The organism is Bradyrhizobium sp. LTSP885 (assembly GCF_000938305.1).
In the GTDB taxonomy this organism is placed as follows: domain Bacteria; phylum Pseudomonadota; class Alphaproteobacteria; order Rhizobiales; family Xanthobacteraceae; genus Bradyrhizobium.
In genome coordinates this window covers 395,982-503,767 of record NZ_JYMT01000004.1, presented here as the reverse complement: position 1 = coordinate 503,767, position 107,786 = coordinate 395,982, and the positions used below count along the sequence as shown (strand labels likewise).

Genomic DNA, 107,786 nt, shown 5'->3' with positions numbered 1-107,786 from the left:
TCGACTGGATCAAGCCCTTCACCAAGGTTGAAAACGTCTCCTTCGCGCCCGGCAACATCTCGATCAAATGGTTCGAGGACGGCGAGCTGAACGTCGCCTGGAACTGCATCGACCGCCATCTGGAGACGCGCGGCGACCAGACCGCGATCATCTGGGAGGGCGACGATCCCTCCGAGTCCAAGCACATCACCTACCGCGAGCTGCACGACGAAGTCTGCAAGATGGCCAACATCCTGCGCACAAGGAACGTCGAGAAGGGCGACCGCGTCACGATCTATCTGCCGATGATTCCGGAGGCCGCCTACGCGATGCTGGCCTGTGCGCGGATCGGCGCCATTCACTCGGTGGTGTTCGGCGGCTTCTCGCCCGACAGCCTCGCCCAGCGCATCAAGGACTGCGAATCCAAGGTGATCATCACCGCCGACGAAGGCCTGCGCGGCGGCAAGAAGGTGCCGCTGAAGGCCAATGTCGACGCGGCCATTGCCAAGAGCGGCGGCGTCGACTGGGTCGTCGTGGTGAAGCGCACTGGTGGTGCGATCGATATGAACCCGACGCGCGACCTCTGGTATCACGAGGCCGCCGAGATGGTGACCTCGGAGTGCCCGTGCGAGCCAATGAACGCGGAGGATCCGCTGTTCATTCTCTACACGTCAGGCTCGACCGGTACGCCGAAGGGCGTGCTGCACACCTCCGCCGGCTATCTCGTGTTCGCCTCGATGACGCATCAATACGTCTTCGACTATCACGACGGCGACATCTACTGGTGCACCGCCGATGTCGGCTGGGTCACCGGCCACAGCTACATCCTCTACGGGCCGCTCGCGAATGGCGCGACCACGCTGATGTTCGAGGGCGTGCCGAATTACCCGGACAACTCCCGTTTCTGGAACGTGATCGACAAGCACAAGGTCAACATCTTCTACACCGCGCCGACCGCGATCCGCGCGCTGATGCAGTTCGGCGACGATCCCGTGAAGAAGACCTCGCGCAAATCGCTGCGGCTGCTCGGCTCGGTCGGCGAGCCGATCAATCCGGAAGCCTGGGAATGGTATCATCGCGTGGTCGGCGACGAGCGCTGCCCGATCGTCGACACCTGGTGGCAGACCGAGACCGGCGGCATTTTGATTACGCCGCTGCCCGGCGCAACCAAACTCAAGCCGGGCTCGGCAACCCGGCCGTTCTTCGGCGTGGTGCCCGAAATCGTCGATGCCGACGGCAAGGTGCTGGACGGCGAGACCTCCGGCAACCTCTGCATCGCAAAATCCTGGCCGGGCCAGATGCGCACGGTCTATGGCGATCATGCCCGGTTCGAGCAGACCTATTTCTCGACCTACAAGGGCAAGTACTTCACCGGCGACGGCTGCCGCCGCGACGCCGACGGCTATTACTGGATCACCGGCCGGGTCGACGACGTCATCAACGTCTCCGGCCACCGCATGGGCACCGCCGAGGTCGAGAGTTCGCTGGTCGCCAATCCCGCAGTCTCGGAAGCCGCCGTGGTCGGCTACCCCCACGACATCAAGGGCCAGGGCATCTACGCCTATGTCACCCTGATGAAGGGCACCGAGCCGTCCGAGGCGCTGCGCAAGGAGCTGGTCGCCTGGGTCCGCAAGGACATCGGGCCGATCGCCTCGCCGGACCTGATCCAGTTCGCGCCCGGCCTGCCGAAGACCCGCTCCGGCAAGATCATGCGCCGTATCCTGCGCAAGATCGCCGAGGACGAGCCGTCGACCCTCGGCGACACCTCGACCTTGGCCGATCCGGCCGTGGTCGACGATCTCGTGCAGAACCGGCGGAATCGTCAACACAAGTAACGCATCGAGCCGACCGGAGGCACCATGAACTTCGACGCCATTGCCATAGGCAGGTCGCCGCCCGACGACGTCAACGTCGTCGTCGAGGTTCCGCTTGGCGGGGAACCAATCAAGTATGAGATGGACAAGGCCGCCGGTACGCTCGTCGTCGATCGCTTCCTCTACACGCCGATGCGCTATCCCGGTAACTACGGCTTTGTGCCCCATACGCTGTCGGATGACGGTGATCCGATCGATGTGTTGGTGGCGAACACGCGCCCAATCGTCCCGGGTGCGATCATCAACGTCCGGCCGATCGGCGTGTTGAAGATGGAGGACAATGCCGGAGGCGACGAGAAGATCATCGCAGTGCCGTCAAACCATCTGACGCAACGATACATGCACGTGCTGACGTACTCGGATTTGCCGGAGATCACCTGGCGACAGATCGAACATTTCTTCCTGCACTACAAGGACCTCGAGCCGGGCAAATGGGTAAAGCTGAGCGGCTGGGGCGACGCCGCTGAAGCCAGGCAGTTGATTCAGGCGGCTGTACTGCGCGCAAAGTGAGATGTGATCCTGACCGCAATTCGAATGAGTGTTGGAATCGGTATCGACGGGGATAGTCATGAGAATCGTGTTGCTGGGACCGCCCGGTGCGGGCAAGGGAACGCAGGCGCAGCGGATCGTCGATAAATTCAGCATTCCGCATCTCTCGACAGGTGACATGTTGCGGGCCGCCGTGCACGCGGGGACCGATATCGGGCGCAAAGCAAAGGAGATTATGGCGGAGGGCAAGCTGGTGTCCGATCACCTCGTTGTTGCCGCGGTGATAGAACGGATCGCACAGCCCGACTCGAAACGAGGATTTGTGCTCGACGGATTTCCGCGTACGATCGGTCAGGCGGTGGCGTTTGACGAGCTTCTGCACAGGGATGCCGTCGACCTTGATCGTGTCGTCGAGTTGATGGCAGATGAAGACATTTTGCTCGATCGCATCGAGACGCGGGCACAGGAGGCAAAAGCCAGAGGTCACACGGCCCGCGCGGACGACAATCATGAAGCGCTGAAAGTGCGGCTTGACGCTTACAATGAGCAGACCGCGCCGCTCGTCGAATATTATCGTGCCAAAGGCGTTCTCAGGAGTATCGACGGTCTGCAAGCGGTCGACGCCGTGACGCATGACGTCTTCCACGCGATCGAAGGGCTGATGCCCTGATTGCCGAGATCAACGCGACCTCCGCTACCAACTCCTGAGCCGCAGCAGATTATCTTTAGCAAACTGAGTTTGCTCAGGGTGATCCACGGTCGATACCAGTCTTCTGGCTTTGCGCGGCCGTCGGGCGCGACGCGATCGGATGATTTGAGCGACGCAATTGTCAGATATCGCCAGTCACCTTCAAGGCTTCGGTGCGGATCTCCTCGACGAGCCGTTCCTTCAGGGCAACAAATTCTGCACTGGTCTTGATCTTGTAGGAGCGCGGATGCGGCAGATCGACGGTAATCTCCGCCTTGATGCGGCCCGGACGGGCACTCATGACGATGACGCGGCTGCCGAGAAAGATCGATTCTTCGATGTCGTGGGTGACAAACAGCACCGTCTTCTGGTCGCGCTCCCAGATTCCGAGCAGCATCTCCTGCATCAGGGCGCGGGTCTGATTGTCGAGCGCGCCGAATGGCTCGTCGAGCAGCAGGATTTTTGGATCATTAGCCAGGGCTCGCGCAATCGCCGTGCGCTGTTGCATGCCGCCGGAGAGCTGCTTCGGCCAGTGATTCTCAAAGCCGGACAGTCCGACCTGCTGGATGAACCGGTCAGCGACCTTGTTGCGTTCGGCTTGCGAGACCCCGCGCTCGCGCAGGCCGAAGGCGATGTTCTCGCGCACCGTCAGCCAGGGAAACGGCGTGTAGGACTGGAAAACCATGCCGCGATCGGCACCGGGACCGGTCACCTCGCGGCCGTCGAGCATGACGCGTCCGCTGGTCGGCCGGTCGAGCCCAGCGACGATGCGGAGCAGGGTGGATTTTCCGCAGCCCGAGGGGCCGAGGATGGTGACGAAGTCATTGTCGCCGACGGCAAGGTCGGTCGGCTCCAGCGCGCGCGTCGGTGCACGGCCGGCGCGCGCCGGAAAGGTGCGGGACACCTGATCGATCGTGAGCGCGGTCATGCCAGCTTCCACGGAAACAGCCAGGCGTTGAACGCCTTGAACAGGAAGTCCGAGATGAGCCCGATCAGGCCGATGACGATGATGCCGAAGATGATCTGGCCGGTGTTGAGCAGGGCCTGGCTGTCGGTGATCATGTGCCCGATGCCGGACGATGAGCCGATCAGCTCGGCCACGATCACATAGGTCCAGGCCCAGCCCAGAACCAGCCGCAGAATTTCGGCGATGTCGGGAGCCGAGGAGGGCAGCAGCACGCGGCGGATGACGCCGCGGTCGCCGGCGCCGAGCGTATAAGCCGCCTCGACCAGATCGCGCCGCGTGCCGCCGACGGTGACCGCGACCATCAGGATGACCTGAAAGACCGAGCCGATGAAGATCACGAGCAGCTTCTGCAATTCGCCGATGCCCGCCCACAGAATCAACAGCGGGATGAAGGCCGAAGCGGGCAGATAGCGCGCAAAGGAGACGAAGGGTTCGAGAAAGGCCTCGACCGGCTTATAGGCGCCCATCATGACGCCGATCGGCACCGCGATAACGGCCGCGAGCGCAAAGCCGCCGATGACCCGCCAGACCGTCATGCCGATGTCGAACAGGAAGCCTTGTTTCGCGAGCAGTTCATAGCCTTCCTGCACCATGGTCAGCGGGTTGGCGAGGAACGTCTTCGACACATGACCGCCGAAGGTTGCCCAGCCCCAGAGCGCAACGAACAGCACGAAGAACGCGAGGCCATAGACCACGCGTTGCTTCGATGTCACGGGATCGAGAGGCCGCATCAGAATGATGGTTCTACTTGATATAGCTCGCGTCGAAGAGGTCCTTGACGTCAGGCGCGGCCTTGATGATGCCGACCTCGAGCAGGAGGTCCGCGGCCTCCTTGTTGAAGGCGAGGAAGTCGCCCGCGAAGAATTTCTGGTTGGCGGCCTTGTCCTGCCAGCGCAGATATTTCGCCGAGCTGCCGAACTGCTCGCCGGATTGCTTCACGTCGGCGCCCATGATCTCGTAGGCCTTGGCCTGATCCTTGGCGATCATGTCCAGTGCCTCGAAATAGCTGTCGGCCAGTGCCTGCGCGGCCTTCGGATTGTCGGTCAGGAATTTCGGTGTGCAGCCGAACGTATCCATCACGATCGGGTAATCCAGCGTGGTCGCGATGATCTTGCCCTTGTCCGGTGCGGCGCGCACCGTGGAGAGGTAAGGCTCATAGGTCATCGCGGCATCGTTCTGGCCGGCGACGAAGGCCTGTGCGGCGGCGGCCGGCTCCAGATTGACCACGGTGACGTCCTTGACCGTGAGGCCGTTCTTCTTGAGCATCCAGGCCAGCGCGAAATAGGGCGAGGTGCCCGGCGCTGACGCCGCGACCGTCTTGCCCTTCAGGTCCTTGATCGCGGCGATGTCGGTGCGCACGGCCATGCCGTCGGCGCCATAGCTCTTGTCGAGCTGGAAGATCTGCTTGGTCGCAACGCCATTGGCGTTCCAGGAGATCCAGGTCTCGACCGTCGTCGCCGCGCACTGGATGTCGCCGGATGCAATGGCGAGATGCCGGTCCTTCTGCGGGATCTTCTTTAATGCCACGTCGAGGCCGTTCTTCTTGAAGATGCCGGCTTCCTTGGCGAGCGTCAGTGGCGCAAAGCCGGTCCATCCGGAAATGCCGACGCCGACCTTGACGTCGTCGGCGAATGCCGGTGCCGACACCACGAGAGCAATGATTGCGGTCATGAGTTTGGAGCTACGCATGATTGTCTTCCTCTTAACTGCCGATTGAACCCTGTTGATCTCTGCATCCGCCGCGGCGGGTTGTCGCATCAACCGTGGTGCGCGATTCGTGTTGCATAGGATTTGTTGCATGAATTGTGCCGCATCCGACATTCTCAGCCTCCCTTGAAGCGAGCGACAAGACGGTGCGTGTCGCCGGGATAATGCAGGCGCACCGCGGTCAGCGTGCGTGCGCTGCGCCATGTGTAGCGGTCGATCACGAGACAGGGCGCGCCGATGGCGACGCCCAGCGCAGCCGCCGTGCGCTCGTCCGCCACAACGGCGCTGATCGTATGTTCGGCTTCCGTCCATGGGACATGATGAAGCAGCCATGAGCCGGGTGGCTCGACCGCAAAATCGGCGGTCGTGGCTTCCGGTACGGAATCGAGATCGATCAGCCGGTCTTCGATGGCGAACGGCACGTTGTCGGCGCTGTGCCGGCAGGCAATCGCGACCACCTTGCCGGTCTTGCGCACGCCGAGGCGGGCGCAATCGGCTGATGTCGCGGCGCGGCGCACGCAACGAAAAAGCTGGTAGCCGTAGCTGCGGCCGAGGGCGGTGATCTCGGCACGCATGTCTGATATCTTGAGCACCGCCGACAGATGCTGCGGGCGGCGGACGAAGCTGCCGGCCCGCCGCCGTCGCTCGATCAGGTCGGCTTGCGCGAGCTCCGACAGCGCCTTGCTCACGGTCATGCGCGAGCAGCCATAGCGCGCCATCAATTGATGCTCGAACGGAATGCGATGTCCCGGCGGCCATTCGCCGGTCAGGATCGATGTCTCGATGTCGTGCCGGATCTGCTTGTAGAGCGTCGGCCGGTCCGCCGCCTCGACCTTGCCGCGATCAGCCGTGAGGCTCATGCTATGAGCCTCCGCACCGTCGCGTTGAAACGGTCGCGCGCTTTTGAGCGGAGCCGGTGCCGTCCGCCTTCGACGACCTTGCTGCCGCCGGCCCAGACGCAATCGATCGCGCCGCCGCCCGCCGCGAAAATCCAGCCGTCGATGACGGTATCGCCCCGGCGTCCGGCCAGCGAGGGATGCTCAGGATCGAGCGTGACGATGTCGGCGCGTGCACCCGGTTGCAGTCCCACTGTGTTCTGCGCCAGCGCCCGGGCGCCGCCCGCCAGCGCGCCGTCGAATAGCGCACGGCCGGTCGACGCACCGGGAGCTTCGGACAGCACATTGCGTTCGCGGTGCTTGAGCCGTTGGCCATATTCGAGCTGGCGCAACTCGTCGGCGATGCCGACCAGCACGTTGGAATCCGTGCCGATACCGAACCGGCCGCCGGCGTCGAGGAATTCGCGGGCAGGGAAGATGCCGTCGCCGAGGCTTGCTTCCGTCACCGGGCAGAGGCCGGCGATGGCGCCGGTGCGGGCAAGCGCGGCGACTTCGGATGCTGTGGTGTGGGTCGCGTGAATCAGGCACCAGCGCTGGTCGACCGGCGCATGTTCGAGCAGCCATTCGACCGGCCGCCGGCCCGACCAGGCGAGGCAGTCCTCGACCTCCCTGACCTGTTCGGCGGCGTGGATGTGGATCGGGCCTGCTTCGGCGAGGGGAATGATCGCCGCCAGTTCGTCCGGCGCTACGGCCCGCAGGCTGTGCGGCGCGATGCCAACATTGGCTCCGGGCAATCTGCCAACCACCTCACGCGACGCAGCGACCAGCACGGCAAACTGATCGACAGAACAGATGAAGCGGCGCTGGCCGGCGTGTGGCGCCGCGCCGCCAAAGCCGCCATGCGCATAGAAACTCGGCAGCAGCGTGAGGCCGATGCCGGCGGTCCCGGCCGCCTCTGCAATTCGCACGGCCATCTCGGCGGGGTTGGCGTAGGGCGATCCGTCGCGATCATGATGGAGATAGTGAAACTCACCGACACGCGTAAAGCCCTGCTCGAGCATCTCGACATAGAGCAGAGTCGCGACATCGGCGACATCGTCCGGCGTCATCTCCAGCGCGAAGCGATACATTGTCTCGCGCCAGGTCCAGAATGTATCGGTCGTGTTGCCGCGGAGTTCGGCAAGCCCGGCCATGCCGCGCTGAAACGCGTGGCTGTGGAGGCTCGCCAGTCCGGGAACCGCGATTGGGTGGCGTTCGTCGGCGGTATCAGGCGCGACCCCGGCCGCGACGTCCGTGATCGTGTCGCCGGTGACGACCACCTGCACGTTATCGGCCCAGCCCGTGGGCAACAGCGCGGAAGCGAAATGCAGTCGGGTCATGTTTCCAGCCGGCTGGACAGAACGTCGACACGATTATATGTCTAGACATATCTGTCAAGCATCCCGAGTCGAGGGACCATCGCATGGCCGAGCGCTTCGACCGCATCTGGCACAACGCCCGGCTCGCCACGTTGCGGGGCGATCATCCCGATCTCGGCGAGATCGAGCGTGGACTGATTGCGGCGCGCGGTGGCCGCATCGTCTATGCCGGCGCGCAATCGGACTTCCCAGGTGATGCCGACGCGACAGAGCGGATCGATTGCGAGGGGCGCTGGGTCACGCCCGGCCTTGTCGATTGCCACACCCATCTCGTCTACGGCGGCAACCGGGCGCATGAATTCGAGTTGCGGCTGAAGGGCGCAAGCTACGAAGAGATCGCCCGCGCCGGTGGCGGCATCGTCTCGACGGTCGCGGCGACGCGGAAGGCGACCGAACCCGAACTGGTCGCCGGCGCGCTGCCGCGGCTCGATGCGCTGATCGGCGAGGGTGTGACGACCGTCGAGATCAAATCCGGCTATGGCCTCAACACCGAGACCGAGATGCGGCAGCTTTCCGCCGCGCGTCACCTCGGCACCAAGCGGCCGGTCGCGATCCGCACCTCGTTTCTCGGTGCGCACGCGCTGCCGCCGGAGGCGGATGGTGACAAGGACCGCTATATCGATCTGGTCTGCAACGAGATGCTTCCGGCGGTGGCGCAGGCCGGGCTTGCCGACGCCGTCGACGCCTTCATGGAAGGCATCGCGTTTTCCGGCGAGCAAACGGCGCGGGTTTTTCGTGCCGCAAGAGCATTGGGACTGCCGGTCAAGCTCCACGCCGATCAGCTGTCGAATCTCGGGGGTGCGGCGCTTGCCGCAGATTTCTCCGCGCTCTCCGCCGATCATTTGGAGCACAGCGACGCCGCCGGAGCGGCGGCGATGGCAAAGGCCGGGACCGTGGCCGTCCTGCTCCCGGGCGCTTTCTACTTCATTCGCGAAACCCAGAAGCCACCGGTCGAGCTGTTCCGCGCCCACGGCGTCAGGATGGCGCTGGCGACCGATTGCAATCCGGGCAGCTCGCCGCTGACCTCGCTGCTTCTTGCCATGAACATGGGGGCGACGCTGTTCCGGATGACGGTCACCGAATGCATTGCCGGCACCACGCGGGAAGGCGCCCGCGCGCTCGGTATTCTCGATGACACCGGCACGCTTGAGGCCGGCAAATGGTGCGATCTCGCGATCTGGGACATCGATCGTCCCGCCGAGCTGGTCTACCGGATCGGCTTCAATCCGCTGCACAACCGGGTGTGGAGGGGACGATGACGGAAGGGGACGCCCCGCTTGTCGTAGCGCCAGGAACGGTCAGCCTCGATGATCTGGCGCGGGTGCTCGCGGGCGCATCCGTCGTGCTCGATGCTTCGTTCTGGCCGCGCGTCGAGGCCGCCTCGCAGATCGTCGTGAAGGCCGCGCGCGCCGACGCTCCCGTCTACGGCATCAACACCGGATTTGGCAAGCTGGCCTCGACGCGCATTGCCGCCGACCAGACCGAGCTGCTGCAGCGCAATCTGATCGTGTCGCATTGCTGCGGCGTGGGCCCAGCGACGCCCGAACCGGTCGTTCGTCTGATGATGGCGCTGAAAATTATCTCGCTCGGGCGCGGCGCGTCGGGCGTGCGACGGGACATCATCGAGCAATTGCAGGCGATGCTGGCAGGTGGCGTTTGTCCGCTGGTGCCGCAGCAGGGCTCGGTCGGCGCCTCCGGCGATCTGGCGCCTCTGGCGCATATGACGGCCGTGATGATCGGCGAAGGCGAGGCGATCGTCGATGGCCGGACCGTGCCGGGCCGTGAAGCGCTGGCGGCCGTCGGTCTTTCGCCGGTGACGCTCGGGCCGAAGGAGGGGCTCGCGCTGATCAACGGTACTCAGTTCTCGACCGCCTATGCGATTGTCGGCTTGCTGCGCGCCCATCGTCTCGCCTGCGCCGCGCTCGTGACGGGCGCCTTGTCCGTTGATGCGGCGATGGCGTCGACGGCGCCGTTCCGCCCCGAGATCCAGCAGTTGCGCGGGCATGCCGGACAGATCGCAGCCGGCGCGGCCCTAATGTCCTTGCTGGATGGGAGCGATATCAGGCAGTCGCATCTCGAAGGCGATGAGCGCGTGCAGGATCCTTATTGCCTGCGCTGCCAGCCGCAGGTTGCGGGCGCGGCGCTCGATGTGCTCACGCAGGCCGCGCGGACGCTGACCATCGAAGCCAATGCCGTTACCGACAACCCACTGGTCCTGGTGGAGAGTGGCGAGATCGTCTCGGGCGGCAATTTTCACGCCGAGCCGGTCGCCTTTGCCGCAGATCAGATCGCGCTGGTGGTGTCGGAGATCGGCGCCATCAGCGAGCGGCGCATCGCGACCCTGGTCGATCCCGCCCTGAATTTCGGCCTGCCGCCGTTCCTGACGCCGGATCCCGGCCTCAACTCCGGCTTCATGATCGCCGAGGTGACGGCGGCCGCACTCTATGCCGAGAACAAGCAGCGCGCCGCTCCTTGCTCGATCGATTCGACGCCGACCAGCGCAAACCAGGAAGACCACGTCTCGATGGCCGCGCATGCCGCGCGCCGGCTGTCTGATATGGCGGACAATCTTGCCGCCATTCTCGGCATCGAGCTGCTGGTCGCGGCGCAAGGCATCGGCCTGCGTCTGCCGCATCTGACCAGTCCGGCACTTGCCGCCGTCATTGCCGCGTTGCGGGAACGGGTGCCGGCGCTCGGGCCCGATCGCTACATGGCCGACGACCTCGCGAAGGCAAAGGCGCTGGTCGAGGCCGGCATGCTGCCGCGCGTCGCCATGTCGGTGCTCGGGCAAAATCCGTTTCCATCGCTTGCCTGAAAGGCCGCTCCATGAACCGCCGACTGGACAACGAACGCACGATCCGGGCACCCCGCGGCTCTGACATCAGCGCGAAGAGCTGGCTCACGGAAGCGCCGCTTCGCATGCTGATGAACAATCTTGATCCTGACGTCGCCGAACGGCCGGGCGAACTTGTGGTTTACGGCGGGATCGGCCGTGCGGCGCGCGATTGGGACAGCTTCGATCGGATCGTGACGTCCTTGCGCAAGCTCGAGGGCGACCAGACGCTGCTCGTTCAATCCGGCAAGCCGGTCGGCATTTTCCGTACCCACGCCGATGCGCCGCGGGTTCTGATCGCGAACTCCAATCTGGTGCCGCACTGGGCGACGCTCGATCACTTCAACGAGCTCGACCGCAAGGGCCTGATGATGTTTGGGCAGATGACGGCGGGCTCCTGGATCTATATCGGCAGCCAGGGGATCGTGCAGGGCACCTACGAGACGTTTGTCGAAATCGGACGCCGCCATTACGGCGGCAGCCTTGCCGGCAAATGGATCCTGACGGCAGGCCTCGGCGGCATGGGCGGCGCGCAGCCGCTGGCCGCGACCATGGCGGGGGCCTCGATGCTCGCGATCGAGTGCCAGCCGAGCCGCATCGAGATGCGGCTGCGCACCGGCTATCTCGATCGTCAGGCCAGCACGCTTGACGAGGCGCTTGCGATCATGGCGGAGAGCGCTGCGAGCAAGAAACCGGTCTCGGTCGGCCTGCTCGGCAACGCGGCCGAGATCTTTCCGGAACTGGTGCGGCGCGGCGTGCGGCCCGACATCGTGACCGACCAGACCAGCGCGCATGATCCCATCAACGGTTACCTGCCGAAGGGATGGTCGCTCGGCGAGTGGGAGGGGAAACGCGAAGCCAACCCCAAGGCCGTTGAACTCGCGGCCAAGACGTCGATGGTCGATCACGTTCAGGCGATGCTCGATTTCCACGCCCAAGGCGTTCCAACCCTCGACTACGGCAACAACATTCGCCAGATGGCGAAGGACATGGGGCTGAAGAACGCGTTCGATTTTCCCGGCTTCGTCCCGGCCTATATTCGCCCGCTGTTCTGCCGCGGTGTCGGGCCGTTCCGATGGGCGGCGCTGTCGGGTGACCCTGAGGATATCTTTCGCACCGACGCCAAGGTGAAGGAGCTGATGCCGCACGACAAGCATCTGCACAACTGGCTCGACATGGCGAAGGCACGGATCAAGTTCCAGGGGCTGCCGGCGCGGATCTGCTGGGTCGGCCTCGGTGATCGCCACCGGCTGGGCCTCGCCTTCAACGAGATGGTGGCACGCGGTGAACTGAAGGCGCCGATCGTGATCGGCCGCGACCATCTGGACAGCGGCTCGGTCGCAAGTCCGAACCGCGAGACCGAAGCGATGCGTGACGGCTCGGATGCGGTTTCCGACTGGCCGCTGCTCAATGCGCTGCTCAACTGTGCGAGCGGGGCCACCTGGGTGTCGCTGCATCACGGCGGCGGCGTCGGCATCGGTTACTCGCAGCATGCCGGTATGGTTGTTGTCGCCGACGGAACTCCGGAGGCGGCGCGCCGGCTCGAACGTGTCTTGTGGAATGATCCGGCAACAGGTGTCATGCGTCACGCCGACGCCGGCTACGAAAGCGCGGTTGAATGCGCGCGCGCCAACGGGCTCGATCTGCCCGGTCTGCCATTGTAGCGCACGGCAGAGCTCAAGAGCGTGGGTCTGGTCGGCGAATCCGGTTCGGGCCTAACGGGGTTCGAACGGTGCGTAAGATCCGAGATACGGTTTTGGTCGCGGCTGCGCATAAGCCCCGATCTTTGATGTCTTGAGGCCCAACGTACCGAATGCCTCTGCCAGCTTAACCGCGCTCGCGACCCCGTCGATGACGGGCAGCCCGTGGTTTTCCGAAAGCCGTGCGGCCAAATCGGCCATGCCGGCGCATCCGAGTACGATCACTTCGGCGTTGTCCTCCCGTTTCGATCGCTCGATTTCCGCACTGATCTGCGCGGCTGCATTGGACGTGGGGTCCTCGAGTGACAGAACGGGGACTTCGCAGGCGCGCACCTTGGCGCACCGGCTGGCCAGCCCGTACTTCAAAAGATTGTTCTCGATGGCCGCGATGGACCGGGAGAGCGTGGTCACGACCGTGAAGCGATGGCCGAGCATCGAGGCCAAATGAAACGCCGCTTCGCCGATACCGATGACAGGAGCCTGCGAGACGCAGCGCGCCGCCTCCAGGCCGGTGTCGTCGAAACAAGCAATGATGTGAGCGGAAACACCTGTTGCGTCGCCCTTGGCGATTTCGGCCAGCAGCCCGGGCACTGAAAATGCCTCGTCATAATAGCCTTCGATGGAAACCGGCCCATCCTCGGGATTGACGGCAATGATCTCGGTTCCCGGGGCCGCGGCGGCGCGGCCAGCCTGGCCGATCTTCGCCGTCATGGCGGCCGTGGTGTTCGGGTTGACGATCAAGATGCGCATGAGGTCGATTCTACACCATTCCCTTGCCTGCGTCCGAGCCGTGACGTCTTTGCCGGGCCTGAAGCACAAGAATGACAACCAGCGCCAGGAAAATGACGAGGAAGGATACGGCGCTCGTCAGTGTTCCAAGCGCATAAATGTCCGGCTTGGTAACTGTTGTCGTCAGGCCCTGCAGATCAAGGGGCAGTGTATTGACAGAGCCGATGGTCTGGCTTGAGCGAGCGAGTTCGTCCCAGGACAAGGTGAATCCGAACAGACCAATACCCACGACAGACGGCAATATGATTGGCAGCACAACATGCCGGAATGTCTGCCATGGCGTTGCGCCGAGGTCACGCGCCGCCTCTTCAAGACGGCCATCGAACCTGTTGAAAATCGCAAACATGATCAGGAGGCCAAAAGGCAAGGTCCAGGTCAGATGTGCACCAAGGCCCGACGTAAACAGCCCCATCGCCGTTGTCCAATTTGCAGCACCACTCTTGATGATGACATCGTCAAGCAGGCGGAATTCCAGGGCGATTCCGAGCGAGGTGATAATCGACGGCATGATCAGGCTTGCGATGGCAACATAAAACAGGATGCTCGCACCGCGGAATGATCTGCGGAAAGCCAAGCCGGCCGAAACGGAGAGAACGACCGTAAACACCATGACGACGAGGCCAAGTTGAAGCGACCGCTTGAAAGCCGCTCCGATGTCGATGATGCCCGAACCGGAGAACACCTTGCCGAACCACACAAGGGACACGCCGTTCATGGGAAAGGTCAGGCCACCATCTGGCCCCTGAAACGACAAGATGTAGATCGCGAACATCGGCCCATAGAGGAACAGGACGTAGGCGGTGAAAAACGCAGCGAGTACATAGAAGGATCGCGACCGCTTTTCGCCCATCTCACAGTTCCTTGCGAATATCGACGACCTTGGTCAGCGCCGAAATAATCAGGATCGTGATGCCGAGCAGGATGACCGCGTTGGCTGCAGCCGCCGGGAATTGCAGCGCATTCAGGCGCGCCTCGATGATCTTGCCCGCAGATGCAATCTGTTGGCCGCCCATCACTCCGATCGTGACAAAATCACCCATCACGATCGTGATCACGAAGATCGAGCCAATCACGATTCCCGGCTTTGCCAGGGGAATAATGATGTTCACCAGGGTCTGCCATCCGGTGGCGCCGGCATCATAGGAGGCTTCGATCAACCGCTTGTCGATGCGAATCATCGAATTGAAGATCGGTACCACCATGAAGAATGTGAAGAGGTGAACGAGGGCAAGTACGACGGAAAACTCCGAGAACAGCAACCATTCCAGCGGCTGATGGATCAACCCGGCACCCTGGAGGCCCTTGTTGACCAACCCGTTGCGGCCAAGCAGCGGAATCCACGCAATCATGCGGATCACATTCGACGTCCAGAACGGGATGGTGCAAAGCAGGGTGAGCACGATCTGCCAGGTCTTGGACCGGACGTGGAACGCGAGGAAATAAGCGACGGTGAAGCCGATCAGAAGGGTCAGGCTCCACGTCAGCAGACATAATTTGAGGGTCTTCAGATAGGTCTTCAGGATGGTGCAGAGATTGGGCAGATCGGCGATGCATCCCTCGAACGTATCGCTGTAGCCACGCAGGCTGAAGGCCGGGATCATTTCATATTCGTTGTAGTCCCACGCGCTGACGATGGTCACGAAAATCAACGGCAACAGGAAAAACAGCGCGAACACGAGCATCATCGGTGCGGCCTGAAGCCACGCAACGAAGGTCTTGCGGTCTTGCGTCATTGAAAGGCCGATCGCGGTGATGGCGAAGAAAGGACTTGCCGTGCGCGTTGGCCGGCAAGTCCTTTGGAGTGCATCAGGTGGATTGCATCAAGCGGCGATGAATTCATTCCACTTGCGCACCATGTAATCGTTCTCGTCCATCACGGCGTTCCAGCAGGCGACGCCGCCCATGCGGTCGTCGTAAGATCCGCCGTCACGCTTGGCGCCGGCCTTCTCGAGGATCGTACCGTCGGGCGCCTTGATGTCGGCGACGGCGGCCTTGCCTTCCATCCAGTAGCCCCACTCGTCGGCCGTCATGTTGGCCTTGGCGGTGGACAGCACAGCCGAGTAGTAGCCTTGGCGATTGAGATAGGCGCCAGCCCACCCCGACAGATACCAGTTCACGAATTCATAGGCCCAATCGAGCTTCGGTCCCGAAACCGCCTTCGACACGCAGAACCCTGACGCCCAAGAGCGATAGCCTTCCTTGAGCGGCTGGAACGTGCAGGCGATTCCCATCGAGCGCACTTTGGTGACCGCGGGCGACCACATCGACTGAATGACGGTTTCGCCCGATGCCATCAGGTTGACGGATTCGTTGAAGTCCTTCCAGAACGCGCGGAACTGGCCGGCCTTCTTGGCTTCCGTCATGATCTTCATGGTGAGATCAATCTCGGCCTTCGTCATGTTGCCCTTGTCGGCATAGGTGTGCTGACCGGTGGCTTCGACCACCATCGCGGCATCCATGATTCCGATCGACGGAATGTTGAGAATCGAGGCCTTGCCCTTGAATTCGGGATTGAGCAGTTCGGTCCATGATGAGATGGGCCGCTTGATCAGATCGGGCCGGATGCCGAGCGTATCGGCATTGTAGACTGTCGGGATCAGCGTCACGAACTCGGTCGGCGTTTTGGAGAACGTCTTGGAGTTCGCTCCCTCGAGATAGAGCACCTTCCACGGCGCGGTACCCTGATTGCCGATCTTCTTGCCGTTCGGCAACTGGCCCTTGGTGAACACCGGGGTGATGTTGTCGAATTCCTTGATCTTCTTGGAGTCGAGGGCAAAAATATTGCCCGACGGCACCAGCTTCTTCAGCGAGAAATATTCCGTATCCAGCACATCGAACGAGTTCGGCTGGGTGATCACACGTTTGGTCACGTCGTCGGTGGTTGCCGTGATGTATTCGATCTTGATCCCGGTATCTTCCAGACATTTCTTGGAGATATCGTCACCTTCGTTTACCGCCGTTCCGAGATAGCGCAGGACTTTCGGCTCGGCCGAATGGACATAGGGAAATCCGGTAATTGCGCCCGAACCTGCCACCAGGCCGACGGCTCCGGCCGCGCCCTTCAGCATAGCGCGACGGCTAACGCCGCCATTGAGTTTCGAAGATTTGCTCATGATGATCTCCCTTGAATGTCACGCCGCCTTTTCAGGCGATCGGACGGTTACAGAACTGGTGGTCTTAAGTGGGCTGGCTTGCGTCGGGTCCCATGTGGCGAGAACACGTTCACCTACGGCGTAGTTGGCGGCATCGAATTCAGTTTCCGTGACCTGGGCCGAGATCTCGGATCCGCCCTCGATGGTAACGACGACGCGGACATAGGTCCCCTGGTATTCGACTTCGCCGACGGTGCCTGCAATCGATGGACCAATGACGGTTTCGTTCGGTTTTTTCAGCATCAGCCGATCAACCCGAACGGCGAAGGTCTCGGGGCCGACAGCGATGACGTTGTGGCCGCCGATGAATTTCGCCGTGAACTCGGTTCGGGGGTGGTTGAAGATTTCACGCGGCGAACCCTGCTGTTCGATCCGGCCGCCATTCATGAGAACCACGATATCGGCCAGGGCCATCGCCTCGTCCTGGCCATGCGTCACATGGATAAAGGTAATCCCAAGTTCGCGCTGCAGCTTTTTCAATTCGGCTCTCATCCGCAGTCGCAAGAACGGATCGAGCGCCGAAAGTGGTTCGTCCAGGAGCAGGATTTGAGGAGAGGTGATTAGTGCGCGCGCGAGCGCCACGCGCTGCTGCTGGCCTCCGGAAAGCTGGCCCGGTAGCCTTGCCGCATAAGGCTGCATATCGACGAGCTCGAGCAACTTGTTGGCTTCGGCATGGCGCACAGCTTTGGCAACGCCCTTCATTTTCAAAGCGAAGCCAACATTGTCGATGACGGAAAGATGTGGGAACAGGGCGTAAGACTGGAACATCATCGCCGTGCTTCGATTGGCAGGGGGCAGGTCCGTCACATTCTTCGGCCCAACCAGGATGTCGCCTGAAGTCACCGATTCATGGCCTGCCACCATGCGCAGCGTGGACGTCTTGCCGCAGCCAGACGGCCCGAGCAGGCAACAATAGGAGCCGGCAGGAATCTTGAGGTTGATGGCGTCAACGGCGGTGACGCCGCCGTACATCTTCGTCAATTGCACCAGTTCGAGCGCCGCCGTGGTCGTCATCCGCACCATTCCGTATCGTCTTGCCGAGGACCCTGGGCGACCTGTCGCCCCTGGACGCTATTCGTAGTTAGATGCAACAGATGTGCCAAAAATTGCGACAGATGAGACAAAAACTGGGCAAATTCGGCTGTCCATGAAGTCGACTGCGCTGCTCCGGCCGAGAAATCGGAGGCCGGTTGCCGCGTTACCCCGCATCCGCAGCTTTACACCCGAACCTAAGCGATTGAGGCTATGTTGGAAAACGATCCTTTCGCAAGCCATCTTGTAGCGATCAAGCCGTTGCGCGCCCGGAAACGCCGGGAGCCGTGATGGCTTGCCATATCCTTTCGTCGGCCCGAAGATATCCGAAGGGAAGGGCATGCGCACAAAATCGGTCAACGTCTTTCGGATTTCCACCAAAGGCCCCGGGGACGCCTCCGGCCTGCTGAACCTGATCGAGCAAGGCAAAATTGATCCAAGGTCGATCGTCGCGATACTGGGCAAGACCGAGGGCAATGGTGGCGTCAATGATTTCACGCGCGAATACGCCGTTTCAGCTCTCAGCGCGACCCTGGCGCCTTATGTCGATCTGCTGCCGCACCGCGTTGAGCAACGGATCGCGTTCGTGATGTCGGGTGGCACGGAAGGTGTGCTCAGCCCACATATCACCGTCTTCACGCGTGACGCGGCTGCCGGTCGCGATTCCGAAGACGTTGCCGGGAAGCGCCTCAGCATCGGGATGGCACAGACGCGGGATTTCCTGCCCGAGGAGATCGGGCGCGGGGTGCAGATCAGGGAAACGGCAAGGGCCGTCGCCGCCGCCATGGCCGACGCTGCTATCGTCGATCCACAGGACGTCCATTTCGTTCAGATCAAGTGTCCGCTTCTGACGAGCGACCGCATCGAGGCCGCGACGGCGCGAGGCAATGAGACCGTGACCAACAGCGCGTACGGCTCGATGGCGTATTCGCGTGGCGCATCGGCGCTGGGCGTGGCCGTCGCGCTTGGCGAGATTGACGGCGCGATTGACGATGAGCACGTGCTTCGGCGGTTCGATCTGTTTTCGTCGGTCGCGTCGACGTCGGCGGGCATCGAGTTGATGCACAATGTTGTCATCGTGCTTGGCAATTCGGCATCGTCGGCGGCCCCCTTCGAGATCGGGCACGCCGTGATGCAAGACGCCATCGATTCCGCAGCCGTGATCGATGCACTGAAAAGTGTGGGACTGCAGGTCGAATACGACTCCAAACCGCCGACGGCGAACCGCCAGCTCGTCAACATCTTCGCCAAGGCGGAAGCCTCGCCGAGCGGCAGCATCCGCGGATTTCGTCACATCATGCTTGAGGATACGGACATCAGCTCAACCCGGCACGCCCGCGCCGCTGTCGGCGGATTGATCAGTGGCTTGTCGGGAACCGGCGCCGTCTACGTCTCTGGCGGAGCCGAACATCAGGGGCCGCCTGGCGGCGGGCCCGTAGCCGTCATAGCTCGACTATTGACCAACAATTCAGGCTGACGATTAGGCTCCGTTGCCGTTACGCGCGTCAATTTCGTCATATCGCCGCTTCGGCGCGAAGGCGATGCCACACACTTACTTGGTGCCGAACATTCTGTCTCCGGCATCGCCCAAGCCTGGCACGATATAGCCGTGATCATTCAGTCTCTCGTCGATGGCAGCAGTCCAGATCGGGACGTCAGGACACTCATCCTGAAATCGGGCAATCCCCTCGGGGGCCGCGAGCAGGCAGACGAACCTGATATCTCGGGCGCCTCGCGATTTGAGCAGGCTGACCGCGGCGCAGGCTGAATTTCCCGTAGCCAGCATCGGATCCAACAGGATCACGATGCGGTCCGACACGTCCTGCGGCGCCTTGAAGAAGTACTCCACGGCTTCAAGCGTTTCGGGATCCCGGTAGAGGCCGATATGGGCGACGCGCGCTGCCGGAACGAGCGCCAGCATCCCGTCGAGAAATCCGACACCCGCCCGCAAGATCGGAGCGAAAGTGAGTTTCTTGCCCGCGATCTTCGGTGCCTTCATCGCGGCGACCGGCGTATCGATGTCGACCATTTCCAGAGGCAAGTCCCGGGTGACCTCATAGCAGAGGAGCATTCCGATCTCGTTCAGAAGCTCGCGAAAGCCCTTGGTGGAGCGATCCTTGTCGCGCATCAGCGAGAGCTTGTGCTGGACCAGGGGGTGGCTGACGAGGTTCACGCTTTTCTTGGTCATGAGATCGCTTTGTCCGGGGTGGCGCGGGTGGGATGTCGTGCAAGTGGCATGCCCCATGCTGCTTCCGACCATCGAGCGCCGCTTCGTTCGTGGGGCGGGCAAACCGAGGCGGCCTTGGCTGCATGGGTCATGATCGCGTCGTAAACCATAAGGTTAATGCCCGCGACGCTCCAAAACGGCCGTTGTGTTCAGCCGCGGTTCCGCCATACTGGAGAATCCTTCGATTGCTGGCAACCGGGCCTGTCCGCCCGGCGGGCAGTCGACATCTATTGGTGCGTAATGATGACTCGTTCTAATCGAACTGATCATATTCGGATTACATCCCATCCGGCGCCGGGCGCGAAGGTTGATTTCCCGATTCATTGGGGAGCGGCCACGGCGCGTGAACGCGGGCCGGTAATCGGGACGGTTTCACGCCCCCAGCAGCGCAATGTGATAGGCACCCACAGCGGCTCCTATTCGATCTATCGCGCACTGGCGGTCTCGTCGGGCGCGCTCGATCCGATCCGGCGTCCGGACCTGACCAATACGCAACCTGCCGCCACCGTTGGACCATTCCCGCAATGGACGGATCCGAACCGGATCGTCTCGCTCGATCCATGGGGACACCTGGCTGCAGAGGCGTTCTCGAAAGACATTGCCGAGGGCGTCGATATCCGTCCGAGCATTGCTGTCACCCGCGCCCGCCTCGATTTGCCCGAATTGCAGGCCGCGATCACTGCCGGTCGGCTCAAGCGCGACGGTGCTGTCGTTAACGAGAGTGGAAGCGTCTCCGTTGTCAAGATCGCGATCGACCCGGTCTGGTATCTCCCAGGAATCGCAGCGCGCTTCGCCACCACCGAGAACAATCTGCGCAGGCAGTTGTTCGAGCAGACGGCCGGCATGTTTCCGGAACTGGTGACACGGCCTGATCTTCACGTGTTCTTGCCGCCGATCGGTGGCACCACGGTCTACCTGTTCGGCGATGTCGCCAAACTGCCGGACCATCGCACCAGCATCACCTGCCGGGTACATGACGAATGCAACGGCTCCGACGTATTCGGCTCGGACATCTGCACCTGCCGCCCATACCTGCTGCACGGCATCGAGGAATGCGTGCGTGCCGGACAGACCGGGGGACTCGGCATCATCATCTACAACCGCAAGGAAGGCCGCGCCCTCGGTGAGGTCACCAAATTCCTGGTCTACAATGCGCGCAAGCGGCAGGAAGGCGGTGATGCCGCCGCCCAGTATTTTGAGCGCACCGAATGCGTTGCGGGTGTACAGGATGCCCGATTCCAGCAGTTGATGCCGGATGTCGTGCACTGGCTCGGACTGAAACGCATCGACCGCTTCGTTTCCATGAGCGACATGAAGTATGACGCGCTGGTGAGCCAGGGTATCGACATCGTCGAACGCGTACCGATCCCCGACGATTTGGTGCCGGCGGATGCTCAGGTCGAAATCGTTGCGAAGAAGGCTGCCGGCTACTACTCGCCCGAGGAGCCAGCCCGGCGGGACTTCGTCGGCCGTTCGCTCGACAAATATTGAGCGCGGCCGTGTCTTCCGTGTCTTCCGTGAGTTCCGAGACGTCGGCGGCCTTGTCATTGCTCAATGCCGGGGCGGTGCGGGAGCGCGCGCACCGGCTTCTTGCCATCGGCCTTGAGGACCGGCTCCCGAACTTCCGTGTCCACCTCGACCGCATGGACTCGACGGCCGAACTGGTGGTGGAGACCACGCGCAAGGCGTATCCCTCGCTGGCTGTGCCGTTTCATTCGCGCTGGCGGCATTTCTCGATGAACGGTGTCGATCGCTGGACGGGCCTGGCCGACCAGATCGCATGGCGAGATCCCGCGACGCGGGCTCGCGCCGAATTCGATCTGGCCATGGTCAGCGTCTTTCTCGATGCCGGCGCCGGGCCGTCATGGCGTTACCACGACCCCGCGACCGGATCGGCCATCGGCCGTTCGGAGGGATTGGGACTGGCCAGCCTTGCGATGTTCGCCGATGGCGCATTCTCGTCGGATCCGCGACAGCCGCTTCGAGCCGATGCGGACGCGCTTGCGAATTTATCCGTTGCGGACCTCGCACGGGGCATGCAGGTGTCGGATGCCAATCCGTTGGTCGGCATCGAGGGCCGGGTGAATTTGTTGCGCAGCCTCGGCCGGCTGGTGGCTGCGAAGCCTGAAGTCTTCGGACGCTTCGATACGCCGCGGCCCGGCGGGCTATTCGACCGGCTGGCATCGCTGGCGGACGAAGGCAGGCTTCCGGCGCCCACGATATTGTCGGAACTGCTCAAAGAACTCGGGCCGATCTGGCCGTCGCGGCTGACGCTCGGCGGTATCGCGCTCGGTGATTGCTGGAAGCATCCGATGCTGACGACCGTGGATGTGACCAGCCACCTGATGCCGTTGCACAAGCTCTCGCAATGGCTGGCCTATTCGCTGATCGAACCGCTGCAGAATGCCGGCATCGACGTGACCGATATCGATGGGCTGACCGGCCTTGCCGAGTATCGAAACGGCGGTCTGTTCGTCGACAATGGCGTGCTGACATTCCGCGACGAAGGAGATGCGTTCCGGGAGCATGATGTCGCTTCGCCGCTTGTCGTGGAGTGGCGGGCGCTGACGGTCGCGTTGCTCGACCGCGTCGCGGATCATGTGCGGCGCCGTCTCGGGCTCGACGCAAACGTATTGCCGCTGGCGAAAATCCTCGAAGGTGGAACCTGGGCCGCGGGCCGACGGTTGGCGCGTGAACGTCGCGCTGACGCGTCGCCTCCGGTTAAAATTATCAGCGATGGCACTGTATTTTAAGGCAGTATTTTAGGGCAGGGGCTCGGCATGGAAGGCGTCACGATCGTTAGCCACCCGCTGGTGCAGCACAAGCTGACACTGTTGCGCAGGAAGGACACTTCGACCAAGTCGTTTCGCGAACTCCTCAAGGAGATCGGGATGCTGCTCTGTTACGAAGTGACCCGCGATCTGCCGCTGGCCGATGTCGAGATCGAGACGCCGCTGGCGAAAATGAAATCGCCGGCGATATCCGGCAAAAAGCTGGTGTTCGCCCCGGTGCTGCGTGCCGGCGTTACCTTTGCGGACGGCATGCTCGACCTCGTGCCGACTGCGCGTGTCGCCCACATCGGGCTTTATCGTGAGCCCGAAACATTCGTGGCGGTGGAATATTTTTTCAAGGCTCCGAGCGATCTACACGAGAGGCTCGTGATCGTGATTTCGCCCGTGCTGGCGACAGCCAATCTGTCCGTCGCGGCGGTGGACCGGCTGAAGGAGCGCGGTGCCAACGACATCCGGGTGGTCAGTCTGATCGCCTCTCCCGAAGGGGTCGAGCGCATGCGTGGCATCCACCCGGATGTTCCGATCTGGCTCGCCGCCATCGACGAAGGGCTGGACGAAAACGCTTATATTCTGCCGGGCCTTGGCGATGCGGGTGACCGTGCCTACGGGACGCGATAGATTAGAAGTCGAATAGCAGCCGCGATGGGGCCAGGCCCTCTCCCGCTTGCGGTGGGCAGCGTTTGCAGTATTTCGGAATATTAGAATAGTATCGCTGATTTGCCCGACGTGTCAAGTTGTTTGGTCGAACGTCGTCCGCCGCCGGCTACTTTGCATGGGGTTGTTTTCGATATTTTGGCAACGCGCCCCTGCTGACCGAAGGCCGCGTGATTAATTGTTGTCTTCGGATACATCCGGCAGTTCTGCGAGCCTCGGTATGAACCGCACGACGACGTTTGCTTCCTTCAGCATCGTGCCGGCAATCGCAAAATCCTGGGACCAATTGGAATTGGGCTGGTCGGGTTCATACCCAACGACCTCCGATATGCCCGATTGGATAATCGCCTTTGTGCATTCCACGCAGGGAAACCAGGGAACGTAGATCGTGCAGCCCTTGAGCGCTATCCCGATGCGCGCAGCGTTGAAGATGGCGTTCTGCTCGGCATGGCAGCTCCAGACGTATTTTGCGCCGGTTATGCGGGAGTGTCGCTCTTCCACCGCATCGTTAACCCCGCGTGGCAACCCATTGTACCCGGTCGAGCGTACTTCATTATCGGGCCCGACCACGACGGCGCCCACGCGGCGTCCCTTTTCAATGCTCCAGTGCGCCAAATGATGCGCCAGAAGCATGAACCGCTCATCCCATTTCCTGTCTCGCAACTCGTCCGACCTTGTTAGGTGTGCCCAGCATCAAATAGACGCGAAAAACAGTTAATAGCCGGTTTTCCAATGCCTGTCGCATTATTCCAGACCTGTGCACGGGAGTACGAGCGGTACTCGTCTCACACCGGTCCGTTGACGCCAAGGCGACAAGTTTCGCGTTATCGAAGCCGCTCAAGCGTGTTGAGTCTCTCACAAAAGCCGTCCGGCCGCGCACGCGATGCGCTGACAAGCTTCCTCGATCTCCATGATCGAGGTCGCGTAGGAAATCCTGAAATACGGTGCGAGGCCGAAGGCCGAACCCGGGACGACGGCAACGCCGACGGTGCGCAGGAGATATTGCGCAAAGACGGTGTCGCTCTCGATGACCTGTCCTTCGGTTGTGGTCTTGCCGATCAGCCCGGCGCAACTCGCAAATGTGTAGAAGGCGCCCTCCGGGACGCGGCAGGCGATGCCGTCGATCCTGTTCAAGGCGCCGACGACCAGATCGCGCCGCTCCTGGAACGAGCGACGGCGGTCGCGGATGAAATCTTGCGGACCGTTCAGCGCCTCGACGGCCGCAGCCTGGCTGACCGAAGAAGGGCAAGACGTCGACTGGCTCTGGACCACGGCCATCGCGCGGATCAGGGCGTTCGGTCCGCCGGCGTAGCCGATGCGCCAACCGGTCATCGCGTAAGCCTTCGAAACCCCGTTCACGGTCAGCGTGCGCGCCCGCAGCGCCGGTTCGATCGCCGCGGGCGTGACGAAACGAAAGTCGTCATAGACGATGTGCTCATACATGTCGTCGACCATCAGCCAGACATGCGGATGCTCGAGGAGCACGTCGAGGATCGGCCGGTACTGGCCTTCCGAATAGGCCGCTCCGGACGGGTTTGACGGTGAGTTCAGCATAATCCAACGCGTCCGCGGCGTGATCGCGTGTTCGAGGTCTTCGGCCGACAGCCGAAAGCCGTTGGCTTCCGAGCACGGCACCAGCACGGGCACGCCGCCGGTGATCTGTACGATGTCGGCATAGGTCACCCAGAATGGCGTCGGGATGATGACCTCGTCGCCGGGGTTGATCGTCGCCATCATGGCGTTGAACAGCACCTGTTTGGCGCCGGCTGATACCGTGATCTCGTCCTGCGTGAAGTCGAGCCCGTTGTCGCGCTTGAACTTGGCGCGGACGGCGGCCTTGAGCTCGGGCGCGCCGTCGAGAGCGGTGTATTTGGTGGCGCCGGCGCGCATGGCGCGCTCGGCCGCATCCTTGATCGGCTCCGGCGTATCGAAGTCGGGTTCGCCGGCACCCAGGATGATAACGTCCTGGCCCTGGCGCTTCATCTCGGCGGCGAGCCCGCTGATCTTCAAGATCTCCGAGACGCCGATCGCGGAGAGGCGGTTCGCCGGCCGAAACAGCGACGAGGTTTGTACGGGGGCGTTCATGCGTGTTTCCCCCTCAGGTCACGTCAAACTTGACGCCCTGGGCGAGCGGCAATGTCCGGCCGTAATTGACGGTGTTGGTGGCGCGCCGCATATAGGCCTTCCACGCATCCGAGCCCGACTCGCGCCCGCCGCCGGTTTCTTTTTCGCCACCGAAAGCGCCGCCGATCTCGGCGCCGGACGGACCGATATTGACGTTGGCGATGCCGCAATCGGAGCCTCGCGCCGACAGGAAGGCTTCCGCCTCGCGCAAATCGTTGGTGAAGATCGAGGACGAGAGCCCTTGCGGAACCGCGTTGTGCACGCCGAGCACCGCGTCGAAGTCGCGATATTTGATGACGTAGAGGATGGGCGCGAAGGTCTCGTGCTCGACCGGTCCGGTCTGCTCTGCGATCTCGACCAGCGCCGGCCGAACGTAGTAGGCCTCATCGGCGCCCTCGAAGACGACGCGATCTCCGCCGAGCACCGCGCCGCCGGCGGCGCGTGCTTCGCCGAGCGCCTTCTGCATCGACGAATAGGCCATGCCATCGATCAGCGGGCCGACCAGATTGCCGTCCTCGCGCGGATTACCAACTGTCACGCTTTGATAGGCGCGCTTCAGACGCGGAACGAATGTGTCGTAGATGCTCTCGTGGACGAAGAGACGCCGCAGCGTCGTGCAGCGCTGCCCGGCCGTGCCCATCGCCGCGAACGCGATACCACGCAATGTCAAATCGAGGTCGGCGGTCGGCGTGACGATGGCGGCGTTGTTGCCGCCGAGCTCCAGGATCGCGCGGGCAAAACGCCGCGCGAGCCGCGGCGCGACGGCGCGGCCCATGGCCGTCGATCCGGTCGCTGAAACCAACGGCACCCTGGCATGGTCGGTGAGGATTTCGCCGATGGCGCGACCTCCGAACAGCACGATCGAAAGCGCGTCCGGCGCATGACCGCCCTCCTGCCTGAAGCGTTCGAGGGCGCGCGCGAACAGCGCTTCGGTCGCAAGCGCGGTCAGCGGCGTTTTCTCGGAGGGCTTCCAGACGATGCTGTTGCCGCAGATCAGGGCCAGCGCCGCATTCCACGACCATACCGCGACCGGGAAATTGAATGCCGAGATGATGCCGGTGACGCCGAGCGGATGCCACGTCTCCATCATCCGGTGCTCGCTGCGCTCGGTCGTGATGGTCAGGCCGTAGAGTTGACGCGACAGCCCCACAGCGAAGTCGCAGATGTCGATCATCTCCTGGACCTCGCCGAGGCCCTCCGACGTGATCTTGCCGACTTCGATCGAAACGAGCTTGCCGAGGGCCTGCTTGTTGGCGCGCAGTTCTTCGCCAAGAAGCCGGACGAGTTCGCCGCGTTTCGGGGCAGGAACCAGACGCCATTCGAGGAAGGCGGCATGAGCCTTGTCGATCGCCGCCTGCGTCTCCTCGGCGCCGATCTCGTGCACATGGGCGGTGATCTCGCCTGTGATCGGCGACCGTGCCGCGAGCGTGCCGCCGACATGGCGGCTCCGCGCCACGCCCAGCTGGCTCAGGAGCGCGTCGACCTCGCTTGCCTGGGACGTGACGGTGCGCGATGGGGCGTTGGACGTGACGGTCATGACAGGGTCTCTTGGATGGTTGGGCTGACAGGGAAGAAGTCGGATCGCGTCATCGGTATCTCCATTGCTACGGAACACGCCCGCGGCGGCGTGCCTGATCCCACGGCCCGTTCATGCGATTTCGTTATGATCGTTGAAAATAGGCTTGCGAATGGCGCTGATTCAATCAATGTTTTCGCAGGAGATCATTCTGATTTGGAATGACTATGCAAACGCCGCGTCGCTTCCTTCCTTCCACGGCCGTCTTGGCGGCGTTCGAGGCCACCGCCCGGACCGGCAGCATGACCTTGGCCGCGCGCGAACTCAGCCTGACCCAAAGCGCGGTCAGCCGTCAGATCAAGATTCTCGAGAAACAGCTCGAGGTCGAACTCTTCGTGCGCGAGCGTCAGACCATTCGGCTGACCGCCGTCGGCGACACCTATGCGCGCGAGGTTCGCGAGGCGCTGCACAAGATCAGCACCGCCTCCTTCAATCTTCACGCGAACCCGAGCGGGGGAACGCTCAATCTTGCCATCTTACCGACATTCGGTACGCGCTGGCTCGCGCCGCGCCTGCCCAGGTTCTTGGCGGCAAATCCCGGGATCACGATCAACCTTGCGACGCGCTTGTCCTACTTCGATTTCCGTACGGAAGCGCTGGATGCCGCGATCCATTTCGGTCAGCCGGAGTGGCCCGGCGCAGAGATGGTGCTGTTGCGATCCGAGGAAGTGGTTCCTGCCTGCAGCCCCGCACTGAAACGGCAACACGGCTTCCGCGTTGCAGGCGATCTCAAGCAGGCTCCGCTGCTCAGCATCTCCACCCGACCGCAGGCCTGGGATCGCTGGTTTTCGCTTCACGATGTACCGGGCAGAACCTTTCAGGGGATGGTGTTCGACCAATTCGCGACTGCGGCCCAGGCCGCGATTGCCGGCGTCGGCGTCGCGCTGCTCCCGACGTTCCTGATCAAGGACGAACTGGCGAGCCGCAAGCTGGTTCGCGCCATCAATCTGCCGATGGAGAGTCCCGAGCGATACTACCTCGTCTGGCCCGCCGAACGCGCGACGCACCCGCCGCTGCTGGCTTTCCGGGAGTGGCTGGTGGCGGAGACCGCCCCCGATCGATAAACAGGTACGCTGGACTTGGGCCGGCGAAGTGCAATAATTCCCCATCATTTGGTCGAAAAACTATCAATCCGAAGGGGTAAAAATGGCCCGTCCAGCGGACGCCAGGAAGGACCAGGATCTCCTCAACATCCTGATTGCGAACGCGCGGACCTCTGTCGCCGATATCGCCAAGGCGCTCGGCGTGTCCCGCGCGACCGCGCAAGGGCGAATGGCACGGCTGGAGAAGCAGGGAACGATCGCCGGCTACACCGCCATTCTAGGCAAGGAAGATCATGTTACGGCGATCTCGGCGATTATCCTGATCGAGCTCGAGGTCAGGCAGCAGGGCAACGTCATTGCAGCTTTGCGCAAGCGAGCCGAAGTGGTCAATTGCTATACGCTGAGCGGCCCCTTTGATCTCTTGGTGAAGATCAATTGCGCGACCTCCGTCCATCTCGACGAGGTCATCGACTGGATCGCCGAGATGGATGGCGTCAGGCGCACCACATCGTCCGTTCTGCTCGCCAGAAAATTCGAGAGGTGAGCAGAAGCCAGGCGAAAGCCTGCCTGCGAGACGATCAGCACGCCACATTCATGTGCAAAATTTCTCATTTCCCATCGAAACGGAGGTTAGGCCAGCGGAATGTAACAATATTATTCCTATAGCCGGCGGTTTGGATATTTATGTCGCGCCTATGCTCCTGAATAACAAAACAAGATCAAGGAGCGTTCGAAATGAATGGTGCAACGGCTCTCGTGAGCATGCTGTCGGGATACGGTGTTGATGTCATTTTCGGCGTTCCCGGCGACACCAATGTCGCGCTCTACGAGGCATTGAGGACGGTCAAGGACGCCCCGCGTCACATCCTGTGTCGGGACGAACGCTCGGCAGTCTTTATGGCGGACTGCTACGCGCGCCTTTCGGGCAAACCGGGTGTCGCGGAGGTGCCGAGTGGCGCCGGCGCACTTTATGGTCTGCCGGGCGTGGCCGAAGCCAACAAGTCCTCGGTGCCCGTGATCCTTCTCGTCAACGACATCCCGCAGCCTGGTGTTGGGCGCGGCACCTTGACCGAATTGCCCGTCGAAGAATTGTTCAAGCCGGTCTGCAAGCGCGCCGAGACGTTGGGTCGCGTCGGGAAGCTACCCGAGATCATACGTCGTGCCTTCCGCGAGGCGACCGGTGGTCGTCCGGGGGCTGTCGTGCTCGCGCTGCCCGAGGACCTTCTCTACCAGGATATGCCGGAGGAGGCGGTGTCGCTGCATGTCGAACCGCAATGCCGACAGGCGCCATCCTATCGGAGCAGGCCGCCGGATTGCGACCTCGACCCGGCGATCGACGCCATTCTCACCGCCGAGCGCCCGCTGATCGTCGCCGGCGGTGGCGCCAATCGGTCCGGCGCCGCAGCTTCCATCACCGCGCTTGCCGAACGGCTCGGAATTCCGGTCGTCACCACGATCACCGGGCAGGGAGTTATTCGCGATGACCACAAGCTCGGCATCGGCATCATCGGCGATAATGGCTTCCATCCGCACGCGGTGTGGGCGCTCGGACGCGCCGACCTCGTGATCTATGTGGGCTGTCGCATGGGGTCGGTCGCCACCATGAACTGGCAGTGGCCGATTCCGAACGGAGAGACAAGGATCATTCAGGTCGATCTCGAACCGGAAGTTATTGGCAACACCTATGCCATCGATTTTCCGCTCGTGGGCGATGTCCGCGCGGTCGTCGATGCGCTACTCGCCAAGGTTCCCGCGGATCGCGCGCCACAGGCGGCGGGATGGGTCGCCGAAATCAACGGCCGCCGTGCGGAGTTCTGGGATGCGATGGCGCCGCAATTGGAGAGCGACGAGGTCCCGCTGCGCCCCGAACGGGTGATTGAAACGCTCAACCGCTGCCTGCCGACGCCCTGCAACGTGGTGTCGGACGCCGGCACGCCAACACCTTATGCGACGCGCTTCCTCCGACTGCGCGATCCGCAGTCCAGGCTCGTGATCCCGCGCTTCTATGGTGGATTGGGCTACGCCATTCCGGCCGTCGTCGGGGCCTATTTCGCCGCCCCGCATTTGAGGCCCGTGGGCCTGTTCGGCGACGGCTCGCTCGGCATGTCGGCCGGTGAACTCGAGACGCTCTCGCGGCTGCAGATCCCGGCCGTGCTGATCCACTTCAACAATGCTTGCTTCGGCTGGATCAAGGCGCTGCAGCGGGTCGTCGATCGCGATCATGCCCGCAAGGTTTCCGCGCGCGGTGGTCGGGACGCGGCGACCAACGACCCGACATTCAGCGTCGATTTCGGCAAATACGATATGAGCAAGCTCGCCGCCGTCTACGGGATCCGCAGCTACCGGGTCGAGACGCCGGCGCAACTGGAGACGGCTCTTCGTGAAGCTTTCACGCTCAGCGAGCCGGTCTTTCTCGACGTTGCGGTCGAATCCATCGCCGATCGGCTGCCGCCGGTGTTCTCATGGCTGACGAAGGTGGGCGCCGATCCGGCGGCCGTCGGCGTCCAGGCTGCGCTCTAGAGAGGTTTCAAAATGGTTCATTCGTCGAAAAACATCGCTGTCCTCGGTGCCGGGCAGATCGGTACCGTCATCGCTGGGATGCTGGCGGAGCAGGGGCACAAAGTCACATTGGCTGACGCTTCAGAGGCGCAACTCGCCTTGAGTGCCGACCCAACCTTCGCTACCAAGGTCGTGGATGCCGGAGACCTCAACGCGGTACGCGGTTTCCTGATTGATCAGGATATCGTCGTCAGCGCCTGTCCGTATTTTCTCAACCAGGGTATCGCACGGATCGCTGTGGAAACCGGAACGCACTATTTCGATCTGACCGAGGACGTGGCGACGACGACGTACATCAAGGAGATCGCGGCGGGCGCCGACGTGATGCTGGCGCCGCAGTGCGGCCTGGCGCCGGGCTTCATCTGCGTGCTCGGGGCCGATATGGCGGCACGCTTCGACACCGTGAAGACCATCAAGATGCGCGTCGGTGCGTTGCCGCTCTACCCCACGAACGCCTTGCGCTACAACGTCACCTGGTCCATCGACGGCCTGATCAACGAGTATTGCAATCCCTGCGAGATCGTATTCGACGGCAAGTCGACATCGGTGCCGGCACTCGAAGGCGTCGAGAGCGTCATGATTGACGGCGTCGCCTACGAGGCCTTCAACACCTCCGGGGGCCTCGGCACATTGACCGAGACGCTGGCCGGCAAGGTCCGCGACATGAGCTACAAGACGCTGCGCTATCCCGGCCACGCCGAGATCATGAAGCTTCTGCTGCAAGGGCTGGGACTAGCCGACGACCGCGACACCATGCGCCGCATTCTCAACCGCGCTGCGCCGTTCACGCGCAGGGATGTCGTGGTGATCTTCGTCACCGGCATCGGCGAACGCAACGGTCGCGTGGAGGAGGACAGCATCGTGCTGCGCTACGATGGACGGCCGGAACTCGGCGCGATCCAGCTGACCACGGCGGCCGGCTGCGTCGCCATGGTCGAGCTCTTCCTGTCGGGCAAGCTTCCGGCAAAGGGCTTCGTGCGGCAGGAGGATGCGAGCCTGTCCGATTTCCTGTCCACGCGCGCAGGCGGCCGGCTGGCCAGGGAGGCACGCAGCTCCGAAACCAGTGACTTTGCCATTCAGTTCGCTATCAAGAAGGCTGCGTAAGTGCTGTGAGCCGGGGGGCAGAATTCCGCAGCATCACGGTTTGAGGAATTCAACAAGAGGGGAAGTTTGCTATGGTCAGTCGTCGTGAAATCGGATCACTCGTTGGGCTCGGCGCCGCAGCGGTCGCTATGGCCGCCGGCTCTGCCGTCTCGCAGGCTGCTGCCGAAGGCCAACCTCCGGCGGAGAGCACGTTCGCTCAAATTCGCAGGACGAGGAAGCTTCGGATCGCCGGAGTCGTCGGCACGGAACCTTACTACCACAAGGATATTGCGACGGGGCAATGGTCCGGTTTTTGCGTGAGCATGGCTACGGACCTCGCCAAATCCATGGAGGCAGAGGTCGAAATTATCGAGTCGACCTGGGGCAACTCTGTTCTCGATCTCCAGGCCAACAAGATCGACATCATGTTCGGACTCAGTCCAATACCTTCGCGCGCCTTGATCCTCGAATTTTCGCGCCCGATCATGAACAACACCTTTACCCTCATCGCCAAATCCGGTTTCGAGCCAAAATTATGGGAAGATCTCAACAAGCCGGAGATGCGGGTCGCTGTGGACATCGGCTCCTCCCATGATCTCTTCGCACGGCGAACCATTCCCAAGGCGACGCTCGTCGCGCTCAAGACTGCAGATGATGCCGTACTTGCCGTGCAGTCGGGACGGGCGGATTGCCTGATCCAGGTGGCGATGCTCTCTCTGGTGACGGTCAAGAAGAATGCGAAAGTCGGCAAAGTCGTCGTCCCGGCGCCGGTCGCGTCCCAGCCGACCTGCTGCGGCGTGCGCGTGGATTCCGATAGCCGCTTCCGCACCTATGTCGACAACTGGCTCGAATACAACCGTTCCCTCGGTGCGATACGCGAGTGGATCCTGTCAAGTCTCTCGCTCGTCAATATCCAGGAGCAGGACGTTCCTCCCGGGCTCCAGTTTTGACCCTATCGATCAGGCTGCCCGTGTCTTCGCATGACGCGGGCAGTTTTGCATCAGGAAGGCATTCAGGTTTGGACCAATCGACATCCGACGCGTCGGGGGACATTTGATCGATGCAACATGGGCGACATCCTCCGCTGGGCATCATTCTGCTCGACATAGAGATCGCGTGTCGCGTGCATTCGGATTGCCGGTCTACGACATCATCACGCTCGGGCGCTGGTTCTATTCGGGGCTGACCCAGACCGCCTATTCGCAATCGATTGGCATGGGATAGGTGCGATGCATTACGATTGGAGTTTCGGGTTCCTCCTGCAATACAGCAGGGTTATCGGCGTCGGCGCCGCCTATACGATCGGCTTTACGGTCCTCACCGCGGTGACCGGCTTTGCGGTCGGCTGCGTGGTAGCGATCGCAAGCCTGTCCAATCTGAGGTTCGTTTCGGCGCCGCTCGTCATGCTCGTCGAGGTCTTTCGCTGTACGCCCGTGCTGGTGCAACTGGTGTGGATCTACTACGCGCTTCCGGTCCTGATTGGTGTCGAACTTTCGCCGGCGGTCGCGGCCTTCGTCGCGCTCAGCCTCTACGGCGGCGCCTTCTATTCGGAGATCATTCGCGGCGGGATCGTGTCGGTCGATGTGGGGCAGTGGGACGCCGGCCGCGCGCTGGGTATGCGCCGCTTCGACCTGATGAAGCGCATCGTCATGCCGCAGGCGTTGAAGCGAATGATCCCGCCGCTGGTCAATCAGGCCGTGCTGCAACTCAAGAACACGTCGCTGCTCTCGGTGCTGGCGGTGCCGGACCTGCTCTACCAGGGACAACTGATTACCTCGGCAACCTATCGACCGCTGGAGACCTATACGATGATCGCGGTCATCTACTTCATCATTCTGTTCCCGATGACGCGTGTCGCCCGCGTGCTCGAAGCACGGCTGGCGCGGTGAAGCACGGCAATGTCCATCAAAGAGGGAAGTGGTCCTGTGTCTGATGCTCCGATGATCGAAATGGTTCACGTGAAGAAGTCCTTCGGGGCTGTCAGCGTCCTGAAGGACATGTCGCTGCGTGTACCCCGCGGCGGTGTCGTCGCGCTCATCGGACCCAGCGGATCGGGCAAGTCGACGCTGCTGCGCTGCCTCAATCTGTTGACGCTTCCTGACAGCGGCGCCATCCGGGTTGGCGAAAGCACGATGGACTTCTCCAACGGCGACAAATTGCCCCGCGACAGGGAGCTCGCGGCCTTCCGCGCGCGTACCGGCATGGTGTTCCAGAACTTCAACCTGTTTCCGCACATGTCCACCCTGCAGAACGTGATGGAAGGACCGGTCACGGTCCTGAAGGTTCAGGCGGAGGCGGCGCGCGCGACCGCTCTTGGCCTGCTGGAGAAGGTTGGGCTGAAGGACAAGGCCGACGTGACCCCCGACAAGCTGTCGGGCGGCCAAAAGCAACGCGTGGCGATCGCGCGCGCGTTGGCGATGAAGCCGCAAGTGATGTTGTTCGACGAAGCGACGTCCGCGCTTGATCCTGAACTGGTTGGCGAGGTTCTCGCGGTCGTGCGCCAGCTCGCCGCTGAGGGAATGACCATGGTGCTCGTCACCCATGAAATGGCCTTTGCGCGCGAGGTCGCTGATACGGTCGTCTTCATGCGCGACGGCATCGTCGTGGAGGAGGGGCCGGCGCGGCAGGTCATCGACGCACCGCGCGATCCTGCGACGCGCGCCTTCCTGAGTCATTTCCACCGCAGCGGCCTGCCGGCGGCAGTCGTCGCGGGCAGCTGATCGGGCGGCGAGGAAGGCCGGAAATGGCGCACCAATGGAGAGGTACCTGTGATCGAGGCAACGATTGAGCGCTTGCGGATTTTCCTGATCGAAAGTCCCATCAAGATGGCGCGCCTGCAAGGCGTTGGAAACGTCAAGGGCACGGTGAAGCGCGTGCTGCTCGAACTCACGTCAAGCGACGGCGTGATCGGCTGGGGCGAAGCAGCACCGTGGGAAGTGTTTACGGGCACGCCGGAGGCAGCCTTTTCCGCGCTCGACATCTATCTGCGGCCGATCCTGCTCGGCAAGCCGGTCCGCCGCATCCGCGCGCTCATGGCCGAGCTCGACCGCGCGCTGGTCGGGCATGCCGAGGCGAAGGTCGCGATCGAGATGGCGCTGCTCGACATCGTCGGCAAGTCATCGGGGCTCTCGGTCGCCGATCTCCTCGGAGGCCGCGTGCGCGACACGATCCCGCTCTCCTTTTCGATCGCCGACCCGGATTTCGCCGCCGATCTCGAGCGCATGCGCAAAATGGTCCCGGACGGCAATGTCATCTACAAGGTCAAGACCGGCGTGAAGCCGCATCGCGAGGATCTCGACCATCTTGAAGCGATCCGGAACGAATTCGGCGACAAGGTCGACCTTCGCGTCGATTACAACCAGGCGCTAGCGCCGTTCGGCGCCATCAAGATCTTGCGCGATGTCGAGCAGTTTGCGCCGACCTTCATCGAGCAGCCAGTGCCGCGCAAATTTCTCGACGTCATGGCGCAGCTCACCGCGGCGCTGGAAACGCCGGTACTCGCCGACGAAAGCTGTTTCGACCGCCGCGACATGATGGAGGTGGTGCGCCGCGAGGCGGCCGATGCCGTCTCGATCAAGCTGATGAAGGCCGGTGGCCTGTTCGAGGCGCAGGCGATCATGGCGATCGCCGATATTGCCGGCCTGCCCGGCTATGGCGGCACGCTGTGGGAAGGCGGCATAGGGCTAGCCGCCGGGACGCAGCTGATTGCAGCGACGCCGGGCATCTCGCTCGGCTGCGAATTCTACATGCCGCACCATGTGCTCACCGAGGATGTGTTGGAAGAGCGCGTCCTCAACCGCGGCGGCCATGTGGTCGTTCCCGACGGCCCGGGCCTCGGCATTCGCGTCAGCGAAGCTTCGGTACGCGCCAATGCCCGCGTTCTCGCTACCGCGTAGCGGCATCGGTATCCGGTCCGTGAGAACCATATGAGCCAGCATGTTGTCGTCATCGGAGCGGGCATCGTCGGAGCCGCGACAGCGTGGGAGCTGGTCGCTGATGGACATCAGGTAACGATCATCGAACCGGAATTGCCCGGCGGCCGCCAGGCGGCAAGCTACGGCAACGGCGCCTGGATCAGCCCTGCGTCGATCATCCCGATGTCGATGCCCGGCCTGTGGCGCAAGGTGCCGGGCCTTATGCTCGACACCAATGGACCACTGACGCTCCGGTGGGCGGCGTTACCCGCGTTGGCGCCGTGGTTGCTGCGATTCCTGGCGGCCGGGTGGACCGTCCGGAAGGTCGAGGAAACGGCCCGCGTGCTCGCGTCGATCCTGCGTGACGGTCCGGAGCGCCACGCCGTGCTGGCGAAAGAAATCGGCAAGCCCGATTATATTTCACAGACCGGTCTGCTCTATGCCTATCCCGACCGGAAGGCTTTCGCGGATGACGCGCTTGCGTGGCGGCTTCGACGGGAGAATGGGCTGCGATGGGTCGAACTCGACGCTGAGGAATTGCGTCGGCGCGAGCCGGATTTGAGTTCTACCTATCGGTTCGGCGCCTTCGTCGCGGAGGGCGCGCATTGTACCGATCCGGGCGCCTATGTGGCTGATATCGTGGACGCTGCGCGTCAGCGAGGCGCTGTCCTTCGCCGGACGCGCGCTACGGGCTTTGCCGTGGCCAAGGGGCGTCTCGAAGCGGTGACGACCGACCAAGGCCGGATCGATTGTGATCGCGCCGTGATCTGCGCCGGTATCCATTCCAAGGTCCTGGTGCATGCTGCGGGCGACCGGGTCTTGCTTGCGAGTGAGCGCGGCTATCACGGCGTCATCGCGTCACCAGCAGCCGGTCCGCGGCTTCCGATCATGCCGAGCGACGGACGAATGGCCAACACGCCGACACCCGCGGGCCTGCGGCTCTCCGGGCAGGTCGAGCTCGCGCACGTTGATGCCGAGCCTGACTGGGCTCGCGTCGAGATCCTGGTTCGGCATGCGCTTGCGACGTACCCCGCGCTTGGACCGCGGGCGAGCCTGACGATTGATCGCTGGATGGGGCATCGGCCATCGACGCCTGACGGCCGTCCGGTCATCGGCGTAGCCTCGGCCTCGCCGGACATCTTCCACGCCTTCGGTCACGGACATGTCGGTCTGGCATCGGGCCCGATCACAGGCCGGATCGTGGCCGATCTCATTGCGGGCAGGGACGCCGGCATCGATGTCCGGCCGTTCGCGATATCGCGATTTGCCTGATCGGACGGACAACCCTTCGATCATGGCCTTCTGCCAGAAGCCGCGTGCGATCCTGGTCGAATGTAGCAATATGTGTCCATTCTCGAAGGACGTTGCCGACGTCTCAGGGCTCCCGGTCGTCGCCATCAACACGATAATCAGCTTCTGCCATCGTGCAGCCGATCCGGTGCTGTTGCTGGATCGGAGCGCTCCACCCGCTCCAAGAAAATTCAATTTAGCACTTCGGCGGCCGAAGCAGTCTTCGCCGCTCGGTGCCCTCGCTCGTTCTGGATCCCAGACGGTCATGCCGGGCTCAAGGCCTGCCGGCTCTGCCTCCGGGTCGAGGCGGAGGCGCAGCGTGTTGCGGTCGTGATTTGCGATCGGCTTTCGACGTAAAGGTCAAATCGAGCGTCAGTAGCCGGCAGGCGCGGAATATCCGTGGGGGTACCGATCGTCGGGCCGCGCTGCAGGAGCCGGCCAGGCGGCATAGGCATCGGTGTTACGGCTCTGCTGCCGGGTTGGCACCGCATGAGCCGCCTTGCCGTGATAGCGCTGCGCGGCCGCGGCAAACTGCACGGAGGTCAAGACGATCAAGGTCGAGCCGAGAATGGTGAGGATTTTTTTGCGCATTGTTCTTCTCCCTTTGATCCTTCTGACGCTTTCCTGGCGAGGCACACGTGCCTTGCTTCTCAGCGCTCTGGTTGAGACTTATGACCGCGCCTGACGATTGTTACGGGGTGCGCACATCACGAAGCGGCGAGCAAATTTCTTGGTCACGGCTAATAATTCAGCAGCAACGCTCGTCGGGCTGTATTAGACTGGTTTTTAACGAAAGGGTTCAGTGAGAGAATGTCCGTTGTGGTGAGGCCGATGAAGACAATCCTGCCGCTTGTTCTGCTTATGGCGTCGCCCGCCTGGGCGCAGACCCAATTGGTACCCAAAGTTACGACCGCAAAGAGTGGTACCGCGCGCTTCGTCGATAATTGTGCCCCGATCGGTCGGACCGCTAACGGTGAGCTGGTCTATTCGATGAAGTGCGACAACCTCCCGGCGCCGCCTCCGCCACCCCCGCAGGCCGAAGTCAGGGAAGCGCCGCCTCCAGAGCCCGCGGTGCGGAGTACAGGCATTTTCGGCCTGTCCCGCGACCTCCGAAAGCAATCCGAATAATCGCCGTCCGCACCAAATCCAACCAGCGGCCGGAATGGTCCTTGCCCTCGCCAATCGCCGCCGTGTTGGATGTTGCCGAGCCCTTTGAGCGAGCGCTCCATTCGATGGCGGACACTGAAAGCGTGACATGCAGCAGATAACGCTCGGCGATTTGAACGACTGCAACAAGGACGATTTCGTCGCAGCGCTGGCGAATATCTTTGAGTACTCGCCATGGATCGCCGAACAGGCCGTGCTGGCGCGGCCCTATGCGGGCATCCATCAATTATTCGACGCGATGAAGGCGGCGGTCGATCGTGCCCCGGCCGAATTGCGGCTCGCGTTGATCAAGGCCCATCCCGACCTCGCCAACAAGACGCAGCGCGCCGCAGGACTGACCGCGGAATCCAATGCCGAGCAGAACAGCGTCGGCCTCGACCGGTTGTCGGATGCCGAATACGACGCCTTCGAGCGCGTCAACAACGCCTATCGCTCGAAATTCGGCTTTCCCTATATCGTCTGCGTTCGCCGCCATACCAAGGATTCGATCCTGCGCGACTTCGAGCGGAGGTTGCCGAACGATACGACGACGGAGACGCGAGTCTCGATCGCGGAAATTTGCCGGATCGCGGCGCTGCGGCTCGATCAACTCGTCACATCCGAGGATCGGCTTCAGGTGGCGGGCCGCCTGTCGACCCATGTGCTGGATACCCACAGCGGCAGGCCGGCGGCGGGCATCTCGGTCGAACTCACGGAGTTGTCCGATCTCGGCGCTCCCCGCCTGGTGACGCGCACCGTGACCAACAGCGACGGCCGCACCGATGCGCCCTTGATCGGCGGCCGGCCGGTGCCGATCGGCCGCTATGAACTGATGTTCAGTGTCGGCGAATATTTTGCCGCACGGGGCGTGCCGATGTCCGATCCGCCGTTCCTCGATCGCATCCCCCTGCGGTTTTCGGTGAGCGATCCCGAAGGCCATCTCCACGTGCCGCTATTGGTCACGCCGTGGAGCTATGCGACCTATCGAGGGAGTTGAGAGGCAAGCACCGGTTTATCCCTGTCATGACCGGGAGCGCGGACAGGCTTATGCAGCGGATGGCGCAGATTTCGGTACCGGCAGCTTGCCGGATGGCACGAACGTTGCTCATTATTGAACTCGGATCGGGCGAAAACCCGCAAACTTGACCTATTGAACGGGAGGCTGTCACGTGCCGCTGATCAAGAATCGATACGGAAAGGGCCGCGTCCGGGTGATGCGGATTCATCGCGACGGCGACAGGCACGAGGTCAGCCAGCTCAGCATCAAGGCCATGATCGAGGGTGACTTCGCGCGCGCCTATACCGACGGCGACAACTCCACCTCGGTCTCGACTGACACCATCAAGAACGTGGTCAATGTCGTTGCCCGCCAGAATACGGGGTTGAGCGTGGAAGAATTCTGCCAGGTGCTGGCGAAGAAATATCTCGACACCTATCCGCAAGTGACGTCCGTCGTGGTCACGTCGCATGAGACCAGATGGAGCCGGCTAAGCTTTGACGGCAAGCCACACCCGCACAGCTTCGTGCTCGACAGCAATGGCAAGCCGACGGTGGAAGCGACCGCGACACGCGCGGGATCGTCGACGCTGACCTCAGGGATCGACGGTTTTACCTTTATGAAGTCGACCCAGTCGGGCTGGGAAAATTACGTCAGAGATCGCTACACGACGATCCCGCCGACGGCCGATCGGATGTGTGCGACCAGCATGGTGGCATCGTGGAAATGGTCGGCCGAGCCGCAAAACTATCCGGCCACCAACGCGAAGATTCTCGATACCGTGCTCGAGGTGTTCGCAACCACCTACAGCAAGAGCGTGCAGGACAGTCTCTATCGGATGGGCGAGGCGGCGCTCGCCGCGGTGCCCGAAATTTCCGAGATCAGCATGGCCTGTCCGAACATGCATTTCATCCCGATGAACCTCTCGGCGTTCGGGTTGGACAACAACAACGACGTGTTTCTGCCGACCGACGAGCCGCACGGCCAGATCGAATGCACGGTGGGGCGGGGGTAGGCACCGCAAGCGCGCTGCGTCCGAGGCACTGAGGCGTTATCCATACTTCTGATGCAACAGCGGCCATAGCCGGTCCGGCTTGAACGGCACCACGGTGAAGCGGATGCCTGTGGCGTTGGCTATCGCGTTGCCGAGGGCGGCGGCGACCGGGTTGTAGGGGCTCTCGCTCATCGACTTCGCGCCCATCGGTCCAATCGAATCGGAAGTGTCCGCGAAAAAAACTTCGGTGCGCGGCACGTCGGCGAGCGATGGCAAATGATAATCGCGGAATGTCGGGTTGATCACGCGCCCGCCCTCGTCGATCACCATCTCCTCATACAGTGTGGCCCCGAGCGACTGCGCCACGCCGCCTTCGACTTGTCCGCGGCATTGCATGGGATTGGCGACCCGGCCGGCATCGGCCGCCTGCACGCTCTTCAGAATCTTGATCTCGCCGGTCCCCCTGTTCACGGCGACACGGAAACCCTGCACATTGAAGGCGACGGATCGCGGTGAGCCGGCGGAGTTGCCGGTTCCGACCAGTTTCTTTCCGCTTGTCTTCGCGGCCTCGGCGAGCTCGGCAAAGGACAGGCGCTCTCTGCCGCAAACGACGCTCTCGTTCTCGATAGCGCAGGCGCCGGGATCGGTTTTCATGATGTGCGATACGAAAGCCCTGATCTCGGCGGCAAGGTGTTCCGCGGCCGCCTGGGTCGCGCGGCCGGCGACGAAGATGCCGGCGCTGCCATAGGCGCCGGTGTCGTGGCCGCCATGCGCGGTGTCGGATTGCCTGAGGTGGATGCGGTCGACGGTGGTCGCCAGCGCGGTCGCCGCGATCTGGCGGTGCACTGTGGAAGTGCCATTGCCGAATTCGGCGGTGCCGACGGTCAGCTCGAAGCCGCCGTCGTCGCGCAGGGAGATATTGCAGTCGGCCAAGTGCCCGGCGGGAGGCACGGTATCGATCATGGTCAACGCGATGCCTTCGCCGATCAGCCACTCGATCGAAAGCTGCGGCTTCGGTGCCACGGCGACCATCGCGCGCTCCACCAGGTCGAGGCACTGGTCCAGCCCGTATGAGCCATAGATCACGTCGTGATATTCGGAGCCCGGCGGCGACAGCATGGGGTCGCCGGGCTTGATGACGTTGCGGCGGCGCATCTCGAACGGGCTGATGTCAAGTTGTTTTGCGATTTCGTCGATCGCGGCTTCGACCGCGATCAGGGTCTGCGGCAAGCCGTAGCCGCGGAATGCGCCTGCCGGCACCGTATTGGTGTAGGCCGCGACCGCGTCGACCTTCTTGTTCGGGCAGTTGTAGACGCTGATGCATTCGCCGACGGCGTGGAACAACACCGGACCGGCGTGATTGCCGTAGGCGCCGGTGTTGGAGAGCACGTCGAGCTGTAACGCGGTTAACTTGCCGTCCTTGTCGGCGCCGGCCTTCACTTCGACGCGCATCGGATGCCGCGTTGAGGTCGAAATGAACTGCTCCTCGCGGGTCAATTCGAGTTTCACCGGCCTTCCGGTCTTGAGCGCGGCGAGCGCCAGAATGTCTTCGACGAACATTTCCTGCTTGCCGCCAAAGCCACCGCCGACGCGTTCGCAAAACACCCGGACCTTGTCCAGCGGCAGCTCAAACAAATCTGCAAGTGTACGTCGCGTCAGGAACGGCACCTGGGTGCTGGAGCGGACGTGCAACACGCCTGATGCGTCAACCCAGGCGAGCCCGCCGTGGGTTTCCAACGCCGCGTGCTGGACGCGCTGGGTGGTGAAGGTTCCCTCATAGGTGACGGCTGCCTCGGCCAGCGCGCTCGCGACATCGCCGTACTCGCCATGGGTTTCCGCGACGATATTGCGTTGTGAGTGGGTGACACGATGCGCCGTCGTCTTGTCGCCGTGAATCACCGGCGCCCCCGGTGCAATCGCCAGCGCGGGATCGAACACGGCTGGCAGGGTCTCGTATACGACCTTGAGTCGGCGGCAGCCTTCTTCGGCGGCGGCCTCCGTATCAGCAATCACGGCTGCAATTCTTTGACCGATAAACCGCACCACATTGTCCAGCATGCGGGTATCGTTCGGATCCATCCAGTCCTTTTCGTGCCGTGCGGTCGAGTACAGGCGATCCGGAACGTCTTCATGGGTCAGCACGGCGTGAACACCAGGCGCGTCAAGCGCCGCACTCTTGTCGATCGTGATGATTTTCGCATGGGGATGCGGCGAGCGGAGCAGCTTGATATGCAACAGGCCTTCGATCGCCATATCGAACGTATAGCGCGCCGCGCCGCGCACCACCTGCGGGCCGGCGGGTGCTGGCAGGCTGCGGCCGAACGCGGTGCCGGCGCTAGCATCTTCGGTATTGGTCTTGCCGTTGAGGGCATCCTCGATCGCGCGATAGCCGGTGCAGCGGCAGATATTTCCTTTCAACGACGCGCCGAGATCCTGGCGCTGGGCCTGGTTCAGCGACGCACAGGTCAGGATCATGCCTGCGGTGCAGAACCCGCACTGAAATCCCTGCGCATCCAGGAAGGCCTGCTGCAAGGGATGGGTGCCGCCATCGCCGGCAAGACCTTCGATGGTGGTAACGGCATGGCCTTCGGCGCGGTAGGCCGGGATCAGACAGCTATGCACCGGTTCGCCGTCGATCAGGACCGTGCAAGCGCCGCAGTCGCCGGCATCACAGCCTTTCTTCACGCCGAAATGACCGAGTTCCCGCAGGAAGGTGCGCAGGCATTGTGCGGGCTTCGGCGTTTCGGCGAACGCCTTGCCGTTGATCTCGAACGTCATGGCAGCGTTTCCAATTCGCGGCGGATTTCCTCGGCTAACCGCAATGTCATGTGCTTGCGCCACACCGGTTTGCCATGAACGTCGGTGTGGTAGAGATCGTCGGAGATATTTTGCAGGATCGTTTCGCGCAGTTCCTTCGCGTCAGGCATTCTGGCAAACGACATCTGCATCGGCAGCACCGTCGAGGCGGTGACCGTCAGCGCAAAGGCGCCGTCGCCGGCGATGCTGCCGATCAGCAGAGCCGCTGAGCGGCCGACCGGCGTTAGTGAAATCTGGCGAAACGCCGATCGGCGTTTCATGGCCGCAAGCGGGATGTCGATCTGGCGCAGGAGGTCGCCGGGCGCGAGCACGTTCGACTGGTTGCCGGTGACGAAGTCGGCGACTGGAATCTTCTGCTCGCTGCCGTCCGCCTGCCAGATAGTGCAGACGCCATCGAGCGCCGAGGTCAGCGAGATCATCGGGCCGGCCGGCAGCGACATACAGATGTTGCCGCCGACGGTCGCCGTCTTCCAAATCTTGAAGGAAGCCAGGAACGCCCGGCAGCATTGATTGATCAGCGGTGAGGCGATCCATTCCGGTGGACAGGCGAAGGCGTCGAGCTGGGCCACGGTGCAGGTCGCCGCTACGGATAGGTCGTTCTCACTGACCGTCAGCGCCGGCCATTTCAGGTCGGTGAGATCGATCAGCCGGGTCAGGTGAACCTGCGGTTCGGAGAACAGCCAGGTCCCGCCTGCCAGCCAAGCATCGCCCGCCGTCCAAACGGGCAATTGCGCCCGCGATCGCGGATGGGCAATTTCGGATATGGTGTTCAAATCCATGGATACGCCAACGCTTTCAACAAGATGCATCTCCACTTAAGACGTCTTGCAAGACCAGCGCCAATTGTCGTCAAGGTTGGGACAGACTTTGCATTGTAACGGCGGGGTACGGCCTTGCCTCAAGGAGATGGTGGGATCATGAATCAAACGCAGCCGATCTGGATCCGGGACCCCCTCGCCATTCTCGCTACGGGGGCAGAACGTGGCGTCGTGATCCAGGATGGGAAAATCGTTGAGCTGGTACCCCACGGCGGCAAGCCGTCCACCGCCAATGTGGCCTTCTATGATGCCACCGGGCATGTAGTGCTTCCTGGGCTGATCAACACCCACCACCATTTTTACCAGACCCTCACACGGGCGCTGCCGGCGGCGCTGGACCGCGAGCTGTTTCCCTGGTTGCAGGCGCTTTATCCGGTATGGGCCCGGCTGACGCCGGAATCGCTTGATCTCGGCTTCACGGTGGCGATGTCGGAATTGCTGCTGTCGGGCTGCACCACCACGACCGACCACCATTATGTCTTCCCGGCCGGGCTGGAAGATGCCATCGATATCGAGGTGGCCGCGGCGAAACGGCTCGGCATCCGCGTGCTGCTGACGCGCGGCTCGATGAACCTGTCGCAGCGCGACGGCGGCCTGCCGCCCGACAGTGTGGTGCAGGATGAAGACACGATTCTGGCGGACAGCGAGCGCGTGGTCGCCAAATATCATCAACGCGGCGAGGATGCGATGGTGCAGATCGCGCTCGCGCCGTGCTCGCCGTTTTCGGTGACGACCTCGCTGATGCACGCGACCGCCGAGCTCGCCGAAAGGCTCGACGTTCGCCTGCACACGCATCTTGCCGAAACCGAAGACGAGAACAAATTCTGCGAGCAGATGTTTCGTTGCCGGCCGCTGGATTATCTCGAGCAATGCGGCTGGCTCAATGCGCGAACCTGGCTCGCGCACGGTATTCATTTCAATCCGGATGAGATGAAGCGGCTCGGCAAGGCCAAGACCACCATCAGCCATTGCGCCTGTAGCAACCAGCTTTTGGCATCGGGTTGTTGCCCGGTCTGCGAGATGGAGGAGGCCGGCGTTTCGATCGGGCTCGGCGTCGACGGTTCGGCCTCCAACGATGGGTCCAATCTGATGCAGGAAGTGCGCGCAGCGTTCCTGTTGCAGCGCGCGCGCTATGGTGTCGGCCGCGTGAGCCACAAGGACGCGCTGCGCTGGGCGACCAAGGGGTCGGCGGCGTGCGTCGGCCGCCCCGAACTCGGCGAGATCGCGGTCGGCAAGGCCGCCGATCTCGCGCTGTTCAAGCTCGACGAGTTGCGCTTCTCCGGACATGGCGATCCGCTGGCCGCGCTGGTGCTCTGCGGCGCGTATCGCGCCGACCGCGTGATGGTCGGCGGCAACTGGGCGGTGATCGATGGTGCGATCCCCTCGCTTGACGTCGCCGATCTGATCCAGCGTCACAACGCCGCCGCGCGCGCGATGCGGGCGGGATAAGTTCAGTCCGCGACGCATAGAGGAACAAGGTCCGGGCGTTGTCGCCCGGACCCGGTGGTCTCGGGACTGTCCGGCGCTACTTGCCGGGGATGCTGTCGTCGATGCCTTTGACATAGAAGTTCATGCCGAGCACCTGGCCGTCGGCGAGATGGTCGCCGTCCTTGCATTCGACATCCTTGCCGTCCTGACCGACGACCGGGCATTTAAACGGTTGCAGCTTGCCCGAGGCGAGGGCCGCCTGGGTGTCTTCGGCCATTTTCTTCACGTCATCCGGCATGTTGGTGTAGGGCGCCATTTCGAACATCTTGGTGTCGAGCCCGCCCCAGGTGTCCTCTTGCTTCCAGGTGCCGGCCAGTTCGGCTTTCACGCGCGCGATGTAGTAGGGCGCCCAGGTGTCGAGGATCGAGGTGAGCTGCGCCTTGGGACCGAACTTGATCATTTCGGAGTCCTGTCCGAACGCGAACTTGCCGCGCTCGCTGACGATCTGCATCGGCGCCGGCGAGTCGGTATGTTGGGTGATCACGTCGGCGCCCTGGTCGAGCAGCGCCTTGGCGGCGTCGGCCTCCTTGCCCGGATCGAACCACGAGTTCACCCAGATGATCTTGACCTTCATGTTGGGATTGACCGACTGGGCGCCCAGCATCGTGGCGTTGATGCCGGAGACGACTTCGGGGATCGGGAACGACCCGATATAGCCGAGCACGCCGGACTTTGACATCTTGGCCGCGATCTGGCCCTGGATGTAGCGGCCCTGGTACCAGCGCGCCGAATAGGTCGACATGTTCTTGTCGCGCTTGTAGCCCGAGCAGTGCTCGAAGTGGACGTTCGGATATTTCTTGGCCACTTTCAGCGTCGGGTCCATGTAACCGAACGAGGTGGTGAAGACCAACTTGTTGCCGGCGCGCACCAGCTGCTCGATGGCGCGCTCGGCGTCGGGGCCCTCGGGGACGTTCTCGAGGAAGGTGGTCTCGACCGCGTCGCCGAATTCCTTGGCGAGGGCCTGGCGCGCAAGGTCGTGCTGGTAGGTCCAGCCGAGGTCGCCGACCGGGCCGAGGTAGATGAACCCGACCTTCAGCTTGTCGGCGGCAGAGGCCGTCGATAGTCCCATGCCGGTCGCCAGCAACACGGCCGCCGCCGCTATCAAATGCTTCTTCATACGCTTCTCCTGTGAGCCGAGGGAAATGGTCTTCAAAACGTCGCGCCTTACTTCGTGCACCTATCCGCTGTCTCTCATGCAAGCTGCAATTCTTGCGCCGTCTTCGGTCAGCCGATAGGTGACGAGCGGCCGGGTCGAAGGGCCGGATCTCGACACCTCCAGCACAAGACCACGGGCCATCAGGGATTCGAATGTTCGATAGAACCCGAACATGCTGGCGTCACGGCCCAGCGACAGATTGAATTCGCCGAGCACGCTCAACTCGTGCTGCGAGAGCGGTCGCCTGTGAACGCGTCGGATGAGGTCCTCGCGCTGCTGAAGCCATTTGAGATCGGGCAGGATGGTTGACGTTTCCGTCGCAGCTGATTTTCTCGTTGCCGGCGGACGCGCCGACAGCCGGTCCACCTCGTTGGCCTGCAGATCTCGTGCACGCCGGATTGCTTCGAGGCGGCCGTCGAGCAGGCAGGCATTCCAGAGCGGTTTGCGATCGACCATGACCGGCTCGGGTATGACCTGCTCCCGCACCAATCGCTCGAACAGGCCGATGGTCACGCCGACATGAGCTGCCGCCGACCGGCGATCCAACAGACGTGACCTCTCCAGAGCGGGGGCGTCCTGATCGATGAGTTGCGTCAAGGGCATCTGCCTCGAGTACGGACTTGGTGGACGGTGGTCGTTTCGGCTGCAGAGCGGTGCGTTCAAACATCAAGGGACGATCTGGCTTTGAAGCCATTGGGCAGACCAGCGTGACCGGCTCGCCGGATTGGCAAGACCGGTGGATTGATCCCATACGTCTCCGGACCTGCTCCGCGAGGTGCAGATCGGGAGAAAACCTAACGGAAACCGAGTGCTCTCAAATAGCAGAGATTCTCGCACGGCTTGATGCCGAATCGGCATCGGGCTAGATTGGCGTCTTTGGCGGGTTCGGTTATGCGCTTCCATGCACCGGCGATCTATTACTTCCAAGCGGTGCGCCGGGCCGGCTCCATCCGCGCGGCCGCTCGCGTCCTGAACGTCGCCTCATCGGCGGTGAACCGCCAGATTTTGAAACTTGAGGAAGATATTGGCACGCCATTGTTTGAGCGGACTATTCGCGGCCTGAAGCTGACGTCGGTTGGAGAGATGTTCGCCCGTCACGTCATGACCGTCACGCAGGATGAGGATCGGTTCAGATCGGACCTGCAATCGCTCTCGGGCACCTGGCAGGGGACGATCCGCATCGCCTCCATCGAGGCATTGGCCGGGTCATTGCTGCCGGACGTCATGAAGTGGCATCGAGATCGGGCGAAACGCGTGACTTTTTCGGCCCGCACCATGGGCTCGTTCGAAGTTCACGACGTACTGGTTCGAGGCGAGGCGGATATTGGGATTGCGTTCGCGCTCCGACACAGTCCAGAACTGCGTCAGGTGGCACTAAAGCGTTTTCGCCTCGGCGCAGTGGTGGCAAACGACCATCCACTTGCCTCCAAGCGCAAGGTTACGCTGCCGCAGTGCATGCCGTTTCCCTTCATTCTCGCGTTCCCTGAGCTATCGATCCACGATCTGCTTCAGCCGTTGTTGGCGAGGCTTCCGCAAGGGGCGGAGCCGGCGATCCAGACCAACTCCATGGACCTCATGCGCGAATTAGCCGAGCGCAGTGTCGCCATCTCGTTTCAAACCCAGCTCGGGATTGAACGGCATCTGGAGGCCGGCCGGCTCAGTTTCCTCCCGCTGTACAATGGGGGAAGGCCTGTATGGTCCGACCTTGGCGTTTATGTCCGGTCCGAGCGCGCGCTTCCCGCCTACATGGAGAGCTGCCTGCAGGATCTGGTGCGGGAACTCGACGAACGCGAGCAGCGGGAGAATGCGGCGTTTGCGTGAGCGCCGGATCCCAAATCGGCGGCGCGCGCATAATCGATCTCCAGACATTCGGGGTGAACCACACCCAGAACGCCGCTCCCCATCGCAGCATCCCGAAAGCAGACTCAGCGGTCGGGTACGAACACGGTACCGAGTGCGGCGGGCGCGGTCGATCCGCCGGTGCGCGCGCGAGAAATCAGAACCAGAACGATGACCGTGGCCAGGTAAGGCAGCGACGACATGAATTGAGACGGAATTCCGATACCCCAACCTTGCGCGTGCAATTGGAGAATGGTCACCGCGCCAAACAGGTAGGCGCCGATCACCAGCCAGCCCGGTCGCCAGGATGCAAACACGGTGAGCGCGAGCGCGATCCAGCCGCGTCCCGCGGTCATGCCCGGAATGAAGAATGGGGTGTAGGCGAGCGGCAGATAGGCACCGGCCAGGCCGGCGCAGGCGCCGCCGAACATCACGGCATACATCCGGATTCGCAGCACCGGATAGCCCAACGCATGGGCTGAGAGGTGATTGTCGCCGCACGCGCGCAGCACCAGTCCCGCCCGGGTCCGATACAGGAACCACCAGACCGCGACGACCAGCGCCAGCGAAAGATAGACGAAGCCGTCCTCGCCAAAGAGGATGCGCCCAACGAACGGAATATCCGTCAGGACGGGAATGTGGAGATGCGGCGCCGGCGCAATTCTTTCGCCGACGAAGCCGGCGCCGATCAGGCCGGAGAGGCCAATGCCGAGAATAGTGAGCGCGAGCCCGGTGGCGACCTGATTGACCGCCAATCCCAATGTCATCATCGCGAAGATCAGCGAGAGCAGCGTGCCCGCGACGATGCCGCAGAGCGCACCGATGATGATCGAGCCGCTGAGCCAGGCGCCGCCGAAGCCGCAAGCCGCGCCGACGATCATCATGCCCTCGACGCCGAGGTTGAGCACGCCCGCGCGCTCGGTCACCAACTCCCCGGTAGCCGCCAGCAACAGCGGGGTGGACGCCGCCAGCACCGAAAGGATGATGGCTTCGACGAGTGCCACTAGACCACCTGTCGTGACGGGAAAATCAGCCGGAAGCGATACAGAATGAGGGAATCGCAGGCGAGCACGTAGAACAGCAGGATGCCCTGGAAGACCTTGGTGACGTCCAACGGGATTTTCATCGCAATCTGCGCCTGTTCGCCGCCAATAAAGGTGAGTGCAAGGAAAAGGCCTGCAATTAATATTCCAATCGGGTTCAACCGCCCGAGAAACGCAACGATGATCGCCGTGAAGCCATAGCCCGGCGAGATGCCGGGCTGGAGATGGCCAACGGGACCGGCGACTTCGATTATGCCGGCTAGCCCCGCCAGTGCGCCGGAGATCGCGAAGGTCAGCAGGATTAACTGGTTGGAATTGAAGCCGCCGAAGCGCGCCGCGCGCGGGGCGGCGCCGACGACGCGGATTTCAAAACCCTTGATGGTCTTGCCGAGCAGCAGCGCACCGGCGGCGACCACGATCAGCGCGATGACGGCACCGAGGTGTAGGCGGCCGCCCTCGACCAGCAGCGGAACGGTCGCGACCGGATCGAACTCGGCGGTGGTTGGGAAGTTGAAGCCGGCGGGATCGCGCCACGGGCCGCGCACCAGATAGTCAAGGAAGAGATCGGCGACATAGACCAGCATCAGGCTGGTGAGGATCTCGCTGGCGCCGAACCTGACCTTGCAGATCGCCGGGATCAGCGCGTAGAGCGCGCCGGCGACCGCGCCGAGCAACAGCATCGCCGGCAGCACCCAGTGGCCGGCATCGGTGCCCTGCGTCTTCACCGCAAGCCAGCTTCCGGCGACGGCGCCGATCAGGAATTGCCCCTCGGCGCCGATATTCCAGGCGTTGGCGAGATAGCATAGCGACAGGCCGATCGCGATCATCACCAGCGGCGTGGCCTTCACCGCGATCTCCTGGAGCGAATAGCTGTCGGTCAGGGGATCGATGAAGTAGACGCCAAGCGCCGAGATCGGGTTCTTGCCGAGGATCAAGAACAGGATGCTCATGGTCACGATAGTCAGGCCGATCGCGATCAAAGGGGAAACCAGCGCAATCGTGTTCGAGCGTTCGCCGCGCTTCTCAAGCACTAACTGCATGAGGGGCCTCCTTCTGATCCAGGCTGCTGCCGCCCATCAGGAGGCCGAGTTTCTCGCGGCTCGCATCGGCTGTCGCGAGTGGCTCCGACAGACGGCCGTGAAACATCACGGCGATGCGGTCGGTGATCTCGGCGAGCTCGTCGAGGTCCTGGCTCGTCACCAGGACGGCGGCGCCGGCGGTGGCGAGGTCGAGCAGCGCCTGCCGGATCACGGCGGCGGCGCCCGCGTCGACGCCCCAGGTCGGTTGGCTGACGACGAGCACCGCCGGATTGCGCAGGATCTCGCGGCCGACGATAAATTTCTGCAAGTTTCCGCCGGACAGGCTCGCCGCTTCCGGATCGCGCTTGGCCTTGCGCACGTCAAACGTTTCGGTAGCGCGGTCGACCGTCTTCAGCGTCGCTGCGGTGTTGACGAAGCCGTGCTGCACCATGCCGCTGGCGGCATGTCCCGTCAGCAGCGCGTTTTCGGAAAGCTTCATGCGCGGCGCGGTGCCGTGGCCAAGCCGCTCCTCGGGTACGAAGGCCGCGCCGAGCTTGCGCCGTTGCGTGATCGAGAGATGGCCGGCGGCGATGCCCTCGATCACCACCGTGCCGGGATCTTGCGAAAGCCGCTCGCCCGAAAGCGCTGCGAAAAGCTCGTCCTGGCCGTTGCCGGCAACGCCGGCGATGCCCAATATCTCACCACCTTTCAGCTCCAGCGAGATATGTTCGAGCCTTGTGCCGTGGGGATCGTCGGGCGCGAGGTTGAGGTCGTTGACGACAAGCCGCGGTACGGTGATCCGTCGGTTCGCGGCCGCCTTCACTTGCTTGATTTCGCTGCCGACCATCATGCGCGCCAGCGAGGCCGCGGTCTCCGCCTTGGGATTGCAGGTCGAAACCTTCTTGCCGCCGCGCAGGATGGTGGCGGTGTCGCACAGCCGCTTCACCTCTTCGAGCTTGTGGCTGATGTAGAGGATGGCGCGGCCCTCTGACTTCAGGCGGTTGAGCACCGTGAAGAGCTGGTCGGCCTCCTGCGGCGTCAGCACCGCGGTCGGCTCGTCGAGGATCAGGAATTTCGGATCCTGCATCAGCGCGCGGACGATTTCGATGCGCTGGCGCTCGCCGACCGAGAGTTGCCAGACCTCGCGTTTGGGATCGAGCGGAAGCCCGTAGACATTGGACACCTGCTCAAGGCGCGCCGACATGTCCTTGAACGATTCCTTGCCGTCGAGACCCAGTGCTACGTTCTCGGCGACGGTAAGATTGTCGAACAGCGAGAAATGCTGGAACACCATGCCGATGCCGCGCCCGCGCGCTTCCGACGGTCCGGACAGAACCATCTTCTCGCCCCGCCAGCGCATCTCGCCTTCGCTGGGCTGGATCAATCCGTAGATGGTCTTGACCAGCGTCGATTTGCCGGCGCCGTTCTCGCCAAGCAGCGCGTGGATCTGCTGCGGCCAGATATCGATATCGATCTTCTCATTGGCCAGGAAGTTGCCATAACGCTTGGTCAGGCCGACTGTCTGGAGCAGCGGCGTTCCGGCGGGCGGCTGCGCAGCAGGCGTCGAATCTGGCATTCGTTGTCACGGTCAAGAGGAATTGGCTGCCTCAATACTGTGCTAGATCGGACGCCCGCGTAAGTAGAGAAAAAGCGCCAGTGCTTGCCCAACTCCTTGGCAGGCGAGCGCGAGAGTGATTCTTGCAGGATTTCCCCGCGTATTGCTATCCGGAGGCTTGGTGGCGCGCCACGCGAGGCGAAAGCGCTCAATCGATTGTTGCAAATATGTTACGGTCCATGCAATTCGAGACAGCTCGGTCAGTTATGACGCAGAATTGAGCAGCTCCGCTCTGCTCGTGTACGACGCGGCTTCGTGAGCTTTTTCTCACAGGCATCGCTGCGCAAAATCGCCGCAGAAATTCCAGCAGTAACAGGCACAAGCGGAACATTTACGTCTCTACCTCAGATTGTTTCGCTGCCCCTCCGATTCCAACGGATTTTGCCGGAAAACCGCTGATGCCGCATCGGTTCTTGATCAATCTCGCGCCAAGGCGTGGAGAAAGTTGAGGCTTCTCACTTCATTCCAACAGCGCAAGGCTCGCCCCCAGAAAAGGACGTTAATCGTTCTCGCTCGCTAACTTGGGGGTATTGAGCATGTCCAGTCTTCGCCGATCATTGGCAGCCGCGGCACTGTCACTTGCTGCGCTTGCGCCGGCGGGCTTCGCCGACGCGGCCGACTTGCCGGTCAAGGCCAAACCGAAGCCGGCCGCCGACCTGCCGTTCTTCCTGGTGATCGACAACCGGGTCACCTATTCATGGATGCCCAAAGGTACCGATCCCGGTGTGTTCAGTGTCCGACCGAATGGTACAATCAATGGCACCACGGCAAAGAGTGTCTATTCGTTTACGCACTTTGACGTCTGGGGCTACGGTACCAACTTCTTCACCATCTCGATGTTGAAGTCGGACCACAACGATCCCGCGGCGCCTTGCACGAACGCCGGAACCATCTTCGGCACGCCGGCGACCTGTGCCGGCGCCACGGAAATCTACGGCCTGTTCCGCTCGACCTTTGGCTGGAACGAACTCTTCAACACCAAGGCTTTCACCGCCGGTCCGCTGCATAACGTTTCATTCGAAGTCGGCATGGATGCCAATTCCGAAAACAGCTTCCTGGCACCTGCCAAGCGCGACGTCGTCGCCGGTCTGCAGTTCGCCTTCGACCTGCCCTACAAGGGATACATCGACGTCGCACCGTTGATGTACTATGAGTTTTCCAACCACAACGCGTTCGACCAGTGCGGTCTGTTCGGACCGGGTACCCCCGGCGTGACGTGTATTGCGGATGGCAACACCTCATTCCGCCCGACCTGGGCGGTCGAAATCAACTACTATATGGATCTCGGTTTCCTCCCCGAGAACATGCAGTATTTCGCTATCAGCGGCCGTGCCGGCTTCTATGGACCGAAGGGCAACCAGAACGAACCCCTGGGCCTCGCTGGAGGTGGAACCGCAACGAAGATCGAAATCAACAGCGAGCCGATCCGCCTGACGTTTGACGCGAGCAAGGCGTTCTGGGGTCCGAAATACTCGCAGTTCGTGACCACCTGGGTCGCCTATCGCTACTGGCAGAACAAGTTCGGCCTCGATGCCAACAACAGTCCTACCTGCCTCTTTGCCCCAGGCGTCAGCAACAACAGCTGCACCGAAAAGACCGTCTACGCCGGTGTGACCGTGAAGTTCTAGCCAACTGACTGTTCCAGGTGAAAAGCGATGGCGCCGCGATGTTCCCCGCGGCGCCATATTTTTTGCCGTCGATTGAAATGCGCGAAGGCTATTTGTCCCAGATGCCTGTGTGTAAGGCCGCAGCCTCGTCCTCGAGCAGGGGGCCAATCACTTCCGTCGCCCGCTGTCCGCTGTCGAACACCTCCCGGCAGGGCAGGTCGAGCGTTGGATTTTCCGGGTGATTGCCCGTGAACTGCCGCAGCCTGTGTTCGCTCAGGCCATAGACCAGGCGGCCGATGCCAGCCCAGTACATTGCGCCAGCGCACATCGCGCATGGCTCGGCGGAGGAGTAGAGCGTCGACGTCTTCAGAACTTCCGCGCTTAGCGTGGTGCAGGCCTGCGTCGCCAGCAGACGTTCGGCGTGCGCGGTACCGTCATGCTCGGGCATGTAGGCGTTCTCGGCCTCGATCAGCACATTGCCGCTCTGATCAACCAGGATCGCGCCAAAGGGATGGTTGCCATGGGTGACGGCGCGCCGGGCGACGTCGAATGAGCGCCGCAAGAATTCCTCGTCGCGTCCGGACATATCAGCAGCCATCAACGCCCCACCAAGTGCCGGCCGATGTCGGTGAGGTCCGCTTCGCCGGCGCGGGCCTCGTGGACGAATTCGCCGTGGAATATCACCACTAGACAATCCGACAATTCCAGCCGCTCATCAAGATATTCGCTGACCGCAGAGACCGCGCCCGAGAGCCCGGCAAGGCTCCTCCTTTGCAAATGTCGAACGTACCCCAATTTCGCAGCATCCTTCGGATAGTGATGTGATCAAAGTTGAGGGGGGGGGCCGCGTCGCCATTCCAAATTGATGGCAACACAGTGAGAAGTCTTCGGGAAGGGTGATCATCCGATCGGGAAGTCCGCTTTTCCGGCGGCTCTTCGATCTGCGTCAGTCTATTTTCGAGCCTTCATCTTCGCCCGCGTGCTGGCGCGCGCGGGCTTGCGGGCGGATGGAAGTCTCGCTGCAGCAGCGGCTCCGCCGGGCACTGACTCGTTGGTGTATTTGGCGAGGAATCGCGCGAATGCCGAGACCGCGGGAGCAATGCTGCGTCCGGTCCGGGTAATCATCGCGATGTCACGCGCGATGCCCGGAGTAAGCGCCGTGGCTGAGATCTTCATTGCTTTGGCGCCGGCCCACGCATAGGTCGGCAGCACGGCGATCCCCAAGCCCGCCTCGACCATCGCCAGCGCCGTCGTGATCTGGCCGACTTCGTAGGCGGGAACCAGCCTGATCTGAGCAGTCTCAAAGCCGACCTCGACCAGCAGCCTGATGCCGCTGTCCCGCGTCAACGTGATCAGCGGCAGGCCTTCGAGCTCGCGCCAGTTGGCCGCCTGCCGCTGTGCCAATGGATGGTTTGAGGTGCAGAACACCATCAGGCTGTCGCGCGCCAGCAGCGTCGAACTGAGCCTTCTTCGCCGGCGTGGAAGGTGCCGATCCCGCAATCGACTTGCCCGGAGCGGACGTTTTCGATGATCTGGTCTGTTCTGGCATCGATCAACCGGACCTCGATGCCGGGGTATCTGCTCCGGAAATCGGCGATCGCGCGCGGCACAATGGCGGCTGCAAGCAACGGCGGTGCCGCGATAATGACGCGTCCGCGCTTCCGCTCCGCGAGTTCATGCGCGTTGCGTGCCGCCGATTCCAGATCTTCGATGATCTCCGCCGCGATGTTGCGGAATTCGGCACCGCCCTCGGTCAGTTCCACTCGGCGCGTGGTGCGATCGAACAAGCGGATGCGCCCGAGGCCGTGGCGCGGCGGGGCATTGGGTTGGTGCCGGAAGGATGCTTGGTGTTTCCGACGCTGACCGTGCGCGAAAACCTGATTGCCACGGCCGCCAATCGTGCGGGCCGCCCCCAGCCATGGACGCAGGACCGGATCTACTGGTTGTTTCCCCGGCTTGCGGAGCGGGCCAGGCAATATGCTGGCACCTTGTCCGGCGGCGAACCGCAGATGTTGGCGATCGGCCGCGCGCTGATGACCAACCCGAAGCTGCTGATCCTCGATGAGGCCACCGAAGGCCTGGCACCGGTGGTACGCGGCGAAATTTGGCGGTGCATCGAGGCGCTGAAGGCGCAGGGACAATCGATCCTGCTGATCGACAAGAACATGCGTGCGCTGAAACGCTTGGCCGACTACCACTACATTTTGGAGAAGGGCCGCACCGTCTGGAGCGGCGATGCCGCAGCGCTCGAGCGGGATGCGACGACGATTCAGCGGTACATCGGGATATGACACACGAATGAATTTCGATCGCTAGTTACATCCGTAGTTCGGATCCAGCATTCCCAGATACCGGTTGGCGAACGAACGCGACCGCTATCTTTTGGTCGTGGCACCGCTGGTAGCGCCTCGCACCATCAGGGCAATCTGCCGGCCGACGTCGTCAACGCTTAAGCGGCCGCCCGCGGCGTACCAGAACACGGTCCAGTTCATGGCGCCGAGGATCGACAGCCGGAACACATGCCGATCGCAATCGGCGCGCAGAGGCAAATCGTCGATAAGGCTCGCGAAGATCTGCTCGTACTCGTCGCGCTGGCGGACGAGTTTTCGGACGCCCTTGAGATTGTAGTAGCGCGGCGGCGTGAGGATCGCGCGAGTCACGCTGCCACCGAGCAATATCCGGCAGTGCGCAACGATGGCCTCGTCGAGCCGTTTCCAGGGCTCGCTGATTCCGGCAATGGCGGTCTCGACCTCCTGGCGCATCGCCGTGAGGCTTTCCTGGTGCACCGTGAAGAGCAGATCTTCCTTGGACGGAAAGTGATAGTACAGCGAACCGGATAGAACGCCTGACGCGGCTGCGATATCGCGGATCGATGTGCCTTCAAATCCGTTCCGCGCAAACAGTTCGGACGCGGCGGCAATAATCTGCCGGCGGCGGTCGGGGCCTTTTCGTAACGATTTTGGCTTTTTCGTACGAGCCTTCGCGCGCGCCAAGGGCTTCGTCATTTTTTCTCAGTCCGTCAATGATGAAAAGCCCGGTCGCACATATGAGACCTGGCAAACTCCTGGCTTCCGTTTGCCTCGGCGGTGTCCGCAGAAGCCATTGCGATGGATCGCCGATCTGTACACTTTTGCAAGGGGATTGTCGAGAATCGATCAAGCGACCGATAGGCAAACCGGTCTGCTTCAGTCCGGCTTGCAGGACCGTCACGTCAGCGCCGGTTCGCAGCCATCAGTACTGGCGTGAGCGGACAGTGAAGCAACGAAGACGCAAAGTCCGACATTGATCATGCAGTGCATCAATACGTGCGGACGGGACAAGCCTGCTATCTCCCGATCCTGGATTCGGCTTGACTTTCTATTCAACCAAGCGAACGATAGAATAAGAACTCGGCCCTTCCTGCTGCCTCCGACCGACTCTCGGGCGAACCGGAAGACAAGCCGAGCGGGCAAATACGGGCGACAAAATTCCCCGACACGGGGCGCCGACGCCTTCCAGCCCCAGGGAGAAATCAAATGTCCGATTTCCTGATCGAGCATACGCCGTCGGCCTACAAATATCCCCTGCTGATCAAGCACCTCCTTCACGCGCCGATGACGCAGTCGGCCGATCAGGAAATTGTCTACCGCGATCTCAGCCGCTACACCTACCGTGATCTGCGCGAGCGCATCGGGCGTCTTGCGAGCGGTCTGACGTCGAAGGGCGTCCGGCGCGGCGATGTCGTGGGCGTGCTGGACTGGGACAGCCACCGCTACCTGGAATCCTATTTCGCGATCCCGATGCTCGGCGCCACGCTTCAAACCGTCAATATAAGGCTGTCGCCCGAGCAGGTCTTGTTCACGCTCAATCACGCGCGTCCCCGGCTGCTGCTGGTGAATGTCGAGTTCCTTCCGCTGATTGAGCAGTTGCAAGGGCAGCTTGAATCCGTCGAAGGCATCATTCTGATGTCGGACGACGGCGTGTTCCCGAGCCGCCCGAGCAAAGTCGTCGGCCAGTATGAGGAGATGCTGGCAAACAGTTCGCCGGACTTCACCTTCGAGGATTTCGACGAGAATACCCGCGCAACCATGTTCTACACGACGGGCACCACCGGCGCGCCGAAGGGCGTCTACTTCAGCCATCGCCAGCTCGTGCTGCACACGCTGATCGATCTGGTCGGGTTCGGCTCACCGGCGCGGCAGGGGCGGTTTCACCGCGAAGACGTGTACATGCCGATCACGCCAATGTTTCACGTCCACGGCTGGGGATTGCCCTATGCCGCGACCGCAGCGGGGGTCAAACAGGTCTATCCCGGCCGGTATCAGCCCGAACTTCTCCTGAACCTGATCAAGACCGAGGGCGTGACGTTCAGCCATTGCGTTCCGACGATTCTGCAAATGCTGCTGTCGGCGCCCAACAGCAAGGATGTCGATCTCTCCGGGCTGAAAATGGTGATCGGGGGCGCAGCGCTGACCAAAGCGCTGGCCAAGGCCGCGATACAGCGCGGTATCGACATCTTTGCCGGTTACGGAATGTCGGAGTCGGGCCCCATCCTGACGATCGCGCAGCTCAGGGAGCATGAGCTCACCGGAAATCCTGACGAGGAGGTCGAACTTCGTACCAAGACTGGAACGCCGGTGCCCCTGGTCGACTTCCGCATCGTGGATGCCGAGATGAAGGACGTCGCTCACGACGGCCGCACCGCCGGAGAAATCGTCGTCCGCGCACCGTGGCTGACGATGGGATATCTCAACAATCCGGCCTCTTCGGAAAAGCTCTGGGAAGGCGGCTATCTTCATACCGGAGACATCGGCACCATGACCGCGCACGGCGTCGTTCAGATCACCGACCGGATCAAGGACGTGATCAAGACCGGCGGCGAATGGATTTCGTCGATTGAGCTGGAGGACATCCTGCTCCAGATGCCAGGCCTGAGCGAGGCAGCGATCATCGGCGTGGCGGATGCGAAATGGGGCGAGCGTCCGCTCGCCATCCTTGTCGCCCATCCCGGCGGCCCCGTCGACGATGCAGCCGTGCAGAAGCACGTCAAAGCCTATGTCGACAAAGGGGTCATCTCGCGTTTCGCCATTCCGGACAGGATCAGGTTTGTCGATGCAATCGACAAGACGAGCGTCGGCAAGACCGACAAGAAGGCGTTGCGCGCCAAGTACGGGGACGGTTAGCCGAGGGGAGGATACACGATCACATCCTGTCTCGCTGGTTAATCGAAGCCGGTCTGACTACGATATGCGCCAAACAGCGACGTGGCAGCGGACCAAACAGCTCCACGCACAAATCAATGGATACCGGGAGGGAAAAATGGCCGACAAGACAATGACGGACACGTTCGCCGATATGGCGAAGCAGATTAATCTGCCAAAGATCGATTACGAGCCATTTCTCGACATCCACCGCAAGAACATCGAGGCGATGCAGAAGTCCGCGGCGGTGCTGTCGCAGGGAGGCCAGGCGGTTTTCGCAAAGCAACAGGAAATCCTGGCGGAGGTCGGGCGCGAGGCGCGGCAACTGATCGCTGATTTCAAGCCGGGCGGCACGCCTCAGGAAATCGCGACCAAGCAGGCGGAATTGGCGAAGCGCGTGTTCGAAGCGACGGTCAAGAACACCAGGGATATCGCTGAGCTGGTGCAGAAATCGAGCAACGAAGCGCCAAAGATCATTCTTGATCGGATGCGCGAGAGCTTTGCCGAGGCGCGGGCGGCCATCGAGTCCAGGAAGGCCTGACGCGGGTGAACGGGCTCTGCTGCAGCGCGGGAGAGTTTTAACGGCACCAGTCCCTCAAGACAGGGCCGTGCCTTTCGCAATGAACCGGCTTGCAGTGACGAGCCCAAAGGTTCGTACTGTCGGCCGGTGCGGAGAGCCGCAAATATGCGGTAAGGCCGCCGCCGATACCGAATGCTGAAACGTCTAACTCATGGGGTGAGCGTCAAGATGAAAAAAGAGGACGTGCTCAAGCAGTACACCACGCCGACAGGAGCTCCGGCGTTTGTTCCAGGCCCGCATCGCTTCACGTCGCGCGAGTATCTGAACATCACCTACCGGACGGATCGGGAAGCTCTCCTCAAGCAGGTGCCCGAGCCGCTTGAAGTCGACGAGCCGCTGGTGCGCTTCGAAGTGATGAATATGCCCGATACGACGGGATACGGTTCGTATGTCGAGTGCGGGCAGGCCGCGGTCGTGCGGCACAAGGAAGAAGTCGGCGAATACATCATCGGCATGTATCTCGACAATCTGCCGGCGATTGCCGCAGGCCGCGAACTGAGTGCGTTTCCAAAAAAGCTCGGATCGGCAAAGCTGTTCGTCGACTCCGACACGCTGGTCGGAACGCTGGATTACGGCACGCTCAGTGTCGCCCGTGCGACGATGGGCTACAAGCACAAGCCGATGGATCTGGAAAAGGCGCGGCAGGAAATCTGCGTGCCCACGTTCATGCTGAAAATCCTCCCGAGCTACGAGAAGCGCCCGCGTATTTGCGAACTGGTGCGTACCGAGATCACCAACATCGTAGTGAAGGGTGCATGGCGGGGGCCGGCCCGTCTGCAACTGTTCGAGCACGTTCTGGCGCCGCTCGCTGACCTTCCCGTACGTGAGATCGTTTCCGCCACGCACATCCTGACGGATCTCACGCTTTCGCCTGCCGTCGTCATCTACGACTATCTCACTGACAGCGCGCCTTCGGCCAGTCCAAGGAAATAGGCAGATATCATGGCTACAGCTCAGCAGGATATTCTGAACCGATATTCGAAGGTTACCGTGATCGGCGCCGGCGTCATCGGCGCGTCGTGGACGGCGCTCTTTCTGGCGAACGGGCTGACGGTGGTCGTCAACGATCCGCGCCCGGATGTCGAGGCCATCGTCCGCGATTATATCCGCAACAATCTGTCGACGCTCAAGGAGCTCGGGTTGCCGACGGACAATCTGGAGGAGAAACTGAGCTTCCAGGCCGATCTCGAGCGCTCGGTCACGGGCGCCGATCTCGTACAGGAAAACGGACCGGAGCGGATCGAGTTCAAGCAGGACTTATGGCAACGCATCGGCAAGGTTGTGGCCGAGCATGCTCTGCTGCTTTCGTCGAGTTCGGCCAAGACCGCGACGGAACAGGCGCTCAAGATGTCCCGGCCCGAGCGGTTGCTGGTGGGCCATCCCTTCAATCCGCCCCATCTGATTCCATTGGTCGAGGTCGTCCCCGGCGAGAAGACGAGCCCGGAGGCGGTGGACGACGCGGTCGCGTTCTACGCCGCGCTCGGCAAGGTGCCGCGCGTGGTGCGCAAGGAAATGCCCGGTTTCGTCGCCAACCGTCTGCAACGGGCAATTTTCCGGGAATGCTGCTACCTCGTCATTCAGGGCGTCGTCAAAGTCGATGAGCTCGACGATATCGTGACAAGTTCGATCGGCCTGCGCTGGGCGGCGGACGGCCCATTCCGCTCGTTCCATCTCGGCGGCGGTGCCGGTGGGTTCAAATCGTTTTTCAAGCAATTCGGTCCCGGTCTGAACGAGGCCTGGAAGAATATGGCGCCGGTCAATCTGGACGAGGCTGCGCAGGACAAGATCATCGCGCAGGCCGAGGCATCCTTCGCGGCGCAGCCTCCCGAGCAGCTCGAAAGTGAGCGCGACGCCAAGCAACTGGCGATCATCCGCGCGCTCAAGGCGGTGCGGGCAGGTAAATAGCGTACGCTGCGATCGCGTCATCGAGGGGCGGAGCGGAGCGCGATCAACGGGAGGGACGAGATGGGACTTCTGTTCGAAGGCTTGAAGGTGATCGATTGCGGCAGTTTCATCGCCGCGCCGGCAGCGGCCACGATTCTGTCCGACTTCGGCGCCGACGTCATCAAGATCGAACCGCCGGGGGCAGGGGATCCTTACCGGCATCTGACGAAGCTTCCCGGCCATCCCAGGAGCGATCAGAACTACGCGTGGATGCTCGGTTCGCGCAACAAGCGCAGCCTCGCGCTCGATATGGGAAAACCTGAGGGCAGGACTGTTATCCAGCGTCTTGCCGCGCAGGCGGACGTGTTTATCACAAACTATCCCGCCGCCGTTCGCAAAAAGCTTGGCATCGGATATGAAGCACTGTCCTCGCTTAACGACAGGCTGATCTACGCGTCGTTCTCCGGCTACGGCGAAAACGGCGCCGAGGCGACCAAGCCGGGTTTTGATGTGACGGCCTGGTGGGCGCGGTCGGGATTAATGGACACCGTTCGCGCGTCGTCGGAATCGGTGCCGGTGCGGCCTGCGAACGGCATGGGCGATCACTCGGCCGGGTTCACGCTTTTTTCCGGAATCGTGATGGCGCTCTATCAGCGCCAGACCACCGGCAAGGGCACGGAGGTCACATCGTCGCTGGTGGCGAACGGACTTTGGGCCAACGGCTACAACGCGCAAGCAGCACTATGCGGCGCCACCTTCACAGACCGCCCGGCACGCGAGGTCGCATTCAACGCGCTGACGAACTACTACAAATGCCGTGACGGTCGCTGGCTGATCCTGACCATTCTCAATGAAGAAAAGCAGTGGCCGGAGTTCATGAAGTGCCTCGATCGCGAGGATCTGATCGATGACCCGCGTTTTGCCAAGAAGGTGGATCGGTTGTCGCGCTCGCGCGAACTGATCGCCTTGCTCGACAAGGAGTTCGAGAAGCAGGATCGCGCGGAACTGCGCAAGCGCCTGACGGAGAGGGGGATCGTGTTCGACGTCGTGGCCACGCCCGAGGATATTCCGTCGGACCAGCAGCTCCTCGACAACGATATTCTCATTCCCTTCGCCGGCAGCGAAACAAGGACGATCAACAGCCCGATTGCGCTGCGTGGCGCAGACAAGGTGCAACCAAGGATGCCGCCTTCGGTGGGCCAGCACAGCGACGAGATCCTAAAGGAAACGGGGTTCGATGCGGAGACTATCGCCCAGATGCGCGCCGTCGGCGCCGTTGGCTGAGTAACGACTACCACAGCGTATTCCAGTTCAGCAGGAGCGACGCATGAAAATCGAAGAGCTGTTCTCGGTTCGGGGAAAGGTCGCCCTGGTCACCGGCGGTAGCCGCGGCCTCGGCGAAATGATCGCCCGCGCCTATGTGGAAAACGGCGCAAAGGTCTACATCACGGCGCGCAAAGCGGAGGCATGCGAGGCGCTTGCAAGAGAACTGTCGCAGTTCGGCGAATGTATCGCCATCCCGGCGGATCTGTCGCGCATGGAGGAGATCGCGCGCCTGTCCGGCGAACTTCACAAGCGGGAGAAAAAGCTCGACATTCTGGTCAACAATGCGGGCGCGAGCTGGGGCGCGACTTTCGCCGAGTTTCCCGAAAACGGCTGGGACAAGGTGATGGACCTCAACGTGAAGTCGGTGTTCTTCCTGACCCAGAGTCTGCTTGATCTGCTGGAAGCGGCGGGATCGGCGAATTCCTATTCGCGGGTGATCAACATCGGCTCGATCGAGGGCATCAGGACGTCGCATCTCGAAGCCTATTCCTATGCCGCGTCGAAAGCCGGCGTGAACCATCTGACACGCATCATGGCAAAGTTCCTGGCGCCGAAGCACATCGCGGTCAATGCGATTGCGCCGGGTTACTTCCCGTCGAAAATGACGGATGCGATCGATGAGCACGGCGCGAAGGAGGTCGTCGACGACGCGCCCATGAAGCGCATGGGACATGCGGACGATCTCGCGGGCATTGCCATCTACCTCGCCTCGCGGGCCAGCGGCTTCGTCTGCGGTGCGGTCATTCCGGTCGACGGCGGGTTGGCCACGACGGCTTGAGGCTGGCCCACATTCCCCAACGATACAATCGTCCGGTAGCGGACCAGCGTCTGTCGCCAGACGCTGGTCTAATCCGGATGGCTATGCCGGCTCAGCTTTCGTTCGGGTCCGCGGCGCGGACGATCTTCAGGAGTAGCAGGCCAGAGAGCAGATAGGCTCCGACGATCAGATATGTGCTGTAGAGCGAGCTGCCAGTCGTCGCGGTGATATAGCCCGTAACGGATGGTGCGACGGCCGGGCCGAGATTACCGAGGCTGCTGATGAGCGCGATGCCGCCGGCGGCGCTCGCCTTGGAAAGGTATTCAGTCGTTGTGGTGAAGAACAGCGGTGTCGCCGAAATGAACCCAAGGCCGGCGAGTGTCAGGCCTAGGATCGACGCCAGCAAATTGCCGTTGGAGAATGTTATGGCCAAAAGGCCGATGGCTGCGACGGCCACGCAGGTCGCGTAATGCCATCGCCGCTCTCTTGTCTTGTCCGAGTGGCGTCCCATCAGAATCGTCCCGATGATGCCCGCGATCTGCGGCAAGGTGGCAAGCAGGCCTACGTGGAACAGATCGGCGACGCCCCAGCTTTTGATGAGCGAGGGAATCCAGAACACCATGGTGTAGGTCGCACCCAGCAGCAGGAAGTATGTGAACGCGAGACCGTAGACCTTCGGATCCTTCAGCATCTGGAAGAACCCAGCGTGGGACGCAGTCTCAACGTCGTTATGATCGTGATCGAGTTGGAAACGCAGCGCAGTTTTTTCTTCGGCGCTTAGCCACTTGGCATCCTCGGGCTTGTCCTGAAGATAGAAGTAGGCAACGAGACCGAGGATCGTCGCTGGTAAGCCCTGCGAAATGAAGAGCCACTGCCAGCCGTGCCAGCCCTCGATGTCGTTGAAATACTTCATCGTTGCACCGGAAAGCGGACCTGCGATCACGGACGCGATGGCCGTCGCGGTCATGAACATCGCGATGATCTGGCCGCGTCGCGCCGAGGGGTACCAGTATGTCAGATAAAGGATGATACCCGGAAAGAAGCCGGCCTCGAGCACGCCAAGGAGGAATCGGGCGATATAGAATTGCACCGGCGTCTGCACGAACGCCATCGCACAAGCGACAATTCCCCACGTGAACATGATGCGCAGCAGCGTCTTGCGAACACCAATGCGCTCAAGGAGCAGGTTGCTGGGTACTTCAAACAGGAAGTAGCCGACGAAGAATATGCCCGCGCCGAAGCCGTACGTCGCATCGCTGAAAGTCAGCGTCTGCTTCATTTGAAGCTGGGCATATCCGATGTTGATGCGATCCAGAAACGCAATCATGTAACAAAGAATCAGGAAGGGTAGAATCCGCCAACCGATCTTGGCGAACAGCTTTGTGACGGCGATCGGTTCCTTTTCAGCGGAAGGAATTGTACCGACGCTGGTTGCATGGATTGCCATTTGTTTGCTCCCCTCATTTGTATTCCCACGGAGTCTTTTGCTCCGATTTTGAACGTATTTTCTGTCTCACTCCTTGACATCAGGTGCGCCGCGATAACCACGGCGGCTGGTCATAAAAATCTGAAGTGTTGGACGAGGGCCGTTCAGGATCGTGGCCGGTCGCGCCGTGCGCACGGCTCCGGATCCCTTGTGCGCTCTCTGCACGCAGCCGGCATCGTGATCGACTTTCGGGCAGGAACCAAGGCCAAACGGCCATGTCAGCTTCAAAAGATCATCACTAATCTATCAGTCGCTTGATTGTTTAGCACAGACGGTCGCGGGAGCCAATTCGCGCCCAAGCGCCGCGTTGGTTATCGGGCAATAGGCATCGGGTACCCGCGATTTGTTTCCGGTCAGCCGGTTACACCGAACGAACCCATATGAACTGCGCGCGGATTGCCGATCGATCGGGGTCTGCGTCCCGGCGGACCATTCCCGCTTCAAATTCGAGGAGTTGGGCGCAGCCAAAGTATTTGTCGAGGCCCTGTACTGCGCTGGCATCTTGGTACTGCCGTGCAGTACCGGGTCAGGTTGAAACAAGCGAAAATAGTCGAGTGGTCGGATCAAGCCGTTGAAAAGAAAGCAAAATGCTTTAGGTCTATGCCTTCGATCATCTGTCGGCCCAGAAATCGGCTCGACCGACTCCGTCTGCGAAGATCAATGAAATCAACATGTTAATCCACCGTTTTTCCGTTGCGCCGATGATGGATTGGACTGACCGGCATTGCCGCGTCTTCCATCGGCTGATGTCGCGGCGGGCGCGGCTTTATACGGAGATGCTGACGACGGGTGCGGTGATCCGCGGCGATCGGGCGCGGCTGCTCTCTTTCGACGTGAGCGAACATCCGGTGGCCCTGCAGCTTGGTGGCTCGGATCCGCGCGATCTCGCCACCGCGGCCGTCATTGGCGAGGATTTCGGTTACGACGAGATCAATCTCAATGTCGGCTGTCCGTCCGACCGCGTGAAGGATGGCCGCTTCGGCGCTTGCCTGATGGCGGAGCCTGCGCTGGTCGCCGACGGCGTCGCGGCGATGAAGCGGGCCGTGAAAATTCCGGTCACAGTGAAATGCCGGATCGGCATCGACGATCAGGATCCGGAAATCGCGCTCGACGCGCTGGCGCGCGGCGCGATTGCCGCGGGCGCGGATGCGCTGGTCGTGCACGCGCGCAAGGCCTGGCTCAATGGTTTGTCGCCGAAGGAAAACCGCGACATCCCGCCGCTCGATTACGATCGCGTCTACCGCCTGAAGGCCGGACTGCCTGATGTCCCCATCATCATCAATGGTGGCATCGCGGATATCGTCGAGGCGAAGCAGCATCTTTCGCATGTCGACGGAGTGATGCTCGGGCGGGCGGCCTATCAGGAGCCGTGGCGGCTGCTCGCGGTCGATTCCGAATTGTTCGGCGAGACCGCGCCGCATGCGACGATGAAGGACGTGTTCGTGGCGATGATGCCCTATATCGAGGCGCAGCTGGCGCAGGGGACCCGGCTGCATGCCATCACGCGGCATTTCGTCGGCGCGTTCCACGGCGTCCCCGGCGCACGCGCATTCCGCCGCCATCTGGCGGAGAACGGCGTCAAGCCCGGGGCGGGCGCTGACGTGCTGCGTGATGCGATCGCGCTGGTCGATGACCGCGCGCTGGCGTCGATCGCCGCCTGAGCGGATGCGCTCGAGCGAATAGGCCTAGCTCGGGGGTGTGAAAATCCGCTGCATCAGGCGGGCGATCGCGTGCCCCATCTCGTCGCCTTCGGCGCGCAATCCGGCGATCGTGCCGTCGGCATCGGCGCCGGGCTTGTTCTGACCAAGTTTCTCGACGCATTCGAGCCGGCATGGGCCGATGCGGAAGGCGACGATACCGCCGAGCAGCCGCGCGACAAGGTCTTGCGGCGCGTCGCTGAGCCGCCAGGGCGCAGCGGCGCGGCGTTCGAATTCGTCGATGGTACGCTCCAGCACATAGCGCCGACCCGCCTCGGCGGGCAGGAGTTCAATCGGTCCGCGCAACTGCAGGCCGACATAGTTCCAGGTCGGCACATTGGCTGATTGCGCGTACCAGCGCGGCGAGATGTAGGCGCTCGGACCGTTGGCGACGATCAGTGCCTCAGCCGAGGAAGAGAGCTCGGCGGCGTGGGCATTGCGCGCGGCGAGGTGGCCCAAAAGCTGGATGTCGGCGGGATCGTCTTTTTCAACGACAAAGGGCAGGGATGTGGCGCGCAGACCGGATGCGCCTGCGGTGATCATAGCGGCGAGAGGATAGAGGCGCAGCCATTGCAACGCCTGGGCCGGATCGGGCTGACGAAAATGCGGCGCGGAGAAGAACTTGTCGCCGGTCGCGGGCGGCGAGCCGCTGGTTGATTGCTGGGCCATGAGATCAGTCCTTCCACACGCCCCAGGCGATCGGCCGGTCCGGCGCCCAGACACGATAGCCGTGCACGTGCTTCGTCACTGCGTCGACCGCCGGCTCGTAGAGCAGCCCGATCGTCGGAATTTGCTTGATGAGCAGACCGTGCAGGTTGAGGAAGAGCTGCTTGCGCCTTGTGTCATCTGACGTCTCCATCGCCTCACGCAGCATCTCGAGCGCGTTCGGGTCGTCCCATTGCGCCCATTTGAACTTGGTGCGGTCGGCGAGAAAGGTGGCATAGGTCAGGGCCGGGTCGAAGCGGCCGGAATAGGTAAAGGACTGCAGCTGGAAGTCGCCCTTCACGTAATGGTCAAGCTGCGTCGCCCAATCCAGGGTTTCGATCTGCACGTTGAGGCCGACCGCCGACAGCATCGCCTGCACCAGGATGGAGTTCGCGTCCATGCCGGGATAGCGCTTGTTGGTCTGCAGCTTGATCGGCTCGCCGCGATAGCCGGCCTCTTTCAGCAACGCCGCGGCGCGGCCCGGGTCATAGGCGGGCGAGGCGAGAAAGGCCGGATCGAAATAGGCCATCGAGGCGCTGACCGCCGAGGAATTGGCTTTGGCGAGGCCGAGCGTGCGGGCCTCCGCGATCTGCTCGCGGTCGATGGCCATGGCGATCGCCTCGCGGATTTTCGGATTGGCGAGCAGCGGATCCTTGTCGTTGATCAACAGCGCGTCGCGGGCAAGCCCGGGCGCCGTCTGCACGTTCATTCCGGCGGCCTGCAACTCGGCGATCCGCTCAGGCTGCAATTCGGCGATCACATCGACGGCGTCGGTCCGCAACGCCGCGCGTGCCGCGCTGTCATCGGGAATGATCCTGAAGCGGATATGGTCGACATAAGCGATCCGCGCCCCCGCGTAGCCGCTTGCCGGCGTAGGACTTGGTTGATAATCGGCGACGCGGTCGAGGTCGATCGACTGATCGTGCTTCCATTCCGCCAGCTTGAACGGACCGGTGCCAACAGGGGCGCGCCATTGGCCTTGCGTGTCGACGCTATCAGGATGCGCGACGAGCACCGCGCACTGGATGTTCGCCAGTTGCCTAAGAAACATCCCACTCGGCTTTTCCAGGCGGTAGATGACGATACGTGGCTCCGGCGCCTCGACGTCGGTCACTTTGACGCCCTGGCTGCCGTCGAACACGTTGCGGCACTGCCAGCCGGCGTTTGCAAGCAATCGCGACCAGCTCCACTTGACCTCGGCCGATGTCAACGGCGCGCCATTGTGAAATCTGACGCCGTCGCGCAGCACGAAGCGGTAGGACTTGCCGTCGTCGGAGACGCTCCAGGACTCCGCGAGCGCCGGGCCGACGCTCATGTCGGCGCGATAGGCGACCAGGCCTTCGAAGATATGGTTGAGGACATTGTCGGTGTTGGTATCCCTGTTGACGCCCGGCTCCAGACTGCGAATGTCGGAGTTGAGCCGGATCGTCAGCACGCCGCCTCGCTTCGGCTGCTCGTCGGCGAAGGCTTGCGTCACCAGCATCGCGCATAGCCAGCTCGTCACAAGCATTCGTTTCATCACACACTCCCCACGCAATTCGCCTCGCCAAAGGCCTTGTCGAAGAAATCCTCCACCACCGGCAGCAGGCCGGGCAGCGTGTGCGCAATGCCGGGAACGATGTCCCGCCGCACCGAAATCCCCTGCGCTTCGAAACTCGCCTTGAGGGCATCGAGCCGGGCCGGCCGGTCGGCGCCGGCGATATTGGCGTCCGGCTGCCACCACGGATCGCCGGGCTTGATCGTGATTTCCCAGGTGTCCCTGTCTGCGGCGCCGACGACCATCTGCACGGCGACGCGGCGCATGGCGGCGAGCTCGAGCGGCTTGCCGAAACGTTCGGTAAAGTCGCGGACGCCGACCCAATGGTCGCGCGCGAGATCGAGCAGCGTGACGACGCCCGGCGAGGCGATCGACACGGCACTCAGCCGTTCCGGATGCAGCGTGAAGAAGCGCTGGGCGAACTGCGCGCCGCCGGAAAAGCCGAACAGGGCGAAGCGATCGGCGTCGAGCCGGTAGCGCGCCTCAAGCTCCGCGATCATCGCGAACAGCACTGCGTCATAATGCATCGTGCCGACGCGCAGCATCTTGTAGCTCGAATGATCGTCGGCTGCGAGAATGCCTGCAGGAAACAGCGGCGCAAGGACGATCAGCCTGCGCCGCTCGGCCAGCGCAATGAAGGCGTCGCGATAGGCGACCATTTCGCGGCGCGAGCCATGGACGGCGACGAGCAGGCGATAGCGATCGGTGCCGTCCTCGGCGTAGCCTTCCGGAACATAGGCGCAGTAGGAAAAGCGCGGATCGCTCTGGCAACAATAGGCCGTGGTACGGCCGAAATCGTAATAGGACAGGCGTACGCCGTGGCCCTGCCGCTTCAGGCCGGACGCGCTCATCGCATGGGCTCGGGTGGAAAGGCCGGTGGCAGCCGCGCCTCGATCGCCTCGGCTGCGTCGAAACAGAGATCTTCGCGGAACGGCGCAGCGACGAGCTGGACGCCGATCGGCAAACCGTCGGAGACCAGCGCCGGCGCCGATATCGCCGGCAGGCCGAGCAGCGACACCGCGGTCATCGGGCGCTGCGACCGGACGATCGCGCTTGTCGTTGCCGCGTCGCGCGTATCGGCATCGACTTCGAAGGCCGGCTCGGTCGAGGCCGGCATCAGGATGAGCGGATAGCGGATCAGGAAAAGCTGCCAAAGCCGCAGCAGCCTGAGCCGCTCGCCAAGCGCGACGAGTACCTCGGCCGGATCGCGCTGCGGCCAGACATGCCGCCACAGACCCGCAGCGCGGCGAACGCCGTCATCGCCGTTCTTCTCGATATACGGCTCGAGCTGGGCCAAAAGATCAGGCATCGCCAGGCGCGGCCAGGTTGCAGCGGCGGTGGTGAGCTCCGGCGGCGATGCGGGCTCGACGCGATAGCCGGCGTCTTCGAGCGCGCGCGCCGCGGCGCTCAAGGCTGCGCTCACCGCCGGATGGTAGGGCGCGCCGTCAAAACTTTCGACCAGCGCCACCTGGATGGGTTGATGCGCCGGAGGGAAGGGGGCCGGTGCAAGCGTTCGCGGATCAAGCACGTCAGGCTTGGCCATCGCCGCGAAGGCCAGCCGCAAATCCCGGACGCTGCGCGTCAGTGGGCCCTGCACCGCCATCAGCTGCGAGGAGATCGGCGAGAGGCCCTGGAAGCTCGGATTGTAGGAGGGCACGCGTCCATAGGACGGCTTCAGGCCGAACACGCCACAGCAGAACGCCGGATAGCGGATCGAGCCCGCGATGTCGTTGCCGTGGGAGATCGGCGCCATGCCGGCCGCGGTCGCGACTGCCGCGCCGCCGCTGGAGCCGCCACAGGTGCGATCGGCGCGCCAGGGATTGCGCGTCTCGCCGTGCAGCGCGTTGCCGGTGTGCCAGCGCATCGAGTAGCCCGGCGCATTGGTGCGCCCGATCAGGATGGCGCCAGCCGCACGAAGGTTGGCGACGACCGGATGGTCCTGCTCGGCGATGAGACCCTTGTTGGCGATGATGCCATTGTCGGTCGGGCAACCGCGCTGATCGATGTTGATCTTGATCGTGGCGGGCACGCCGTGCAGTGGGCCGAGCTCAGCCCCGGCGCGCTGCCTGGCATCCAATGCGTCGGCGGTGGCGCGCGCTTCGTCCGCCAGCGTCAGGACGACGGCATTGAGCGCGGGATTAACCTCGGAGAGGCGCTCGAGGGTCGCTTCGACCACCTCGCGCGCCGAAATCGTTCGGGCGCGGATCGCTGCCGTGAGGGCCGCGGCATCGGCGCGCCAGAGCGGGCCGTCGAGCGATCCGGACGCTGCCTGCGCTCGCCTGGCCTCAGCCGTCCGCTCGATCATGCTCAGTCTCCGCTAGCCATGCTAGAGACAATAGTGTATTTTATGATGATATGAAACACAAATCGAAATCCCGACCAACCCGGCTGCAACAGGATCTGTTGCCTCAGATCCTCGAACTCGTGCGTGGCGATGGCCTCGGGCCTGGCGCGCGATTGACCGAGGTCGAAGTCGCCGAGCGGCTGCAGGTTTCGCGCACGCCGGTGCGCGCCGCGCTTCAGCATCTGGCGCGGCGCGGTCTCGTCGAAGCGCGGCCGCGCCGCGGCTTCGTGCTGCGCAAGAGCGCCGCGAGCCTTACGCTCGACGACGCGCCGGCGGCATCCGACGAGACGAACGAGCTTTGCGTCGAGATCGCGCGCGATCGCCTCGCCGGCCGCCTTCCGCTCGAGGTCTCGGAATCGGACCTGATGCGGCGCTATCAGGTGACGCGGCCGTTCCTGCTCAAGGTTCTCAACCAGCTTGCAGGCGTTGCGCTGATCGAGCGCAAGCCGGGCCGCGGCTGGCTGTTTTCGCAGGCGATGGGCGATTCGAAGGCGCGAGCCGAGAGTTACGCCTTCTGTCGATTGCTGGAGCCGGCGGCAATCCTGACGCCGGGATTCCACCTCGATCCGGCCTGGATCGCCGAGATGCGCGAACGTCATCGCGCGGTGCTGGCCGCGCCCTGGCGCAAAGCCTCGAGCGTCGGCTTTTTCGAAATGAACGCCGCCTTTCACCTGGGGATCGCCGCCGGCGCCGACAATCGCTATTTGCTGCTTGCGCTTGAGCAGCAGACCAGGCTCCGGCGCCTCGTCAATTACGATTGGACGTTCGGCCATGAACGCGTCGTCACATCCTGCAACGAGCATCTCGCGATGCTGGATTGGATCGAGCGCGGCGAGCTGGAGGTCGCGGCGGCGCTGATGCGCAGCCACATCGATGCGGCGAGCCGGCTCCCGCATCCGCAGCGGGATCGCGAAGACGCTTCATGATGAATTATATCATGATATAAATCTTACGGTGTTGGGGCAACCCTCAGCTGCCGCTAATCGCTCCGGGGGGCTCGTGGATATCTCCGGCATGCCCGCGCGACCGGTCGATGAGCACAGTTCTGGTTACCGGAGCATCGGGCTTCGTAGGCAGCCATTCGATCCTGCAGCTTCTGTCAGCGGCCTTGCAGTGATCGAAGGAAGAGTTGATACGGTGTACCCGAAATTTCTGTTGTGAGGAGGCCGGCTCATGACACTGACTGGCAGTTTTGTTCCCCTTTCATTGTCCGATGCAGCGCTGACGGTCGCATCTGTCGAGGACTGTCGCGCCTTGGGCCGAAGCGTTGCCGCGCACTGGCTTGCCCGTACGGCGTTGCCTTTGATCGATACGGCCTTGACGATCGAACAAGCTGAGTGCGCAAGGTCCGAATTCCTGAGCTGTTTGCAGCCACTGCTTGGAGCGCCACTTGGGTATAAGGCTGCAGCGATCACACCGCCCGCCCAACGCGATCTCGGCATTCATGAGCCGCTTGGCGGTGCGTATCTTGCGGGTATGTTCCGCATGCTCGATGGCAACGACGCAGTCGTGGCAGCGGCTTATGGGACGCGGCCAATCGTCGAAGCCAAGCTCGTCGTCACCGTGCGCGACGAGGGGATCAATGATGCGCGCACCCCGGCCCAAGTGGCACGACACCTAGCTTACGTCCTGCCGTCAATTGAGCTTGGGGACAGCCTGGTACAACCGTCGCAGAAACTGACCGGGGCGATCTTGACGCTCTACAATGTTGGTGCACGCGCGATGCTGAACGGCCCGCCGATTGCGTTTGATACCATGTCACATGCCGATGCACTTCGAGAGCTCGTCGTAACGACACGTGACGGCACTGGAAAGATCCTCGAAGTCGAACGCGGCACGTCCATCATGGGTGATCCACTTGAGGCCGTGTTGTGGATCATCCGCGACCAGAACGCCCGCGGTGTACGCCTCAGGGCGGGTGACCGGTTGGGGCTCGGTGCACTCTCGCGCGTCCGACCGGCGCCGGGGCTGATATTCGATACGACCTGGGAAGGGCTGCAAAAGGAGCCTGTGAAACTGACGGTCAGGTTCGAGTGATGCCAGCTTTGGCTTTGCCCTGAGCACGTGGTGGCCCAGACAATAAGAAGCTCGGCATTCCATTGCGCCCTACAGCGCGACATAGGCGCTCGTCTAATCGACGGCCGTGTGCGGACGCCGATGGGTGCTCGCCGAGAGTTCGGGATAGCCGTTCAGCATCAGCTTGTCGGCGCGGACGCCCCAGCTCTCGAGGCGGTCGAGGAAGCTCATGCCGAGCAAATTGGTCTTCATCTGCCCGCGTTGCACCACCAGCGCCGGCACCGATTTCTCGACCAGGTTGCCGACGGCGAGACGATCGAGCGTCAGCCGCGCCGCCTTGGTGTGACCGCCTGCGGTTTCGAGATCGACATTGTATTCGAGCATTTCGGTCGGCAGGCCGATCGCCTTCGCCGTCTCCCAGGTCAGCACGACCGAAGTCGCGCCGGTGTCGATCACCATCGGCGCGACGACGCCGTTGATCTTGGCGCGAAACGCGAACTCGCCGCCCTGGCTGCGTGCGATCTGCACCGCGGGGGCGGGGGCAGGAGATGCGTTGCTGGGGCCGAAGATCAGCGAGAGATTTTCCCTGGCGCGCGCGATCTGATCGGGGTCGCCATAGGTGACGATTGCGCCGGCGGTTGCCATCAGCAACAGCACGATGAGGAGGATACGACTCACCGCGCGCCTCCTCGCATGGATCTCAGGCGCGCTTCGGACGGGGCTCCATAAGCTGGAGTCCGGCCTCCGTCATCCGCGCAGGCAACGTCGTCATGACCGCCAGCCGTTCCGCGCTGTCCATCTTGTGCCAGCGCGCGATCTCCGGAAGCGTACGCCCGCATCCGAAGCAGAGCTTGGTCCTGGGGTCCATCATGCAGACTGCGATACACGGCGATTCTGAGCTCATTCTTCAAGTGTTGAACGGTTTCAGCCGCTTCTGCAAGCCGACCAAAACGCAACGCCCCCATCGCGCTTCAGCCTGTTGTTTGAGCACGATCTCTGCGTAAAACGCGGCGCGCTGGTCGCAAGGGAAAGTCGCATCGCGCATGCTCTACAATCCGGTGCCAGCACTCATGATCGATTTGCGGCGTACGCGCTTGCGGTCGGCGCCCGGCTCGGTCTCCGTGGGCTCCGGCTGCACCGGTGGCGCTTCCTCCACCATCGGCGCCAGCGCACTCATGACGCGCTCCGGCGGCAAGGTGACGATCACCTCGGTACCGATCCGCAGTTTCGACTTCAGCGTGAAGGTGCCGCCATGCATGTCGATCAGGCTCTTGGCGATCGGTAGCCCGAGGCCCGCACCCTGTTCCGCGGACTTGATCGAGTTCGAGCCTTGGCCGAACGAGGCCAGCACGATCGGGATCTCGTCCTCGGCGATGCCGCTTCCGGTGTCCTTGACGCTCAGATATTGACCGCCCGACGCGGTCCAGCCGACCTTCAGCCAGATCTCGCCGCCCTGCGGGGTAAACTTGATCGAGTTGGAGAGCAAATTGAGCACGACCTGGCGGATGGCGCGCTCATCGCCCCAGATTCGCGGCATGCCGTGCTCGAATACCTCGTGGATGGTGATGCCGCGGCTGGACGCGCGCAGCTTCAACAGATGGTGGCAGTCGGCGACGACATGCACCAGCGCGACGGCCTCTTCGTTCAGCTCGTAGCGGCCGGCCTCGATCCGCGACAAATCGAGGATCTCGTTGATCAGATTGAGCAGATGCACGCCGGAATTATGGATGTCGGCAGAGTACTCCTTGTAAACCGGCACAGCATGCGCGCCAAAAATCTCGCTCTTCATCACCTCGGAGAAGCCGAGGATCGCGTTCAGCGGCGTCCGCAGCTCGTGGCTCATCTGGGCGAGGAAGCGCGACTTGGCGACGTTGGCGGATTCGGCGCGGTGCCGCGCTTCGTCCGAGATCGCCTTGGCCTGCTCCAGCTCGCCGATCAGTGCGTCCTTTTCAGCACGGGCCTCCAGCGTCGCCAGCGTGGTCGAATGCAGGCGGTGGGCGAGCAGGGCGAAATAGCCTTCGGCCGCCAGCGCCAGCAGCGCCAGCACATAATTGTCGAACGCGCCGTTCAGCACGAGATCGAGCGCAATCGCCACCGTCACCGGGATGGTTGCCGCGAGTGCCGCGATCGGCAGGCTCGCCGCCAGCATGCTGGAGACCGCGATCACCAGCAGCATCAGGAACATCATCAGCGTGTTGGAGGCGAGGTCGCGGCCGGCGGGGTGGATCAGGATCGCGGTCCAGCACAGGCCGTAGAGCAGGTCCAGCAGCACGAAGCGCGTCCGCCATTTGCGGGTCACCGCGAGCGAGGGCTGCTCGGCAAGGAAACGGGCGCAAGCGCGGATGATGGCGGCATGGACGCAGAGCATGCCGACCGTCCAGGCCGCGGCAATGGTCGGCTGCATCCACAGGCCAAACAGGAGGCCGGTTGCAACCACCAGCAGCATGACGACGTAGGACGCCGAGATCCGGGTCTGGGCGTATTGCCGGAGCAGTTCGGCGTCGAAGGCGGGCCGGGTTCCGCTGGTTGACGTTAACCGATCGCGCGCCTCGCGCACCCGCTGCGCAGCCACGCGCCGGCTGTTGACCGGCGCTGCCACCTGAGGCCCTGCCGGAAGCTGTACAACTTCAGGCTTTTCTGCGGGATTACTCATAAACAACACAAACCTCGCCCGCGAACCGCGCGGGCTTTTTGCATTGTCTATCTGTGACGCCAAATCATTAAGCGATGACTTAAAGAGCTAAAGAAACTCCTTAACGGGAGGTTAAATTAACCTCTCGGCGCTGCGCGCACTCGGCCTCGCACCCCCCCGGCGGCCGGGTATGCAGGCGTGGCTGAGCCACGCCTGTGCCGTTTCGCTCCGAACGCGGAACTTAGCGCTGCAGCCGGGCCAGCAGGCTCGACGTATCCCAGCGCTTGCCGCCCATCTTCTCGACCTCGGCATAGAACTGGTCGACCAGTGCGGTTGCGGGCAGGGTGGCGCCGTTGCGGCGGGCTTCGGCGAGGCAGATCGAGAGGTCCTTGCGCATCCATTCGACCGCGAAGCCGAAATCGTACTTGCCCTCATTCATGGTCTTGTAGCGGTTCTCCATCTGCCAGGACTGCGCCGCGCCCTTGGAGATGGTGTCGATCACGGCGGCGACGTCGAGGCCCGACTTCTTGGCGAAATGGATGCCCTCGGAGAGGCCCTGCACGAGGCCCGCGATGCAGATCTGGTTGACCATCTTGGTCAGCTGGCCGGAACCGGCCGGGCCGAGCAGTTTGCACATCCGGGCGTAGGCCGCGATGACCGGCTCGGCGCCGGCATAGGCGTCCTCGGTGCCGCCGCACATCACCGTCAGCACGCCGTTCTCGGCGCCGGCCTGGCCGCCGGATACCGGGGCGTCGACGAATTTGAAGCCGGCCTTGGTGGCGGCGGCGTCGAGCTCGCGGGCGACCTCGGCGGAGGCGGTGGTGTGGTCGACGAAGGTCGCGCCCTTCTTCATGCCGGCAAACGCGCCGTCGGGACCGATCGTGACCGCGCGCAGGTCGTGGTCATTGCCGACGCAGCACATCACGAGGTCCTGGCCTTCGGCCGCCGCCTTCGGGGTCGCCGCGGTCTTGCCGCCGAACTTGTCGGCCCATTCCTTCGCCTTCGCCGCGGTCCGGTTGTACACGGTGACATCATGGCCGCCTTTTTTCACGAGGTGTCCCGCCATCGGGAAACCCATCACGCCGAGACCGAGAAAAGCGACTTTAGCCATGTCTGCTACCTTGTTATTTGCCTTGGTGATCGCCCCCGATGCCGTGCCGGAAACCGGGTCGGGCAGGGCATTCCTTCCATGGAGGGAGCCGCACCATACCCCCTGCGCAGCCGAGGGCAACGGCTTCGTGGGATGGCAGGTCCCGGTTTTGTGCTAGGGTCGGGGTACCAAATAACGTCACAAAAAAGGGAGTGTATCGCATGGGCGTGAGCGTGGGTGTGCTCGATCATTTCAACATCCGGACCCGGAATCTTGCCGATACGGTCCGGTTCTATGAGGACGTTCTGGGCCTCGAAAAGGGTGCCCGTCCGAATTTCGCGTTCCCCGGGGCGTGGATGTACAGCGAGGGCAAGGCGGTGGTGCATCTGGTCGATATTTCGAAGACCGACGAGGCGCAAAAGCCGGATTCCGGCGTCGTCCATCACGTCGCCTTCGCCAGCCAGGGCTTTGCCGGGATGAAGACGCGGCTGCACTCCAAGGGCATGGAATTCGACTCCCGTCAGGTCCCGGGCGGCGACCTCTGGCAGATCTTCGTCAACGACCCCAACGGGGTCATGATCGAGCTGAACTACGAGGCCGCCAAGGAAGGCGGCGGTGCGGCCCCGGTCGAGCGCCGGGACGACGTCGGAGCGAGGTAGCCTTTTGCGCCGCAACGCTCTATGGGTCGCGCCTTGAACCAGCAGGAGATGCGCGGGTGAGCGTGACGGAGCAACAGGTCCTCGAGTGCCTCGCCAAGGTGATGTCGCCGCGTGGCACAGCCTTGACCAACGCCAATGTGCTGTCGGCGATCACGGTCACCGACGGCAAGGTGTTCTTCTCGATCAATGTCGATGCCGCCGAAGCCCGCGCCTGGGAAAACGTGCGCGCGCAAGCCGAGACCGCCGTCCGTGCGCTTCCCGGCGTCAGCGTGGCGATGATAGCACTCACTGCGGAGCGCAAGGCGGGCGGTGCTGCCGCCGCACCGCCGCCCCCGCCGCGGCCGGCCGGCGGTGTCGCGCCGGCGTCGGCACATCGCCATCCGCATCCACCAGGTGCGGCTTCGCCGATGGCGCGGCAGGCCGAGATTCCCGGCATCTCCGCGGTCATCGCTGTCGCCTCCGGCAAGGGCGGGGTCGGCAAGTCGACCACCGCGCTCAACCTTGCGCTGGGCTTGCGCGATCTGGGCCTGCGGGTCGGGCTGCTCGACGCTGACATCTACGGGCCGTCGGTGCCGCGGCTGACCGGTATTCGCGAGAAGCCGCAGCTCAACGACGACAAGAAGATGATTCCGCTCAACCGCTTCGGCCTGGCGATCATGTCGATCGGCTTCCTGGTCGAGGAAGACACCGCGATGATCTGGCGCGGGCCGATGGTGATGTCGGCGATCACGCAGATGCTGCGCGATGTCGCCTGGGGCACGCTCGACGTGCTCGTCGTCGATATGCCGCCCGGCACCGGCGATGCCCAGCTCACGCTGGCGCAGAACGTCCCGCTGAAGGGCGCCGTCATCGTCTCGACCCCGCAGGACCTCTCGCTGATCGACGCGCGGCGGGGACTGGCGATGTTCCAGAAGGTCAACGTGCCCGTGCTCGGCATCGTCGAGAACATGAGCTACTTCCAGTGCCCGCATTGCGGTACGCGCTCGGATATCTTCGGCCATGGTGGCGCCCGCCACGAGGCCGAGCGGCTCGGGGTGCCGTTCCTCGGTGAGATCCCCCTGCACATGGCGATCCGCGCCGCCTCCGATTCCGGAAATCCGGTGGTCGAGAGCGAGCCGGACGGCCCGCACGCGGCGATTTACCGCGCGATCGGCGCCAAGGTCCGCGAGCAGCTCGAGGGCGCCATCGCCGCGGCTTGAGGCTGTTCTGCTAAAGCGCGATGGGATCAAGTTGAATCGTCATCGCGCTTCAGCTCCTTGTTTAAGCATGATCTCCACGCAAACGTGGTTGATGGTGAAGGAACTCCCCGCCGCAGGCGCGCGCTGCCAAAATATCGAAAACAACCCCATGCAAAGTAGCCGGCGGCTACCGGCGTTCGGCAAGGCAACTTGACTCGTCGGGCAACTCAGGGGTACTCTTCCAATATTCCGAAATCGCGCGCCCTCCTCGACCGCACTGAAGCGGGATGATGTCAGGTAGAATCGGCCGGCCGGCGAATTCGCTCCACCTCTCCCGCTTGCGGGGGAGGGAGCGCAGGTTCTTCGCGGATGCAATTCAACCTATTCTCATCATGCTCTAGCGGGCCGACCGCTCGAAGGCAGCCCGTCCCAAGCGTGATAAATCAATTGAATGCACTGGCACCGTAATTCGGGGTGGTACGGTAATTTCCGACCTTCATTGCGGGTGAAACGCCACTTGAACAGCGACGCATTCTTCGACGTGAAAAAGGCGATGGCGGGCTGGCAGGCCTTGAAGGCCAGAGTTACTTCAGTGGGCTTTGTTCACAGAACTGTCGCCCGGCATGATTGCCGGATCGGTTCCAGCCTGTATGTTTGTCCACAGAGCCGAATCGTAGCGCCCGCCTGTCAGCTTGATGGAGTCAATGGGTGAAGAGACCGCGGAAGGGCCGTGAGACGGCGAACAAGATGGCAGCATCGCGCTTTGCATTGGAAGAGGGCCGCAAGCATCTCACGCGAGAGAAGCGTGCAGAGGCTTCCTTAGCCGCGTTCAACCTCTCGAAGAAGACCGACTCGCTCGGTGAAGCTGCGGCGACGGTCGCGAAGATGTTTGGCATCAGCTTCACGACAGCGCAAAGCTGGATCCGGCGCGGGCGGCATTTGGCCAACAAGCCGAAGACATCGAAGGCGACATCGAAGGCGGCGACGAAGCGCTGATTGGTCATCCGGTGGCCGAGAGCGAGCCGGACAGTCCGCACGCGGCGATTTACCGCGCGATCGGCGCCGCGGTCCGCGAGTGGCTTGAGGGCGTCATCGCCGCGGCCTGAGCCGGTTTTTCCCGAGCAATTGCTGCGTCATGAGACTTTCGTTTAATTGGCGCGGCCATGCCATTGTCGCGTTTCCGCGCGGCAACTTCCGTGTTAAATGGCCCTCAGCGAGAGCACCCCGGCAGCCATGGAATCGTGCTGCGGGAGGAGATGCTTGCGGACACCGGGAAACGCCCCTCAAGGAGATGCCTTAAGATGAAGCGTCGTGATTTTTTGAAAGTTTCTGCGGCCGGTGCTGCCGCGACGGCCGTTGCCTCGCCGGCGATCGCGCAGTCCTCGCCTGAAATCAAATGGCGCTTGACCTCGAGCTTCCCGAAGTCGCTTGACACCATCTATGGCGGTGCCGATCAGCTGGCGAAGTACGTCGCCGAAATGACCGACAACAAGTTCCAGATCCAGGTGTTCGCGGCCGGCGAAATCGTGCCCGGCCTGCAGGCGCTGGACGCGACCTCCAACGGCACCGTCGAGATGTGCCACACCGTGTCCTACTACTATGTCGGCAAGGACCCGACCTTTGCGATCTACGCCTCGGTGCCGTTCGGCCTCAATGCGCGCATGCAGAACTCCTGGTGGTACCAGGGCGGCGGCATGGAACTCGGCAACGAGTTCTTCAAGAAGTTCGGCGTGATCGGCTTCCCCTGCGGCAACACCGGCACCCAGATGGGCGGCTGGTTCCGCAAGGAGATCAAGACGGTTGCCGACATGTCCGGCCTGAAGATGCGGATCGGCGGCATCGCCGGCCAGGTGCTGCAGAAGGTCGGCGTGGTGCCGCAGCAGCTCGCCGGCGGCGACATCTACCCGGCGCTGGAAAAGGGCACCATCGATGCCGCCGAGTGGGTCGGTCCGTATGATGACGAGAAGCTCGGCTTCCAGAAGGTCGCGAAGTACTACTACTATCCGGGCTTCTGGGAAGGCGGCCCGACCGTGCATGCGTATTGCAATCTCGAGAAGTGGAATTCGCTGCCGAAGAACTACCAGGCGATCCTGACCAACGCGATGGCCAACGCCAACAGCTGGATGGCCGCGCGCTACGACATGCAGAACCCGTCGGCCCTGAAGCGCCTCGTCGCCGGTGGCACGCAGCTGCGTCCGTTCACCAACGAAGTCCTCGAGGCCTGCCTCAAGGCGACCAACGAGCTGTGGGCCGAGATATCGGCCAAGAACGCCGACTTCAAAAAGTCGATCGACGCCATGCAGGCCTACCGCTCCGACCAGTATCTTTGGTGGCAGGTCGCCGAATACACCTTCGACAGCTTCATGATCCGCTCGCGCACCCGCGGCTGATCAACCCTCATACGCAGCTCCGGCTGTTCGACTTAAGTAGCCCGGCCTTCGCGAGAAGGCCGGGCTTTTTGCGTCTGGCGCTCGGGGGACGGATGTTCCATGCTCGGACTCAAGCCTCGGCATGAAGGCGGCACCTGACGACACAATCGACAAAGGGAGGATTCATATGAAGCGAAGGGATTTCATCAAGGTCACCGGTTTAGGCGTTGCAGGTGCGGCGAGCATCGCAGCGCCCGCGATCGCGCAGTCGATGCCCGAGCTCAAATGGCGCATGACCACGAGCTGGCCGAAGTCGCTCGACACGCTGCACGGCGGTGCCGAGATGATGGCCAAGATGGTCGGTGAGGCGACCGACAACAAATTCCAGATCCAGACCTTTGCCGCCGGCGAAATCGTGCCGGGCCTGCAGGTGCTCGACGCCGTGCAGAACGGCACCGTCGAGATGGGGCACACCGCATCCTATTACTATTTCGGCAAGGACCCGACCTTCACGTTCGGTTCGTCGGTGCCGTTCGGGCCGAACATGCGCATCAACCAGGCCTGGTACATGTTCGGTGGCGGCAAGGAGCTGCTGAACGAGTTCTACAAGGGCTACAACGTCACCTCGCTGCTGGCCGGCAACACCGGCTGCCAGATGGGCGGCTGGTTCCGCAAGGAGATCAACACCGTCGAGGATCTGAAGGGCCTCAAATTCCGCATCGGCGGTTTTGCCGGACGCGTGATGCAGAAGCTCGGCTGCGTGCCGCAGCAGCTCGCCGGTGGCGACATCTATCCGGCGCTCGAGAAGGGCACGATCGATGCGGCCGAGTGGGTCGGTCCCTATGACGACGAGAAGCTCGGCCTCTACAAGGTCGCGCCGCATTACTACTATCCCGGCTGGTGGGAAGGCGGTCCGATGCTGCTGGCGATGGTCAATCTCGACAAGTGGAATGCGCTGCCGAAATACTATCAGAGCATTCTCGAGCAGGCCGGCCATCTCGCCAACAACTGGATGATGGCGAAATACGACACGGTGAATCCGACCGCGTTGAAGAAGCTGCTCGCCGGCGGCGCCAAGCTGCACGGCTTCTCGCCGCCGATCATGGAGGCGAGCTACAAGGCGGCAAAGGAGCTGCACGCCGAGGTCGCGGCCGGCAACGCCAACTTCAAGAAGCTGCTGGATTCGCTGACGGCCTATTCCAGCGTCGGCTACCAGTGGTTCCAGGTCGCCGAGGTCGGCTACGACAATTTCATGGCGCGCCACGCTCAGACCTGATCGCGGTCTTCAAGTCGCGAGGTGCACCTTCACCTCGCCCCGCTTGCGGGGAGAGGTCGGATTGCGAAGCAATCCGGGTGAGGGGGACTCTCCCCACTCATGGTCTTTCGAACTTGCGGAAGCAGCCCCTCACCCCGACCCTCTCCCCGTAAGAACGGGGCGAGGGGGAAGAGACCTCTGATCACGTCTTCGACGCGACGCGGGTCTCGAACACGCAAGTCCGCCAGTCGCTGGTCGGACAATCGGTCGGCCATCCGCCGCCGAGCGCCATGAACAGCGCCGCGGTGTCGGACAGCCGCGTCGCCACCGCCTGCACGCGGGTGATCGCGGCATTGAGATAGACCTGCTGCGCGGTGAGCACGATGACCTGGTTGACCTGGCCGAGCACGAGCTGCTTCTGGATGATATCGACGCTGGCCTTCGCGGCGTTCTCGGCCTTGATCGCGGCCTGCACGGAGCGAGCGTCCGCCTGCAGGCTGCGCAGCGCATCGGCGACGTTCTGGAACGCGGTGATGACGGCCTGGCGGTACTGCGCGTTGGCCTGGTCGAGCGCGGCTTCGGCGGCCTTCTGCTTGTGGTACAGCGTGAAGCCGTCGAACACGGTCTGCGTCGCGTTGCCGGCGATCGTGTAGAACAGCGTTCCCGGCGTGAACAATTGGGCGGCGTTGAAGGCAGTCGAGCCGGGGTTGGCCGAGATGACAAAATTCGGCAGCCGTGCGGCGATCGCGACGCCGACCAATGCGCTTGCCGAATGCAAATTGGCCTCGGCCGCCCGCACGTCGGGCCGTTGCGTCACCAGCGTGCTCGGCAGGCTGACCGGCAGATTGGCCGGCAGCGCGAGGAGTGCGAGGTCGAACTTCTGCAGGATCTCGTCGGCGGAGAATTGTCCGGCCAGCGCGGTGAGCAGGTCGCGCTGGATCGCGAGCTGCTTCTGCAGCGGCGGCAAGGTTTGCTCTGACTGCGCCAGCGCGGCCTCCTGCGCCAGCACGTCGACCTGGGCCGCCTGGCCTGCATCGAACTGGTTCTTGAGGATGCCGAGGATGTCGCGCTCGATCTTGATGATGCGCTCGGTGGCGGCGATCTGGCCGCGCAGCGATGCCTCCTGGATCGCCGCCGTCACCACGTTGGCTGAAAGCGTCAGATAGGCCGCCTCGAGCTGGAACTGGGCCTGCTCGGTGACGGCGTCGAGGTTCTCGACGTTGCGGATGTTCTCGCCCCAGACGTCCGGCACGAAGCTGATATTGAGCTGGGCGGTGTGCAGCGAGTATTCATCCTGCGCCGTATTGCCGGGCCCCGACACTGCGTTGGAGACCAGCTGTCGGGAAGCGGTATAGTTCGCCCCGACCTGCGGGAAGAACAGCCCGCGCTGTGCCAGCGCGTTGAAGTTGGCCACCTTGATCGCCGCCTCGGCCGATTGCAGCGACGGATTGCGTTCGACCGACAGGCGGATCAGGTCGTTGAGCGGGACGGACCGGAAGGCCGCCCACCAACGCGTCGGGATATCCGCGCCGTTGACAAAGCGCTGCTTCGCCACGCGCGGGCCGCCCGGATCGGTGCCGGGCGATTGCAGCTTCTCCGGCGTATATCCGGCGACATCGGGGGCAGGCGGCGACGAGAAATTCGGACCGACCGCGCAGCTTGCGAGCATGAGCGCGCCGGCAGCGACGGCCAGCGCGCGCGTCGCGGCGGTCGCTGTATGATGAGGTGTGGCTGTTTGAAGTGTCCTGGCGCTGAAGGCGTGCATTGCGGGGTGCCTCTAATGCGCTGCTTCAGGCGGCGCCGCGGCGGGCGTCGCTTCGGGAGAGGCGGCGCGCTCGCGCGACAGGAATATCTTGCGCAGCGCCGGTGCGACGATCAGCAGCAGCAGCGGCCCGATGAACATGCCGCCGACCACGACGGTTGCGAGCGGCCGCTGCACCTGGCTGCCGATGCCATGCGAGAGCGCGGCTGGGAACAGGCCGACACCGGCGGACAGCGCGGTCATTAACATCGGACGCATGCGCTGCTCGGCACCATTGAACACCGCCTCCGCGATGCTCAGCCCGGAGGCCCGCAGCTCGCGGAAATAGGTGATGTTGAGGATGCCGTCCATGACCGCGACGCCGAACAGCGAGATGAAGCCGATCGCGGCCGAGATCGAGAAATCGAGCCCTGTCAGGAACAGCGCGATCAGGCCGCCGCCGACCGCGAAGGGGATACCGGCCAGCGCCAGCAGGCTGTCGCGCAGCGAGTTGAACAGGCTGTAGAGCAGCACGAAGATCAACAGCAGCGTCACCGGCACCACGATCATCAGCCGCGCCTTGGCGGATTCGAGATTGTCGAACTCGCCCGACCAGACCATCCGGTAGCCGGGTGGAAGCTGGACCGCCTCGGCGATCCGCGTCTGTGCTTCCGACACCGTGCTGCCGAGGTCGCGGCCGCGGACGCTGAACTTGATCGGGATATAGCGCTGGCTGCGCTCGCGATAGATGAACAGCGCACCGGTATCGAGCGAGATGTCGGCGAGCTCGCTTAAGGGGATATAGGCATTGGTGCCCGAGGGGGTCGAGTAGGCGACCTTGATCTCGCGCACGGCATCGATGCTCTGGCGGAATTTTGGATCGAGCCGCACCACCACGCCGAACTGCCGGTCGCCTTCCAGCACCGTCGTGGCACTGGTGCCGCCGAGCGCCGCCTGCACCACGGTGGTGACGTCGCCGGTGTTGAGGCCGTAACGCGCGGCCTTCTCCCTGTTGACGCGGATATTGAGGTTGGGTTGCCCGACCAGATGGAAGATGCCGAGATCGGCGACGCCGCTGATCTTGGCCATTTCCTGCGAGACCTTGGTCGCGAGCTGTTCGAGCACGTCGAGGTTGGGGCCGATGATCTTGATCGAGTTCGCGCCCTTCACCCCCGACAGCGCCTCCTCGATGTTGTCCTGGATGTATTGCGAGAAGTTGAGGGTGACGCCGGGCATCTCCTCGTCGAATTCCTTCTGCAGCTCCTCGGTGAGTTTTTCCTTGGTCAGCCTCGGCGGCCATTGATCGAACGGTTTGATCGGTGCGAACAGCTCGACATTGGAGAACGGCGAGGCATCGCTGCCGTTATCGGGACGGCCGTGCTGCGACACCACGGTGATGATTTCAGGGTGGCGCAGCAGGATCTCGCGCATCTTGCGGGTTGGTTCGGTACCGGCATCGAGCGAGATGGTCGGCGGCATCGAGGCGCGGATCCAGAAATTGCCTTCTTCGAGCGCGGGCAGGAACTCGCTGCCGAGCCGGCTCGCCGCCAACGTGCTGATGCCGAGGAAGATGATGCCGGCCGCGACCGCGACCTTCACATTCGCCAGCGACCAGCGCAGCACCGGCGTGTAGCTCCTGCGCAGCCAGCGCACGATGACGGTTTCAGTCTCCTCGATATGCTTCGGCAGCAAGAGCGAAGCCAGCACCGGCGTCACGGTAAATGTCGCCAGCAGCGCGCCGGCGAGCGCGTAGCCATAGGTGCGCGCCATCGGTCCAAAGATCTGGCCTTCGACGCCCTGCATCGTGAACAGCGGCACGAACGCGGTGACCGTGATGGCCGCGGTGAAGAACACCGCCTTGTCGACCTGCAATGCGCTGACGAAGATCATGCGCAGCCGTTCGGTCCAGCCCGGTGCGGGATGGCCGTGGGACGCGGTCGGATCGGCGCCCCAATAGCCGTCTGCGAGGCTTTGCAGCACGCGCAGCCTGCTTTCGGGCGTGGACTGGAAGTTGCGGAAGACGTTCTCCATCATGATGACGGCTGAATCGACGATGATGCCGAAATCGACCGCGCCGAGCGACAGCAGATTGGCGTCCTCGCCCTGCAGCACCAGGATGATGATGGCGAAGAACAGCGCGAACGGGATGTTGGCGCTGACGATCAGCGCGCTGCGCAGGTCGCCCAGGAAGACCCACTGGATCACGAACACCAGAAGGCAGCCGAACACCAGATTGTGCAGCACCGTGTGGGTCGTCACATTGACCAGCGAGCTACGATCGTAATAGGGAACGATCTTGACGCCGGCGGGGAGGGTGCCGTCGCTGTTCATCTTGGCGACCTCCTCCTGGACCTTGGGAATGATCTCGTTGGTGTGCTGGGTACGCCCCATCACGACGATCGCCGCGGCGACGTCGTCGTCCTTGTCCTTTCCGGCGATGCCGAGCCGCGGCACATAGCCGACCGACACCCTGGCGACATCCTTGATCTGGATCGGCAGTCCGTTCGACTGCGTCAGGACGATGTTCTCGATGTCCTGGACCTTGTAGCCCTTGGTGACGTCGTCATCGCCGCCCGAATTGATCAGGCCGATGCCGCGGATGTTGACGGATTGCTGGCCGATCGCGATTTCACGGCCGCCGACATTGACGTTGGCATTGCCGAGCGAGCTGATCAGCTGCGGCACGGTGATATTGTAGGCCTCGAGCTTTGCGAGGTCGGCGTCGACGTTGAACTGCTTGGTGGTACCGCCCCAGGCGTTGATCTGCACCACGCCCGGAAGCGTCATCAGGCGGCGAGTGACGACATAGTCCTGCAACGTCCTGAGATTGGTCAGGCCGAAATTCGGCGGACCGACGAGCTGGTAGCGGTAGATCTCACCGACCAGGCTCGACTGCTGGATTTGCGGGACCTGATTGCCGGGCAGCTGGACGTTCTGCGTGAGGCTGTTGGTGGCCTGCGAGAGCGCGAAGTAATAGTCCACGCCGTATTTGAAGGTGACCCGCACGAAGGCCAGGCCGTAGAACGACGTCGATCGGATGTTGACGACGCCAGGCGTCGGATACAGTCCGACCTCCATCGGGATCGTGTAGTACTTCTCCATCTCCTCGGCGGAGAGGCCGGCCGCCTGCGCGGTGATCTCGAGGATCACCGGCGCCGGATTCGGATAGGCTTCGATGTTCAGCTTGGTGAACGCAGCAAAGCCGGCGGCGCAAAACACGGCGAGGCCGAGCACGATGACGGCGCTTCGGGTCAGACCGAACTGAAGGATACCCTTGATCACTGGACTGCACTTGGTCTCGAGCGGGGGAGGCTAGCGTCGCAAGCCATGTCTAGCCCGTGGCCGCGTTGGCGAATTTGTTGCTGAGGAAGATCGCCCCGGTGGAGGCGACCTTCTCGCCCGCGCCGAGGCCATCGAGAATCTGGCGCCGGCCGTCCTGCTCCATTCCGATCTTCACCGACCGCCGATCGAATTTGTGCCCGTCGGTCGTGACCCACACTGTCATCGTTCCGTCGCCCTCGCGCACGATGGCGTCCGTGGGCACGCTGACCGACATCTTCGGCGGCTCGGTTTCGATGGTGAAACTCGCCAGCATGCCGGCGCGCAGCTTGTGCTGGGGATCGTCGATCACCGAACGCACCAGCTGGCGGTGCGAGTTCGGATCGATGTTCAGCCCGAGCGTCGTCACTCGCCCGCGGAACGCATCGTTGGGATAGGCCGGCACGCGGACCTCGACCGGCTGGCCGATCTGGTAGTCGGGCGCGTCGGTCTCGATCACATTGGCGACCATCCACATCGTCGAGATGTCGGCCAGCGAATAGGGTGCCGGCGCGTTGCCGGGTTGCACGTAGAGACCTGGTGCTGCGTTGCGCGCGATGATCCGCCCCGCGATCGGGCTCGGGACGACCAGGATGGAATCGACCTTGCGGTCGGCGACGATGCGATCGATCTCGGCGTCGGTCTTGCCGAAGATGCGCACCGCGTCGCGCGCGGCCTTGAAGTTGCCTTCGGCGGTCTGCTGGTCGGACGTCGCCTGATCGACGTCCTTCTGCGCGCCGCCGCCGGTCTTGAGCAACTGCTTGACCCGCGCCAGCGTCCTGGTCTGCAGTTCGAGCACGCCAGCTGCAGCGAGCAGCGCCGACTCCGCCTGCAGCAGGTCGGCGCTGTCGATCGTAAACAGCGTATCGCCCGTTTTCACTTCGTCGCCGACGTTCAACAGCGTGTCGACGATCCGGCCTGGATTCGGCGTGAACGCCTGCACCAGCATGTTCTGGTTGAAGTCGATCGAGCCGACGGCATTCTTCAACGTCCGGAACGAGCGCTGCTCGGCGGCCATGACCTTGAGGGATACGGCCTGCTTGTCGGTCAGGACGACATATTGCTGCTCGACGTTGACATCCTCGATCGTCTTGGTCTGGGCCGCCTTGGCACTCTCGACGCCATCGGTACGCGTCAGCAGCCACGCGCCTGCAAGGATCACCGCCAGTGCCGGCAACGCCACGTAACCCGTATATTTCATTTGAAACGACATCGCCTGCCCGATTCGCCGAGATGGAGAGACCGCGCGAGGACGCGAGACCCTGCCGCATCGTGCTGCAAGGACATCGGTCTCGGTGAGGTCGGGCATTTGTTATCAGGACCAGCTTACGCCAGCCTTACACTGCTTTGCACAACGACGCCGACGCGCATGGATTTCCGTTGCAGCAGCGGCGCTTTTATCTATTTTCTGTGGGCGTGAGCGGAGCTGCGCATAGAAAAATCATAGCGTGCGCTGTGCGTGCGGTACGATTTGCCGAAATGTGCGTCGTTTGCTCCGCGCGATGCCCAATTGGCGATCTGTCGACGAATTTGTTGTGTGGCTGGCCTATCGCATTCGGGTGTGCGAACACGGCTCGGCTACGATGGTGGTGACGGGACTGTTACGATGCGCCTTCTGATCGTCGAGGATAATGTCGAACTGTCGCGCCTCATCGCGAACGGGTTGATGGCGGCGGGATATGCCGCCGATGTCGTGCACGGCGTTGCCGAGGCGCGCGACGCGCTGCGCAGCGTTAGTTATGCGGCCATGATCCTCGATCTCGGTCTGCCCGACGGTGACGGACTGTCGGTGCTGTCGGAGCTGCGCCGCAAGATGGACCCTCTGCCTGTGCTGGTGCTGACTGCACGCAACGGACTGCGGGATCGCGTCAACGGCCTGCGCAGCGGCGCCGACGACTATCTGGCAAAGCCGTTCGCGCTCGAAGAGCTGGTGGCGCGGCTTGAGGCGATCTTGCGCCGGCCCGGCCAGTTGCTCGGCTCCTCGCTCAACCTTGCCAATTTGGTTTACGATACCGAAAGCCGGCAGGTCTTCATCGACGGCATGCCGCGGGTCTTCTCTGCGCGCGAGACGTCGGTGCTGGAGATCCTGCTGCGGCGGCAGGGACGGGTGGTGCCGAAGAAGAACGTCGAGGACCATATCTTCGGGTTGGCGGGCGAGGTCGCCTCGAACGCCGTCGAGGTTTACGTGTCGCGGTTGCGCAAGCTGCTCGCCGAGCACAATGCCAAGATCATGATCCACACCATCCGCGGCGTCGGCTATTTGATGGCCGAGGAGAAATAGCGTGTTCCGCTTCAAGTCGCTGACGTCGCGGATCGTCTTCCTGCACATCGTCGCGGTCGCTATCGCCGCGGTCTTCCTGCCGCTGCTGCTGCTGTGGTTGTTGAACTCCGAGATCAACCAGTTGCATCGCGATGCGATGCGCGACCAGGCCGACGTGCTCGGCGAGAGGCTTTCCGTCGATCCCGGCGGCAAGGTGGTTCTGAACCTGCCCGAGAGCCTCAAGGGCCTCTATTCCGACGCCTATGGCCGCTATCGGTACGACATCTTCGATGCCGACGGCCATGTGCTGTTTTCATCGCATCGCGCCGAGCCGGCGAAGCAGGCTTTGTCCGGCACGATTTCCGGTGCGAGCGTGATCAGAGACATCGGCGATCAGACGGTGCGCATCCATGTCGCCGAAGACCTGTCGCATCGCGACGTCATCATCGACGACATCGTCAGCAATTTCTTCCGGCGGGTCGGTTGGATCACGATCCCGATCCTGCTGATCCTGCTCGCCGCTGACATCGTGATCTTCCGCCGCGCTGTGATTCCGCTGCTGCAGGCCTCCGAGGAGGCGAGGAACATCGGACCGGCGCGGACCGGCATCCGGCTGCCGACGGAACGGATTCCAAGCGAGATCCTGCCGCTGGTGACCGCCGTCAACCAGGCCTTCGACCGGCTCGAGGAGGGCTTTCACGCGCAGCGCCAGTTCACCGCCGATGCGGCACATCAGCTCCGCACGCCGCTCGCGATCCTGCGGACCCGGATCGAGACGCTGGAGGCGGGCAAGGGCAGCAGGGAGCTTCATGCCGACATCGAGAGCATGGGCCGCATCGTCAACCAGCTGCTCGAGATCGCCGAGCTCGACACGCTGGTGCTCGATCCTGGCGAGACCGCGGATCTGCGCGCGGTCTGCGCCGAGGTGGTCGGCTCGATCGCGCCCTATGCGCTGGCGCAGCAGAAGGATATCGCGCTGCGTGGCACCGACGGCCCGGTGCAGGTCAAGGGCAATGCGGAAATGTTGCAGCGGGCGATCTTCAATCTCGCTGAGAACGCCATCAAGTACACCGCCGACGATACCTCAGTCGACGTCGAGGTGCGCGACGACGGTTCGGTGCGGGTGCGCGACTGCGGGCCGGGCATTCCGCCGGGCGAGCAGGACCTGATCTTCCGGCGGTTCTGGCGCGGCGACCGCCGGCGCACCGACGGCGCCGGCCTCGGACTGTCGATCGTGCAGGGCGTGGTGGACGACCACGCCGCGACGGTCGCGGTAGAGAATCTCCCGACCGGTGGCGCGCAGTTCACGTTGACGTTCCAGCTCGCCGCGGCTGCGCCGGTGGTGGCGTCCTAGAGGCGCGATAGCGATCGGTCCCGATCGCTTCGCGCCTGCGGCTCGCTTACGGCTTCGCCGGCGGACCGAAATCGAGCGGGGGCAGCTCGATCTGCGGCACCTCGATCTTGACCTTGTTGAGATCGACATCAAGCGGCTTGTCGAGCAGGCCGGTGACGACGACGGGAAATGCGATCACCAGGATCACCATGATGGCCTGCAGGCCGATCCAGGGCATCGCGCCCCAATAGATGTCGGAGCTCTTCACTTCCTTCGGCGCCACGCCGCGCAAATAGAACAGTGCGAAACCAAACGGCGGATGCAGGAACGAGGTCTGCATGTTGACGCAGAGCATGACGCCGAACCAGATCAGCGCAGCATCGGGCCCGACCACCGGCGCCAGCACCTTCTGCGCGATCGGCGCGATCATCGGCAGGATGATGAAGGCGATCTCGAAGAAGTCGAGGAAGAACGCCAGGAAGAAGATGAAGATGTTGATGAAGATCAGGAAGCCCCAGACGCCGCCGGGCAGCGAGGTCAGCAGATGCTCCAGCCAGACGCCGCCGGATACGCCGAGGAACACCACCGAGAAGCAGGTCGATCCGATCAGAATGAAGGTGACCATGCAGGTGATGCGCATGGTGGTCTCGTAGCCCTGCTTGATCAGGTCACGCAGGTCCGGGATCTTCACGGCCTCGAGGCAGATCCAGACCACGGCGATATAGGTGATTGCGAACGCAAGCTTGAAGATCAGGTTCTCGGTGTAGAGCATCGCAACGATGGTGCCGATGCCGCCTGCGATTACGCCAATGATCAGCATCTTGCGCCCGGTCGCGCTGAAATCCTTGTGATGGATGGCGGCGAGCACGATCGCACCGACCGCGCCCATGGCACCGGCCTCGGTTGGGGTCGCAAGGCCCATCATCATGGTGCCGAGCACGACGAAGATCAGCACGGCGGAGGGAATGATGCCGAGCAGGCATTTCTTCCACAGCGGCCAGCCGGTCAGCGTCAATGCCGTCTTCGGCACCGCCGGCACATGGCTCGGCTTGACGATACTGAGCACGAAGGTGTAGCCGGCGAACAGCAGGATCTGGAATACCGACGGGCCCCATGCGCCGAGATACATGTCGCCGACCGACTTGCCGAGCTGGTCGGCGAGCACAATCAGCACCAGCGACGGCGGCACCAACTGCGTGATGGTGCCGGAGGCGGCGAGCACGCCGGTGATGTAGCGGATGTTGTAGCCGTAGCGGATCATCACCGGCATCGAGATCATCGCCATGGCGATCACCTGCGCCGCCACCGTGCCGGTGATGGCACCGAGGATGAAGCCGACGAGGATGACCGAATAGCCGAGGCCACCGCGGATAGGGCCGAACAGCTGGCCCATCGAGTCGAGCATGTCCTCGGCGAGCCCGCACCGCTCCAGGATCGCGCCCATGAAGGTGAAGAAAGGGATCGCGAGCAAAAGCTCGTTGGAGAGCACGCTGCCGAAGATGCGGCCCGGGATCGCCTGCAGGAAGTTGAGGTCGAAGAAGCCGAGGTGGATGGCAAGGAAGCCGAACGACAGGCCGACCGCGGCGAGCGTGAACGCCACCGGATAACCGATCAGCATCGCTATGATCAGGCCGCCGAACATCAGAGGCGGCATCATCTCCAGCGTAATCGTCATTGCGTCGGCCTCTCGTACTTCGCGTCGATTGTCACGTAGCCTTGCAGCGCGGCGATCCGCTTGATCACCTCTGAGACGCCTTGCAACGCGAGCATCACGAAGCCGGACGGAATAACGAACTTGATCGGCCAGCGTACCAGGCCGCCGGCATTGCCGGACACCTCGCTCACCGCATAGGCCTGGTAGAAGAACGGCCAGGACAGATAGGCGAGCAGCAGGCAGGACGGGATCAGGAAGAACAGCGTGCCGATCATGTCGAGCCAGAGCTGGCCGCGCTCGGGCAGCATCAGATACATGATCTCGACGCGGACATGCTCGTTGCGCTTGAAGGTGTAGGAGGCGCCGAACATCACCATGATGGCGAACATGTACCACTGCGCCTCGAGCCAGCCGTTCGACGAGTAGCTGAACGCGTAGCGGATCATCGCGTTGCCGGCGCTGACCAGGCAGGCCAGCAGCACGAGCAGGTTGCAGACATAGCCGATTTTCTCGTTGAGCCGGTCGATGGCCGTACTGAGAGCCAACAATGGACGCATCACGGTCTCCGCGGCCGCGCTGCGCGCGCGCCGAATATCTTGCCAAGCATCGTCAGGCCGCCGCGCCAACGCGCACGGAGCCACGGCTCACTTCCAGGGAGCAGTTGCAAACGGTCGTCCTCCCCCAAAACCCGCTTCTGCCGTTGTTGGCTGCGCCCGTCGGGGCAGCGGCCTGTCCGACCGGCCGGCATGAAAGCCGGGGCACCAAACCAGCGCCGTCGAACGCCGTCAATCGGAAAATGGGCATATTGACTGATAGCCAAACCGTTGTCCCGCCTTGGTAAATCGGGCACGGCGAGGGGCGTCGGGGAGGGGTGGAATCTAGCCGCCGGTCACGCTCATATGGCGGCTGACGCTCGGCCGGTTGTGGCGGCGGTCGATGATGAAATCGTGCCCCTTGGGCTTCAGCCCGATCGCGCGGTCGATCGCAGCCGAGAGCATGTCATTCTCATCAGAAGCGCGCAGCGGCCGGCGCAGGTCGGAGGCATCCTCGTGGCCGAGGCAGGTGTGCAGCGTGCCGGTGCAGGTGATGCGAACCCGGTTGCAGGATTCGCAGAAATTATGGGTCATCGGCGTGATGAAGCCGAGCTTGCCGCCGGTCTCGGCGATCCGGACATAGCGGGCCGGCCCGCCGGTGTCGTCGGGGAGATCGGTCAGCGTGTAGTGCTTCTCGAGCCGCGCGCGCATCAGCGACAGCGGCACGTATTGATCGATGCGGCCCTCGCCGATGTCGCCCATCGGCATCACCTCGATCAGGGTCAGGCCCATCCCCTTGCCATGCGCCCATTCCATCAGCGCAGGGATCTCGTCCTCGTTCATGTTCTTCAGCGCGACCGCGTTGATCTTGACCGCGAGCCCCGCGGTGCGCGCGGCCTCGATGCCGGCGAGCACCTTGTCGATGTCGCCCCAGCGGGTGATGGCGCGGAACTTCGCCGCATCCAGCGTGTCGAGCGAAACGTTGACGCGGCGCACGCCGCAATCGGCGAGTTCCTGCGCAAAGCGCGCCAGCTGCGAGCCGTTGGTGGTCAGCGTCAGCTCGTCGAGCGCGCCGCTTCCCAGATGACGCGACAGCGAACGGATCAGGCCCATCACGTTGCGGCGGACCAGCGGCTCGCCGCCGGTGAGGCGGATCTTGCGCACGCCCTTGGCGATGAAGGCCGAACACAGCCGATCGAGCTCTTCCAGCGTCAGGAGATCGGCCTTCGGCAGGAAGGTCATGTCCTCCGACATGCAGTAGAAGCAGCGCAGGTCGCAGCGGTCGGTAACGGAGACGCGCAAGTAACGGATCGTCCGCCCGAATGGATCGGTCATCGGACGGAACAGGGACTCGGCGAGGGTTTGCGTGGATCCGCTCATGAGACGCAATCTAGGCATGTTGGCATGCACTCACAATGCGTTCCTTTGAATGATCCGCAACATGCCAAAACGCGATCGCGCGATAGGCAGGGGACATGATCTGCTGTGAGGCTGTCAGCCTTCGCAACGCAAAGAGCCCGGCGGTTGGGCCGGGCTCTTGTGCAGTGCAATCGAATTGTTAGCGCGTCGGCGCGGCTGCGGGCGGAGGTGCCGCGGCGGGCGGCGGAGCCGCGCTCGGATCGGGGAATGCCGAGCCAGCCGGAGCAGGAGCGCCGGCTGCGGGAGCCGCGGGCCTCGGCTTCTTCTTCTTTGGCCGCATCGGCTTGCGCGGCGGACGCGGCGGCGGGCCGGCGGGCTGCAGTTGGGCGAACACCGGGCTCGGGTCGAGCACGGTCGTCGCCGGCGAGGTGAAGTCGCCAGGCGTGCGGGTCACCGTCACGGGAATGTTCACCGGCTGGAACCTCGGCATATTGAAAGTGACCGAGAAGCCGCTTTCCGGCGCCGGTATCGACACCGAGCAGGGCGTCTTGCAGCCCGGCCCAAGCGAGGTCACGGCATCCGCGCCCTGCGGCTGCGAATCCAGCTGGACCTGCATCGGCGGCGGTGCAGACTTGAAGTAATCCATTGAAAACGAGGAGCAGCCGGCCAGACTCATCCCGGCGACCGCAATCGCGATAACACGACGCATGATCCACACTCTACTGCGGCAATCAGCCACAATCCCCGAAACGGACCATAAGAGCGTCGGAACAGAGGCGCAACAGCGCGAGGCCTGTTCGTTAAAGGATGGTTAACGGACAATTTGCATGTCTATATATTCACAAGCAATATCAAATACTTGAATTTTGACTCAGGGCGTCCAGAGGCTCGCCACCGCGTCCGGCAAGTCGGCCATATGGCTGATCAGCCGGTCCGGCTTGAGCTCCGCCATGGGAACATCGGTGTAGCCGAAATCGACCCCGATGACGGGGACGCCGGCCCGCCGCGCCACCCCGACATCGGGCCCGGCATCGCCGACCATGATCGCATCCGGAAGGCGGCCGCCGGCGCGGGCGACCGTCTCGCGCAGAAACGCGGGATCCGGTTTGGCGACACCGAACGTGTCGGCGCCGCAGATCGCGGCAAAGCGCGGGGTGAGGCCGAGCCGGTCGAGCAGGAGCTTTGACAGCCACTCCAGCTTGTTGGTGCAGACCGCAAAGCGATGGCCCTGCGCTTCGAGCCGGTCGAGCGCGGCGTCCAGCCCGTCGAACGGACGCGAACCGTCGGCGATGTGATCGGCGTAATAGGCGACGAAGTCCTTCGTCAGGCGGTCGAGCTCGGCGACGCTGACCGCGCGTCCTTCCACCTCCAGCCCACGCTCGATCAGTTTGCGCGCGCCGGCGCCGATCATGTTGCGCGCCGAAGCGAGTGGCACCGGCGGCAGGCCTTCGCGATCGAGCACGTAATTCAGCGCACCGATGAGGTCGGGCGCGGTTTCGACCAGCGTGCCGTCGAGATCGAACACGATGATGGGGAGTGAGGAGGCGGGCATGACCTTTTCGCTATCGGTGATGTCGCCTGATGGCAAGAGACTTGGTGTTCCGCATCGCCCGGCGGGCCATGCCCCGCCGGGCGCCCAAACATATGGCAAAACCATGCATTCATGCCTGTTCCTGCCGGCAAAACGACGCTAGACATGCGCCCGCCGGGCGGGGCCGATCACGTGCCCCGGCGCGGCGCAAACAGGGGCTTGGTCGGCACGGTGGATATGGACGGACTGAAACGCGAGGCGGCGGCACGCGCGCTGGAAGAGGTGCGCGACGGCATGAAGCTCGGGCTCGGCACCGGTTCCACCGCGAAGCATTTCGTCGAGCTGCTCGGCGAGAAGGTCCGTGCCGGCATGAGGGTGATCGGTGTTCCGACCTCGGAGGTAACCCGCGCCGATGCGATCCGCTGCGGCATTCCGCTGACCACGCTGGACGAGATCGATCACCTCGACCTCACCGTCGACGGCGCCGACGAGATCGACCCCGCGCTGAACCTGATCAAGGGCGGCGGCGGCGCGCTGTTGCGCGAGAAGATCGTAGCGAGCGCCAGTGATCGTATGATCGTGATCGCCGATGACAGCAAATGGGTCGATGCGCTCGGTCGCTTTCCGCTGCCGATCGAAGTTATTCCGTTCGGGCTTGCCGCGACCCAGGCCTCGATCGCGCGGGCCTTCGCGCTGTCAGGCGTGTCCGGCCAGATGGTCATCCGCAAAGGCAAGGACGGTCACGTTTTCGTCACCGACGGCGGCCACTGGATCATCGACGCCCATTTGGGCCGGATCGGTGACCCGCCGCGCCTGGCAGGTCTGCTCAGCGTGATCCCGGGCGTGGTCGAACATGGCCTGTTCATCGGGCTTGGCACCAGCGCCGTTCTGGCCGGCGCACAGGGAATTCGGGTTGTTGAACGGCGATGACGCCGCAAGCAAGGAGACTTGGAATGAAGCGTTTCTCGGGACTTATGTCGGCTGCCACCCTGGCCGTCGGATTGGCGCTGGTGACGGCGCCGGCCATGGCGCAGCAGCAGCCCGCAGCGCCTGCGGCACCTGCCATCAAGCCGTCGACACCAGCGGCGGTAGCGGCCGCCAGGGAGATCCTGGCGATGAAGAACGTGTCGGTCATGTATGCCGGCGCCGTTCCGGGCATCATCGAAAAGACCAAGACCGGCCTGCTGCAGCAGTACCTCAACTACCAGAAGGACCTCGACGAGGTCGCGCTGATCGTCGCCAAGAGCTATGCCGGCCGTGAGTCGGAGATCGGCGACGGCATGGCGAAGATCTACGCCGCCGAGTTCACCGAGCAGGAGTTGAAGGACCTGGTCGTGTTCTACAAGTCGCCGCTCGGCCAGAAGCTTCTGGTCGCCGAGCCCAAGGCAATCAACGGTTCGCTGAACTATATGCAGCAATGGGCGCGAGATTTCGGCGTGACCGTCAACTCCGCGTTCAAGGCCGAGATGAAGAAGCGCGGCAAGGATATCTGAGCTGGTGAATAGCGAGTAGCGAATGGAAGACGCGCAGCGCGGTCGGCTTGCCATTCGCTATTCGCCACTCGCGGAAAGTGGGGCTGACCATGGCCGAGTTTGACGTCGACCTGTTTGTCATCGGTGGTGGTTCGGGCGGGGTTCGCGCCGCCCGCATCGCCGCCAACTATGGCGCCAGGGTCATGGTCGCCGAAGAGTACCGGATGGGTGGCACCTGCGTGATCCGCGGGTGCGTGCCGAAGAAGCTGTTCGTCATGGGCTCGCATGTCCATGACGAGATCGAGGACGCCGCCGGTTTCGGCTGGACCATCGGTCAGGTCTCGTTCGATTGGGCGACGCTGGTCGCCAACAAGGACAAGGAGATCGGCCGCCTCGAGGGCATCTACACCAGCAATGTCGAGAAATCCGGCGCCAGGGTGGTGAAGACCCGTGCGGTGCTGGAGGACGCCCACACGCTGCGGCTTGGCACCGGCGAGAAAGTCACGGCGAAGACCATCCTGATCGCGACCGGCGGCGCGCCCAATCATGGACCCGCCATTCCCGGCATCGAACATGTGATCTCTTCGAACGAGGCGTTTCACCTGAAAGAGCTGCCGAAGCGCATCGTGATCCAGGGCGGCGGCTACATCGCGCTGGAATTCGCCGGCATCTTCGCAGGCTTCGGCTCCGACGTCACGGTGATCTATCGCGGCGAGAATATCCTGCGCGGCTTCGACGAGGACGTGCGCAAGCATGTCCGCGCCGAGATGGAGAAGCACGGCATCACCATCATCACCGGCTGCACGATTGCGAAGATCGACAAGCACGGCAAGGATTTCACCACGCATCTGTCGAATGGATCGAGCATCGCTTCCGACCAGGTGATGTTCGCGATCGGCCGGCATCCCAACGTCACCGATCTCGGACTCGAGGCGGCGGGCGTTGCGATCAATCCGGCCAATGGCGGCATCCAGGTCGACGGCTGGTCGAAGACCTCGGTGCCGAACATCTACGCGATCGGCGACGTCACCCATCGCACCAATTTGACGCCGGTCGCGATCCGCGAGGGCCACGCCTTCGCCGATACCGTGTTCGGCAAGCGCCCCGTTCAGGTCGATCACGCGACGATCCCGACCGCGGTGTTCTCGCAGCCGGAGGTCGGCACGGTCGGGCTGACCGAGGAAGAGGCGCGGGCGCAGTTTTCCCACGTCGACATCTACAAGGCCGATTTCCGCCCCATCAAGGCGACGATGTCCGGCCGCGACACCCGCGTGCTGATGAAGCTCGTGGTCGATGGCACGAGCGACCGCGTGCTCGGCTGCCACATCGTCGGCGAGGCCGCCGCCGAAATCACGCAAGCGGTCGCAATCGCCGTGAAGATGAAGGCGACGAAGGCGGATTTCGACGCCACCATCGCGCTGCATCCGACCGCTGCCGAGGAACTGGTGACGATGCGCACGCCGACAGCGCGTCACGTGCGGCAGGCGGCGGAGTAGGGCGACGCGCGGCTCGCCGGAACGGTGCCAGTCGGCGCCGTGAAATATCCGGAAACACGCAGCTTGACCGCGAACAGCAATTGCATCGGGACTGCGCGCGCCCGCGGACAAACCCGCGCATTGCATCTGCGATTGCCGTCCGCGCGACATGCATCGCGAGGCATCGGAACTCAGTCGACGTCACGCCACTGAGACATCAGCCACGGCCGCATCCCCTCGGGTAGAAGCCTCGCTCCGATTGTTGCTTCGCGGCACGCACGCCAAAATAGCGCTTGCCTTGCTGTCGGGTGCGGACAATCATTGGGATTCCGTGAAGTACGACTGAAGGCTCTGAATGGTTCTATCCTGATTGCCAGGCTCAACTGGCCACAAACGAAGGGGACGTCGTTATGTCGGACATGGGTTTGATGACGCGAAAGTCGGTCGCCGCCATCATCGCTGAAGCGGGTGAACACGCGCTCGGCAAGACGCTCGGGGCTTTGAGCATTACGGCGCTCGGTATCGGCTGCATCATCGGCGCCGGCATCTTCGTTCTCACCGGCACCGCGGCGGCGCACTATGCCGGCCCCGGGATCATGTTTTCCTTCATCGTTGGCGGCGTCGCATGTGCCTTCGTCGGCCTGTGCTACGCCGAACTCGCCGCGCTGCTGCCGGTCTCCGGCAGCACCTACACCTACACCTACGCGACCCTGGGCGAGATCTTCGCCTGGATCATCGGTTGGGACTTGATCCTCGAATACGCCATGGGCGCCTCGACCGTCGCCGTCGGCTGGTCGGGCTATATCGTTTCGCTGCTGCATAATTTCGGCATCAACATTCCACCGCAATATGCCGCGGCGCCCTGGACGGAGTTCAAGCTGCCTGATGGCACGACGGTCGAAGGCGTCGTCAACCTGCCGGCGGCGTTGATTGTCCTGGCGCTCACAGCCATGCTGATGGGCGGGACCAAGGAATCGGCCCGGCTCAACAACATCATGGTCGGCATCAAGCTGTTCGTCGTATGCGCCTTTATCCTGTTCGGCATCGGTTACGTCAAACCGGCGAATTGGCACCCCTTCGTCCCTGACAATACCGGCACATTCGGTCAGTTCGGCTGGAGCGGCGTGATGCGCGGCGCCTCGGTCGTGTTCTTCGCTTTCATCGGCTTCGACGCCGTATCGACCGCCGCCCAGGAAGCCAAGAATCCGCAGACCGATATGCCGATCGGCATTCTCGGCTCGCTCTTGATCTGTACCATCCTCTATGTCGCGGTCTCCGCTGTCCTCACCGGCCTCGTGCCCTACACCGAACTCGGCGTGCCCGATCCGATCGCCAAGGCCGTCGATGTCATCGGGCAGACCTGGTTCTCGGTGCTGATCAAGATCGGCGCGCTCTGCGGCCTCACCACGGTGATCCTGGTGCTGCTCTATGGCCAGAGCCGCATCTTCTTCCAGATCGCCAAGGACGGCCTGCTGCCCAAGATGTTCTCCGATGTGCATCCCTCGCTCGGGACGCCCTACAAGAGCCAGCTTCTGATCGGTCTCATCGTGGCCGTTGTCGCGGCGCTGACCCCGATCGACATCCTCGGTGAAATGGTCTCTATCGGCACGCTGTTTGCCTTCGTGCTGGTCTGCGGCGCGGTGATTTATCTGCGCAAGAGCGATGCGGACATCGCCCGCCCGTTCCGCACACCCGGCGTGCCGGTGGTTCCGGTCCTCGGCATGCTCTTCTCGCTGCTGCTGATGGCGTTCCTGCCGCTGGCGACCTGGATCCGTCTCTTCGTCTGGCTGGTGATCGGCCTTGCCCTCTACTTCGCCTACGGCCGCAGTCACTCGGTCCTGCGCAACGCTGCCAAGTCTCGCTAGGCGGTGATCGGGAAAATCTGGATCAGGCTTCTGTGCCTGATCCTGGTCGCGGCATCGGACGTTGCGTGCGCGGAGGACGCCGTCTTCAAGGTCGGCGTCACTACGCGCGACTTCGTTCCTGCCGAACCCTACGATTGGCGCGGCGCCGGCACGCACGTGCTCCGCGCCATGATCTGGTACCCGGCCGTATCAGATGCGCGCGAGCAGCCGCAATGGATCGGGCCGCCCCTCATCCCGTTCGTCAGCACCGGACGCGCCGCGCCTGACGCTGTGCCGGCGGAGGGGCCGCGGCGTCCGCTCGTTCTGCTGTCCCATGGCTTCGGCGGCATCGCGATCGATCTCGCCTGGCTCGGCGCGGGGCTTGCGGCGCACGGATTCATCGCCGTCGCGGTCGACCACCCCGGCAACAACAGGTCCGAGGACAGGACGGTCGACGGCTATGCGCTGAAGTGGCTGCGCGCCGTCGATCTCGGCGCCGTCATCGACGCCATGCGCGCCGATCCGACCTTCGGCGACCGGATCGACCTGGGCCGGATCGGCGCCGCCGGCCATTCCTACGGCGGCTACACCGTCATCGCCATCGCCGGCGGCATCACCGATCCGGATCGGACAGGGGCGTTCTGCCGCTCGCCCGCCGCCGACGCGTTGTGCACGTCGCAGCCTGACGCGACAGAGCTGCGGCAGAAGAGCGAGATACGCCTGACGGCCGACCCTGATTTTCGGCAGCGCTACAGCCTTGCCGGTCAGTCCTGGCGCGATGCGCGCGTTCGTGCCGTGTTCGCGATGGCGCCGGGGCCGGTGCCGGCGTTCACGCCGGAGAGCCTTGGCGCGATATCGATCCCGGTCGCGATCGTCGCGGGAAGCGCCGACGAGATCGCACCGACAGAATCGGGGGCCGAGGCGCTCGGCAAACTGATCCCCCACGCGACGCTCAAATTGTTTCCGCACGCGGGCCACTTCGTCTTCTTCGACACCTGTACCGCGGTAGGGCGCCTGATCATCCGGACCGCATGCCGCGACCCTGACGGTACCGATCGCGACGCGGTCCATGCCGAGACGATCGGGCTTGCGCTCGATTTCTTCACCGAGAACCTGCGGCCGGCGGCCGAGTAGGTCGCCGACCACGCGCGCCGGTCGCATCGCATTACCAGCCACGCCTCGGGGAATCGTGGGCATTGCAATCTCGCGTTCATTTTGGAACCTTGTCTCGCACTGGAAGTTCCACCCTTCAAATGAGCCGATTTTTCAGATTGAGGGAGCAGCCCATGACCGGTCCAACCGAGCAGGAAATTCGGACCCGCGCCTACGAGTTGTGGAAGGACGCCGGCCAACCGCAGGGCAATATGGATCAGCTCTGGTACCAGGCCGAGAAGGAGTTGCTCGCACGCAAGGCGGGCAACGGAGAAGCGCCGCCGCCCTACATGAATGGGCATCACAAGGCGGCCACGTTCCAGTAGGGCCGCCAGCGGAAGCCAACAAGACGCCGCGCGGGGGATCGCGCTAACGTGCCTGACCGAGCCCGGAGGCACCGATGAGCGACGCGATTGATCTCGACCAAAAGCTATCCACATTTTCCGATCACTGGTCACCACGCACCGTCGCACAATTCAACGCCTGCGACGTCATGGTCGTGAAGGTGAAGGGCGAATTCGTCTGGCACAAGCATGACGATACCGACGACTTCTTTCTCGTCCTGAAAGGCGTGCTCGACATTCAACTCCGCGATCGAACCGTTACGCTGCGAGAAGGCCAGATGTACATCGTGCCGAAAGGCGTCGAGCACCGTCCCGTCGCACGGGAGGAGGTGCACCTGCTGCTGATCGAGCCGAGCGGGACGCCGAACACGGGGAACGCGGAGACGGCGGCACCGCGGAAGGTGGTGTGAGCGTTGTGCCTTGGCACTGAGTTGCCCGACGTGGCAAGTGCCCGGATGAAAAATATTTCGCTTTATCAGAAGCACAACTCAGCGTATAGATGTCCCCGTCTCACCCGATCGAGGGGCGTGCGCACGTCACGAACGCGCGGTGGGATGCGGTGGACGCTGAATGCGCAACTGACGAGTGCGCATGAGGCGGACGGTGAAGTCGTGTGGTTCGGACGCCTCAGCGGCTGGTGTCCTCTCGCAAGACGCGACAGCGTCTTTGCGAGGGCGGTGACAAGCAAGCCTAGTCTCGCCGGGGAGAGCACGTATAAGCCGTAAAGCCATCGCGCAGGGAAAGCCGGAATGCCTCCGCTGAACCTGTATGCTCGTGTGCGTTTCTTTCTCTCACATTGCACACGAGACCGCGGGTGCAGCGCGCGCCCGGCTTTCCCTGCGCCCTCTTCAAGGGGAGGGCGAAACGAAAAGCAAAGCTCGGACAAATCATGTCGCGAGAAGGCGGATGTTTGACTCGCAAGTGCCGCCACATACTCGCTGTCGTCCCGGGCTTGACCCGGGACCCATAACCCCAAATGCCAATTGTTTTGCGATGCTGGAGCCACAGCCTTCTTCAACGACACGATCCTGTGGTTATGGGTCCCTGCTTGCGCAGGGACGACGAGGGTGAGAGACCGGTGCTACCCCTCCGCCTCGATCCATTCCGCAGCACCCCGCCACAGCGTGTCGCGGTGTTCGCTGCGGAAGAAGCCGAGATGGCCAATCATCGTCGCGCCGGCATCCGCGGGGCGGATCGAGATGATGTCGGGGGTCACCGAGGTGAAGGCCGAGCAGAGCAGTTCGACCGCGGGGCGCGTCGCCCAGGGATCGTCGGTCATGCTGAGTGCGCGCAGCGCGCCCTTGAATTTCGGGAAATTCTCGCGTGCGGTGAGTGCGGTGTCGTCGAGCAGATAGCGCGGCGACATTACCCAGCGCGTCCATTGCTCGAACACGCCCTTCGGCAGGTCCATGCCGAGGCCGGCCCAGGCCGGCATATAGCCGAGCGCGCGGGTCAGCGGCAGGCCGCCGTTCAAAAGCGCATAGACGCGGTAGCGCTCGGGCGCGGTCATCAGCTTCCAATAGCCGGCTTGGGCTGCGATCAGCAGCGCGCGCGGAATGTCGGCGTTGTTGGCCAGCAGCCCGAGCGCCTGGCCGCCGAAGGAGTGGCCGACATAGGCGAATGGCAGATCGCGGTAGCGCCCGCGCATCCAGCTCACGGTCGCCGTGATGTCGAGCGCGGCCCAGTCGGCCATGCTGGCCTTGAAGCCGACCAGCGATTTCGGCTGGTTGTAGCCGGTCATCGCCTGCTGCCTGCTGTCGCCGGTGCCGCGGTAATCGTAGGTCAGGACCGCGCAGCCGCGGCGGGCGAGATAGCCGGCAAAGCCGCGATAGAGTTTTCGGGGAACGGCGGTCGCCGAATTGATCAGCACGGCGTGGCGCTTGGCGCCGCGGGGCAGGAACAGCGTCGCGCCGAGCGGATAGCCGTCGGCCGCCGGCACGACGATGTCGTCGCTAAAAACGTCGTCCAGCTCGGCCCCGGACACGGCATTTCCCCGATCATTCATGTTATGGTCTAACAAATGCGAATTCGGCTTTTCCCGCAAGAGCTTGACCGAATTGCAGGAATCCTCCTAGCGGGGAGCAGGGCGCCTGTGTATAACCCGGGACCTTTCCTCAAGTCCGTGGACTAAGTTGCGGTTTTTGCTCAGGAGTTGACGTTATGTCCGAGCGGTGGACACCCGATAGCTGGCGCGCCAAGCCCGTGTTGCAGGTGCCCGACTATCCCAATGCCAAGGCATTGGCCGATGTCGAGGCCCAGCTTGCGACCTTTCCGCCGCTGGTGTTCGCCGGTGAAGCGCGCAACCTGAAGAAGTCGCTGGGGCGGGTCGCCGCGGGTGAAGCTTTCCTGCTGCAGGGCGGCGATTGCGCCGAGAGCTTTGCCGAGCACGGCGCCAACAACATCCGCGACTTCTTCCGCGTGCTGCTGCAAATGGCGGTCGTCATGACCTACGCCGGCGCGCTGCCGGTGGTGAAGGTCGGCCGCATCGCCGGGCAATTCGCCAAGCCGCGCTCGTCGAACACCGAAAAGATCAACGGCGTCGAACTGCCGAGCTATCGCGGCGACATCATCAACGACATCGCGTTTACGCCGGAAGCGCGGATTCCCGATCCGCAGCGCCAGCTGATGGCGTACCGGCAGTCGGCGGCGACGCTCAATCTGTTGCGCGCCTTCGCCACCGGCGGCTTTGCCAATCTCGGCAGCGTGCACCAGTGGATGCTCGGCTTCCTGAAGGATTCGCCGCAGTCCCGCCGCTACAAGGAGCTGGCCGATCGCATCTCGGATGCGCTGAACTTCATGCGCGCCTGCGGCCTCGATCTGGAAAGCCATCCCGAGCTGCGCGCCACCGACTTCTACACCAGCCATGAGGCGCTGCTGCTCGGCTACGAGCAGGCCTTTACCCGGGTCGATTCCACCACCGGCGACTGGTACGCGACCTCGGGCCACATGATCTGGATCGGCGACCGCACCCGCCAGCTCGATCACGGCCATGTCGAATATTTCCGCGGCATCAAGAACCCGATCGGGCTGAAATGCGGCCCGTCGCTGAAGCCCGATGAGCTGTTGAAGCTGATCGATGTGTTGAGCCCCGACAATGAGCCGGGACGGCTGACGCTGATCAATCGCTTCGGTTCCGACAAGGTCGGCGACCATCTGCCGGGCCTGATCCGCGCCGTGCAGCGGGAAGGTCGCACAGTGGTGTGGTCGTGCGATCCGATGCACGGCAACACCATCACCGCGACCTCGGGCTACAAGACCCGTCCGTTCGACCGCGTGCTGTCGGAGGTCAAGTCGTTCTTCGCGATCCATGCCGCCGAAGGCACCCATGCCGGCGGCGTGCATCTGGAGATGACCGGGCAGGACGTCACCGAATGCATCGGCGGTGCGCGCGCCATCACCGACGAGGATCTCAACGACCGCTACCATACGGTCTGCGATCCCAGACTGAACGCCGAACAGTCGATCGACATGGCCTTCCTGATCGCCGAGCTGCTCAAGCAGGACCGCGTGGGCAAGGCCAAGCCGATGCCGGCCGTCGCGGGGCTGTGACTTGCTGAGGTTCTGGCGGGCCACCATCAATTCGCGCAACGGGCTGGCTTTCGCCATTCGCTCGGAGCAGGCGATTCGCGAAGAGGTGGTGGCACTCGTGCTGTCGCTGCCGCTGGCCTGGCTGGTCGGCGCCACCGTGATGCGGCGCGTCGAATTGGTCGCGACCGTCGTGCTGGTGCTGGTGGTCGAACTGCTCAACACCGCGATCGAGAAGCTCTCCGATCGCCTGACCACCGACCATGATCCGCAGATCGGGCGGGTCAAGGACATGGGCTCGGCCGCGGTCGGCGTCGCGCTGATCATGGCCGGGCTGTTCTGGCTGTTCGCCCTCGCCGAACGCATGGGCGCGTTCTGATCCCAGTGATTGAAGTTTGCTCTGGTGCGGGACAACATAAAGACATGAGCGAACAACAGATCAAGATCACCCTGGCGCAACTCAATCCGACGGTCGGTGACGTCACCGGCAACGCCGCGAAGGCGCGCGCCGCGCGCGAGACGGCGAAAGCCGACGGCGCTGATCTCGTGGTGCTCTCGGAACTGTTCATCGCCGGCTATCCGCCGGAGGATCTGGTGCTCAAGCCCGCGTTCCAATCGGCCTGCCGCGTCGCGATCGAGGAATTGGCACGCGAGACCGCCGATGGCGGTCCGGCCATGCTGATCGGCACGCCCTGGGTCGAGGACGGCAAGCTCTACAATGCCTGCGCGCTGCTCGACGAGGGTCGTATCGCGGCGCTGCGCTTCAAGGCGAATCTGCCGAACTACGGCGTGTTCGACGAAAAGCGCCTGTTCGCGCGTGGACCGGCCTCCGGCCCGGTGACGGTGCGCGGCGTGCGCATCGGCGTTCCGATCTGCGAGGACATCTGGCTCGAGGAATCCGAAGAGTACGAGAACGTTGTCGAGTGCCTGGCCGAGACCGGCGCCGAAATCCTGATCGTGCCGAACGGCTCGCCCTACGCGCGCGACAAGAACGATCTCCGGTTGTCGATCGTGGTGGCGCGGGTCACCGAGAGCGGATTGCCGCTGATCTATCTCAACGAGATCGGTGGCCAGGACGAGTTGATCTTCGACGGTGCCTCGTTTGCGCTGAATGCCGACCTCTCCGTCGCGACGCAGCTCCCGGCGTTCGAGGAGAACATCACGACGCTGACATGGCGCAAGACGGCGGACGGCTGGCGCTGCAATGGGCCGACGACTGAAATCCTCGAGGGCGACAAGGCCGACTACGCCGCCTGCGTGCTGGGTCTGCGCGACTACGTCCGCAAGACCGGCTTTCCGGGCGTACTGCTCGGCGTCTCCGGCGGCATCGACTCGGCGCTATGCGCGGCGATCGCGGTCGATGCGCTCGGCGCCGACAAGGTGCGCGGCGTGATGCTGCCGTTCCGCTACACCGCGCAGGTCTCGCTCGACGATGCCGCCAAACTCGCGACCGCGCTCGGCATCCGCTACGAGGTGCTGCCGATCGCTGACGCCGTCAACGGGTTCGAGAAGATCCTGGCGCCGGTGTTCGAAGGTCTCGAGCGCGACATCACCGAGGAGAATTTGCAGGCGCGCGCCCGCGGCACGCTGTTGATGGCGATCTCCAACAAGACCGGCGCGATGGTGGTGACGACGGGCAACAAGTCGGAAATGTCGGTCGGCTACGCGACGCTTTACGGTGACATGAATGGCGGCTTCAACCCGATCAAGGACCTCTACAAGACCGAAGTTTTCCGGCTGTCGTCACTGCGCAATTCCTGGAAGCCGGACGGCGCGCTCGGCCCGTCGGGCGAGGTGATCCCGGTCAACATCATCATCCGGCCGCCGACCGCGGAATTGCGCGAGAACCAGACCGACCAGGATTCGCTGCCGCCCTACGATATGCTGGATGCGATCCTCGAACGCCTGGTCGAGCGCGAGGAGCCGCTGGCTGCGATCATCGCGGCCGGTTTCCCGGCCGATGTCGTGACGCGCATCGATCGTCTGCTCAACATCGCCGAATACAAGCGACGGCAGGCAGCACCTGGCGTCAAGGTCACGCGCAAGAATTTTGGCCGCGACCGCCGCTATCCCATCACCAACCGCTTCCGCGACACCGGCCAGACCTTGCCCGAGCCGGACGACAAGCTTGTTACCCGCGGGTCGCGTGCGTCGGGGGAGGCGTTCGAAGGTTGAGGTCTACGGCTTCGGCGGGATGAAAGTCGGGCCGACGGTGCGGATCTGCCCATCGCCGGACGGCGGGGCGGGAGTCGTGGTGTCAGCCGTAGCGGGTTGCGGCGGAGCTG

General features: G+C 63.0%; 95 protein-coding genes and 2 pseudogenes (1 of these 97 only partly in view). 52 read left to right on the top strand and 45 right to left on the bottom strand.

Translation table 11 applies throughout. The annotated features are described in order from the left end of the window. The 3 genes from acs to UP09_RS04675 form a co-directional block, all read left to right on the top strand. A partial coding sequence (acs, locus tag UP09_RS04685) for an acetate--CoA ligase (protein WP_044536812.1) occupies positions 1–1,814 on the top strand: 1,814 nt, incomplete at its 5' end. A gap of 24 nt (positions 1,815–1,838) precedes the next feature. Beyond that, positions 1,839–2,363: an inorganic diphosphatase gene (gene ppa, locus UP09_RS04680; RefSeq protein WP_044536811.1), complete on the top strand. Its 525-nt coding sequence runs from the start codon at positions 1,839–1,841 to the stop codon at positions 2,361–2,363. Between the two features lie 58 nt (positions 2,364–2,421). Further along, positions 2,422–3,012, top strand: a complete 591-nt coding sequence (locus UP09_RS04675) for an adenylate kinase (RefSeq protein WP_044536810.1) — start codon at positions 2,422–2,424, stop codon at positions 3,010–3,012. Positions 3,013–3,172: 160 nt separating this feature from the next. Here the strand turns inward: UP09_RS04675 and UP09_RS04670 are convergent, their stop codons facing one another. The 5 genes from UP09_RS04670 to UP09_RS04650 all read right to left on the bottom strand — a co-directional run bounded on the left by UP09_RS04670 (position 3,173) and on the right by UP09_RS04650 (position 7,919). Next, the gene (locus UP09_RS04670; protein ID WP_044536809.1) at positions 3,173–3,958 is read right to left on the bottom strand and encodes an ABC transporter ATP-binding protein; all 786 of its coding nucleotides are present in this window, start codon (positions 3,956–3,958) and stop codon (positions 3,173–3,175) included. After that, complete coding sequence (locus UP09_RS04665) at positions 3,955–4,728, bottom strand: ABC transporter permease (RefSeq protein ID WP_044536808.1); 774 nt, start codon at positions 4,726–4,728, stop codon at positions 3,955–3,957. The genes UP09_RS04670 and UP09_RS04665 overlap by 4 nt, the downstream gene beginning before the upstream one ends. A 13-nt stretch (positions 4,729–4,741) precedes the next feature. After that, entirely contained in the window at positions 4,742–5,686 is a 945-nt protein-coding gene (locus UP09_RS04660; protein ID WP_044536807.1) for an ABC transporter substrate-binding protein, read from the bottom strand. A 134-nt stretch (positions 5,687–5,820) separates the two neighbouring features. Beyond that, positions 5,821–6,564, bottom strand: a complete 744-nt coding sequence (hutC, locus tag UP09_RS04655) for a histidine utilization transcriptional repressor HutC (protein WP_044536806.1) — start codon at positions 6,562–6,564, stop codon at positions 5,821–5,823. Further along, positions 6,561–7,919, bottom strand: a complete 1,359-nt coding sequence (locus UP09_RS04650; protein ID WP_044536805.1) for a formimidoylglutamate deiminase — start codon at positions 7,917–7,919, stop codon at positions 6,561–6,563. The genes hutC and UP09_RS04650 overlap by 4 nt, the downstream gene beginning before the upstream one ends. Before the next feature lie 83 nt (positions 7,920–8,002). Here UP09_RS04650 and hutI point away from each other — a divergent pair, with 83 nt between their 5' ends. From hutI to hutU, 3 genes are read left to right on the top strand one after another with little or no spacing between them, the layout of a single operon-like run. Beyond that, positions 8,003–9,217, top strand: coding sequence for an imidazolonepropionase (hutI, locus tag UP09_RS04645; protein ID WP_044536804.1), 1,215 nt, complete (start codon positions 8,003–8,005; stop codon positions 9,215–9,217). Further along, entirely contained in the window at positions 9,214–10,773 is a 1,560-nt protein-coding gene (gene hutH, locus UP09_RS04640) for a histidine ammonia-lyase (RefSeq protein ID WP_044536803.1), read from the top strand. Before hutI ends, hutH begins: the two co-directional genes overlap by 4 nt. An 11-nt stretch (positions 10,774–10,784) precedes the next feature. After that, positions 10,785–12,455, top strand: coding sequence for a urocanate hydratase (hutU, locus tag UP09_RS04635; protein WP_044536802.1), 1,671 nt, complete (start codon positions 10,785–10,787; stop codon positions 12,453–12,455). Positions 12,456–12,506: 51 nt separating this feature from the next. Here the strand turns inward: hutU and UP09_RS04630 are convergent, their stop codons facing one another. The 5 genes from UP09_RS04630 to UP09_RS04610 form a co-directional block, all read right to left on the bottom strand. Continuing rightward, positions 12,507–13,241, bottom strand: a complete 735-nt coding sequence (locus tag UP09_RS04630) for an aspartate/glutamate racemase family protein (protein ID WP_044536801.1) — start codon at positions 13,239–13,241, stop codon at positions 12,507–12,509. 10 nt (positions 13,242–13,251) lie between these two features. After that, positions 13,252–14,130: an ABC transporter permease gene (locus tag UP09_RS04625; RefSeq protein WP_044536800.1), complete on the bottom strand. Its 879-nt coding sequence runs from the start codon at positions 14,128–14,130 to the stop codon at positions 13,252–13,254. Position 14,131: 1 nt separating this feature from the next. Continuing rightward, positions 14,132–15,013 carry an ABC transporter permease gene (locus tag UP09_RS04620; RefSeq protein WP_044536799.1) on the bottom strand — a complete coding sequence of 294 codons (882 nt, stop codon included), beginning with the start codon at positions 15,011–15,013 and terminating at the stop codon, positions 14,132–14,134. An 87-nt stretch (positions 15,014–15,100) separates the two neighbouring features. After that, entirely contained in the window at positions 15,101–16,393 is a 1,293-nt protein-coding gene (locus tag UP09_RS04615; protein WP_044536798.1) for an ABC transporter substrate-binding protein, read from the bottom strand. An 18-nt stretch (positions 16,394–16,411) separates the two neighbouring features. Continuing rightward, positions 16,412–17,446, bottom strand: a complete 1,035-nt coding sequence (locus tag UP09_RS04610) for an ABC transporter ATP-binding protein (protein ID WP_044536894.1) — start codon at positions 17,444–17,446, stop codon at positions 16,412–16,414. Between the two features lie 358 nt (positions 17,447–17,804). Here UP09_RS04610 and atzD point away from each other — a divergent pair, with 358 nt between their 5' ends. Next, positions 17,805–18,941: a cyanuric acid amidohydrolase gene (gene atzD, locus UP09_RS04605; protein ID WP_044536893.1), complete on the top strand. Its 1,137-nt coding sequence runs from the start codon at positions 17,805–17,807 to the stop codon at positions 18,939–18,941. A 75-nt stretch (positions 18,942–19,016) separates the two neighbouring features. Here atzD and upp (UP09_RS04600) read toward each other — a convergent pair whose 3' ends face one another. After that, positions 19,017–19,652, bottom strand: coding sequence for a uracil phosphoribosyltransferase (upp, locus tag UP09_RS04600; RefSeq protein WP_044536797.1), 636 nt, complete (start codon positions 19,650–19,652; stop codon positions 19,017–19,019). A 282-nt stretch (positions 19,653–19,934) separates the two neighbouring features. Here upp (UP09_RS04600) and UP09_RS04595 point away from each other — a divergent pair, with 282 nt between their 5' ends. The 3 genes from UP09_RS04595 to upp (UP09_RS04585) are packed head-to-tail and all read left to right on the top strand — an operon-like array spanning position 19,935 to position 23,101. Next, positions 19,935–21,182, top strand: a complete 1,248-nt coding sequence (locus tag UP09_RS04595; RefSeq protein WP_044536892.1) for a GTP cyclohydrolase II — start codon at positions 19,935–19,937, stop codon at positions 21,180–21,182. Positions 21,183–21,190: 8 nt separating this feature from the next. Next, complete coding sequence (locus UP09_RS04590; RefSeq protein WP_245301746.1) at positions 21,191–22,444, top strand: URC4/urg3 family protein; 1,254 nt, start codon at positions 21,191–21,193, stop codon at positions 22,442–22,444. 27 nt (positions 22,445–22,471) lie between these two features. Further along, entirely contained in the window at positions 22,472–23,101 is a 630-nt protein-coding gene (gene upp / locus UP09_RS04585; protein WP_044536795.1) for a uracil phosphoribosyltransferase, read from the top strand. 210 nt (positions 23,102–23,311) lie between these two features. Here upp (UP09_RS04585) and UP09_RS04580 read toward each other — a convergent pair whose 3' ends face one another. The 3 genes from UP09_RS04580 to amaB all read right to left on the bottom strand — a co-directional run bounded on the left by UP09_RS04580 (position 23,312) and on the right by amaB (position 26,798). Beyond that, positions 23,312–23,800, bottom strand: a complete 489-nt coding sequence (locus UP09_RS04580) for a deoxycytidylate deaminase (protein ID WP_283805951.1) — start codon at positions 23,798–23,800, stop codon at positions 23,312–23,314. Between the two features lie 192 nt (positions 23,801–23,992). Continuing rightward, positions 23,993–25,222: a pyridoxal phosphate-dependent aminotransferase gene (locus UP09_RS04575; RefSeq protein ID WP_044536793.1), complete on the bottom strand. Its 1,230-nt coding sequence runs from the start codon at positions 25,220–25,222 to the stop codon at positions 23,993–23,995. Between the two features lie 13 nt (positions 25,223–25,235). Beyond that, positions 25,236–26,798: an L-piperidine-6-carboxylate dehydrogenase gene (gene amaB, locus UP09_RS04570; protein ID WP_044536792.1), complete on the bottom strand. Its 1,563-nt coding sequence runs from the start codon at positions 26,796–26,798 to the stop codon at positions 25,236–25,238. Positions 26,799–26,813: 15 nt separating this feature from the next. Between amaB and UP09_RS38035 the strand changes: the two genes are divergently transcribed. The 10 genes from UP09_RS38035 (at position 26,814) to UP09_RS04525 (ending at position 36,708) form a co-directional block, all read left to right on the top strand. Continuing rightward, positions 26,814–27,002: a hypothetical protein gene (locus UP09_RS38035; RefSeq protein ID WP_197082598.1), complete on the top strand. Its 189-nt coding sequence runs from the start codon at positions 26,814–26,816 to the stop codon at positions 27,000–27,002. A 2-nt stretch (positions 27,003–27,004) separates the two neighbouring features. Next, the gene (locus UP09_RS04565) at positions 27,005–27,901 is read left to right on the top strand and encodes a LysR family transcriptional regulator (protein ID WP_044536791.1); all 897 of its coding nucleotides are present in this window, start codon (positions 27,005–27,007) and stop codon (positions 27,899–27,901) included. Between the two features lie 82 nt (positions 27,902–27,983). Then, positions 27,984–28,424: an Lrp/AsnC family transcriptional regulator gene (locus UP09_RS04560; protein WP_044536790.1), complete on the top strand. Its 441-nt coding sequence runs from the start codon at positions 27,984–27,986 to the stop codon at positions 28,422–28,424. Between the two features lie 191 nt (positions 28,425–28,615). Next, the gene (locus UP09_RS04555; protein WP_044536788.1) at positions 28,616–30,400 is read left to right on the top strand and encodes a thiamine pyrophosphate-binding protein; all 1,785 of its coding nucleotides are present in this window, start codon (positions 28,616–28,618) and stop codon (positions 30,398–30,400) included. A gap of 12 nt (positions 30,401–30,412) precedes the next feature. Then, a complete protein-coding gene (locus tag UP09_RS04550) occupies positions 30,413–31,543 on the top strand; it encodes a saccharopine dehydrogenase family protein (protein WP_044536787.1) in 1,131 nt (376 codons plus the stop codon). Between the two features lie 71 nt (positions 31,544–31,614). Next, entirely contained in the window at positions 31,615–32,472 is an 858-nt protein-coding gene (locus UP09_RS04545; protein WP_044536786.1) for a transporter substrate-binding domain-containing protein, read from the top strand. A gap of 279 nt (positions 32,473–32,751) precedes the next feature. After that, complete coding sequence (locus UP09_RS04540; RefSeq protein WP_044536785.1) at positions 32,752–33,411, top strand: amino acid ABC transporter permease; 660 nt, start codon at positions 32,752–32,754, stop codon at positions 33,409–33,411. Between the two features lie 36 nt (positions 33,412–33,447). Next, a complete protein-coding gene (locus tag UP09_RS04535; RefSeq protein WP_044536784.1) occupies positions 33,448–34,242 on the top strand; it encodes an amino acid ABC transporter ATP-binding protein in 795 nt (264 codons plus the stop codon). Between the two features lie 48 nt (positions 34,243–34,290). Continuing rightward, positions 34,291–35,418, top strand: coding sequence for a muconate cycloisomerase family protein (locus tag UP09_RS04530; RefSeq protein WP_044536783.1), 1,128 nt, complete (start codon positions 34,291–34,293; stop codon positions 35,416–35,418). A gap of 30 nt (positions 35,419–35,448) precedes the next feature. Then, on the top strand, positions 35,449–36,708 hold the full coding sequence (locus UP09_RS04525) for an NAD(P)/FAD-dependent oxidoreductase (protein WP_044536782.1): 1,260 nt from the start codon (positions 35,449–35,451) through the stop codon (positions 36,706–36,708). Positions 36,709–37,098: 390 nt separating this feature from the next. Here UP09_RS04525 and UP09_RS04520 read toward each other — a convergent pair whose 3' ends face one another. Further along, positions 37,099–37,317, bottom strand: a complete 219-nt coding sequence (locus tag UP09_RS04520; RefSeq protein WP_044536781.1) for a hypothetical protein — start codon at positions 37,315–37,317, stop codon at positions 37,099–37,101. A gap of 664 nt (positions 37,318–37,981) precedes the next feature. Here UP09_RS04520 and uraD point away from each other — a divergent pair. Both uraD and pucL read left to right on the top strand, forming a co-directional pair. Further along, positions 37,982–38,869 carry a 2-oxo-4-hydroxy-4-carboxy-5-ureidoimidazoline decarboxylase gene (gene uraD / locus UP09_RS04510; RefSeq protein ID WP_044536779.1) on the top strand — a complete coding sequence of 296 codons (888 nt, stop codon included), beginning with the start codon at positions 37,982–37,984 and terminating at the stop codon, positions 38,867–38,869. Between the two features lie 172 nt (positions 38,870–39,041). Beyond that, entirely contained in the window at positions 39,042–39,884 is an 843-nt protein-coding gene (gene pucL, locus UP09_RS04505; RefSeq protein WP_044536778.1) for a factor-independent urate hydroxylase, read from the top strand. Positions 39,885–39,920: 36 nt separating this feature from the next. Here the strand turns inward: pucL and UP09_RS04500 are convergent, their stop codons facing one another. Next, a complete protein-coding gene (locus UP09_RS04500; RefSeq protein ID WP_044536777.1) occupies positions 39,921–42,641 on the bottom strand; it encodes a molybdopterin-dependent oxidoreductase in 2,721 nt (906 codons plus the stop codon). Beyond that, the gene (locus tag UP09_RS04495) at positions 42,638–43,459 is read right to left on the bottom strand and encodes an FAD binding domain-containing protein (protein ID WP_044536776.1); all 822 of its coding nucleotides are present in this window, start codon (positions 43,457–43,459) and stop codon (positions 42,638–42,640) included. The genes UP09_RS04500 and UP09_RS04495 overlap by 4 nt, the downstream gene beginning before the upstream one ends. Before the next feature lie 138 nt (positions 43,460–43,597). Here UP09_RS04495 and UP09_RS04490 point away from each other — a divergent pair, with 138 nt between their 5' ends. Then, positions 43,598–44,947, top strand: coding sequence for an 8-oxoguanine deaminase (locus tag UP09_RS04490; RefSeq protein ID WP_044536775.1), 1,350 nt, complete (start codon positions 43,598–43,600; stop codon positions 44,945–44,947). Between the two features lie 76 nt (positions 44,948–45,023). On the opposite strand, the gene UP09_RS04485 is transcribed toward UP09_RS04490, so the two are convergent. Together UP09_RS04485 and UP09_RS04480 are read right to left on the bottom strand one after the other, a co-directional pair. After that, positions 45,024–46,103: a BMP family ABC transporter substrate-binding protein gene (locus tag UP09_RS04485; protein WP_044536774.1), complete on the bottom strand. Its 1,080-nt coding sequence runs from the start codon at positions 46,101–46,103 to the stop codon at positions 45,024–45,026. 60 nt (positions 46,104–46,163) lie between these two features. Next, a complete protein-coding gene (locus tag UP09_RS04480) occupies positions 46,164–46,739 on the bottom strand; it encodes a hypothetical protein (protein ID WP_156164441.1) in 576 nt (191 codons plus the stop codon). 294 nt (positions 46,740–47,033) lie between these two features. Between UP09_RS04480 and UP09_RS04475 the strand changes: the two genes are divergently transcribed. Beyond that, the gene (locus UP09_RS04475) at positions 47,034–47,963 is read left to right on the top strand and encodes a LysR family transcriptional regulator (RefSeq protein WP_044536772.1); all 930 of its coding nucleotides are present in this window, start codon (positions 47,034–47,036) and stop codon (positions 47,961–47,963) included. Between the two features lie 104 nt (positions 47,964–48,067). Here UP09_RS04475 and UP09_RS04470 read toward each other — a convergent pair whose 3' ends face one another. The 3 genes from UP09_RS04470 to UP09_RS04460 are packed head-to-tail and all read right to left on the bottom strand — an operon-like array spanning position 48,068 to position 51,619. Further along, entirely contained in the window at positions 48,068–48,985 is a 918-nt protein-coding gene (locus UP09_RS04470) for an ABC transporter permease (protein WP_044536771.1), read from the bottom strand. Beyond that, positions 48,985–50,064 (bottom strand): ABC transporter permease, encoded by a 1,080-nt coding sequence (locus tag UP09_RS04465; RefSeq protein ID WP_044536770.1) that lies wholly within the window; start codon positions 50,062–50,064, stop codon positions 48,985–48,987. Before UP09_RS04465 ends, UP09_RS04470 begins: the two co-directional genes overlap by 1 nt. Then, entirely contained in the window at positions 50,048–51,619 is a 1,572-nt protein-coding gene (locus UP09_RS04460; protein ID WP_044536769.1) for an ABC transporter ATP-binding protein, read from the bottom strand. The genes UP09_RS04465 and UP09_RS04460 overlap by 17 nt, the downstream gene beginning before the upstream one ends. Before the next feature lie 575 nt (positions 51,620–52,194). Between UP09_RS04460 and UP09_RS04455 the strand changes: the two genes are divergently transcribed. Next, on the top strand, positions 52,195–53,286 hold the full coding sequence (locus UP09_RS04455; protein WP_044536768.1) for a hypothetical protein: 1,092 nt from the start codon (positions 52,195–52,197) through the stop codon (positions 53,284–53,286). Between the two features lie 88 nt (positions 53,287–53,374). Here the strand turns inward: UP09_RS04455 and UP09_RS04450 are convergent, their stop codons facing one another. Both UP09_RS04450 and UP09_RS36230 read right to left on the bottom strand, forming a co-directional pair. Next, positions 53,375–53,863, bottom strand: coding sequence for a nucleoside deaminase (locus UP09_RS04450; RefSeq protein ID WP_502689026.1), 489 nt, complete (start codon positions 53,861–53,863; stop codon positions 53,375–53,377). Positions 53,864–54,216: 353 nt separating this feature from the next. Beyond that, a pseudogene (locus UP09_RS36230) lies at positions 54,217–54,875 on the bottom strand (LysR substrate-binding domain-containing protein). A gap of 186 nt (positions 54,876–55,061) precedes the next feature. On the opposite strand from UP09_RS36230, the pseudogene UP09_RS04435 reads away from it, so the two are divergent. Further along, positions 55,062–55,556: pseudogene (locus UP09_RS04435) on the top strand (ABC transporter ATP-binding protein); the annotation flags it as partial. Between the two features lie 84 nt (positions 55,557–55,640). Here UP09_RS04435 and UP09_RS04430 read toward each other — a convergent pair. Beyond that, positions 55,641–56,270, bottom strand: a complete 630-nt coding sequence (locus UP09_RS04430; RefSeq protein WP_044536765.1) for a TetR/AcrR family transcriptional regulator — start codon at positions 56,268–56,270, stop codon at positions 55,641–55,643. 510 nt (positions 56,271–56,780) lie between these two features. On the opposite strand from UP09_RS04430, the gene UP09_RS04425 reads away from it, so the two are divergent. The 6 genes from UP09_RS04425 (at position 56,781) to UP09_RS04400 (ending at position 63,013) form a co-directional block, all read left to right on the top strand. Then, on the top strand, positions 56,781–58,427 hold the full coding sequence (locus UP09_RS04425) for a fatty acid--CoA ligase (protein ID WP_044536764.1): 1,647 nt from the start codon (positions 56,781–56,783) through the stop codon (positions 58,425–58,427). A 136-nt stretch (positions 58,428–58,563) separates the two neighbouring features. After that, positions 58,564–58,986: a phasin family protein gene (locus UP09_RS04420; protein WP_044536763.1), complete on the top strand. Its 423-nt coding sequence runs from the start codon at positions 58,564–58,566 to the stop codon at positions 58,984–58,986. A gap of 207 nt (positions 58,987–59,193) precedes the next feature. Then, complete coding sequence (locus tag UP09_RS04415; protein WP_044536889.1) at positions 59,194–59,958, top strand: acetoacetate decarboxylase; 765 nt, start codon at positions 59,194–59,196, stop codon at positions 59,956–59,958. A gap of 57 nt (positions 59,959–60,015) precedes the next feature. Continuing rightward, positions 60,016–60,930 carry a 3-hydroxyacyl-CoA dehydrogenase NAD-binding domain-containing protein gene (locus tag UP09_RS04410; protein WP_245301745.1) on the top strand — a complete coding sequence of 305 codons (915 nt, stop codon included), beginning with the start codon at positions 60,016–60,018 and terminating at the stop codon, positions 60,928–60,930. A gap of 60 nt (positions 60,931–60,990) precedes the next feature. Continuing rightward, the gene (locus UP09_RS04405) at positions 60,991–62,193 is read left to right on the top strand and encodes a CaiB/BaiF CoA transferase family protein (protein WP_044536761.1); all 1,203 of its coding nucleotides are present in this window, start codon (positions 60,991–60,993) and stop codon (positions 62,191–62,193) included. Between the two features lie 43 nt (positions 62,194–62,236). Beyond that, positions 62,237–63,013, top strand: a complete 777-nt coding sequence (locus UP09_RS04400; protein ID WP_044536760.1) for an SDR family oxidoreductase — start codon at positions 62,237–62,239, stop codon at positions 63,011–63,013. A gap of 91 nt (positions 63,014–63,104) precedes the next feature. Here UP09_RS04400 and UP09_RS04395 read toward each other — a convergent pair whose 3' ends face one another. Beyond that, positions 63,105–64,439, bottom strand: coding sequence for an MFS transporter (locus UP09_RS04395; protein WP_082069960.1), 1,335 nt, complete (start codon positions 64,437–64,439; stop codon positions 63,105–63,107). A gap of 710 nt (positions 64,440–65,149) precedes the next feature. Here UP09_RS04395 and dusA point away from each other — a divergent pair. Beyond that, positions 65,150–66,139 carry a tRNA dihydrouridine(20/20a) synthase DusA gene (gene dusA / locus UP09_RS04390; RefSeq protein ID WP_082069959.1) on the top strand — a complete coding sequence of 330 codons (990 nt, stop codon included), beginning with the start codon at positions 65,150–65,152 and terminating at the stop codon, positions 66,137–66,139. A 24-nt stretch (positions 66,140–66,163) separates the two neighbouring features. Here dusA and UP09_RS04385 read toward each other — a convergent pair whose 3' ends face one another. Genes UP09_RS04385 through UP09_RS04370 form a run of 4 tightly spaced genes read right to left on the bottom strand, consistent with a single transcriptional unit; the run spans position 66,164 to position 70,722 of the window. Beyond that, positions 66,164–66,844 carry an FMN-binding negative transcriptional regulator gene (locus UP09_RS04385; RefSeq protein WP_052832952.1) on the bottom strand — a complete coding sequence of 227 codons (681 nt, stop codon included), beginning with the start codon at positions 66,842–66,844 and terminating at the stop codon, positions 66,164–66,166. A 4-nt stretch (positions 66,845–66,848) separates the two neighbouring features. Continuing rightward, positions 66,849–68,399 (bottom strand): ABC transporter substrate-binding protein, encoded by a 1,551-nt coding sequence (locus tag UP09_RS04380; RefSeq protein WP_044536758.1) that lies wholly within the window; start codon positions 68,397–68,399, stop codon positions 66,849–66,851. Then, a complete protein-coding gene (locus UP09_RS04375) occupies positions 68,399–69,268 on the bottom strand; it encodes a PHB depolymerase family esterase (protein WP_044536757.1) in 870 nt (289 codons plus the stop codon). Before UP09_RS04375 ends, UP09_RS04380 begins: the two co-directional genes overlap by 1 nt. Next, positions 69,265–70,722, bottom strand: coding sequence for an amidase (locus tag UP09_RS04370; RefSeq protein WP_082069958.1), 1,458 nt, complete (start codon positions 70,720–70,722; stop codon positions 69,265–69,267). Before UP09_RS04370 ends, UP09_RS04375 begins: the two co-directional genes overlap by 4 nt. 50 nt (positions 70,723–70,772) lie before the next feature. Here UP09_RS04370 and UP09_RS04365 point away from each other — a divergent pair, with 50 nt between their 5' ends. Both UP09_RS04365 and UP09_RS04360 read left to right on the top strand, forming a co-directional pair. After that, positions 70,773–71,687, top strand: a complete 915-nt coding sequence (locus tag UP09_RS04365) for a GntR family transcriptional regulator (protein WP_044536756.1) — start codon at positions 70,773–70,775, stop codon at positions 71,685–71,687. A gap of 247 nt (positions 71,688–71,934) precedes the next feature. Further along, on the top strand, positions 71,935–72,798 hold the full coding sequence (locus UP09_RS04360; RefSeq protein ID WP_044536755.1) for a hypothetical protein: 864 nt from the start codon (positions 71,935–71,937) through the stop codon (positions 72,796–72,798). A 93-nt stretch (positions 72,799–72,891) separates the two neighbouring features. On the opposite strand, the gene UP09_RS04355 is transcribed toward UP09_RS04360, so the two are convergent. From UP09_RS04355 to UP09_RS04340, 5 genes are all read right to left on the bottom strand, one after another. Beyond that, positions 72,892–73,455, bottom strand: a complete 564-nt coding sequence (locus UP09_RS04355) for a TIGR02281 family clan AA aspartic protease (RefSeq protein WP_044536754.1) — start codon at positions 73,453–73,455, stop codon at positions 72,892–72,894. 22 nt (positions 73,456–73,477) lie between these two features. Next, positions 73,478–73,681, bottom strand: coding sequence for a DUF1289 domain-containing protein (locus UP09_RS04350; RefSeq protein ID WP_044536753.1), 204 nt, complete (start codon positions 73,679–73,681; stop codon positions 73,478–73,480). Between the two features lie 3 nt (positions 73,682–73,684). Then, a complete protein-coding gene (locus UP09_RS37410) occupies positions 73,685–73,822 on the bottom strand; it encodes a hypothetical protein (RefSeq protein ID WP_156164438.1) in 138 nt (45 codons plus the stop codon). Between the two features lie 3 nt (positions 73,823–73,825). Continuing rightward, entirely contained in the window at positions 73,826–75,430 is a 1,605-nt protein-coding gene (locus tag UP09_RS04345; protein WP_044536752.1) for a sensor histidine kinase, read from the bottom strand. Between the two features lie 220 nt (positions 75,431–75,650). After that, on the bottom strand, positions 75,651–76,520 hold the full coding sequence (locus UP09_RS04340; protein ID WP_044536751.1) for an NAD(P)-dependent oxidoreductase: 870 nt from the start codon (positions 76,518–76,520) through the stop codon (positions 75,651–75,653). Positions 76,521–76,720: 200 nt separating this feature from the next. Between UP09_RS04340 and UP09_RS04335 the strand changes: the two genes are divergently transcribed. From UP09_RS04335 to UP09_RS04315, 5 genes are all read left to right on the top strand, one after another. Beyond that, a complete protein-coding gene (locus tag UP09_RS04335; protein ID WP_044536750.1) occupies positions 76,721–77,158 on the top strand; it encodes a VOC family protein in 438 nt (145 codons plus the stop codon). A 56-nt stretch (positions 77,159–77,214) separates the two neighbouring features. Next, a complete protein-coding gene (locus UP09_RS04330; protein WP_044536749.1) occupies positions 77,215–78,357 on the top strand; it encodes an Mrp/NBP35 family ATP-binding protein in 1,143 nt (380 codons plus the stop codon). A 687-nt stretch (positions 78,358–79,044) separates the two neighbouring features. Beyond that, complete coding sequence (locus UP09_RS04325) at positions 79,045–79,332, top strand: hypothetical protein (protein WP_245301744.1); 288 nt, start codon at positions 79,045–79,047, stop codon at positions 79,330–79,332. Between the two features lie 305 nt (positions 79,333–79,637). Further along, on the top strand, positions 79,638–80,726 hold the full coding sequence (locus UP09_RS04320; protein WP_044536747.1) for a TRAP transporter substrate-binding protein: 1,089 nt from the start codon (positions 79,638–79,640) through the stop codon (positions 80,724–80,726). 166 nt (positions 80,727–80,892) lie between these two features. Next, positions 80,893–81,981 (top strand): TRAP transporter substrate-binding protein, encoded by a 1,089-nt coding sequence (locus UP09_RS04315; protein ID WP_044536746.1) that lies wholly within the window; start codon positions 80,893–80,895, stop codon positions 81,979–81,981. A 181-nt stretch (positions 81,982–82,162) separates the two neighbouring features. Here the strand turns inward: UP09_RS04315 and UP09_RS04310 are convergent, their stop codons facing one another. From UP09_RS04310 to UP09_RS04300, 3 genes are all read right to left on the bottom strand, one after another. Further along, complete coding sequence (locus UP09_RS04310) at positions 82,163–83,629, bottom strand: efflux transporter outer membrane subunit (RefSeq protein WP_245301743.1); 1,467 nt, start codon at positions 83,627–83,629, stop codon at positions 82,163–82,165. 108 nt (positions 83,630–83,737) lie between these two features. Continuing rightward, positions 83,738–86,983, bottom strand: coding sequence for an efflux RND transporter permease subunit (locus UP09_RS04305; protein WP_044536744.1), 3,246 nt, complete (start codon positions 86,981–86,983; stop codon positions 83,738–83,740). Positions 86,984–87,032: 49 nt separating this feature from the next. Next, on the bottom strand, positions 87,033–88,220 hold the full coding sequence (locus UP09_RS04300; RefSeq protein ID WP_082069957.1) for an efflux RND transporter periplasmic adaptor subunit: 1,188 nt from the start codon (positions 88,218–88,220) through the stop codon (positions 87,033–87,035). Positions 88,221–88,625: 405 nt separating this feature from the next. Between UP09_RS04300 and UP09_RS04295 the strand changes: the two genes are divergently transcribed. Both UP09_RS04295 and UP09_RS04290 read left to right on the top strand, forming a co-directional pair. Beyond that, entirely contained in the window at positions 88,626–89,300 is a 675-nt protein-coding gene (locus UP09_RS04295) for a response regulator (protein ID WP_044536743.1), read from the top strand. A gap of 1 nt (position 89,301) precedes the next feature. Next, on the top strand, positions 89,302–90,633 hold the full coding sequence (locus UP09_RS04290) for a sensor histidine kinase (protein ID WP_044536742.1): 1,332 nt from the start codon (positions 89,302–89,304) through the stop codon (positions 90,631–90,633). 46 nt (positions 90,634–90,679) lie between these two features. On the opposite strand, the gene UP09_RS04285 is transcribed toward UP09_RS04290, so the two are convergent. From UP09_RS04285 to UP09_RS04265, 5 genes are all read right to left on the bottom strand, one after another. Beyond that, positions 90,680–92,287, bottom strand: a complete 1,608-nt coding sequence (locus UP09_RS04285) for a TRAP transporter large permease (RefSeq protein ID WP_044536741.1) — start codon at positions 92,285–92,287, stop codon at positions 90,680–90,682. After that, positions 92,284–92,823, bottom strand: a complete 540-nt coding sequence (locus UP09_RS04280) for a TRAP transporter small permease subunit (protein WP_044536884.1) — start codon at positions 92,821–92,823, stop codon at positions 92,284–92,286. Before UP09_RS04280 ends, UP09_RS04285 begins: the two co-directional genes overlap by 4 nt. Before the next feature lie 321 nt (positions 92,824–93,144). After that, a complete protein-coding gene (moaA, locus tag UP09_RS04275) occupies positions 93,145–94,179 on the bottom strand; it encodes a GTP 3',8-cyclase MoaA (protein ID WP_044536740.1) in 1,035 nt (344 codons plus the stop codon). A gap of 178 nt (positions 94,180–94,357) precedes the next feature. Next, the gene (locus UP09_RS04270; protein ID WP_044536739.1) at positions 94,358–94,867 is read right to left on the bottom strand and encodes a hypothetical protein; all 510 of its coding nucleotides are present in this window, start codon (positions 94,865–94,867) and stop codon (positions 94,358–94,360) included. Between the two features lie 162 nt (positions 94,868–95,029). After that, a complete protein-coding gene (locus tag UP09_RS04265) occupies positions 95,030–95,710 on the bottom strand; it encodes an HAD-IA family hydrolase (protein ID WP_044536883.1) in 681 nt (226 codons plus the stop codon). A 210-nt stretch (positions 95,711–95,920) separates the two neighbouring features. Between UP09_RS04265 and rpiA the strand changes: the two genes are divergently transcribed. From rpiA to UP09_RS04230, 7 genes are all read left to right on the top strand, one after another. Continuing rightward, entirely contained in the window at positions 95,921–96,619 is a 699-nt protein-coding gene (rpiA, locus tag UP09_RS04260) for a ribose-5-phosphate isomerase RpiA (protein ID WP_156164437.1), read from the top strand. 23 nt (positions 96,620–96,642) lie between these two features. Further along, positions 96,643–97,182 carry a DUF2059 domain-containing protein gene (locus UP09_RS04255; RefSeq protein ID WP_044536737.1) on the top strand — a complete coding sequence of 180 codons (540 nt, stop codon included), beginning with the start codon at positions 96,643–96,645 and terminating at the stop codon, positions 97,180–97,182. Between the two features lie 89 nt (positions 97,183–97,271). Continuing rightward, the gene (gene gor, locus UP09_RS04250; protein ID WP_044536736.1) at positions 97,272–98,657 is read left to right on the top strand and encodes a glutathione-disulfide reductase; all 1,386 of its coding nucleotides are present in this window, start codon (positions 97,272–97,274) and stop codon (positions 98,655–98,657) included. A gap of 389 nt (positions 98,658–99,046) precedes the next feature. After that, positions 99,047–100,501, top strand: coding sequence for an amino acid permease (locus UP09_RS04245; protein ID WP_044536735.1), 1,455 nt, complete (start codon positions 99,047–99,049; stop codon positions 100,499–100,501). Positions 100,502–100,504: 3 nt separating this feature from the next. Beyond that, positions 100,505–101,614, top strand: a complete 1,110-nt coding sequence (locus tag UP09_RS04240; RefSeq protein WP_044536734.1) for an alpha/beta hydrolase family protein — start codon at positions 100,505–100,507, stop codon at positions 101,612–101,614. Between the two features lie 152 nt (positions 101,615–101,766). Further along, the gene (locus UP09_RS04235; RefSeq protein WP_044536733.1) at positions 101,767–101,958 is read left to right on the top strand and encodes a DUF2934 domain-containing protein; all 192 of its coding nucleotides are present in this window, start codon (positions 101,767–101,769) and stop codon (positions 101,956–101,958) included. A 74-nt stretch (positions 101,959–102,032) separates the two neighbouring features. Continuing rightward, the gene (locus UP09_RS04230) at positions 102,033–102,386 is read left to right on the top strand and encodes a cupin domain-containing protein (protein WP_044536732.1); all 354 of its coding nucleotides are present in this window, start codon (positions 102,033–102,035) and stop codon (positions 102,384–102,386) included. Between the two features lie 671 nt (positions 102,387–103,057). Here the strand turns inward: UP09_RS04230 and UP09_RS04225 are convergent. Further along, the gene (locus tag UP09_RS04225) at positions 103,058–103,981 is read right to left on the bottom strand and encodes an alpha/beta hydrolase family protein (protein WP_044536731.1); all 924 of its coding nucleotides are present in this window, start codon (positions 103,979–103,981) and stop codon (positions 103,058–103,060) included. Between the two features lie 155 nt (positions 103,982–104,136). On the opposite strand from UP09_RS04225, the gene UP09_RS04220 reads away from it, so the two are divergent. Genes UP09_RS04220 through UP09_RS04210 form a run of 3 tightly spaced genes read left to right on the top strand, consistent with a single transcriptional unit; the run spans position 104,137 to position 107,676 of the window. Continuing rightward, positions 104,137–105,525 carry a class II 3-deoxy-7-phosphoheptulonate synthase gene (locus tag UP09_RS04220; RefSeq protein WP_044536730.1) on the top strand — a complete coding sequence of 463 codons (1,389 nt, stop codon included), beginning with the start codon at positions 104,137–104,139 and terminating at the stop codon, positions 105,523–105,525. Position 105,526: 1 nt separating this feature from the next. Further along, positions 105,527–105,880 (top strand): diacylglycerol kinase, encoded by a 354-nt coding sequence (locus tag UP09_RS04215; RefSeq protein WP_044536729.1) that lies wholly within the window; start codon positions 105,527–105,529, stop codon positions 105,878–105,880. Between the two features lie 44 nt (positions 105,881–105,924). Further along, entirely contained in the window at positions 105,925–107,676 is a 1,752-nt protein-coding gene (locus UP09_RS04210; RefSeq protein ID WP_044536728.1) for an NAD+ synthase, read from the top strand. Between the two features lie 3 nt (positions 107,677–107,679). Here the strand turns inward: UP09_RS04210 and UP09_RS04205 are convergent, their stop codons facing one another. Continuing rightward, on the bottom strand, positions 107,680–107,786 hold the end of the coding sequence (locus UP09_RS04205; RefSeq protein ID WP_044536727.1) for a DUF2865 domain-containing protein. The gene runs 1,048 nt beyond the window's last position; only the last 107 of its 1,155 coding nucleotides appear in the window; the start codon falls outside the window, past its right edge; its stop codon occupies positions 107,680–107,682.

Excerpts from the sequence above, each read along its gene's own strand:
- ppa (WP_044536811.1), top strand. The coding sequence starts at position 1,839 with ATGAACTTCGACGCCATTGCCATAGGCAGGTCGCCGCCCGACGACGTC.
- UP09_RS04675 (WP_044536810.1), top strand. The coding sequence starts at position 2,422 with ATGAGAATCGTGTTGCTGGGACCGCCCGGTGCGGGCAAGGGAACGCAG.
- UP09_RS04670 (WP_044536809.1), bottom strand. The coding sequence starts at position 3,958 with ATGACCGCGCTCACGATCGATCAGGTGTCCCGCACCTTTCCGGCGCGC.
- UP09_RS04665 (WP_044536808.1), bottom strand. The coding sequence starts at position 4,728 with ATGCGGCCTCTCGATCCCGTGACATCGAAGCAACGCGTGGTCTATGGC.
- UP09_RS04660 (WP_044536807.1), bottom strand. The coding sequence starts at position 5,686 with ATGCGTAGCTCCAAACTCATGACCGCAATCATTGCTCTCGTGGTGTCG.
- hutC (WP_044536806.1), bottom strand. The coding sequence starts at position 6,564 with ATGAGCCTCACGGCTGATCGCGGCAAGGTCGAGGCGGCGGACCGGCCG.
- UP09_RS04650 (WP_044536805.1), bottom strand. The coding sequence starts at position 7,919 with ATGACCCGACTGCATTTCGCTTCCGCGCTGTTGCCCACGGGCTGGGCC.
- hutI (WP_044536804.1), top strand. The coding sequence starts at position 8,003 with ATGGCCGAGCGCTTCGACCGCATCTGGCACAACGCCCGGCTCGCCACG.
- hutH (WP_044536803.1), top strand. The coding sequence starts at position 9,214 with ATGACGGAAGGGGACGCCCCGCTTGTCGTAGCGCCAGGAACGGTCAGC.
- hutU (WP_044536802.1), top strand. The coding sequence starts at position 10,785 with ATGAACCGCCGACTGGACAACGAACGCACGATCCGGGCACCCCGCGGC.
- UP09_RS04630 (WP_044536801.1), bottom strand. The coding sequence starts at position 13,241 with ATGCGCATCTTGATCGTCAACCCGAACACCACGGCCGCCATGACGGCG.
- UP09_RS04625 (WP_044536800.1), bottom strand. The coding sequence starts at position 14,130 with ATGGGCGAAAAGCGGTCGCGATCCTTCTATGTACTCGCTGCGTTTTTC.
- UP09_RS04620 (WP_044536799.1), bottom strand. The coding sequence starts at position 15,013 with ATGACGCAAGACCGCAAGACCTTCGTTGCGTGGCTTCAGGCCGCACCG.
- UP09_RS04615 (WP_044536798.1), bottom strand. The coding sequence starts at position 16,393 with ATGAGCAAATCTTCGAAACTCAATGGCGGCGTTAGCCGTCGCGCTATG.
- UP09_RS04610 (WP_044536894.1), bottom strand. The coding sequence starts at position 17,446 with ATGACGACCACGGCGGCGCTCGAACTGGTGCAATTGACGAAGATGTAC.
- atzD (WP_044536893.1), top strand. The coding sequence starts at position 17,805 with ATGCGCACAAAATCGGTCAACGTCTTTCGGATTTCCACCAAAGGCCCC.
- upp (WP_044536797.1), bottom strand. The coding sequence starts at position 19,652 with ATGACCAAGAAAAGCGTGAACCTCGTCAGCCACCCCCTGGTCCAGCAC.
- UP09_RS04595 (WP_044536892.1), top strand. The coding sequence starts at position 19,935 with ATGACTCGTTCTAATCGAACTGATCATATTCGGATTACATCCCATCCG.
- upp (WP_044536795.1), top strand. The coding sequence starts at position 22,472 with ATGGAAGGCGTCACGATCGTTAGCCACCCGCTGGTGCAGCACAAGCTG.
- UP09_RS04575 (WP_044536793.1), bottom strand. The coding sequence starts at position 25,222 with ATGAACGCCCCCGTACAAACCTCGTCGCTGTTTCGGCCGGCGAACCGC.
- amaB (WP_044536792.1), bottom strand. The coding sequence starts at position 26,798 with ATGACCGTCACGTCCAACGCCCCATCGCGCACCGTCACGTCCCAGGCA.
- UP09_RS38035 (WP_197082598.1), top strand. The coding sequence starts at position 26,814 with ATGGTTGGGCTGACAGGGAAGAAGTCGGATCGCGTCATCGGTATCTCC.
- UP09_RS04565 (WP_044536791.1), top strand. The coding sequence starts at position 27,005 with ATGCAAACGCCGCGTCGCTTCCTTCCTTCCACGGCCGTCTTGGCGGCG.
- UP09_RS04560 (WP_044536790.1), top strand. The coding sequence starts at position 27,984 with ATGGCCCGTCCAGCGGACGCCAGGAAGGACCAGGATCTCCTCAACATC.
- UP09_RS04555 (WP_044536788.1), top strand. The coding sequence starts at position 28,616 with ATGAATGGTGCAACGGCTCTCGTGAGCATGCTGTCGGGATACGGTGTT.
- UP09_RS04550 (WP_044536787.1), top strand. The coding sequence starts at position 30,413 with ATGGTTCATTCGTCGAAAAACATCGCTGTCCTCGGTGCCGGGCAGATC.
- UP09_RS04545 (WP_044536786.1), top strand. The coding sequence starts at position 31,615 with ATGGTCAGTCGTCGTGAAATCGGATCACTCGTTGGGCTCGGCGCCGCA.
- UP09_RS04540 (WP_044536785.1), top strand. The coding sequence starts at position 32,752 with ATGCATTACGATTGGAGTTTCGGGTTCCTCCTGCAATACAGCAGGGTT.
- UP09_RS04525 (WP_044536782.1), top strand. The coding sequence starts at position 35,449 with ATGAGCCAGCATGTTGTCGTCATCGGAGCGGGCATCGTCGGAGCCGCG.
- UP09_RS04520 (WP_044536781.1), bottom strand. The coding sequence starts at position 37,317 with ATGCGCAAAAAAATCCTCACCATTCTCGGCTCGACCTTGATCGTCTTG.
- uraD (WP_044536779.1), top strand. The coding sequence starts at position 37,982 with ATGCAGCAGATAACGCTCGGCGATTTGAACGACTGCAACAAGGACGAT.
- UP09_RS04500 (WP_044536777.1), bottom strand. The coding sequence starts at position 42,641 with ATGACGTTCGAGATCAACGGCAAGGCGTTCGCCGAAACGCCGAAGCCC.
- UP09_RS04495 (WP_044536776.1), bottom strand. The coding sequence starts at position 43,459 with ATGGATTTGAACACCATATCCGAAATTGCCCATCCGCGATCGCGGGCG.
- UP09_RS04490 (WP_044536775.1), top strand. The coding sequence starts at position 43,598 with ATGAATCAAACGCAGCCGATCTGGATCCGGGACCCCCTCGCCATTCTC.
- UP09_RS04485 (WP_044536774.1), bottom strand. The coding sequence starts at position 46,103 with ATGAAGAAGCATTTGATAGCGGCGGCGGCCGTGTTGCTGGCGACCGGC.
- UP09_RS04475 (WP_044536772.1), top strand. The coding sequence starts at position 47,034 with ATGCGCTTCCATGCACCGGCGATCTATTACTTCCAAGCGGTGCGCCGG.
- UP09_RS04465 (WP_044536770.1), bottom strand. The coding sequence starts at position 50,064 with ATGCAGTTAGTGCTTGAGAAGCGCGGCGAACGCTCGAACACGATTGCG.
- UP09_RS04460 (WP_044536769.1), bottom strand. The coding sequence starts at position 51,619 with ATGCCAGATTCGACGCCTGCTGCGCAGCCGCCCGCCGGAACGCCGCTG.
- UP09_RS04455 (WP_044536768.1), top strand. The coding sequence starts at position 52,195 with ATGTCCAGTCTTCGCCGATCATTGGCAGCCGCGGCACTGTCACTTGCT.
- UP09_RS04450 (WP_502689026.1), bottom strand. The coding sequence starts at position 53,863 with ATGGCTGCTGATATGTCCGGACGCGACGAGGAATTCTTGCGGCGCTCA.
- UP09_RS04430 (WP_044536765.1), bottom strand. The coding sequence starts at position 56,270 with ATGACGAAGCCCTTGGCGCGCGCGAAGGCTCGTACGAAAAAGCCAAAA.
- UP09_RS04425 (WP_044536764.1), top strand. The coding sequence starts at position 56,781 with ATGTCCGATTTCCTGATCGAGCATACGCCGTCGGCCTACAAATATCCC.
- UP09_RS04420 (WP_044536763.1), top strand. The coding sequence starts at position 58,564 with ATGGCCGACAAGACAATGACGGACACGTTCGCCGATATGGCGAAGCAG.
- UP09_RS04415 (WP_044536889.1), top strand. The coding sequence starts at position 59,194 with ATGAAAAAAGAGGACGTGCTCAAGCAGTACACCACGCCGACAGGAGCT.
- UP09_RS04405 (WP_044536761.1), top strand. The coding sequence starts at position 60,991 with ATGGGACTTCTGTTCGAAGGCTTGAAGGTGATCGATTGCGGCAGTTTC.
- UP09_RS04400 (WP_044536760.1), top strand. The coding sequence starts at position 62,237 with ATGAAAATCGAAGAGCTGTTCTCGGTTCGGGGAAAGGTCGCCCTGGTC.
- UP09_RS04395 (WP_082069960.1), bottom strand. The coding sequence starts at position 64,439 with ATGGCAATCCATGCAACCAGCGTCGGTACAATTCCTTCCGCTGAAAAG.
- dusA (WP_082069959.1), top strand. The coding sequence starts at position 65,150 with ATGTTAATCCACCGTTTTTCCGTTGCGCCGATGATGGATTGGACTGAC.
- UP09_RS04385 (WP_052832952.1), bottom strand. The coding sequence starts at position 66,844 with ATGGCCCAGCAATCAACCAGCGGCTCGCCGCCCGCGACCGGCGACAAG.
- UP09_RS04380 (WP_044536758.1), bottom strand. The coding sequence starts at position 68,399 with ATGAAACGAATGCTTGTGACGAGCTGGCTATGCGCGATGCTGGTGACG.
- UP09_RS04375 (WP_044536757.1), bottom strand. The coding sequence starts at position 69,268 with ATGAGCGCGTCCGGCCTGAAGCGGCAGGGCCACGGCGTACGCCTGTCC.
- UP09_RS04370 (WP_082069958.1), bottom strand. The coding sequence starts at position 70,722 with ATGATCGAGCGGACGGCTGAGGCCAGGCGAGCGCAGGCAGCGTCCGGA.
- UP09_RS04365 (WP_044536756.1), top strand. The coding sequence starts at position 70,773 with ATGAAACACAAATCGAAATCCCGACCAACCCGGCTGCAACAGGATCTG.
- UP09_RS04360 (WP_044536755.1), top strand. The coding sequence starts at position 71,935 with ATGACACTGACTGGCAGTTTTGTTCCCCTTTCATTGTCCGATGCAGCG.
- UP09_RS04350 (WP_044536753.1), bottom strand. The coding sequence starts at position 73,681 with ATGAGCTCAGAATCGCCGTGTATCGCAGTCTGCATGATGGACCCCAGG.
- UP09_RS37410 (WP_156164438.1), bottom strand. The coding sequence starts at position 73,822 with ATGCGCGATGCGACTTTCCCTTGCGACCAGCGCGCCGCGTTTTACGCA.
- UP09_RS04345 (WP_044536752.1), bottom strand. The coding sequence starts at position 75,430 with ATGAGTAATCCCGCAGAAAAGCCTGAAGTTGTACAGCTTCCGGCAGGG.
- UP09_RS04340 (WP_044536751.1), bottom strand. The coding sequence starts at position 76,520 with ATGGCTAAAGTCGCTTTTCTCGGTCTCGGCGTGATGGGTTTCCCGATG.
- UP09_RS04335 (WP_044536750.1), top strand. The coding sequence starts at position 76,721 with ATGGGCGTGAGCGTGGGTGTGCTCGATCATTTCAACATCCGGACCCGG.
- UP09_RS04320 (WP_044536747.1), top strand. The coding sequence starts at position 79,638 with ATGAAGCGTCGTGATTTTTTGAAAGTTTCTGCGGCCGGTGCTGCCGCG.
- UP09_RS04315 (WP_044536746.1), top strand. The coding sequence starts at position 80,893 with ATGAAGCGAAGGGATTTCATCAAGGTCACCGGTTTAGGCGTTGCAGGT.
- UP09_RS04310 (WP_245301743.1), bottom strand. The coding sequence starts at position 83,629 with ATGCTCGCAAGCTGCGCGGTCGGTCCGAATTTCTCGTCGCCGCCTGCC.
- UP09_RS04300 (WP_082069957.1), bottom strand. The coding sequence starts at position 88,220 with ATGAAATATACGGGTTACGTGGCGTTGCCGGCACTGGCGGTGATCCTT.
- UP09_RS04295 (WP_044536743.1), top strand. The coding sequence starts at position 88,626 with ATGCGCCTTCTGATCGTCGAGGATAATGTCGAACTGTCGCGCCTCATC.
- UP09_RS04285 (WP_044536741.1), bottom strand. The coding sequence starts at position 92,287 with ATGACGATTACGCTGGAGATGATGCCGCCTCTGATGTTCGGCGGCCTG.
- UP09_RS04280 (WP_044536884.1), bottom strand. The coding sequence starts at position 92,823 with ATGCGTCCATTGTTGGCTCTCAGTACGGCCATCGACCGGCTCAACGAG.
- moaA (WP_044536740.1), bottom strand. The coding sequence starts at position 94,179 with ATGAGCGGATCCACGCAAACCCTCGCCGAGTCCCTGTTCCGTCCGATG.
- UP09_RS04270 (WP_044536739.1), bottom strand. The coding sequence starts at position 94,867 with ATGCGTCGTGTTATCGCGATTGCGGTCGCCGGGATGAGTCTGGCCGGC.
- UP09_RS04265 (WP_044536883.1), bottom strand. The coding sequence starts at position 95,710 with ATGCCCGCCTCCTCACTCCCCATCATCGTGTTCGATCTCGACGGCACG.
- UP09_RS04255 (WP_044536737.1), top strand. The coding sequence starts at position 96,643 with ATGAAGCGTTTCTCGGGACTTATGTCGGCTGCCACCCTGGCCGTCGGA.
- gor (WP_044536736.1), top strand. The coding sequence starts at position 97,272 with ATGGCCGAGTTTGACGTCGACCTGTTTGTCATCGGTGGTGGTTCGGGC.
- UP09_RS04245 (WP_044536735.1), top strand. The coding sequence starts at position 99,047 with ATGTCGGACATGGGTTTGATGACGCGAAAGTCGGTCGCCGCCATCATC.
- UP09_RS04235 (WP_044536733.1), top strand. The coding sequence starts at position 101,767 with ATGACCGGTCCAACCGAGCAGGAAATTCGGACCCGCGCCTACGAGTTG.
- UP09_RS04230 (WP_044536732.1), top strand. The coding sequence starts at position 102,033 with ATGAGCGACGCGATTGATCTCGACCAAAAGCTATCCACATTTTCCGAT.
- UP09_RS04225 (WP_044536731.1), bottom strand. The coding sequence starts at position 103,981 with ATGAATGATCGGGGAAATGCCGTGTCCGGGGCCGAGCTGGACGACGTT.
- UP09_RS04220 (WP_044536730.1), top strand. The coding sequence starts at position 104,137 with ATGTCCGAGCGGTGGACACCCGATAGCTGGCGCGCCAAGCCCGTGTTG.
- UP09_RS04210 (WP_044536728.1), top strand. The coding sequence starts at position 105,925 with ATGAGCGAACAACAGATCAAGATCACCCTGGCGCAACTCAATCCGACG.